This is a genomic window from Peptidiphaga gingivicola, assembly GCF_001652275.1.
In the GTDB taxonomy this organism is placed as follows: domain Bacteria; phylum Actinomycetota; class Actinomycetes; order Actinomycetales; family Actinomycetaceae; genus Peptidiphaga; species Peptidiphaga gingivicola.
Window position 1 is genome coordinate 230,685 of the sequence record NZ_LVZK01000001.1, and the last position, 115,343, is coordinate 346,027.

General features: G+C 64.4%; 95 protein-coding genes (2 of these 95 cut by a window edge). 46 read left to right on the forward strand and 49 right to left on the reverse strand.

Annotated features, from left to right (window positions below):
• Both A4H34_RS00965 and A4H34_RS00970 read right to left on the reverse strand, forming a co-directional pair.
• Positions 1-473, reverse strand: the start of a protein-coding gene (locus A4H34_RS00965; protein ID WP_064230765.1) for an MFS transporter. It extends 817 nt beyond the left edge of the window; only the first 473 of its 1,290 coding nucleotides appear in the window; it begins with the start codon at positions 471-473; the stop codon falls past the left edge of the window.
• Positions 470-1,138, reverse strand: a complete 669-nt coding sequence (locus A4H34_RS00970; protein ID WP_064230766.1) for a TetR/AcrR family transcriptional regulator — start codon at positions 1,136-1,138, stop codon at positions 470-472. The genes A4H34_RS00965 and A4H34_RS00970 overlap by 4 nt, the downstream gene beginning before the upstream one ends.
• A 212-nt stretch (positions 1,139-1,350) precedes the next feature.
• On the opposite strand from A4H34_RS00970, the gene A4H34_RS00975 reads away from it, so the two are divergent.
• Entirely contained in the window at positions 1,351-2,208 is an 858-nt protein-coding gene (locus A4H34_RS00975) for a TetR/AcrR family transcriptional regulator (RefSeq protein ID WP_009198355.1), read from the forward strand.
• A gap of 122 nt (positions 2,209-2,330) precedes the next feature.
• On the opposite strand, the gene A4H34_RS00980 is transcribed toward A4H34_RS00975, so the two are convergent.
• Together A4H34_RS00980 and A4H34_RS00985 are read right to left on the reverse strand one after the other, a co-directional pair.
• Positions 2,331-2,939 (reverse strand): TetR/AcrR family transcriptional regulator, encoded by a 609-nt coding sequence (locus tag A4H34_RS00980; RefSeq protein ID WP_231870907.1) that lies wholly within the window; start codon positions 2,937-2,939, stop codon positions 2,331-2,333.
• A complete protein-coding gene (locus A4H34_RS00985) occupies positions 2,936-3,850 on the reverse strand; it encodes a DeoR/GlpR family DNA-binding transcription regulator (protein WP_156510196.1) in 915 nt (304 codons plus the stop codon). The genes A4H34_RS00980 and A4H34_RS00985 overlap by 4 nt, the downstream gene beginning before the upstream one ends.
• Before the next feature lie 275 nt (positions 3,851-4,125).
• On the opposite strand from A4H34_RS00985, the gene A4H34_RS00990 reads away from it, so the two are divergent.
• The 4 genes from A4H34_RS00990 (at position 4,126) to A4H34_RS01005 (ending at position 9,157) form a co-directional block, all read left to right on the forward strand.
• A complete protein-coding gene (locus A4H34_RS00990; RefSeq protein WP_064231630.1) occupies positions 4,126-5,736 on the forward strand; it encodes an FGGY family carbohydrate kinase in 1,611 nt (536 codons plus the stop codon).
• Positions 5,733-6,947, forward strand: a complete 1,215-nt coding sequence (locus A4H34_RS00995) for a 2-hydroxyacid dehydrogenase (RefSeq protein ID WP_009198351.1) — start codon at positions 5,733-5,735, stop codon at positions 6,945-6,947. The genes A4H34_RS00990 and A4H34_RS00995 overlap by 4 nt, the downstream gene beginning before the upstream one ends.
• Positions 6,948-6,953: 6 nt before the next feature.
• On the forward strand, positions 6,954-7,601 hold the full coding sequence (locus A4H34_RS01000; RefSeq protein ID WP_064230767.1) for a class II aldolase/adducin family protein: 648 nt from the start codon (positions 6,954-6,956) through the stop codon (positions 7,599-7,601).
• 218 nt (positions 7,602-7,819) lie between these two features.
• Complete coding sequence (locus A4H34_RS01005; protein ID WP_064230768.1) at positions 7,820-9,157, forward strand: alpha-amylase family protein; 1,338 nt, start codon at positions 7,820-7,822, stop codon at positions 9,155-9,157.
• Positions 9,158-9,275: 118 nt separating this feature from the next.
• Here the strand turns inward: A4H34_RS01005 and A4H34_RS01010 are convergent, their stop codons facing one another.
• Both A4H34_RS01010 and A4H34_RS01015 read right to left on the reverse strand, forming a co-directional pair.
• Positions 9,276-9,815 (reverse strand): GNAT family N-acetyltransferase, encoded by a 540-nt coding sequence (locus tag A4H34_RS01010; protein WP_064230769.1) that lies wholly within the window; start codon positions 9,813-9,815, stop codon positions 9,276-9,278.
• A gap of 128 nt (positions 9,816-9,943) precedes the next feature.
• Entirely contained in the window at positions 9,944-10,201 is a 258-nt protein-coding gene (locus tag A4H34_RS01015) for a hypothetical protein (RefSeq protein ID WP_064230770.1), read from the reverse strand.
• A gap of 43 nt (positions 10,202-10,244) precedes the next feature.
• Here A4H34_RS01015 and A4H34_RS01020 point away from each other — a divergent pair, with 43 nt between their 5' ends.
• The gene (locus A4H34_RS01020; protein ID WP_156510197.1) at positions 10,245-10,571 is read left to right on the forward strand and encodes a hypothetical protein; all 327 of its coding nucleotides are present in this window, start codon (positions 10,245-10,247) and stop codon (positions 10,569-10,571) included.
• Between the two features lie 108 nt (positions 10,572-10,679).
• The gene (locus tag A4H34_RS01025) at positions 10,680-11,153 is read left to right on the forward strand and encodes a hypothetical protein (protein ID WP_064230772.1); all 474 of its coding nucleotides are present in this window, start codon (positions 10,680-10,682) and stop codon (positions 11,151-11,153) included.
• A gap of 115 nt (positions 11,154-11,268) precedes the next feature.
• On the opposite strand, the gene purL is transcribed toward A4H34_RS01025, so the two are convergent.
• The 6 genes from purL to A4H34_RS01055 form a co-directional block, all read right to left on the reverse strand.
• Positions 11,269-13,761, reverse strand: coding sequence for a phosphoribosylformylglycinamidine synthase subunit PurL (gene purL / locus A4H34_RS01030; protein ID WP_064230773.1), 2,493 nt, complete (start codon positions 13,759-13,761; stop codon positions 11,269-11,271).
• Positions 13,762-13,850: 89 nt separating this feature from the next.
• A complete protein-coding gene (purQ, locus tag A4H34_RS01035) occupies positions 13,851-14,543 on the reverse strand; it encodes a phosphoribosylformylglycinamidine synthase subunit PurQ (RefSeq protein ID WP_064230774.1) in 693 nt (230 codons plus the stop codon).
• The gene (locus tag A4H34_RS01040) at positions 14,540-14,797 is read right to left on the reverse strand and encodes a phosphoribosylformylglycinamidine synthase subunit PurS (RefSeq protein WP_064230775.1); all 258 of its coding nucleotides are present in this window, start codon (positions 14,795-14,797) and stop codon (positions 14,540-14,542) included. The genes purQ and A4H34_RS01040 overlap by 4 nt, the downstream gene beginning before the upstream one ends.
• Before the next feature lie 134 nt (positions 14,798-14,931).
• Entirely contained in the window at positions 14,932-15,840 is a 909-nt protein-coding gene (locus A4H34_RS01045) for a phosphoribosylaminoimidazolesuccinocarboxamide synthase (RefSeq protein WP_064230776.1), read from the reverse strand.
• Between the two features lie 363 nt (positions 15,841-16,203).
• Complete coding sequence (gene purD / locus A4H34_RS01050; protein ID WP_064230777.1) at positions 16,204-17,610, reverse strand: phosphoribosylamine--glycine ligase; 1,407 nt, start codon at positions 17,608-17,610, stop codon at positions 16,204-16,206.
• A gap of 52 nt (positions 17,611-17,662) precedes the next feature.
• The gene (locus tag A4H34_RS01055; RefSeq protein ID WP_064230778.1) at positions 17,663-17,869 is read right to left on the reverse strand and encodes a hypothetical protein; all 207 of its coding nucleotides are present in this window, start codon (positions 17,867-17,869) and stop codon (positions 17,663-17,665) included.
• Positions 17,870-18,095: 226 nt separating this feature from the next.
• On the opposite strand from A4H34_RS01055, the gene A4H34_RS01060 reads away from it, so the two are divergent.
• On the forward strand, positions 18,096-20,471 hold the full coding sequence (locus tag A4H34_RS01060) for an SdrD B-like domain-containing protein (protein WP_064230779.1): 2,376 nt from the start codon (positions 18,096-18,098) through the stop codon (positions 20,469-20,471).
• Between the two features lie 319 nt (positions 20,472-20,790).
• Here the strand turns inward: A4H34_RS01060 and A4H34_RS01065 are convergent, their stop codons facing one another.
• On the reverse strand, positions 20,791-22,656 hold the full coding sequence (locus A4H34_RS01065; protein ID WP_009198337.1) for a phosphoenolpyruvate carboxykinase (GTP): 1,866 nt from the start codon (positions 22,654-22,656) through the stop codon (positions 20,791-20,793).
• Between the two features lie 508 nt (positions 22,657-23,164).
• On the opposite strand from A4H34_RS01065, the gene A4H34_RS01070 reads away from it, so the two are divergent.
• Positions 23,165-24,130 carry a proline-rich domain-containing protein gene (locus A4H34_RS01070; RefSeq protein ID WP_156510198.1) on the forward strand — a complete coding sequence of 322 codons (966 nt, stop codon included), beginning with the start codon at positions 23,165-23,167 and terminating at the stop codon, positions 24,128-24,130.
• Positions 24,131-24,563: 433 nt separating this feature from the next.
• Positions 24,564-25,949, forward strand: a complete 1,386-nt coding sequence (locus tag A4H34_RS11130) for a hypothetical protein (RefSeq protein ID WP_064230781.1) — start codon at positions 24,564-24,566, stop codon at positions 25,947-25,949.
• A gap of 128 nt (positions 25,950-26,077) precedes the next feature.
• Here the strand turns inward: A4H34_RS11130 and A4H34_RS01080 are convergent, their stop codons facing one another.
• A complete protein-coding gene (locus A4H34_RS01080) occupies positions 26,078-27,358 on the reverse strand; it encodes an adenylosuccinate synthase (protein WP_064230782.1) in 1,281 nt (426 codons plus the stop codon).
• Positions 27,359-27,619: 261 nt separating this feature from the next.
• On the opposite strand from A4H34_RS01080, the gene A4H34_RS01085 reads away from it, so the two are divergent.
• The 5 genes from A4H34_RS01085 (at position 27,620) to A4H34_RS01105 (ending at position 34,325) form a co-directional block, all read left to right on the forward strand.
• Positions 27,620-29,986, forward strand: a complete 2,367-nt coding sequence (locus tag A4H34_RS01085; RefSeq protein WP_064230783.1) for a glycogen/starch/alpha-glucan phosphorylase — start codon at positions 27,620-27,622, stop codon at positions 29,984-29,986.
• A gap of 301 nt (positions 29,987-30,287) precedes the next feature.
• Positions 30,288-31,631, forward strand: coding sequence for an ABC transporter substrate-binding protein (locus A4H34_RS01090; protein WP_064230784.1), 1,344 nt, complete (start codon positions 30,288-30,290; stop codon positions 31,629-31,631).
• A gap of 264 nt (positions 31,632-31,895) precedes the next feature.
• Complete coding sequence (locus tag A4H34_RS01095) at positions 31,896-32,744, forward strand: carbohydrate ABC transporter permease (protein ID WP_009198327.1); 849 nt, start codon at positions 31,896-31,898, stop codon at positions 32,742-32,744.
• 77 nt (positions 32,745-32,821) lie between these two features.
• Positions 32,822-33,676 (forward strand): carbohydrate ABC transporter permease, encoded by an 855-nt coding sequence (locus A4H34_RS01100; protein WP_040323055.1) that lies wholly within the window; start codon positions 32,822-32,824, stop codon positions 33,674-33,676.
• 13 nt (positions 33,677-33,689) lie between these two features.
• Positions 33,690-34,325 carry a MusI family membrane protein gene (locus A4H34_RS01105; protein ID WP_064230785.1) on the forward strand — a complete coding sequence of 212 codons (636 nt, stop codon included), beginning with the start codon at positions 33,690-33,692 and terminating at the stop codon, positions 34,323-34,325.
• Between the two features lie 509 nt (positions 34,326-34,834).
• On the opposite strand, the gene fbaA is transcribed toward A4H34_RS01105, so the two are convergent.
• From fbaA to A4H34_RS01140, 6 genes are all read right to left on the reverse strand, one after another.
• A complete protein-coding gene (fbaA, locus tag A4H34_RS01110; RefSeq protein WP_040322563.1) occupies positions 34,835-35,863 on the reverse strand; it encodes a class II fructose-bisphosphate aldolase in 1,029 nt (342 codons plus the stop codon).
• 186 nt (positions 35,864-36,049) lie between these two features.
• Positions 36,050-36,742 carry a TrmH family RNA methyltransferase gene (locus A4H34_RS01115; RefSeq protein ID WP_175407097.1) on the reverse strand — a complete coding sequence of 231 codons (693 nt, stop codon included), beginning with the start codon at positions 36,740-36,742 and terminating at the stop codon, positions 36,050-36,052.
• 145 nt (positions 36,743-36,887) lie between these two features.
• Positions 36,888-37,460 (reverse strand): orotate phosphoribosyltransferase, encoded by a 573-nt coding sequence (gene pyrE / locus A4H34_RS01120; protein ID WP_064230786.1) that lies wholly within the window; start codon positions 37,458-37,460, stop codon positions 36,888-36,890.
• 116 nt (positions 37,461-37,576) lie between these two features.
• Positions 37,577-38,977: a hypothetical protein gene (locus A4H34_RS01125; protein WP_064230787.1), complete on the reverse strand. Its 1,401-nt coding sequence runs from the start codon at positions 38,975-38,977 to the stop codon at positions 37,577-37,579.
• A gap of 333 nt (positions 38,978-39,310) precedes the next feature.
• Positions 39,311-39,976: a LemA family protein gene (locus tag A4H34_RS01130; protein ID WP_064230788.1), complete on the reverse strand. Its 666-nt coding sequence runs from the start codon at positions 39,974-39,976 to the stop codon at positions 39,311-39,313.
• Positions 39,977-40,456: 480 nt separating this feature from the next.
• The gene (locus A4H34_RS01140) at positions 40,457-41,227 is read right to left on the reverse strand and encodes an SDR family NAD(P)-dependent oxidoreductase (protein WP_064230789.1); all 771 of its coding nucleotides are present in this window, start codon (positions 41,225-41,227) and stop codon (positions 40,457-40,459) included.
• A 182-nt stretch (positions 41,228-41,409) separates the two neighbouring features.
• On the opposite strand from A4H34_RS01140, the gene A4H34_RS01145 reads away from it, so the two are divergent.
• From A4H34_RS01145 to A4H34_RS01160, 4 genes are all read left to right on the forward strand, one after another.
• The gene (locus A4H34_RS01145; RefSeq protein WP_231870908.1) at positions 41,410-43,014 is read left to right on the forward strand and encodes an Eco57I restriction-modification methylase domain-containing protein; all 1,605 of its coding nucleotides are present in this window, start codon (positions 41,410-41,412) and stop codon (positions 43,012-43,014) included.
• Positions 43,011-43,931, forward strand: coding sequence for a XamI family restriction endonuclease (locus tag A4H34_RS01150; RefSeq protein WP_064230791.1), 921 nt, complete (start codon positions 43,011-43,013; stop codon positions 43,929-43,931). The genes A4H34_RS01145 and A4H34_RS01150 overlap by 4 nt, the downstream gene beginning before the upstream one ends.
• Before the next feature lie 19 nt (positions 43,932-43,950).
• Positions 43,951-44,742, forward strand: a complete 792-nt coding sequence (locus A4H34_RS01155; RefSeq protein WP_009198312.1) for an exodeoxyribonuclease III — start codon at positions 43,951-43,953, stop codon at positions 44,740-44,742.
• Positions 44,743-45,158: 416 nt separating this feature from the next.
• Positions 45,159-46,610: an amidase family protein gene (locus A4H34_RS01160; protein WP_064230792.1), complete on the forward strand. Its 1,452-nt coding sequence runs from the start codon at positions 45,159-45,161 to the stop codon at positions 46,608-46,610.
• A gap of 34 nt (positions 46,611-46,644) precedes the next feature.
• Here the strand turns inward: A4H34_RS01160 and A4H34_RS01165 are convergent, their stop codons facing one another.
• Positions 46,645-47,235: a hypothetical protein gene (locus A4H34_RS01165; RefSeq protein WP_009198310.1), complete on the reverse strand. Its 591-nt coding sequence runs from the start codon at positions 47,233-47,235 to the stop codon at positions 46,645-46,647.
• Between the two features lie 262 nt (positions 47,236-47,497).
• Here A4H34_RS01165 and A4H34_RS01170 point away from each other — a divergent pair, with 262 nt between their 5' ends.
• On the forward strand, positions 47,498-48,082 hold the full coding sequence (locus A4H34_RS01170; protein ID WP_064230793.1) for an LURP-one-related/scramblase family protein: 585 nt from the start codon (positions 47,498-47,500) through the stop codon (positions 48,080-48,082).
• Positions 48,083-48,364: 282 nt separating this feature from the next.
• Here A4H34_RS01170 and A4H34_RS01175 read toward each other — a convergent pair whose 3' ends face one another.
• Positions 48,365-48,682: a type II toxin-antitoxin system PemK/MazF family toxin gene (locus A4H34_RS01175; RefSeq protein ID WP_231870909.1), complete on the reverse strand. Its 318-nt coding sequence runs from the start codon at positions 48,680-48,682 to the stop codon at positions 48,365-48,367.
• A 31-nt stretch (positions 48,683-48,713) separates the two neighbouring features.
• Positions 48,714-48,929: a ribbon-helix-helix domain-containing protein gene (locus A4H34_RS01180; protein ID WP_009198306.1), complete on the reverse strand. Its 216-nt coding sequence runs from the start codon at positions 48,927-48,929 to the stop codon at positions 48,714-48,716.
• Between the two features lie 740 nt (positions 48,930-49,669).
• On the opposite strand from A4H34_RS01180, the gene A4H34_RS01185 reads away from it, so the two are divergent.
• From A4H34_RS01185 to A4H34_RS01205, 5 genes are all read left to right on the forward strand, one after another.
• Positions 49,670-50,902, forward strand: a complete 1,233-nt coding sequence (locus A4H34_RS01185; RefSeq protein ID WP_064230794.1) for a CaiB/BaiF CoA transferase family protein — start codon at positions 49,670-49,672, stop codon at positions 50,900-50,902.
• Between the two features lie 29 nt (positions 50,903-50,931).
• Positions 50,932-51,726, forward strand: coding sequence for an acyl-CoA dehydratase activase (locus tag A4H34_RS01190; RefSeq protein ID WP_009198303.1), 795 nt, complete (start codon positions 50,932-50,934; stop codon positions 51,724-51,726).
• Between the two features lie 11 nt (positions 51,727-51,737).
• A complete protein-coding gene (locus A4H34_RS01195; protein ID WP_156510199.1) occupies positions 51,738-53,069 on the forward strand; it encodes a 2-hydroxyacyl-CoA dehydratase subunit D in 1,332 nt (443 codons plus the stop codon).
• A 2-nt stretch (positions 53,070-53,071) separates the two neighbouring features.
• Positions 53,072-54,202, forward strand: a complete 1,131-nt coding sequence (locus tag A4H34_RS01200; RefSeq protein ID WP_064230795.1) for a 2-hydroxyacyl-CoA dehydratase subunit D — start codon at positions 53,072-53,074, stop codon at positions 54,200-54,202.
• Between the two features lie 315 nt (positions 54,203-54,517).
• Positions 54,518-55,483, forward strand: coding sequence for an aldo/keto reductase (locus A4H34_RS01205; RefSeq protein WP_064230796.1), 966 nt, complete (start codon positions 54,518-54,520; stop codon positions 55,481-55,483).
• 697 nt (positions 55,484-56,180) lie between these two features.
• Here the strand turns inward: A4H34_RS01205 and A4H34_RS01210 are convergent.
• Genes A4H34_RS01210 through A4H34_RS01220 form a run of 3 tightly spaced genes read right to left on the reverse strand, consistent with a single transcriptional unit; the run spans position 56,181 to position 59,173 of the window.
• Positions 56,181-57,431: an L-lactate MFS transporter gene (locus A4H34_RS01210; protein ID WP_009198297.1), complete on the reverse strand. Its 1,251-nt coding sequence runs from the start codon at positions 57,429-57,431 to the stop codon at positions 56,181-56,183.
• 28 nt (positions 57,432-57,459) lie between these two features.
• Positions 57,460-58,023 carry a hypothetical protein gene (locus A4H34_RS01215; protein WP_064230797.1) on the reverse strand — a complete coding sequence of 188 codons (564 nt, stop codon included), beginning with the start codon at positions 58,021-58,023 and terminating at the stop codon, positions 57,460-57,462.
• A gap of 4 nt (positions 58,024-58,027) precedes the next feature.
• Positions 58,028-59,173: an acyl-CoA dehydrogenase family protein gene (locus A4H34_RS01220; protein WP_009198295.1), complete on the reverse strand. Its 1,146-nt coding sequence runs from the start codon at positions 59,171-59,173 to the stop codon at positions 58,028-58,030.
• A 295-nt stretch (positions 59,174-59,468) separates the two neighbouring features.
• On the opposite strand from A4H34_RS01220, the gene A4H34_RS01225 reads away from it, so the two are divergent.
• From A4H34_RS01225 to A4H34_RS01245, 5 genes are all read left to right on the forward strand, one after another.
• Entirely contained in the window at positions 59,469-61,097 is a 1,629-nt protein-coding gene (locus A4H34_RS01225) for an acyl CoA:acetate/3-ketoacid CoA transferase (RefSeq protein WP_064230798.1), read from the forward strand.
• Complete coding sequence (locus A4H34_RS01230; RefSeq protein ID WP_064230799.1) at positions 61,094-62,716, forward strand: class I adenylate-forming enzyme family protein; 1,623 nt, start codon at positions 61,094-61,096, stop codon at positions 62,714-62,716. The genes A4H34_RS01225 and A4H34_RS01230 overlap by 4 nt, the downstream gene beginning before the upstream one ends.
• Before the next feature lie 231 nt (positions 62,717-62,947).
• Positions 62,948-63,328: a hypothetical protein gene (locus A4H34_RS01235; RefSeq protein WP_064230800.1), complete on the forward strand. Its 381-nt coding sequence runs from the start codon at positions 62,948-62,950 to the stop codon at positions 63,326-63,328.
• 6 nt (positions 63,329-63,334) lie between these two features.
• Positions 63,335-64,675 carry a calpain family cysteine peptidase gene (locus A4H34_RS01240; protein WP_064230801.1) on the forward strand — a complete coding sequence of 447 codons (1,341 nt, stop codon included), beginning with the start codon at positions 63,335-63,337 and terminating at the stop codon, positions 64,673-64,675.
• Positions 64,672-65,142: a hypothetical protein gene (locus tag A4H34_RS01245; RefSeq protein WP_138587112.1), complete on the forward strand. Its 471-nt coding sequence runs from the start codon at positions 64,672-64,674 to the stop codon at positions 65,140-65,142. Before A4H34_RS01240 ends, A4H34_RS01245 begins: the two co-directional genes overlap by 4 nt.
• A 57-nt stretch (positions 65,143-65,199) precedes the next feature.
• On the opposite strand, the gene A4H34_RS11320 is transcribed toward A4H34_RS01245, so the two are convergent.
• Entirely contained in the window at positions 65,200-65,337 is a 138-nt protein-coding gene (locus A4H34_RS11320; protein WP_231870910.1) for a hypothetical protein, read from the reverse strand.
• Positions 65,338-65,364: 27 nt separating this feature from the next.
• On the opposite strand from A4H34_RS11320, the gene A4H34_RS11520 reads away from it, so the two are divergent.
• The gene (locus tag A4H34_RS11520) at positions 65,365-65,667 is read left to right on the forward strand and encodes an AAA family ATPase (RefSeq protein WP_407946321.1); all 303 of its coding nucleotides are present in this window, start codon (positions 65,365-65,367) and stop codon (positions 65,665-65,667) included.
• A 38-nt stretch (positions 65,668-65,705) separates the two neighbouring features.
• Here the strand turns inward: A4H34_RS11520 and A4H34_RS01255 are convergent, their stop codons facing one another.
• From A4H34_RS01255 to A4H34_RS01265, 3 genes are all read right to left on the reverse strand, one after another.
• A complete protein-coding gene (locus A4H34_RS01255) occupies positions 65,706-66,674 on the reverse strand; it encodes a TetR/AcrR family transcriptional regulator (protein WP_009198288.1) in 969 nt (322 codons plus the stop codon).
• Positions 66,675-66,681: 7 nt separating this feature from the next.
• On the reverse strand, positions 66,682-67,479 hold the full coding sequence (locus A4H34_RS01260) for an HAD-IIA family hydrolase (protein ID WP_064230803.1): 798 nt from the start codon (positions 67,477-67,479) through the stop codon (positions 66,682-66,684).
• A 174-nt stretch (positions 67,480-67,653) separates the two neighbouring features.
• The gene (locus tag A4H34_RS01265) at positions 67,654-68,037 is read right to left on the reverse strand and encodes a hypothetical protein (protein WP_064231632.1); all 384 of its coding nucleotides are present in this window, start codon (positions 68,035-68,037) and stop codon (positions 67,654-67,656) included.
• Positions 68,038-68,511: 474 nt separating this feature from the next.
• On the opposite strand from A4H34_RS01265, the gene A4H34_RS01270 reads away from it, so the two are divergent.
• Positions 68,512-69,327, forward strand: a complete 816-nt coding sequence (locus tag A4H34_RS01270) for a serine hydrolase domain-containing protein (RefSeq protein WP_064230804.1) — start codon at positions 68,512-68,514, stop codon at positions 69,325-69,327.
• A gap of 339 nt (positions 69,328-69,666) precedes the next feature.
• On the opposite strand, the gene A4H34_RS01275 is transcribed toward A4H34_RS01270, so the two are convergent.
• The 10 genes from A4H34_RS01275 to A4H34_RS01320 form a co-directional block, all read right to left on the reverse strand.
• Positions 69,667-70,203 (reverse strand): LppA family lipoprotein, encoded by a 537-nt coding sequence (locus A4H34_RS01275; protein WP_231870911.1) that lies wholly within the window; start codon positions 70,201-70,203, stop codon positions 69,667-69,669.
• A 151-nt stretch (positions 70,204-70,354) separates the two neighbouring features.
• Complete coding sequence (locus A4H34_RS01280; RefSeq protein WP_082903122.1) at positions 70,355-70,891, reverse strand: LppA family lipoprotein; 537 nt, start codon at positions 70,889-70,891, stop codon at positions 70,355-70,357.
• Between the two features lie 118 nt (positions 70,892-71,009).
• Complete coding sequence (locus A4H34_RS01285; protein WP_082902965.1) at positions 71,010-72,704, reverse strand: alpha/beta hydrolase; 1,695 nt, start codon at positions 72,702-72,704, stop codon at positions 71,010-71,012.
• Positions 72,701-73,012: a hypothetical protein gene (locus tag A4H34_RS10800; protein WP_156510200.1), complete on the reverse strand. Its 312-nt coding sequence runs from the start codon at positions 73,010-73,012 to the stop codon at positions 72,701-72,703. The genes A4H34_RS01285 and A4H34_RS10800 overlap by 4 nt, the downstream gene beginning before the upstream one ends.
• Positions 73,013-73,467: 455 nt before the next feature.
• On the reverse strand, positions 73,468-75,801 hold the full coding sequence (locus A4H34_RS01295; protein ID WP_156510201.1) for a glycoside hydrolase 5 family protein: 2,334 nt from the start codon (positions 75,799-75,801) through the stop codon (positions 73,468-73,470).
• Positions 75,792-76,919 carry an SIS domain-containing protein gene (locus tag A4H34_RS01300; protein ID WP_064230810.1) on the reverse strand — a complete coding sequence of 376 codons (1,128 nt, stop codon included), beginning with the start codon at positions 76,917-76,919 and terminating at the stop codon, positions 75,792-75,794. Before A4H34_RS01300 ends, A4H34_RS01295 begins: the two co-directional genes overlap by 10 nt.
• A 2-nt stretch (positions 76,920-76,921) precedes the next feature.
• Complete coding sequence (locus A4H34_RS01305) at positions 76,922-77,980, reverse strand: carbohydrate ABC transporter permease (RefSeq protein WP_082902966.1); 1,059 nt, start codon at positions 77,978-77,980, stop codon at positions 76,922-76,924.
• Entirely contained in the window at positions 77,977-78,948 is a 972-nt protein-coding gene (locus A4H34_RS01310) for a carbohydrate ABC transporter permease (RefSeq protein ID WP_082902967.1), read from the reverse strand. Before A4H34_RS01310 ends, A4H34_RS01305 begins: the two co-directional genes overlap by 4 nt.
• Positions 78,949-79,080: 132 nt before the next feature.
• Positions 79,081-80,370, reverse strand: coding sequence for an ABC transporter substrate-binding protein (locus A4H34_RS01315; RefSeq protein ID WP_082902968.1), 1,290 nt, complete (start codon positions 80,368-80,370; stop codon positions 79,081-79,083).
• Between the two features lie 127 nt (positions 80,371-80,497).
• A complete protein-coding gene (locus tag A4H34_RS01320) occupies positions 80,498-81,364 on the reverse strand; it encodes a GntR family transcriptional regulator (RefSeq protein WP_082902969.1) in 867 nt (288 codons plus the stop codon).
• A 50-nt stretch (positions 81,365-81,414) separates the two neighbouring features.
• Here A4H34_RS01320 and A4H34_RS01325 point away from each other — a divergent pair, with 50 nt between their 5' ends.
• Positions 81,415-82,689 (forward strand): ROK family protein, encoded by a 1,275-nt coding sequence (locus A4H34_RS01325; RefSeq protein WP_064230812.1) that lies wholly within the window; start codon positions 81,415-81,417, stop codon positions 82,687-82,689.
• 66 nt (positions 82,690-82,755) lie between these two features.
• On the opposite strand, the gene A4H34_RS01330 is transcribed toward A4H34_RS01325, so the two are convergent.
• The gene (locus A4H34_RS01330) at positions 82,756-83,475 is read right to left on the reverse strand and encodes a hypothetical protein (RefSeq protein ID WP_064230813.1); all 720 of its coding nucleotides are present in this window, start codon (positions 83,473-83,475) and stop codon (positions 82,756-82,758) included.
• Between the two features lie 357 nt (positions 83,476-83,832).
• Between A4H34_RS01330 and A4H34_RS11135 the strand changes: the two genes are divergently transcribed.
• From A4H34_RS11135 to A4H34_RS01345, 3 genes are read left to right on the forward strand one after another with little or no spacing between them, the layout of a single operon-like run.
• A complete protein-coding gene (locus tag A4H34_RS11135; protein ID WP_197480381.1) occupies positions 83,833-84,864 on the forward strand; it encodes a hypothetical protein in 1,032 nt (343 codons plus the stop codon).
• On the forward strand, positions 84,821-86,212 hold the full coding sequence (locus A4H34_RS01340; RefSeq protein ID WP_197480382.1) for a tetratricopeptide repeat protein: 1,392 nt from the start codon (positions 84,821-84,823) through the stop codon (positions 86,210-86,212). The genes A4H34_RS11135 and A4H34_RS01340 overlap by 44 nt, the downstream gene beginning before the upstream one ends.
• On the forward strand, positions 86,113-86,514 hold the full coding sequence (locus tag A4H34_RS01345) for a tetratricopeptide repeat protein (RefSeq protein WP_407946295.1): 402 nt from the start codon (positions 86,113-86,115) through the stop codon (positions 86,512-86,514). The genes A4H34_RS01340 and A4H34_RS01345 overlap by 100 nt, the downstream gene beginning before the upstream one ends.
• A 267-nt stretch (positions 86,515-86,781) precedes the next feature.
• Here the strand turns inward: A4H34_RS01345 and clpB are convergent, their stop codons facing one another.
• Together clpB and A4H34_RS01355 are read right to left on the reverse strand one after the other, a co-directional pair.
• Entirely contained in the window at positions 86,782-89,391 is a 2,610-nt protein-coding gene (gene clpB, locus A4H34_RS01350; protein ID WP_064230817.1) for an ATP-dependent chaperone ClpB, read from the reverse strand.
• Positions 89,392-89,673: 282 nt separating this feature from the next.
• Positions 89,674-90,525, reverse strand: coding sequence for a hypothetical protein (locus A4H34_RS01355; RefSeq protein ID WP_064230818.1), 852 nt, complete (start codon positions 90,523-90,525; stop codon positions 89,674-89,676).
• A gap of 435 nt (positions 90,526-90,960) precedes the next feature.
• On the opposite strand from A4H34_RS01355, the gene A4H34_RS01360 reads away from it, so the two are divergent.
• Positions 90,961-92,028 (forward strand): Fpg/Nei family DNA glycosylase, encoded by a 1,068-nt coding sequence (locus A4H34_RS01360; RefSeq protein WP_064230819.1) that lies wholly within the window; start codon positions 90,961-90,963, stop codon positions 92,026-92,028.
• A 104-nt stretch (positions 92,029-92,132) separates the two neighbouring features.
• Here the strand turns inward: A4H34_RS01360 and eccCa are convergent, their stop codons facing one another.
• A complete protein-coding gene (gene eccCa, locus A4H34_RS01365; RefSeq protein ID WP_064231636.1) occupies positions 92,133-96,146 on the reverse strand; it encodes a type VII secretion protein EccCa in 4,014 nt (1,337 codons plus the stop codon).
• A gap of 294 nt (positions 96,147-96,440) precedes the next feature.
• On the opposite strand from eccCa, the gene A4H34_RS01370 reads away from it, so the two are divergent.
• The 5 genes from A4H34_RS01370 (at position 96,441) to A4H34_RS01390 (ending at position 104,897) form a co-directional block, all read left to right on the forward strand.
• The gene (locus tag A4H34_RS01370; RefSeq protein ID WP_009198260.1) at positions 96,441-97,799 is read left to right on the forward strand and encodes a hypothetical protein; all 1,359 of its coding nucleotides are present in this window, start codon (positions 96,441-96,443) and stop codon (positions 97,797-97,799) included.
• Between the two features lie 33 nt (positions 97,800-97,832).
• Positions 97,833-99,188, forward strand: a complete 1,356-nt coding sequence (eccD, locus tag A4H34_RS01375) for a type VII secretion integral membrane protein EccD (protein ID WP_009198259.1) — start codon at positions 97,833-97,835, stop codon at positions 99,186-99,188.
• A gap of 1 nt (position 99,189) precedes the next feature.
• Entirely contained in the window at positions 99,190-100,557 is a 1,368-nt protein-coding gene (locus A4H34_RS01380) for a type VII secretion protein EccB (protein WP_009198258.1), read from the forward strand.
• Complete coding sequence (locus A4H34_RS01385) at positions 100,554-101,984, forward strand: S8 family serine peptidase (RefSeq protein ID WP_197480383.1); 1,431 nt, start codon at positions 100,554-100,556, stop codon at positions 101,982-101,984. Before A4H34_RS01380 ends, A4H34_RS01385 begins: the two co-directional genes overlap by 4 nt.
• A gap of 1,278 nt (positions 101,985-103,262) precedes the next feature.
• Positions 103,263-104,897, forward strand: a complete 1,635-nt coding sequence (locus A4H34_RS01390; RefSeq protein ID WP_009198255.1) for a hypothetical protein — start codon at positions 103,263-103,265, stop codon at positions 104,895-104,897.
• A gap of 282 nt (positions 104,898-105,179) precedes the next feature.
• On the opposite strand, the gene A4H34_RS01395 is transcribed toward A4H34_RS01390, so the two are convergent.
• The gene (locus A4H34_RS01395; RefSeq protein ID WP_064230821.1) at positions 105,180-106,694 is read right to left on the reverse strand and encodes a hypothetical protein; all 1,515 of its coding nucleotides are present in this window, start codon (positions 106,692-106,694) and stop codon (positions 105,180-105,182) included.
• Positions 106,695-106,700: 6 nt separating this feature from the next.
• Positions 106,701-107,378 carry a hypothetical protein gene (locus A4H34_RS01400; protein WP_064230822.1) on the reverse strand — a complete coding sequence of 226 codons (678 nt, stop codon included), beginning with the start codon at positions 107,376-107,378 and terminating at the stop codon, positions 106,701-106,703.
• Between the two features lie 763 nt (positions 107,379-108,141).
• Between A4H34_RS01400 and A4H34_RS10530 the strand changes: the two genes are divergently transcribed.
• Both A4H34_RS10530 and gluQRS read left to right on the forward strand, forming a co-directional pair.
• Positions 108,142-108,315, forward strand: a complete 174-nt coding sequence (locus A4H34_RS10530) for an Rv0909 family putative TA system antitoxin (protein WP_082902976.1) — start codon at positions 108,142-108,144, stop codon at positions 108,313-108,315.
• A 10-nt stretch (positions 108,316-108,325) separates the two neighbouring features.
• On the forward strand, positions 108,326-109,375 hold the full coding sequence (gene gluQRS / locus A4H34_RS01405; protein ID WP_064230823.1) for a tRNA glutamyl-Q(34) synthetase GluQRS: 1,050 nt from the start codon (positions 108,326-108,328) through the stop codon (positions 109,373-109,375).
• A gap of 82 nt (positions 109,376-109,457) precedes the next feature.
• Here gluQRS and A4H34_RS01410 read toward each other — a convergent pair whose 3' ends face one another.
• Positions 109,458-112,151 (reverse strand): ExeM/NucH family extracellular endonuclease, encoded by a 2,694-nt coding sequence (locus tag A4H34_RS01410; RefSeq protein WP_064230824.1) that lies wholly within the window; start codon positions 112,149-112,151, stop codon positions 109,458-109,460.
• 141 nt (positions 112,152-112,292) lie between these two features.
• On the opposite strand from A4H34_RS01410, the gene A4H34_RS01415 reads away from it, so the two are divergent.
• Both A4H34_RS01415 and A4H34_RS01420 read left to right on the forward strand, forming a co-directional pair.
• The gene (locus tag A4H34_RS01415) at positions 112,293-112,499 is read left to right on the forward strand and encodes a hypothetical protein (RefSeq protein WP_197480384.1); all 207 of its coding nucleotides are present in this window, start codon (positions 112,293-112,295) and stop codon (positions 112,497-112,499) included.
• A gap of 110 nt (positions 112,500-112,609) precedes the next feature.
• The gene (locus A4H34_RS01420) at positions 112,610-113,905 is read left to right on the forward strand and encodes a methyltransferase domain-containing protein (RefSeq protein WP_064230826.1); all 1,296 of its coding nucleotides are present in this window, start codon (positions 112,610-112,612) and stop codon (positions 113,903-113,905) included.
• 303 nt (positions 113,906-114,208) lie between these two features.
• On the opposite strand, the gene A4H34_RS01425 is transcribed toward A4H34_RS01420, so the two are convergent.
• Complete coding sequence (locus A4H34_RS01425) at positions 114,209-114,724, reverse strand: heat shock protein transcriptional repressor HspR (protein ID WP_064230827.1); 516 nt, start codon at positions 114,722-114,724, stop codon at positions 114,209-114,211.
• A 2-nt stretch (positions 114,725-114,726) separates the two neighbouring features.
• A protein-coding gene (locus A4H34_RS01430; RefSeq protein WP_009198244.1) for a DnaJ C-terminal domain-containing protein crosses the window boundary here: on the reverse strand, positions 114,727-115,343 show its 3' portion. It continues 367 nt past the right edge of the window; 617 of the gene's 984 nt are visible here — the last part of the coding sequence; the start codon falls outside the window, past its right edge; the stop codon is at positions 114,727-114,729.

The following is a 115,343-nucleotide window of genomic DNA, read 5'->3' on the forward strand; positions in this document are numbered from 1 at the left end:
ACCGCGGGAAGCAGGAATCCGGCCAACAGCGGCGAGATGAGGTACTTCGACGAGGCGGCGAGCTGGAGCATCCCGGACGCCCGCACGTATCCGTCCGGCCCCACGAAGTCGCTGACGCTCGCGCGCAGCGCGGGCTCGGTGAGGGCGGCAAAGCACGAGGAGGCGACGATGCCGAGGCAGATGAGCTTGATGTCGGGGCGATCGGAGGAAACCGCGGCGATGACGATGAGCAGGCCGCCCACGGAGCCGCCGTCGCCGAGGATCATCATGATCCGCCGGTCGAAGCGGTCCGCCAGAACGCCCGCAATCGGGGCGAACAGAACGATCGGGGCGAAAGAGCACAGCTCGACGAGCATCACCGAGGAGGCCGTACCGTAGGTTTGGAACATGTAGATCGCCAAAGCGAATGCGCTCAGACCCGTGCCGACGGAGTTGACGAACGCCCCCGCAAAAAGAATCGAGAAGTACTTCACCGCTCTCGCTCCTCGCTGCTTTGCCCCTTGCCGTCTTGCCTCTTGCCGCTTTGCCCTCCGCCGAGGGCGCTCAAAGCGCCTTCGGGGCAGCCGAGCAGGATTTCCGCCGCGCGCATGACCGCCTCGGCGCGCCGGCCAACCTCCGCCGCGTCGCCGCCGAATACTCCGACGTCGAGCAGGAACCCGCCTGCAGTCAGCAGAACCTCGACGGTTCCGAGGGGGTCGTCGGTGGCAAAGACCCCCTCCTCCACGCCTTCGGAGACGACGTCGACGAGGACCGGGGTCAGCCCCTTGACCATCTCCACAATCGACAGGAGATGGAACTCAGAGTTGTCCTGGGCGTGGAATTCCTCGACGAGCTCGGCGGACTGGCCCTCCACCTGAGCCGAAGCCGCGACGGCGCCGAGCTTCTCGAGGGCGGACAGATCGCTTGCGGCCATCGCCCTCGCGCGTTCGACCGCCTGATCGACCGTGCGCCTGACCAAGCCCCTGAGGACCTCCTCCTTTCCGGAAAAATGATGGTAAAGGGTTCCCTTGGCGATGCCCACCGCCTTCAAGATGTCCTCGATCGTCGTCGCCTGATACCCCTTCGTGACGAACAGGGTCTGCGCGGCGTCGAGGATCTCGCCTTTGCGCTGAGCCGCGGGCTTGCTTACGCGAACCATGTCTCTTCCTCGCTTTCTATGCGAACTTTTCTCGCTTCGATCAACCGACCGACTGTCGGTCTAATCATAGGCTTACGAGGTTTCCTTCTGTCAAGCGCTCACGTGGGGAATCCGCACAGGGATCTGGGAATCCGCACGAGATCTGGGGAATTCGCATGGGACGTCACGCCTTTGCCCAAGGATCTGCCCGGCCGTTGCGGTACTGTGGATCCATGGCCACGGAGAAGGACAATTCGGACGAAGAGCAGCACGACCTCGCCTCGGCGACGAGGGCGCTCACCGCAGCCCTGAGCAATCTCACCCGCGCAGTGACGAAGGAGACGGGCAAGAACCTCTCGGGCACGCTGCGCAAGACGTCCGAGCAGCTCTCCTCGGCCGCGGCGAAGATCGAGTCGACCGCAGAAAGCATCCGCGACCGCGGCAAACAAGGCCAAACCAAGGCCGAGCGCACCCGCGCGGAGATCATTGGCGCGGCGCGGCGCGTCTTCGCCAAGAAGGGGTACGAGGGCGCCGCCGTGGCGGACATAGCCGCCGAAGCCGGATTCACAAAGGGCGCCCTCTATGCCAACTTCCCTTCGAAGGCGGCGCTTTTCCTCACGGTTCTGCGCGATCTTGAAAGGCAGCAGGACGAGCTCATGGATGAGTATCGGCAGGCCAACCGGATGCCCGACTTCCTTTGCGCCGGCGACTATTCCGAGTCGGAGAGGGAGATCCTCCTTATCAATATGGAGTCGTGGATCTACGCCGTCCGCCACCCCGAGTCCCGCGAGGAGCTGGGGGCGATGCTGTCCAAGACAAAGGACGGGGTGGCCGAGCTCATCGCCCGCAGCAAAGGCAGAAGCCAGGCCACGGAGGAAGACGGCGACGCCGCCTACGCGGCCCTCTCCATCAACGTGCTTTCGAGCGTTGCGGGCACGATGCTCGGCTCCGAAGAGGTGCGCGCCACCGCCAGCAGGCTGTTTTCGCAGATACTCGGAGACGCAGGCGAGGCTCCCCGCGAGGGCGGCAGCTCGGCTGCCGACGCCGGAAAACCGCACAACGGCACCGAAGGGCCGACGGAGGAAGCATAACCGAAGGGCCTGCGGACGAAGCGTAACTGAGACGCCGCCTCCACACCAGCCAAAACACGGCCCGCCTCAAGGGGCGCTGCAGCGCGCCGAACGGTTCGCGCCCCGCTGCCCCGCCGGGCGAATCACACCCGCCAGTCGCCCAGCGCGCCTTCGAGGGCACCGAGCGCGGCGTCGATCAGGGCGTAGCGGTCCGCCTCCGGGCAGCCGTCGCGCACCCAGGCCAAGCAGGCGCCGTCGAGGAAACCGAAGTACCCGGAAACCGCGTAGACGTGCCGTTTCCAGCCGGAGACGCCAAGAGTCTGCGACAGGGCCTCGACGTAGGATTCGCGCGCTCGCGCGCGAACTTCGATCGCCTCGGGCGGCTCGCGCCCGCCCAGGAGCGGCGCGGCCCACGCCTCCGGATGGGTGCGGATGTGTTCGAGGTAGACCTCCAAGCCGGCGCGGACCTTGTCCCTCACGCTGACCGACGGGCCGAGCAGCTCTACCGCCTCCGTCTGAGCGCGGCCGAGCCTGTCGATCGCCTCGCCGACGACGGCGGCGTACAACCCCGCCTTCGAGCCGAAATAGTGGAAAATCAACCCCTCGGAGGCCTCGCAGCACTCGGCGAGGCCCGCCGTCGTCACCTCCGAGTAGGGCGCGGCGGCGAAGGCCCGGCTTGCCCCGGCGAGCATCGCCTTCCGGCGTTCCTGCGTGGACATCCGGCGGCGTCGGGGAGACTGTGCTTGCGTCACACGCCCATCGTATCGCCGTCGACGGGCACGACGACGACCTCCGCACCCCCGGACCGCAGCATGTCCACATGCTCGCCCCTCGTCCGTCCGTCGACGAGGATGGTGTCGAACGCCTTCAGAGGAGCCGTTTTCTGCCAGGCCCGCCGCTCGAACTTCGTGCTGTCGACCAGGAGGACACGGCGCGAGGACTGCCTGAGCATCGCGCGTTTGAGTTCGACGACGACGTCCACCGGGTTGTACACGCCGTCGCCCCACACGGCGGCGTCGGACATGACGCACAGGTCGGCGCGAACTCCCTCGACGAACGAGGTGGCCAAGCTCCCGTAGAACGCGTCCGCCCACGGAAGGTAGCGCCCGCCGATCAGGACGAGCTCAGCCGTCTTGGACTCGGCGAGCACCCGGCCGACGACCATCGAATTCGTGACGACGGTCAGCGGGCAGACCGACTCCAGCTCCGCGACCATGGGAAGAGCCGTGGACGAATCGTCGATCATGAGGACGTCCCCGGGCGAGACGAGGCTCGCCGCCGCCCGGCTCAGGGCCGCTTTTTCGCGAGGCGACTTCGTTCTGCGAATCCCCGGGGGAAGTTCGGCCGTGGAGGAGGCCCTGGGGCGCAGAACCCCCTTCGACCGCTCGATCAGGCCCGCCCCTTCGAGGATCTGAACGTCGCGATAGACCGTCACGACGGAGACCCCCAAGTTTTCCGCGACCTCCTCGATTCGCACCTCCTCGCCGGCGAGGACCTCGTCGACGATGAGCGAGCGACGCCTGTCAGGGGCCACCCTCCTGCGCGGAGTCCCTTCGCCCGCGCGGTTCCCGGCACGGCTTTCGGCTTGCTCCTCGGCATGGCTTTCGGCTTGTTCCTCGGCACGGTTTTCGGCTTGCTTCTCGGCACGGTTTTCGGCTTCCACGTCCGCCTCGCACCTCGCTTTGTCCGTCTGATGTACGCCTCGTCGGCTCGATGAAAACTTTTCATATTCTACGCAATTTTCAAAAAGAATTCTCAGAAATATTGACAGATTCGTCGGCCGCAGATACGTTGTAGACGTCACGCACAGGCTTCGGTCATTTGCGCTCCAAGGAGGGATGCGCGAAAAGCGGGAGCCGCACGATTCACAGCTTCGGCGCCCGTCGCGGAAACGACGTAGGCGGGCGCCGCCACACAGTTCTCAACGAGGAGAAGTCAATGAACGACGTCGTCATAGGTGTCGACGGCGGAACGACGGCCGTCAAGGCCGTCGCCTTCGACCTGAACGGGCAGATCAAAGCCTCCCATCACGAATCCGTCCCGGTTCGCTACGGCGCAAACGGCGAAAGCGAGCAGGACATGGCGCTGCTGTGGGAGGCGGTCGCCTCCTGCCTGCGCAGCGTCGCCGAACAGGTGCGGGGATCGCGGATCGTCGGCGTCGGGCTGACCGGGCAAGGCGACGGCGTCTGGCTCGTCGATGCCGACGGCGAGCCCGTGCGCCCCGCAGCCAATTGGATGGACGGCAGGGCTGCCGACCGGGTCGACGATTGGAACCTCGACGGCCGCGGCCGCGCGGTGCTCGACGTCACCGGCACAACCGTTTTCGGCGGGCTTTTCCCGGTTCTCTACGAGGAACTTGCCGCCGCCGAACCGGAGGCCGTCGCCCGGGCGACGAGCCACCTCAACTGCAAAGACTGGATTCGCTTCAAGCTCACGGGCGTTCGCGCCACGGATTTCACCGAGGCGTCCCGAACCTTCCTCGACGTCGCCACGACCTCGGGATACAACGAACCTCTGGCCGAAAAACTCGGTCTGAGCGAGGCGCTCAAACTCCTTCCGGAGATCCGGCGCCCGGCGGGCAAAGCGTCGCCCGTCACGGAAGAGGCCGCCGAGGCCACCGGGATTCCGGCGGGAACGCCCGTCGGGGTGGGGATGATCGACGTCGCCGTGACCGGAATGGGCCTGGGAAGGATCGCCGACGGCGACTCCTGGCTCATCCTCGGAACCACCGGCTTCGTCGGCACGCTCCTCCCGAGCGTCGCCGAGCGCAGATCCGACCTGTCGATGGTCCTGGCGACGGGCGAGGGAACCCAGGTCCTCGAATTCATGGCGCCGATGACCGGCACCCCCAACCTCGACTGGATCCGCTCGACCCTCGGCCTCGAGGCGCAGTCGTGGAGCGAGATCGAGAAAATGGCCAGAACGGCGGGGCCCGGCTCGCACGGGGTCGTCTACCTCCCCTACGCCTCGCCCGGCGGCGAGCGGGCACCCTTCCTCGACACGAACGCATCCGCGTCATGGCAGGGAATGAGCCTGACGAGCACCCGCGCCGACATTCTGCGCGCGGTCTACGAAGGCGTGGTCTTCTCACTCGCCGAATGCCTCAACGCGCTGCGCATCACGGGCCCCATCGTCGTCTCCGGAGGCGGATTCCGCTCCGACCTCCTGTGCGAGATCCTCGCAGACGTCACCGCGCAGCGGGTCCTGCGACAAGACGCGCCCGAAGCGGGCGCCCGCGGCGCTGCGGTCCTCGCCCTCGTCTCGGCCGGAGCGTTCCCGGATGTGTTCTCGGCTTCCTCGGCTCTCGGCGCGGCCCTCGAAACCTTCGACCCGAATCCGGACAACATCCACATCTACTCGCAGGCGCGGGTGGCATTTTACGACGCCCGCGAGGGGGCCCGGCGCTGCTGGCGCACGCTCCGAAAGCTCCGCTCGTCCACGGGAAAGGCGGGGTCAGAGAACGCCGAGGCAGAAGAGACCGGGTCAGAGAACGCCGAAGCGGAAGAGACCGGGTCAGAGAACGTCAAGCCGCGAAAGGCTGAATCGTGAAAGTCCTCCTCGCCTCCGACGGCTTCGTGACCGACGCCGTCCTGCGCACCGCCCTCGCCCGCGCTCTTCCCGACGTCGAAACGGCCTCAATCTCCTCGACGTGGCCCGTCCCTCCCTTCAGGGACATCGGCGACGTCCGCGAGGCGGCCGGCGACGAGGACGAGCTGATCGAAGCCCTCGACGGCTGCGACGTCGCCTTCTCCCACACCTTCCCCTTCACGGAAAAGGTCGTCGCGGCCTCGCCCTCGCTCAAGCTCGTCACCGTCTGCCGGGGCGGCCCCGTCAACGTCAACATCGAGGCCGCGACTCGGGCCGGGGTGCTCGTCTCCTACACTCCGGGCCGCAACGCGACGGCGACGGCCGAACACACCGTGGGGATGATCCTCGCCAGCCTCAGGCAGATTCCCCAGCGCCACCGGGAGGTCATCGACGGCCAGTGGCGCTCGGACTATTACATCTTCGACAACGTCGGCGCGGAGATCGGCTCCTCGACCGTCGGCGTCGTCGGATACGGCGCGGTCGGGCGGAGGGTGGCCGCCGTCATGGCCGCCTTCGGGGCGCGCGTGCTCGTCTACGACCCGTGGGCGGACGAGCCGGCCGAGGGGATGACCCGCGTCGATTCCCTCGGCGAGCTGCTCGCCGGCAGCGACGTCGTCACGATCCACGCGCGAGTCACAGCCGAAAACCGCGGGATGATCGACGCCGACGCGCTCGCGCTCATGCCGGAGGGCTCCGTGCTCGTCAACTGCGCGCGCGGCGAACTCGTCGACTACGACGCGGTGTGCGACGCCCTCGACTCCGGCCACCTTTTCGCGGCGGGATTCGACGTGCTGCCTCAGGAGCCGCTGCCGCCGGGCCACAGGCTCCTGAGGACGCCGCGGGTCACGATCACCCCGCATCTGGCGGGCGCGTCGAAGGAGGCCGCGCGCATCGCCGCCCGAATCGGGGCCGAGGACATCGCGGCCTTCGCCGTCGGCCGCCGGCCCCTCCACCTCGCCAATCCGGAGGCGCTCGGGGCCCGAGCACGCCTGTTCCAAGCCGGCGGGGCGCCGTCTGGAACCGGCACTGCGCCGTCCGAAACCGACGGGAAGACGCCAAAGGTCGGCGCAGCTGGGCCGGAGGCAGGCGAGGCATCGTCTGGAACCGGCGCGGCTGCTCCGGAAGCCGACCCCAAAACGTCCGAAGACAATGACCAAGCATTCGGAAAGTAGGCCATCATGCTTTTAGAGAAAGAACGCCGCGACGTCGTCGAGACCTGCCTGTTCATGCAGAGCAACGGATTGATCGTCGGCACCGCCGGAAACGTCTCGATCCGCGTCGATGACAAGATCGCGATCTCGCCGTCGGGCGTGCCCTACGAAACGATGACGGCCGAGGATGTCGTCGTCTTTTCGATGGACGGGGAACGCGTGGACGGTGTCCTCGAGCCGTCCTCCGAGCTTCCCCTCCATCTGAGCGTCTATCGCGAAACGGCCGCGAAGGCGATCACGCACAATCACGCGCCGGCCTCGACGGCTCTCGGGCTGGTGGTCGACGAGATCCCGCCGTCCCACTACTATTCGGCGATGCTCGGCGGGATCATCCGGGTCGCCCCGTACGCGGAGTTCGGCACGGACGAGCTCGCGCGAAACGTGACCGACGCTCTGAAGGGCCGCAGCGGGGCGCTGATGAAGAACCACGGCGCCATCACGATCGGGCCTACCGTGAAGAAGGCGGCGGGCCTCCTTCCGATCCTGGAGTACGTCTGCGAAATCCACCTCCGGGCCATGGCGACGGGCGCCCCCGTCGCGCTGCTTTCGCCCGAGCAGATGGCCGACGCCAAGGCCGCCATCGCCGACTACGGCAGGCAGCCGAACAAGGAGTGACCGGGCCGGCCTAGGCGCCCGCAGCGGGCGCGCCGATCCGACGCTCTGCGGCCGAGCCCATGCTTCCCGGGCTCGGCCGTTTTTGCCTCCGCGGCGGGTTCGCTTCCATTCGCCGCCGTTGAGGCATATACTCAATTTCGTTATTGAGCGTCACTCAACAAGGGGCTCGGCGGAGCAGTCCGTTCGTCCGAAGCCACGATGCCGTGAAAGGAATTCGAATGTCTTTGCTCGACGACGCCATCTGGTGGCACGTCTACCCCCTCGGAGCCGCGGGCGCTCCGATCCGCGGCGATCAGGCGCGAGAGGCGGCCGATCCGGGCGAGCATCGGCTCCTGAGGCTGGTCCCCTGGCTCGACTACGCGGTGGAGCTCGGATGCTCCGGCGTTCTCCTGGGCCCGATCTTCGAATCGGCCTCCCACGGCTACGACACCCTCGACCACATGGCGATCGACCGACGCCTGGGCTCCGAGGAGGATTTCGAGGCTTTCATGGCGGCGTGCCGCGAACGCGGACTCAACGTCATGCTCGACGGCGTTTTCAACCACGTCGCGGCCACTCACCCGCGCGCCGAGGAGCTTGCGCTTCGCCTGCCCGACGGCGGCCTGGCGTGCTGGGAGGGGCACAGCGAGCTTCTCACGCTCGACCATTCCAAACCCGCCGTCGTCGATTTCGTCGCTGACATCATGCTTCACTGGCTGCGCAAGGGGATCGCCGGGTGGCGCCTCGACGTCGCCTACGCCGTGCCTCCGCGCTTCTGGGCCGAGACGATCGGCCGCGTGCGCGGCGAGTTCCCGAACGCGCTTTTCTTAGGGGAGGTGATCCACGGGGACTACGCGCAGATCGTCGCCGACGGCCGCCTGGACACGGTCACGCAGTACGAGCTGTGGAAGGCGATCTGGAGTTCGATCAAGGACGTCAATTTCTGGGAGCTGGCCTGGGCCCTCGATCGGCAGGCCGAGCTTTGCAGGGGCTTCGTTCCTCAGACCTTCGTCGGGAATCACGACGTTACGCGCATAGCCTCGCAGGTAGGCGAAGCGGGGGCGGCGCTGGCGGCCGCCATGCTTTTCACCCTGCCCGGGATGCCCTCGATTTACTACGGCGACGAACGCGGCGTGCGCGGCGACAAGGGCGAGGGGGCCACGGCCGACGACGAACTCCGGCCTGCCCTGCCTCCCGAGCCGGGCGAGGGCGACAGGCCGTGGATGTACCGCCTTTACCAGGATCTCATCGGCTTGCGGCGGCGTCACCCGTGGATCGCCCGCGGCGAGGCCGCCGTGCTGGCCAAGGACAACTCCTGGATCGAATACGAGGTGCGGCCGAGCGGCGAGGGCGGGCGCGAGGGCCAGACGGACCGGGGCCGGGACGGCGCGGGCCGAGCGAACGGCGGCCACGCGAACGGCGTCCTAACAAACAGCGGCCACGCGAACGCGGGCGACGCGCTGCGGGTGCGAATCGAGCTTGCTCCTCGCGCCGCCGTGCGGATCACGGATGCGGCGGGCAACGAGCTGTTCGCCTGGCGCGGGCCCGAGGGCGGGCTTTCGGCCGACGCGCCCTGATCAAAACGGCGAGTGGGAGCGCTAATCCGCGTGGCGACGCGTCGCGACCCGAGAGAAAATACGGCAGCCCGCCTTGCCCGATCCCGCGGGCTCGGGGCTCGAACCGTTGGTCCGCCGCTCACCGCGCAGCGAAGCCGTGCCTCTCGTAGATTCTGCGCGCAGCGGCGTTCTCGCTCTCCACGCGCAGGCCGACTTCGCGGCCGCCGACCGCGGCCAGCGCAGCGCCGACGAGCGCGTCTCCGATCCCCCGTCCGCGCTTGTCGGGGGCAACGAAGAGATCGACGACGAAGGTCAGACCTTCGACGTCGTCCCACGGCGGCTTGTCGGTCACCAGGATGGCGCCGACCGGCTCCCCGCCCTCCTCTGCGACCAGGCACGCATCGGGGACCCACGCGCCGTACTCGCCGGCGCTCGCAGCTTCGATGTCGGCGACGGCCTCTTCGCACGTCCCGACCTCGCCGTCGGGATATGAGCGAAAGTACAGGCGCCCAATCCTCTCGATCGATTCGGAATCTCGCGAAATCGGGCGGATGTCGACGCCTTCGGCGCGCTCCGGCGGTTCGGCGCGCAGACGGTCTTCTTCCGGCACGCCGGTGCGCCCACCGAGACTTGCCGGGCGGAGGCGGAGTCCCGCCGGGCGGACGAGGGTAAGCTGCATAGCACTCCTTTCCGAGGCGTTTGTTCTCCAGATTTTAGCCGGCAGGCCGAGGCCGCAAGCTCTAAACGGCTCCGCCTAAACAACATATCTTTTTACATTCAACCATTGACCCCCTAGGGAGCTCTGACTTAAACCCACAGTATCAATGAGGTCACGCACGGGGACGGCAAATGTCTCTGCCCGATCGCCTTTCCACGGCTAACAAGAATCCAGATCGCCGCGAGGAGTACGAGCAGAATCGTCGCGGCGGCGAGGAAGAAGTCGGCGGCCGCACCGCTGTTTCTGTTTACGGGAGCTTCGGCTGCCACGCTCTTCTCAATTCCCGCGGCCGCCGCGGTCCTTTCAAACGTTCCGAGCGTATCGTCCTCGTACACGGTAAAGTTCACGGCTCTCGTGCTGGATGGCGGGATCTCGGGAGACGTTTTCGTATTGCTCTCAAGCCCACCCCAATGCATCAGCGGTCAGGTCGCCGAGCTTTTCGTCATATTCATAACCGGCTGGGCGCTGCTGGCTTTGATTCCCTGCGCGTACGCCACGGCGACCGCCGCGCTTGCCCGCCAGACCGCCGTCGCATCCTCGATCGCGTCCGTGACAGTCAACGCGTTGGCACTTGCCTGTACGCTTCCCACTGCCTTCGTTGTGCTCTCGCGGTACGGAGCCGACGCATTCGCTGTCGCATTCCCTGTGCCCGTCTCTTTCGCGACAGCTCTGGTCGGCGCAGGCGCAGACTTGAGGAAGAAGATCAAGGCCATTTGAACGCAAACAGCGGCTGAAAGCCGATAGGCTGGGCGTGGACCCGGCGACGCACACCATATGAGTCGCATTTCAAGCGCACACAGGCAAAAACACCGAAGGAGCAGCCCGATGACCGGTGAACCGGATGTCTTCGATTACTACAGCGACTCAAAGCTGAAGTCTTCATCGAAAATCAAAGTCAAGCCAGCATTGCTTGTGCTCATTCTCCTGACCTTGGCCACCGCAGCCGTGTTGATTCAAGCCCACTGGCTCGACAACCACACCTCCTACCGTCCCGCCGAAGCCGATATCGAAGGCTATCTTCTGTCGCTCACCGAACGGCCGTTGTGCATACTGATTCCTTGCGCATACATCCTCGCAATCGCGACTTTGGCGGATCGAACCACCATCGCGTGCTCAATCCTGTCGGTAGTCGCCAATGCCTTGGCCCTTGCCGCCACGGTTCCTCTAGCAATCTACGTATCGAGGTGGAACGACTGGACCGTGAAGCTTCCACTTTCTCCCGCCCTTTTTGCATTGTCCGTGGCTGCAGCGAGCGCCGACCTACGGGACAAAATCAAGTCCGTCCATGAACGGCTTTGAAGCGCGAACGATCTCGGGACCGGGGCGGGCTCTGCATCGTGCAGCAAGGTGCTTGTCGTTGGCGAGCCGCGCGATCGGGCCGAATCCACGCGGAACCGATCCGAAGTAGGACGGCTCAATCGAAGAGACTGCGCAGCACGGCGTCGGACGCGGCAGCCACTTCGGCGACGTCGAACACCAGGACCTCGTCGGAGCTTCCCGCCGGACCGCCGGTCTCCGGCCCGAGCTGCGAGTCAGCGACGCGTGACGCCACAGCCCCGCCAGCGGCGTCTGCCTTGGCAGGCGCATCGACAGAAGCTTCAGCAGACCATTCGGCCCCGTCGGCTGCGGCCCACCGCTCGGCGGCAAGCTGGATCGCAAGCAGCTCCCCGCCCGTCGTCCCCAAACGCACGGCCGCGACGCCTTCGGCCTCGGCCGCGCGCAGCACGAGGTCGAGGTAGCCTTCGGGGACGGCGAGCACCGCGCGGGCCTGCGTCTCCGAGAAAAGCGCGGTGAAATTGTCGATTCCTTCGCGGGAGGCCAGATCCGTCAGATCGACAGACGCGCCGACCCCCGCCCGCACGGACATGTCCGCGAGCGCCTGGACGAGGCCCCCGTTGGAAACGTCGTGCGCCGCGGCCAAGATGGGGCCGAGGTCGCCGGTGTCGGCGTCGTGCAATGCGAGGAGCACGCGCCCTAACGCCATTTCCGCCTGAAGGTCCGCCTTCGGCGGCCGCCCGCCGAGATGCCCGTGGATCGCGCGCGCCCAGGCGGAGCCGTCGAGCTCGTCGCGGGTGCGGCCGAGCAGCACGACGACGAGGCCGTCCTCCCGCCAGCCGGACGGCACGGCGGTGCGCACGTCGTCCATGACTCCGAGGACGCCGACGACGGGCGTCGGGTTGATCGACGAATCGACGCGGCCTTTCTCCTTGCCGTGCGAATTGTAGAGCGAGACGTTTCCGCCGGTCACGGGCACGCCCATCTCCCTGCAGGCATCCGCGAGCCCGGTGATCGCCTGGACGAGCTGCCACATGGCGTCCGGGTCCTCCGGCGATCCGAAGTTCAGGCAGTCGGTGACCGCCAGAGGCTTCGCGCCCACGGTGCAGACGTTGCGGTACGCCTCGGCCAGCGCCTGGCGGGCGCCCTCGTACGGGTCGAGCTTCGTGTAGCGCCCGTTGGCGTCGGCAGAAATCGCGATGCCCCGCCCGGTCTCCTCGTCGACGCGGATCACTCCGGCGTCGTCAGGCTGGGAAAGGGCCGTGTTTCCGCGGACGAACCTGTCATACTGATCGGTCACCCAGCCCGCGCCCGCCTGATTCGGATCGGTGAGCACGCGCAGGATGTGCTCGCGCAGCTCGGCCGGCGAACCGGGGCGGGAGAGCCCGTCCGCGCCGTCGGCGTTGAGCGCGTCCTGCCACTGCGGGCGGGCGTACGGCCGCTCGTATGCAGGGCCTTCGTGGGCGACGGACCTCGGGTCGACGTCGACGATCCTGTGCCCGTGGTGGTCGATCGTCAGCCGTCCCGAGGCGTTGACGGTCCCGATGACGGCGGCCTCGACCTCCCACTTGCCGACGACGTCCATGAACGCGTCGAGCCTGTCCGGGGCGACGACGGCCATCATCCGCTCCTGCGATTCGCTCATGAGGATTTCCCCGGCGGTGAGCGTGGGGTCGCGCAGAAGAACGTTTTCGAGGTCCACGTGCATGCCGCCGTCGCCGTTGGAGGCGAGCTCGCTCGTGGCGCAGGAAATTCCGGCCGCGCCGAGGTCTTGGATTCCCAAGACGAGGCCCCCGGCGAAGAGCTCGAGGCAGCATTCGATGAGGACCTTTTCCATGAACGGGTCGCCCACCTGCACCGAGGGCCGTTTGGCGGGCATGCCGTCCTCGAAGGCCTCGGAGGCCAGGATCGACGCGCCGCCGATGCCGTCGCCGCCGGTGCGCGCCCCGAAGAGCACCACCTTGTTGCCTTCGCCCGAAGCGTTGGCGAGGTGGACGTCGCCGTGGCGCAGCACGCCTGCGCACAGGGCGTTGACGAGCGGATTCTCCTGGTAGGACGCGTCGAATTCTGTCTCCCCGCCGATGTTCGGCAGCCCGAGGCAGTTGCCGTATCCGCCGACGCCGGCGACGACGCCGTGCACCACGCGGGCCGTGTCCGCGTGGCCGACGTCGCCGAAGCGCAGCTGGTCCATGACCGCTACGGGCCGGGCTCCCATGGAGACAATGTCTCGCACGATGCCGCCCACGCCGGTGGCCGCCCCCTGATACGGCTCGACGAAGCTCGGGTGATTGTGCGACTCCACTTTGAACGTCACGGCCCAGCCGTCGCCGATGTCCACGACTCCGGCGTTCTCGCCCATGCCGACGAGCAGGTGCTCGCGCATCTCGGGCGTGAGCTTGCTGCCGAATTGCTTGAGGTGGATCTTCGAGGATTTGTACGAGCAGTGCTCTGACCACATCACCGAGTACATGGCGAGCTCGGCGGCCGTGGGACGCCTGCCGAGGATCTGCCTGATGCTCGCGTATTCGTCCTCTTTGAGGCCGAGTTCGGCCCAGGGCATGGGCTGCTCGGAGGTCGCCGCGGCTTTCTCGACGGTGTCATAGCTTTCGTTGCGGTGCTCGGCCGAAGCCATGGATTCTCCTGTTCCGAGGGGAGCGTCGCATCCCTTGGGCGGGGCGGCGTCCCGAAATGTGAGCGCTGGATTCGCGGCCCTTCGCGCCGCTATGCGAGAACCGATTCGAGGGCGGATGTGAAAAAGGTCAGCCCGTCGGTTCCCGAACGGAGCCCGTCGGCGCCGCCCGGGCCGAAACCCGATTCGACGGCGTGCTCCGGGTGAGGCATGAGCCCGACGACGTTCCCCGACTCGGAGACGACGCCCGCGATGTCGTCGACCGACCCGTTGGGGTTGACTCCAACGTATCGGAAGGCCACGCGCCCCTCGCCTTCAAGGCGAGCGACGGTTTCGGCGTCGGCCTGGAAGCACCCTTCGCCGTTCTTCAAGGGAATCGTGATGACCTGCCCCCTCGTGAAACCGGAGGTCCACGGCGTGTCCGCGTTCTCGACCGCAAGCTTTTGCTCGCGGCAGACGAAACGCTGCCCCTCGTTGCGGACCAGCGCCCCGGGCAGCAGGTGCGCCTCGCACAGAATCTGGAATCCGTTGCAGATCCCCAGCACGGGAACGCCCTTGCCCGCCGCCTCGACGACGGCCGACATGACGGGGGTCAGCGCGGCTATGGCCCCGCATCTGAGGTAGTCGCCGTAGGAAAAGCCCCCGGGCAGCACGATCGCATCGACTTCCCCGACGTCGTCCGAGGCGTACCACAGAGCGACGGGCTCGCCTCCGGCCAATCGAACGGCGCGCGCGGCGTCGCCGTCGTCCAACGTTCCGGGGAACGTGACCACGCCGATCTTCACCGCTCGTCCTCCGCAGCGTAGACGGCAACGACGTCCTCGATGATCGGGTTGGAAAGGCTCGTCGCAGCGAGTTCGCGTGCGGACTCCAGATGCCCCTCAGTCACCGCCCCCTTCACGGAAAGCTGGAAACGCTTGCCCTGCCGCACGTCCGTGAAGACGTCCACTCCGTGCCGAAGGAAGGCTCCGCGCACGGCCTTGCCCTGCGGGTCGAGAATTTCAGGCTTCGGCATGACTTCGACGATGATCCGCCCCAAGGGCTTCCTCCTGTCTCACAAATCGGACGCCATGCGGCGCCTCATGTCCATGATATGGGCACGAGGCGCTTTCGCGCATGATTTTCCGAAATCCGAGCGGCGGGTTCGCCTGGCCGTTCTCCGACCTCGCCCCGTCACGACCAGCGGCTGCCGGTCAGATGCTCGTAGATCTGCACATAACGCTCGTGGGTCTTGTCAACCACCTCGTCGGGCAACGCAGGCGGATGCGTGCCGGAACTCACGTCCCACCCCGATTCCTCCGAGCTCAGCCAGTCGCGGACGAATTGCTTGTCGAGCGAGTGCTGGGACCTTCCCGGCTCGTAGACATTCGCGATCCAGAACCGCGAAGAGTCCGGGGTGAGCACTTCGTCGCCGAGGATGATCTCCTCCGAGCCGGCGTCGGGGGAAACGCCGAACTCGAACTTCGTGTCGGCAATGATGATGCCCCGCTCCGCGGCGATCTCGCGAGCCCTCGCGTACGTCGCAATCGACTTCGCCCGAAGCTCGCGGGCCACGCCCTCTCCCACCCGCGCGGCGGTGTCGGCAAAGGTGATGCTTTGGTCGTGGTCGCCGAGCCTGGCCTTCGTCGTCGGCGTGAAGATCGGCCGGTCGAGGCGCTCCGCCTCCCTGATGCCCGGAGGGAGGGCGACGCCGCACACGGTTCCGCGGCGCTTGTATTCGGCCATGCCGGATCCCGTCAGGTAGCCGCGCACTACGCATTCGACGGGGAAAATCTTGAGGCGGCGGGTGATCATTGCACGCCCTTCGACGGCCGCAGGGACGTTCGTCGATATGACGTGGTTGGGGGTGAGATCGGAGAGCTGCTCGAACCACCACAGCGACAGCTGGGTGAGTATTCTCCCCTTGTCCGGAATCTCGGTGGGAAGAACATAGTCGTAGGCGCTGATCCGATCAGAGGCGACGATTAGGTAAGCATCCTCGCCGTTGTGTGCGTCCACGCCCGACGGAACGTAGACATCGCGAACTTTGCCCGAGTACACGTGCGTCCACCCGGGCAGGTTTCTTGCACCGATTCCAATCATCTGTGTTCTCACTCCCTCGTGTACCACAGTAGTTCTTTCCACGTATTGGATCACGGCTACCTGCCTCTTGTCCATAGGTTGAGATAACCGTTTTTGCCCGCGACGACGACGTCGAACCACGCTTACGCGTCAAACCGGCGCAAAGTCCCAATCAGTCGATTTCGCACCCTCGTGTGCCAATGACCGTAAGGGGCATTGAACACACCGCCGGAAGCGCGAAGTCCAACCCGGGTCGACGCCGAGCCCATCGCCACGTTGCGAATGCAATTTCAACAATACACCCACAGTTTAGCCGTTATCCAGTGATTTTGCCCGATGTTTTCGACGTCGAAGCGGAGGGGCTGATTCGCGGGCGCACGACGGTCACATTCCCGCGGCGACGTCGGTGCGGAAATGCGCCCCTTTCAGCCGGATCTCCGAGATAGCTGCGTAGGCCGCGGCGCGCGCGGCGGCCACGTCCTTTCCCATTCCGACGCACGCCAACACTCGGCCTCCGGCGGACACAACGGCTCCGTCCGATTCCTTCGTTCCCGCGTGGACGACGTGCGCGCCGGGCACGCTTTCAGCCGCGCCCAAGCCCTCGACGGGGTCGCCCGCATGCACCGGCCCGGGATAGCCGGGCGCCGCCAAGACCACGGTGACTGCGGCGTCGGGAAGCCATTCGAGGCGGCGAAGTCCATGCCTGCTGCCGGGCTTCTCTTCGCCCTCCGCCGCCGCTTCCCGTTCGTCTCCATTCAGCTCCGAGCCGCCTCGACTCGGCTGTCCTCCCTTTTCCTCTCGCGGCTCGCCCCGGCCTGCCGCAGACTCGCCCCCGGCCCTTTCAGGCTCTCCGAGAACCGGCCCCAGCTCGCCCCTCGCCGCATCCCGCAAAAGGCCGGCGAGGGGGGTGACCAGCCGCGCCAGCACCGACTGCGTCTCGGGGTCGCCGAAACGCACGTTGAACTCCACCACTTTCACGCCCTCGGAGGTCAACGCCAAGCCGCAGTAGAGCACGCCGACGAAGGGCGTTCCGCGCCGCGCCATTTCGTCTACGACCGGCTGGGCGACCTCGGCGACGACGGCGTCGGCCAGCCCCGGGTCGGCCCACGGGAGCGGCGAGTAGGATCCCATGCCGCCGGTATTGGGCCCCTTGCCGCCGTCGTACGCCCGCTTATAGTCCTGCGCGGGCTCCAGAGGAAGGGCGACGCGTCCGTCGCACAGACAGAAAAGGGAGACCTCGGGCCCGTCGAGGAACTCCTCGATCAGCGCCTTCCCCTCGGGCTTGGCCAGGCACCCCTGGGCGTGGGCGAGGGCGGCGTCTCTGTCATCCGTCACGACGACTCCCTTGCCCGCGGCCAACCCGTCGTCTTTGACCACGTGGGGCGCGCCGAAAGCGTCAAGGGCCGCTTCCACTTCTCCAAGGCTCGTGCACAGCCGCGATCGCGCCGTCTGCACGCCCGCGCTGGCCATGACCTCCTTGGCGAACGCCTTCGAGCCTTCCAGGCGTGCGGCTTCCCGCGAGGGGCCGAAAATGTCGATGCCCGCCTCGCGCACGGCGTCGGCCACGCCAGCGACCAACGGAGCCTCCGGACCGACGACGACGAGGTCGATCCCCTTGCTGCGAGCGAATGCGGCCACGGCCGCCCCGTCGAGGATGTCGAGGTCGACGAGCGTTCCCAATGGGGCCATCCCGGGGTTCCCCGGGGCGATGTAGAGGACGTCGTCGTCGCTGCGAAGAGAACGGGCGATGGCGTGCTCGCGGCCTCCCGACCCGAGTATGAGTATGTTCACGGAACAACCCTAAGCCAGGTTGCGCAACAACGACGATTTGACGCCGGACGTGTCACATTCTGAACGATGCCTCTCCTCCGAACGGCGAATCCCTCCTGAACGACGCCCCTCCCCCGAACGGCGAATCCCTCCTGAACATCGGGTTTTTCCCAAACGACGACGCCTTCCCGAAAGACGAACCGTTTCCAGACGACAAGCCTTTCCAGACGACAAGCCCTCCGCCGGCGTTCCCCGGAAACTCGCCGTCCTCGCCCTTCATCCCAGATCAATCCAACAAATCGCCTCCGCGAAAAGAAAAAGGAGGTTCATGGAAGAGAAAGGATGTTTATAGAAGAAAAGAGACAGTTTGAAGATGGTACGATCGCGAAACGCCAATCAGACTATCGTCTGATTACAGAGCACATTCCACGTCGTTAAACTCCCCAACGGAGGCGTGTCTACCGAACTCCATGCTCACTTTCACATCACGAGTTCAGGAAATGAATATGAAAAAGATACCTTCGCGGCGTCCCGTCTCGAAGGTCAAGGCGATGCTCCTCGCTTTCGTCGTGTCCTTCATCGCAACCGTCGCTTTCGCACCGCGCGCCGCGCAGGCCGCTGAAATCCCAAACGACGGCATCTACGGAATCAAACAGGTGACGCCCGAAGCGACCGCCTGGGGGCAGTGGGACTCAGTCCGGCTCAACTTCACCTGGGCGGTGCCGAACGGCACCAGCCGGGGCGACACGATCGCCGTCGAGCTCCCCGACGTGATCGATGCGGGTTCCGCCCCCGGCTTTGCGGTCCTGTCGCCCTCGGGCGAAGAGATCGGCCGGGCCGCGTTCGATTCGGGCACAAATAGAATGGTCATCACCTTCACCACTGACTACGTGGAAACACACCAGAACGTAAACGGAACAGCATACTTCAACGCCACGCTCAATCAAAGGGCGCTCGTATTCGATTCGACGACGAACGCCATGGACGTCGACATCTTTGGCACGCAGGTGAGGATCAACAAGCTCGTCGGATTCAACGGCCCCGAAGAGGAATCCAAGAAGGGCTGGTGGATACCGAACCAGGCTGAGGCCACGGCCACTGACGAATCCGGCGTTCTCATCAACAGGGACGAATCGGCCATCAGCTACGGAATCGTCTTGGACAATCTCCAATGGACCACCGCCTCGATCGACGACAAGGCCGACGCCGACCTCGTCTACTGCGTCAACGGCCAGGCGGCCGAGGGCGCTTACGCCTTCCTCCAAACGCGCGACGTTGCGAACGGGGTGTTCGAGGCCGGCTCGACGCCCGCCGGGGTTTACATCGAGGCGTCGTGCGACGGGATCGCGAGCGGCGCTCCCAAGATCACCGTGACGAAACCCGCCGGCCTGACGTCCAAGCAGTTGCAGGTGATCTACGGAATGAAACTCCGCACCAACGCCAAGGGACAGCCCGTTCACGGCGCCAAAGACGCCGTCGGGATCAAGAAGACCCTCTCAAACACGGCCAACATCTCCTATGACACCGGCAAGAAGACCCTCGGGCTGGCCAAGTACCTCAAGTTCGAGGGAGGCGGCGGCGAGGGATCCGGCATCACCGTTCCCGCCATCGACATTGAGAAGTACGACGGTGACTGGGAGGGCATCCAGTGGGACGGCTCCGGCGAGCCGGACGTCTCCGGCGATCCGGACTTCGAGCCGAGCAACCTTCCCGCCGGCGACCGCAATTCCGCCCCTGGCCTTTCCCTTGCAGCCGATCAGGGCGCAACGGTCAAATTCACAGTGACCAACGTCGGCATCGAAGATCTGACAAACGTGACAGTCACCGACACAACGGCCGACGGTCCGGCGCTGAAGGACGTCCAGTGCGTCGTCGACGGAACGCCCCGCAAGGCGGACGCGCAGGGCCGGATCGATTTGGGGGCATGGGTCTTCCCGCGGAAGGCGTCCTTCGAATGCCAGGGAACGCTCGACCCGATGGGAGCGAATAAGACGCACGCTGACAACGCGAAGGTCGCTGCCGTTTCAGTTGCCTCGCAAACCCCCGTCGAGGACTCCGACCCCTGGCACGCCGCGTCGGGTCCGGCTCCGAAGGTCTCGGTCGGCGACTTCGTTTGGTTCGACGAGAACAAGAACGGCTTGCAAGACGACGGCGAGCCCGGCATCGAGGGCGTGACCCTCACATTGGTCGGGCCCGACGGCAAAGAGGTCTCCGACGTCGACGGGGCGCCCGTCTCCCCCGTCAAGACTGACAAGAAGGGGGCGTACACATTCGCCAACCTTCCCGTTCTTCCAGCGGGCAAGCACTACACCGTCAAAGTCACCGACCCCGAAGGATACACGCCCACAAAGGCCGGCCAGGGAAGCGATCGGGCAAAGGATTCTTCGACCGGCCAGGCCGAATCCGGGGACCTGACTGCGGACGGTCAGCGCGACGCGACGCTCGACTTCGGCTACGTCAAGCGAGAATCACCTGCGACGCCCACTCCGACGCCGTCCGAGACTCCAACAACGCCTCCCACGGGTCCTTCGACGCCAACGACCGAACCGTCTTCGACGCCGACAACCGGGCCCTCAACACCGCCGACTCCCGTGACACCGCCCACCGGGCCGTCGACGCCGCCGGCGCCTCCCGGGACTCCTTCCATGCCGCCGTCCCTTCCCTCGGCGATACCTCCGACGCCTGCGCAACCGCCTTCGGTTTCCCGCAAGCCAACGCCGAATCCTTCGCAGCCGGCTCCGGCTAAGCCGACTCGCGACGCTCCAAAGAAAACCCTCGCTTTCACGGGCTTGGACAGCACCGCGATGGGGCTCGGCGCGCTTGTTCTGACTGCGGCAGGCGGAACGCTGATCGCGATTCGCAGGCGCAGGAATGCGCTGTGAGGTTGGGCCGTTGGGTTCGCGCAGCAGGCTGCAATAGCTAGCGCGCTGGACACTGCGGCCGAAGCCCTGCAACGCTTCATCAAACAGGGGCGGACCCGATTGATTCGGGTCCGCCCCTCGTTCGTCCGCTCTGAGCTCAGCGCCCACCTGCTGGCTGTACAAGCGTCTGCTCGCCGCTCACGAGGCAGATGAACAAACAACTACTCGCGACGCCCGCCAAGCGTCTGCGCTTCCGTTTGCGCGTCACGAAGCAGGCGGGCAGCGCCCTCTCGCCGGCCGTCAGCCGATCATCAGGCAGCGCCTTTCAGCGCGGCCCCAATCAGGCCTTCGCCGCGGCGATGCGCTCACGGAACTTCGCAAGCTGCTCGGTGATCTTGGCGGGAAGCTTGTCGCCGAACTGCTTGAAGTACTCCTCGGTCTCGTCCATCTCGGCAGCCCAAGCATCGGGGTCGATCTCAAACAGGGCATCCCACGTGGCCTTGTCGACGTCGATCCCATCAAGGTTGAAGTCCTCGAACTTCGGGTAGCGACCGGTCACGCCGTCAATGGCATCGACTTGCCCGCCGACTCGGCGGACGATCCAGTCGAGAACTCGCGAGTTCTCGCCGTATCCCGGCCACATGAACTTGCCGTCGGGGCCCTTGCGGAACCAGTTGACCTGGAAGACCTTCGGGAACTTGTCACCGAGCTTTTCCTGGAGCTCCAGCCAATGGCCCCAGTAATCCGCCATGTGGTATCCGCAGAAAGGCAGCATGGCGAAGGGATCGTGGCGCAGCGAGCCGGCCTTGACGTCCGTCGCGGCGGCGGTCACCTCGGAGGCGACCGACGCTCCGATGAACACGCCGTGGGCATTCTCGTACTGCTCGGCGACGAGCGGCACGTTGCTGGCGCGGCGGCCTCCGAAGAGAATTGCATCGACCGGCACGCCCTGCGGGGCCTCCCAATCCTTACAGATGATCGGACACTGCGAGGCGGGAACCGTGAAGCGGCTGTTCGGGTGGGCGGCCTTCTTGCCCTCGGCGGCGTCGGCGGGGGTGTAGTCCTTGCCGGTCCAGTCGATGAGGTGGTCCGGAAGCGGGGCGTCGATGCCCTCCCACCACACGTCGCCGTCGTCGGTCAGGGCTACGTTCGTGAAGATCGAGTTGCCGCGCATGGTGTCCATCGCCATGGGGTTCGTGTCGTACGAGGTTCCGGGGGCGACGCCGAAGAAGCCGGCCTCGGGGTTGATTGCGTACAGGCGCCCGTCGGGACCGGGGCGCATCCACGCGATGTCGTCGCCGATTGTCTCGACCTTGTAACCGGGAATGGTCGGCTGGAGCATGGCGAGGTTGGTCTTGCCGCAAGCCGAGGGGAAGGCGGCCGTCACGTGGTACTGCTTGCCGGTCTTCTCGTCGGTCAGGCGAAGGATGAGCATATGCTCGGCCATCCACCCCTGGCGGCGGGCCATCGTCGAGGCGATGCGCAGCGCATAGCACTTCTTGCCCAGCAACGCGTTGCCGCCGTAGCCGGAGCCATAGGACCAGATCTCGTTCGTCTCCGGGAAGTGCGTAATGTACTTTTCATCGTTGCAAGGCCAAGCGGTGTCCTCACGGACGGTCCCATCGGCGTCGCGCAGGGGGTATCCGACAGAGTGGACCGCGGGAACCCATTCGCCGCCTTCGCCGATGAGCTTGAGAGCTTTGGATCCCATTCGGGTCATGATGCGCATGTTCGTGACCACGTAGGGAGAGTCGGTCAGCTCGATGCCGAGCTTGGAGATCGGTCCGCCGAGCGGGCCCATCGAGAAGGGAACGACGTACATCGTGCGGCCGCGCATGGCGCCGTCGAACTTCTCGTGGAGGATCTTCTTCATCTCGACCGGGTCGTACCAGTGGTTGGTCGGGCCGGCGTCTTCTTCCTTCTCGGAGCAGATAAACGTCCGGGACTCCACGCGGGCGACGTCGGAGGGAAGCGAGCGCGCAAGGAAGGAGTTGGGGCGCTTCTCGGGATTGAGGCGCGTGAAAACTCCAGCCTCGACCATCTCGGTGGTGAGGCGATCCCATTCTTCGTCCGAGCCATCAGCCCAGTAAATGGAGTCGGGCTTGGCGAGATTGGCCGTCTTCGCAACGAACTCAATCAACTCTTCAGGGGCCTCGGCGGGCGCTCCGGCCCGAACCTCTTCGACGGTGTAGGTCTTATCCGTCATCGCGTTTCCTTCCTGAGTCTGCGATGTGCTGCCGCAGCCCTGCCGCCACGGCGCGAACGACATCTATTGTTGCGGAAAAAGCTGGGGATTTCCCGTGCGTTTCGTCCCAGAATGGCATGGGTGCGGCGGGTGCGATCTTTCACACATCGGCGTCGTCGAAGCCGCCCAAGAGAACCGGGCGGGAGCTTTCGCCGCGCCTCGGCAAACCGCCCGGCGGAGCGCGACGCCGACAAGTGCCTGCAGAGCTTTCCCACGCCCGCTGAAACCTCGCCAAGGGTCCGACGTCGAAGGCGAGGGAAGCGATGCGCGCGCCGAAAGCAAAAGGACAGGCGTGCCCAAAGCAAGAGAAACAGAGAACCAGAACAAGAAGATGCCTCGGCCCAAACACGAGAAACGGGCAGGCCAAGGAACGAGAGGTCCCCACCTGGCAACGTGTGCCGTTTTCTCCCACCAACTATGCTGTTCCCTGTACGGCGCGACAAGCGCGCTTCAAACTAAGGATTCAACAATGAGCGTTCTTCCACGCACAACCGTGAGGAAGCGGTCCCGGTTGCTCGCGGCAGCCTTGCTTCCCTTCATGCTCCTGATCGCCGCGTGCAAGATGGACATGACCGTAGAGTACAAGGACGACGGCACGGCCGTTTCGAGCGTCGTCTTTGAAGACGACGAGGGCAAGTTGAGCGGCCAGAACCTGACGTGCGAATCATTGATGTCTCGGATGAAACAGTCTTTCCAGGGAAGAAGCAGCGCCGGCCTCAATCTGGACAAGTTCAGGATGGAGGACCTTTCCAACGGAGGGAATCTCAAATGCAAGCTGACTCAAAAACAAGCCAGGCAAGAGTCCGGACTCACGAAGACTTCTAGCGGCTACGTCCTCAAACTGGCCGGCAATCCGAGGTTCAACTCTTCAAGCTTCAGGGGGCAGATCCAGGCCACGCTCAAGATTGTCATGCCCGGAAAGATCACCGAAGCGTCCGGAAACGGCAAGATCAGCGGCAACACGGTGAAGTACGAGGGACTCGACGTCATCGCCCAAGGAGCGCAAATCAAGGCCGAAAAGGACGGCGGCTCCAGCGAGGAACCCTCTGCGAACGACGAAGAAACCACAGCGAAGAACGACGACGGGGCGGCAAACAAGCCCGCAGCCTCGTCTAAGAAAGACTCCGACGGCGGATTCCCAATGTGGGCGTGGTTCGCCATCGGAGGCGGCGCCGTCGTCCTCTTGGGCGTCATAATCTTCCTCGCGACGCGAAAGGGGAAGGGATCTGGCCCCGGGCAGGCAGCCTACGCAGCCCCGTTCGGACAGCCGCAGGCCCCGCAGCAGTTCGGCGGGCCCCAGGCACCGCAGCAGTTCGGCGGACCCCAGGCTCCACAACAGTTCGGCGGACCACAGGCCCCGCAGGGCCACTCCCAGTACCCGCCGCAGCAAGGCGGAGGCTACCCACAGAATCCTCCACAGCAGGGCGGCTACTGACAGCTCCTCGGGCACCGTACAGGCCCTCGGTCCGCTCCGGACGCATGGTTCCGGAGCGGACGGACCGAGGAGGCGCTCGGCACAACCGAACACAACGCTCGCACTTCAGCCACCGGCCTTGAACGTAAGTCACGAAGTCTGCGAGGCCCTTCGTTCACCAGAGCACATTCACCGCGTGCTCCTGTCGCTCGCTCAGAACGACCAAGGTTTTCAATTTGCCGAGACTCTCCCGCCCGATCAAAAGAGGGAGCTTGCGAGGATTTTACAACTTGCCGAAGAGTTCGCATCGCGGCCGCGCGCAAGGCGATGAACTATAGGTAAAGCAAGGAACAAAGACGGTCGCTTTCGCCTCAACCGATTGTGCGCAGAGCGCCCAAGTCGCTACCTTTGTTCTTGAACATGACGGACACGCTTATCAGATAGGGACAAGCACATGACTACCATCGCCAAGAAGGGACGTCGCCGGTCCCTTCTTCTCTTTCTGCCATTCCTGCTGATCCTTTCAGCGTGTCGAGTCGATACAAACATCACAGTCGGCGAAGACGGAGGCACCGCCTTAAGCGTAGCGTTCGACACCGAGGACCCCTCGACAAAGGTCGGAGACTGCCAGGTTCTGTCCTCGCAAATGGAGTCCCTAAAATCGACCTATGGCACCCCCGTCATCGAATCGGTTCCCGGTGCGAAGGGCATGGGCTGCAAGCTCACGTTCAAAGACGGTCCCTTCCTGAAGACCCTGGCCGAAAAGGACGACGAGGGGCACGTAACCGTCACCGTTCCCCGAGCATTCTGGCAGGCAATGGACGGCCAGCTCAAGGGCTCGGTGCGTTCGAGAATGAGCGACCTCAAGTTCAAGATGGGCATCACCCTCCCCTCCGAGGTCACGGACGTGAGCAAAGGCGGAAAAATCAATGGAAACACGGCGGAGTGGGATAACTACGACATCGTGAAGAGAGGCGTAAGCGCCACTGCCGGAGGCGAGTTGGGATACATAGGCACCACGGACGACGAGTCGGAAAGCCCCTCCGAGTCGCCCACGACCGCCAAGTCAACCTCGCCTGAAACGACCCCGGACGATACGCCGACGCCATGGGCATCGCCCAAGAAAGACGAAGGCATGCCGATGTGGGCGTGGTTCGCCATCGGCGGCGGCGTTCTTGTAGCCATCGTCGCAATCGTCCTCCTCGTCACCCGCAGGAAGTCCGACGGCGGCTTCCCAGGTTCAGGCGGCTACCCCGGCCCCGGCGGGGGATTCCCCGGCCCCGGGGGCGGATACCCGGGTCCAGGCGGCTACCCCGGCCCCGGCGGCGGAAACTACCCCGGCACGGGCAGCTACCCCGGCTCTGGAGGAGAATACCCGGGTCCAGGCGGATACCCGGGTCCAGGCGGCTACCCCGGCCCCGGCGGCGGAAACTACCCTGGCACGGGCAGCTACCCCGGCCCCGGCGGGCCCACCGGATTAGACGGCGGGCAGCCGCACCAAGGCCAGTATTCAGGCGAAGCTTTCCCAGGCCCGCAGTCGGCGCAATCGGCAGGCCAGGTGGAGGCAGGGAACGCTTTGCAGGCTTCGGCGGGCGCGAGCCGGACGTCGTCGACCGCCGCAAGCCCGATTCCGTCGAGTGAAAGTGCGTCGGCCATGGCCTCTCCAAGCGCTCAGACCACGCCCCTGCCGAACACTCCCGGTGCCGAAACCACGCCCCTGCCGAGCACTCCCGGCGCCGAAACCACGCCCTTGTCGTACTCTCCCTCCGATTTCCCCTCGCCAGGCGCGCGGGATGGACTTACGGTCCCCCTGAGCGTCCCGCCGACCAAGGTTCTCTAGGCCTCGACGCTCTATGAGGCCCCGACTCGAAAGGGCGTTCACCTGATCAGGCGAACGCCCTTTTCGTCGCCATGGCCTCCTTGACGGCGGCCCTCCCAATGAGCCCTTTGAAGCCCTCCAAAAGACCTCTATGGAAGCAGGCTCCGGCGAACGATCGTTTGGTCGCGTCCGGGCCCCACTCCGATGAGCGAGATCGGGCAGCCCGACAGGCCCTCGAGGGTCGAAACGTAGTCCTGGGCTTCAACGGGCAGATCTCGGAAGCCGCGGCAGGAGGAGACGTCCTCGTCCCATCCGGGAAATAGCTCGTAGACCGGCTTGGCTCGCGCAAATTCGGCTTGAGTGACGGGGACCTCGTCGACGCGCACGCCATCGATCTCGTAGGCGACGCATACGGGGATCTCCGCGAAGCCGCCCAAAACGTCGAGCTTCGTCAAGACCAGGTCCGTCAGCCCGTTGACTCTCGTCGCGTAACGGGCCACCGGAACGTCGAACCATCCGCAACGGCGCGGACGCCCCGTCGTCGTTCCGAACTCGCCTCCGTTGCATCGAAGCCGCTCGCCCGCCTCGTCGAGGAGCTCCGTCGGGAAAGGGCCCTCGCCCACGCGGGTGACATACGCCTTGGCGATCCCCACAACACGGTCGATGCGCGCGGGCCCCACACCGGTCCCCGTACAGGCCCCGCCGGCCGTCGCGTTCGACGACGTCACGAACGGGTAAGTGCCGTGGTCGATGTCGAGCATCGTCGATTGCCCGCCCTCGAAAACCACCGTCTCCCCGGCGTCGAGGGCGGCATTGACCTCGCGTCCGACGTCGGCGACCATCGGGCGCAGCCGTTCGGCGTAGCCGGAAAGCTCGGCGACGACGGCTTCGACGTCGACCTCTTCCCCCGCGCTTTCCAGCAGGGCCCGCTTCTGTTCGACGGCGGCGCTCACACGTTCGCGCAAAAGCTCGCGGTCGAAAACGTCTTGGATGCGAATGCCCAAACGCGACGCCTTGTCCGAGTATGCCGGGCCGATCCCCCTCCCCGTCGTGCCTATCTTGCGCGGCCCCAGACTTCGCTCGCTGAGCGCGTCGAGGACCTTGCAAAAGGGTGTGATGACATGCGCATTGGCTGAAATCCGCAGCCTAGCGGCGTCGATCCCCCGCGATTCAAGCTCGGCGATCTCCTGGAAGAGGACTCCGAGATCCACCACCACCCCGTTGCCGATGACAGGAACGCATCCCGGCGAAAGAATCCCCGAGGGCAGCAGATGCAGCGCGAACTTCTCCCCATCGACCACCACCGTGTGGCCGGCGTTGTTGCCCCCGTTGAACTTGACCACGCACCGCGCGGCCGTTCCGAGCTGATCGGTTGCCTTCCCCTTGCCCTCGTCGCCCCATTGCGCTCCGAGAATGACGATTGCGGGCATACTTCCTCCGTTTGCCTCAAACCATGTAAAGGGATACCCGCTTTACGCCCCAAGCATAGGCAATGACCGCCCGCCGTGCACGGTCCGCCCCGGCGCAATCGTCGCATTTGCCACAAAAGTGGGCGAGCATTCTCCGCCCGACACCCTGTAGTCTTGATGTGACGTGCATGACGCGACGACGCCTGCCCGGTGTCACCGCCATTGCTCGGCGCCAGCCATCGGCCGGGGTTCACAGCGTCCTTTAAGTTCGCAAGGAGAATCATGTCGACCGACCTGACGCAGCCATTGGCCGCATTCGTCCGCGCCGCCTCCGGCAAAACCACCCGAAACTCGACCGAGATGGAGTTCTGGACGGGCCTTTCGAGCCTCGTCGTTGAACGCATCGCGGACGCCTGGCACGCAACTTACCGCGCCTACGAGCCCGGCCGGCAAGCGGCCTACTTTTCCGCGGAGTTCCTCGAGGGCCGCGCGTTGCTCAACAACCTCGTCAATCTGGGCATGCTCGACGACGCCCGCGCTGCCCTCGAAGCCCTCGGCCAGAGCCTCAGCGACATCCTCGAGGCAGAATCCGACGCCGCCCTGGGCAATGGAGGCCTGGGCCGCCTGGCCGCATGCTTCCTGGATTCCTGCGCAACGATGGACCTTCCGGTGACGGGCTACGGAATCCTCTACCGCTACGGGCTCTTCAAGCAGACGATCGACGACGGCTTCCAAAACGAGCATCCCGACCCCTGGATGGAGGAGGGTTACCCCTTCGTCATCCGCCACGAAGAGGCCTCCAAGTACGTCCATTTCGCCGACATGCATGTGCGCGCGGTGCCCTACGACATGCCTATCACCGGCTATGGGACGAAGAACGTCAATACGCTTCGCCTGTGGAAGTCCGAGCCCATCGAGGAGTTCGACTACGACGCCTTCAACTCCCAGCGTTTCACCGACGCGATCATCGAGCGGGAGCGCGTAGCCGACCTGTGCCGCGTCCTTTACCCGAACGACACGACCTACGAGGGCAAGGTCCTGCGCGTGCGCCAGCAGTACTTCTTCGTTTCGGCGTCGTTGCAGACGATGATCGACACCTACATCCGAAACCACGGAGAGGACCTGCGCGACTTCGGCAAGTACAACTCGATCCAGCTCAACGACACGCATCCGGTGCTGGCCATCCCCGAGCTCATGCGCCTGCTCCTGGACGAACACGGCATGTCCTGGGAAGACGCGTGGAAGGTCGTGCAAAGCACCTTCGCCTACACCAACCACACGGTTCTCGCCGAGGCCCTGGAAACGTGGGAGACCTCGATTTTCCAGCAGATCTTCCCGCGCATCATGGAGATCATCGCCGAAATCGACCGTCGATTCCGCATCGAGCTCGCCGAAAAGGGCTGCGATCAAGGGAAGATCGACTACATGGCGCCGCTCTCCGGAGGGCGCGTGCACATGGCGTGGATCGCCTGCTATGCGTCGTATTCGATCAACGGCGTCGCGGCAATCCACACCGACATCCTCAAGCGCGACACCCTCCACGACTGGCACGACATCTGGCCTGAGAAGTTCAACAACAAGACGAACGGCGTGACGCAACGCCGCTGGCTCAACGCCTGCAACCCGGGCTTGGCCGCGCTGCTGACCGAAAAGCTCGGCTCCGACGCCTGGGTTCGCGACCTCTCAAAGCTTCTCGACCTCGAGGCCAAGGGCGACGACGCGCTGTATGAGCGCCTCAACGAGATCAAGCGCAAGAACAAGGTGCGTTTCGCCGAGTGGCTGGAAAAGCGACAGGGCGACTCGATTCCGATCGACGCCGTCTACGACGTGCAGATCAAGCGCCTGCACGAGTACAAGCGCCAGCTTCTCAACGCCATGTACATCCTCGATCTGTACTACCGGATCAAGGCCGACCCCGGCATGGACGTCGTCCCGCGCGTCTTCGTCTTCGGCGCCAAGGCCGCCCCCGGATACAAGCGGGCGAAGGCCATTATCAAGTTCATCAACGAAGTCGGCCGCGTCGTCAACAACGACCCCGACACGAAGGACCTCATCCGCGTCGTGTTCGTCGAGAACTACAACGTGACGCCCGCCGAATACATCATCCCAGCCGCCGACGTCTCCGAGCAGATCTCGATGGCTGGAAAGGAGGCCTCGGGAACGTCGAACATGAAGTTCATGATGAACGGCGCCCTTACGCTCGGCACGCTCGACGGCGCCAACGTGGAGATCGTTGAGGCCGTCGGCGAGGACAACGCCTACATCTTCGGAGCTCGCGAGGAGGAGCTCCCCGAGCTTCGCCGCAACTACGACCCCCGCCACCACTACGAGACGGTCCCGGGGCTCAAGCGCGTCATGGACGCCTTCGTCGACGGAACCCTCAATGACGGCGGGTCGGGCGACTTCCACGATCTGCGGGCCTCGCTGATCGACGGCTCATCGTGGGACAAACCCGACACCTACTACCTGCTGGGCGACTTTGCGTCCTATCGCGAAGCGCGCGACCGCATGGCCGAGGATTACCGCGACCGCAAAGAGTGGGCGCGCAAGTGCTGGGTCAACATCTGCCGTTCGGGCATCTTCAGCTCCGACAGAACGATCGGCGACTACGCCCGCGAGGTCTGGAAGATCGAACCGAAGTCCATCTGATCGTTCCCGAGCCAGACGGCCCCAGCGGCGTCCTTCTGACGCGTACGTGATCTCATGATGAGCACTGGAGGCGACTCATGAGATCACGTACCTTTTTGCGATCTCTGCTGCGTCTTACGCGATCTCGACTGGCGTCTTCGCACCTTTTCCCTAAAAGGAGAACCTCGTTTCTGTAACGTTTGTGCAACAGTTTTCATAACCGCCTCCACTTGTGATAGAAAATGGGTAGCTCGGCTCTCACCGAGCAACGCACACCCCGACGGCGGGACTGTCTCGCCGGTTTGTCCAAAGGAGGGCATTCATGCGTCGCACCACAAGCATCGTGGCCGCCGTGGCGGCGGCCGCGGTATCTCTCGGAGGCCTCGCGGCCTGCTCGAGCAGCTCTGACAAGAAAGACGACGGCAAAGCCTCCGTCTATTACCTCAACTTCAAACCCGAAGCCGAGAAGGCCTGGAAGAAAGTCGCGGCAGAATACAAGAAGAAGACGGGCGTCGAGGTCAAGATCCGCACCGCGGCGGCCGGAAACTACGAGCAGACGCTCAAGACGGAAATCAACAAGTCTGACGCGCCGACCCTCTTCAACGTCAATGGCCCCATCGGCCTGAAGAACTGGGAGAAGTACGTTTCGGACCTGAGCGACGAGAAGTTCACCAAGCATCTGACGAAGAAAGATTTGGCGCTCAAGGGCGAAGACGGCAAGATCTACGGCGTGCCCTTCACCACTGAGGGCTATGGAATCGTCTACAACGACGCCATCATGAAGAAGTACTTCGCACTGCCCGATGCCAAGGCGAAGTCGATCGACGAGATCAAGGGCTTCGACAAGCTCAAGGAAGTCGCCGAGGACATGCAGGCCAAGAAGGATCAGCTCGGCATCAAGGGCGCGTTCGCTTCGACGTCGCTCGCTTCCGGGGAGGACTGGCGCTGGCATACCCACCTGGCCAACTATCCCCTCCATTACGAGTTGAAGGACGCCAAGGTCAAGGACACCGACACCCTCAAGGGAACCTACCTCGACAACTACAAGAAGATCTTCGACCTGTACCTGAAGAACTCGACGGTTTCTCCTTCGGAGGCAAGCAACAAGTCCGTTTCCGACTCGATGTCCGAGTTTGCCCGCGGCCAGGCTGCCATGGTCCAGAACGGCAACTGGGCCTGGGAGCAGATCAAGGGCGACAAAGGCAACGTCGTCAAGCCTGAGGACGTTCATTTCCTTCCGATCTACACGGGAGTCAAGGGCGAGGAGAAGAACGGCATCGCGATCGGAACGGAGAACTACCTCGCCCTCAACAACAAGGCGTCCGAAGCCGACAAGAAAGCCTCGATCGACTTCGTCAATTGGCTCTACACCACCAAGGAAGGCGCCAAGCTGGTCTCCGAGGATCTCGGTTTCATCGCGCCTTTTGACACCTTCGCCTCTCAGAGCCCGTCCGATCCGCTCGGCAAGGAAGTGGTCAAGTACATCAACAACAAGGACCTCGATCCCGTGACCTGGGACTTCACGGTCTTCCCCTCGGAAGACTACAAGAAGCAGCTCGGCTCGCACCTCCAGCAGTACGCCGCCGGCAAGGAAGAGTGGTCTGACGTCGCCAAGTACTTCACTTCCGAATGGAAGAAGGGCAAGGAGCAGAACAAGGACAGCTAGCGCACAGGCGGGCCGACGCCTCCCCGGCGCGGCCCGCCTCACCGCGGCGCAAGGCCAGCGCCGGGAGAGCCCGCGCAAAGAGAAACGCGGCGATGTAGGCACTTAGACGCTGCGACGGCGCCGCAGGCGGGCGCGTGGCCGTCTCACCACGCCCACCTGCGGAGCCGCAGTCCCACAATCTCTGTAAAGTAAAAGAACGCCCAATCCCTGCAAGGCAAGGGCACGCCGCCGGCTCGTCGCAGCACTTCCTTTTGGAGACCGACCATGACCAGATCCTTGAAGAAATACTTCCCGGTCTTCACCGGGCCCACACTCATCGCTTTTACCATCGCCTTCCTCATTCCCTTCGTGGTGGGCGTCTACCTTTCCTTCAACAAGTTCACGGCCATCGACGACGCCGAATGGGTGGGTCTGAAGAACTACGCCACCGCGTTCTCCGAAAGGTCGCACTTCGTTGAAGCCTTGACCTTCACGGCCATGGTCACGGCGGTGGCCATCGTCACCGTCAACATCGGCGCATTCGCGCTCGCTTACATGCTCACCCGCAAGCTCCGCGGAACCAACGTCTTTCGAACCGTCTTCTTCCTGCCGAACCTCATCGGCGGCTTGGTGCTCGGCTATACGTGGCAGACAATGCTCAACGCCATCATCAACCGCTTCGCCGAAGGGTCGATCCAAGACGATTGGAGGTATGGGTTCGCGGGCCTGGTCATGCTGACCAGCTGGCAGATGATGGGATACATGATGATCATCTACATCGCGGGCCTGCAGAACGTTCCACCCGAGCTCATTGAGGCCGCGCAGATTGACGGCGCTTCCAAATGGCAGACGATGAGGTCCGTGACCCTGCCGATCATGATGCCTTCGATCACCATCTGCACATTCCTGACGCTTGCCAACACGTTCAAGATGTACGACCAAAACCTTGCTCTGACGGACGGCAAGCCCTACAAGGAGACCCAGATGGCGGCCCTCAACATCTTCAAGAGGATGTTCGACATTCGAAACGGCGAGGGCACAGCGCAGGCCATGGCCGTTATCTTCTTCATCGTCGTCGCCGTCATCGCCTTCATTCAGTTGCGCGTCACCCGTTCGAAGGAGGTCGACCAGTGAGCGCCACCAACAACGACGCCGCGCGTTCGGCGTCGGGCACCGCAAACATTCCGTCCGATGCCGCCGCGAAAGCGCCGATGCCCGCTGTCTCCCGTCCGCGTTTCTCCCCGGGCAGGGCGGTGCTCACGCTTTTTCTGACGCTGCTTTCGCTTCTGTGGCTCGTTCCGCTCGCGTTCATCTTGATCAACTCGTTCAAGGGCAAGCTGTTCATCTCGGAAAGCCCTTTCGCGCTTCCGAACGGGGAGTCGAGCGTGGGTCTGAACAATTACACAAAGACCCTCGGGGACGAGAATTTCGGCCAGGCGATCTTGTGGTCGCTGTTCATCACGGTGGCCTCGGTGGCCGTGATCGTCTTCTTCTGCGCGATGACGGCCTACTACATCACCCGCGTGAAGACGTGGTGGACGTCGGTGATCTACTACCTCTTCGCCTTCTCGATGATCGTGCCGTTTCAGATGGTCATGTTTCCGACGTCGAGCATCGCCGACAGGCTAGGGCTGGCGACTCCCTGGGGAATGGTCTTGCTCTATCTCGGATTCGGCGGGGGCCTTTCGGTGTTCCTCTTCTCCGGCTTCGTCAAGTCGATCCCGCTGGAGATCGAGGAGGCCAGCTACATCGACGGCTGTTCGCCGCTGCAGAACTACTTCCGCGTGGTCATGCCGCTGCTCAAACCGACGGCAGTCACCGTGGCCATTCTCAACACGATGTGGGTGTGGAACGACTTCCTCCTCCCCTACCTCGTCATCGGCAGCGATGAACGTTACAAGACGATTCCGATCGTCATCCAAGGAATGATCGGAACGAACGGGAACAAGGACCTCGGGGCGCAGATGGCGGTGCTGGTCATGGCCGTCATCCCGATCGTCGTCTTCTACCTGGCTTGCCAGAAGTACATCGTCGAAGGCGTGGCCGCAGGCGCGGTCAAGGGCTGAGCCGCGCGGTCGCATGGGCGTCCTGTCTCCCGACTCGAAGTTCTATCGAGGTCTGTCGACGGCGACCGATCTGGTCATCGTCAATCTGCTGACGCTCGCCGCCTCCATTCCCGTGGTGACGGCGGGCGCGGCGCTCACGGCATGCGCCCGTGTCTGCGGCGAGACGGTCCGCGAGGAGGACGGCTACCTCGTGCGCACATGGTGGGCGGCCTTCCGCAAGAATCTGGCTCAGTCAATGGGCTGGTGGATTCCGTGCGCGTTCCTCCTCGGGGCGGGCGCGGCCGAGAGCTGGTTCCTTTCGGGCATTGACGATTCTCGCCTGGCCGGCGGCCTGAACGGCCTGCTCATCGTGGGGCTCACCGCCGTGCTGGGCGTGCTCAGCTGGATAGCGCCGCTCCAGGCATTCTTCGAGAACACGGCAATCGGCCACGTGGGAAACGCCGCGGTGCTTGCCGGGGGCTACCTGTGGCGCACACTGGCCAATGTCGCAGTGGCTCTCGCTCCGCTGGCCGTCTTCGTCGCGGTTCCCAGGGCGCGCATGGCCGCGGTCTGGTTCGTTGCGATCATCGGCGTCGCGTTCACGGCATACATGCAAGCCATCGTCGAGAAGGCCGCGCTGGACAAGCTGCTCGAGGCGGCCCGCAACTAGGAGTTTCCGGTTCTGGGGCCGAAGCAGTCTCCAGCCGCCGAGGGCGGGGAACCATCGTCAGAGAGCGAATCGGCGCCGACCGTCAGGTTAGCCGGCCGCCGAGGGCGGGGAACCATCGGCCCGCCGCAGCAAAAGCAAGCCGGCTGGAACAGAACGATACGGCGTCAGAGCAACATGGCGAAAACAGGGCGACGCAGCAGCGGCAGAACAACGCAGCGGCAGCGAAGCGAGGTCAAAGCACAACGGCGAGGTCAGCCCGGCGCAGGAGCGGCGATCGGAGCATAAAGGCGGGCGCGGCGTCAGAGATAGGTGCGGCGTCAGGGAATAGGAATGCGGCGGGGGCATGAAAGGTGCTTTCCCGCATGGGCATAGGCCATTCAGCGGAAAGCGCCGTCGTCGGCGAAAGCTCGCCGACGACGGCGCAACGTCGCGTTCGGTGGAATCTGGGCCGCCTAGCCGGATCGCCGTTGACCCAGTCGAACCGAACCGATCGTCAAGAAGCTCTGGCCTCAGTTCATCTTGGTTCCGACCGAGCCGAGGCGGTCACAGGCTTCGAGCACGCGGGCGGCCATGCCGGCCTCGGCCAGCTTGCCCCACGAGCGCGGGTCGTAATCCTTCTTGTTGCCGACTTCGCCGTCGATCTTGAGGACGCCGTCGTACTTGCGGAACATGTGCTCGGCGACCGGGCGGGTGAAGGCGTACTGGGTGTCGGTGTCGACGTTCATCTTGATGACGCCGTTTGCGACGGCGAGGGCGATCTCGTCTGCGGTGGAGCCGGAGCCGCCGTGCATGACGAGGTCGAAGGGGCGGTTGTTCTTCCAGCCGACCTTCGCCGCGACCTCTTCCTGGATGGTGCCCAGGATCTCGGGGCGCAGCTTGACGTGGCCGGGCTTGTAGACGCCGTGGACGTTGCCGAAGGTCAGAGCCGTCAGGTAACGGCCGTTCTCACCGAGGCCGAGGGCTTCGACCGTGGCAAGCGCGTCTTCGGTGGTGGTGTACAGCTTCTCGTTGATTTTGCCGACCACGCCGTCTTCTTCGCCGCCGACGACGCCGATCTCGATCTCGAGGATGGTGTTGGCGGCCTGCGACAGGGCGAGGAGCTCCTTGGCGATCTCGAGGTTCTCAGCCAACGGAACGGCCGAGCCGTCCCACATATGCGACTGGAAGAAGGGAAGGCGGCCGGCCTTGACTTCCTCGGCCTCGAGCTCGAGCAGAGGGCGTACCCACGAATCGATATTCTGCTTGGCACAGTGGTCGGTGTGGAGCGCGACGGTCACGGGGTAGTTCTTGGCGACCTCGCGCGCATACGCGGCGAGGGCGAGCGAACCGGCGACTCGGTCCTTGACAGTGGAGCCCGAGGCGTACTCGGCGCCACCGACGGATATCTGGATGATGCCGTCGGACTGAGCCTCGGTGAATCCCTGCAGGGCCGCTGTGAGGGTCTGCGATGACGTCACGTTGATTGCCGGGTAGGCGAACTTGCCTTCCTTGGCGCGGTTGAGCATCTCTGCATAGACTTCAGGGGTTGCGATAGCCACGAATAATCTCCTTCGTGTTGTTGCTGACTACCCTCTTATTCTCTCACTTGACGGCAGGTACACAACACGCGAACGTCCCAAGATTCCTGCCCGCGATTGAGGCCACCGTCACGCTGAGGCGACGGTCACTGCTTCGGCAAGGCTCCGGTGCCGACTTTCCGAGGCGACGGTCACAGCGCCCTCCCCTCACCGATGCTGCACGGACCACCAGTGCATGGCGATGGCGGCGGCGGCCGCCACGTTCATCGAGCGAGTGGAACCGTACTGCTCGATGCGCACGGCGAAGTCGCAGGCGGCGAGCAGCTCGGGCGAGATGCCGGAGGATTCCTGTCCGAACACGAGCAGGCACCGCTCGGGAAGCCGGGTCTCTTCGAGCGCGGCCGACCCCGGCGGATTGTCAACGGCAACCATCGCGTAGTCGTTTGCCCTGGCCCATTCGACGACGTCGCGCACCTCCGGCCGATGGAAGACGTCCACGTACCTGTCGGTGACGAGCGCGCCCTTGCGGTTCCATCGCTTGCGGCCTACGACGTGCACGCCGGAGACGTTGAAGGCGTTGCCGGTGCGCACGATCGAGCCGATGTTGAGGTCGTGCGCCAGGTTCTCGATGGCGATCTGGAGGGCCGCCCGGCTGGGAGCGAGGTCGGCCCGGATCGCCTCGACGCTCCAATAGCGGTACTTGTCGATCACGTTGCGCCGGTCGCCGCTTTCCAGCAGGGCCGGGTCGAGGCGCGGATCGTCCGGCCATGGGCGAGGATGCGGCCCGACGCCGACGTCGCGCCGCGCATTGCCCAGCGAGGGGTCCTCGGGCGGCCCGGAAAGCTGCGCGGGCTCGAAGGAACCTGCGGGGTTGCTCGCCTCCGCGGGTTCGTCAGTCACGCCGACCTTCCCGTCACGCCGCAAGACCGATCCGCTGCCTTGTCGCTGGACCTTTCCTTCGCAGCGGAAGCCGCCGCAGCAGCCGAAGCCGCGCTCATCGCCTCACGTCCGGGCTTCCGCCTCATGCCCCGGCTTCCAGGCCAAGTCATGCCTGGGCTTCCAAGCCGAGGTCTTCCAGTCCGAGCGCGGCCAGGTACGGAACGCCGCAGGCTTCGATCTTTTCCTTAGCGCCGGTGGCCCGGTCGACGACCACCGCCACCGCCAGTGCGTTCGCCCCGGCCTCGCGCGCGGCTTCGAGGGCTTGGATAGGCGAACCGCCGGTCGTCGACGTGTCCTCCAAGATCACGACGTTGCGCCCTTCGATGGACGGGCCCTCGATTCTCCGCTTTGTGCCGTGGTCTTTGGCCTCCTTCCGCACGACGAAGGCGTCGACGTCGAGCCCGCGGGAAGCCGCGGCGTGCATGATGGCGGTGGCCACGGGGTCGGCTCCCATCGTCAGTCCGCCGACGGCGTCGGCCACGCCCGCGCCGAAGCCCGCCTCCTCGAGCATGTCGAGCATGACATGCCCGACGAGCGGGCCCGCCTCGTGATGAAGCGTGGCGCGGCGCATGTCCACGTAGTACGAGGACTTCTTGCCGGAGGCCAGCGTAAAGTCCCCGCGTTGGACGGCCAAAGAGCCGACCAGTTCAATGAGTCGCCTGCGAAGAGAATCGTTCACAGGTCCAAGTGTAGTGGGCAAGTGCAGTAATTACTTGCCACCCAACGAACTCCGCCGTTCCACAATTCACTTGAATTTGATTGGAATAGATTCGTAGTTACAAGCCTCAGCGCCAGTCATTTCTTTCGCTGCCACGGATCACTTGCGGATGCTTGCGTTTCATATTCTGCCATTTTACTGTCCATTTCCTTAGCCGATTGGTAATCAATGTCTTCATAAGAATCAAGAACCACATTTAAAGTATGGGCACCTAGCTCAATATCTTCGGCAAGATCTCGAATCAAACCAATCAGTCTGTCGTTTATCGCATAAAAATCTGACATAGGACCACTATCGCCATAACCGACACCATCTGCGCGTCGAATAGGCACCTTAAAACCACCGACAATCTCAGCCAGTGCATTCATCATTGAGGCGACTGACGGAAAAGTCCTGTCAGCAATTTCCCGCACTGCAGAAATCTCTCCAATCCTAAGCTCAGTGTTACGCGAGTTTGTAGCCCCCCTCCTATCTGTTTGATCCACATCTTCGTGGTGAACAATCGGATAATCTAAATCAAAGTTCTGTTTATTAGTACTCATCTTTAAATCGTTTGTCGCAAGGTTATAATGTATAGTCTCTTCAATTCCCTTTAGTTGCTTATTTGCCTCTTTTAAAGCCATCTCCATGTTGGTCATCACAGCGCTGAAGCCTTCCGGGGCAGGTTCAACCTTTACTTCCATCGCATCCGCAATCGCTCCTGCCGCCAAAGCAACAAGCCCAGCCCCCACCACCCAAGCCGTTCCGCCAGAAGCGATAGTGCCAATTGCTGCAGCTCCCGCAACAACAATGCGAATGTTGGCGGGGGTAAGTTCCTCATGCGGTTGACTGGCTGCCGCTGCAAAAGACTCCCTAGCTTGCGTTGCAATCTCAAGAATGGCCTCGCGCGCGCTCTTGATCGCTCCCTGTTCAACCACAAGCGCAGTTTCAACGACGCGTGAAACACCGCAAAGGTTATTCATTATGTCTTGCATGCGAAAAAGAAAGTTGTTCTTAAAACTATACATCCCACTCCCGGACAACTGTGTTTCCGCAATATTGTTTGCCTTCTGTAGCTGGGCGGAAATTTTCCCCTCAACTACGGGGGTTTTTCCCTGCTCTTCGGTGTCGCCCAGAATAATCTGGTTTGCTAGATAACCATAAACCTCACCGCAGAGTCGTTTCGCATTATCAAGATCTGTAGGTTCGGGAAGTGAGCGCCATCTTCCCAATACATCATCAACGTGAGCCATGATTTGTTTCGACTTTTCTATGAACTCGAGGTAGTGCAAGTGATCATCGGGGCCTATGATTTCAAACCCTCCCTCACCTTGTTCATTGGGAGCAGTAAGGCCTCTTTCATCACCAAACTCATCCCAATTATATCCATATATATATTTATTGTCTTTCACGCGCCAATACTCGAAGCTGGCGAAATAAGCATCAACAGCCGATCTTTTTACCCTGCCAATGAGAGCGTCGAGAGCCGGGAAGGTCATCTTTTATCCTTTCTATAAGAGTCTTTGTTCTCGCACTTGAAGCTTTCTTCAAAATATATTCTAACAAAGAAAAAGAACCTCTAATGCGTAGAAAAGGAATAAAGGTCCCCAAAGAACTAACTATTTATCAAACCATATAGATTGCCGTTAACTTTCGTCATGATAGGAATCCATTCGTTTCCGCTAGAATAAATCTAGAACCTATTCTAGACAAAGTTAAAACACTTCGAAGTGCAAAAGTGACTACATTCTACATAAATTCCTCTAAGGTAACCGATCTGCGTCAGATAATATAAGACTTAATTATTTTAAGTGCGGAGAGCGGCGTCCAGGTTAGACACCGCCTCCGGGCTGGCCGCCGAAGCCGGGCTGCATTCCGCCATTCTGGGATCCGTACCCGGGCTGGCCGCCGAAGCCGGCAGCGGGCGGCGTGTTGAAACCGCCGAAGCTGACCTGGGGCAGCTGTCTGTCGGCGCTGTCGATCTCGAAGTATTCGGCCTTCTGCAGGTTCATCATCGACGCCACGATCGAAGAAGGGAACTTCTCCGCTTTCGTGTTGAGGTCGCGCACGTTCGAGTTGTAGAAACGGCGGCCTGCGGCGATGCGATCCTCGGTGTTGGTCAACTCCTGTTGGAGATTGAGGAAGCTCGTGTCGGCGCGCAGCGTCGGGTAGTTCTCGGCAACGGCGAAGAGCCGCGAGAGCGCGTCCGACAGGGCCGATTCGCTCTGCGACCTCTGAGCGAGCGAAGCCGCCGGGGCTTCCGCCATGCGACGCGCCTCGACCACGGCCTGCAGCGTCATCTGCTCGTGGGCCATGTACCCGCGGACCGTCTCGACAAGGTTGGGAATGAGATCCCGGCGCCTCTTGAGTTCGACGTCGATCTGTCGCCACGACTCCTGGACGAAGTTCCGCAGCTTGACGAATCCGTTGTACGTGGCGATGTACCACAGAATCAGCAGGAGCAAGATCGCTGCGACGGCGATGATGGCAGCCTTCATCGTTCCCTTCCTTCCGGTTCCGCAGCGTGCCCTGGACGGGCCCCTGCGACGCCTGTTCGCATGCGACGCGGAACCGCATCTGGGGCCGCGCGCCGCGGGTTTCAGTTTACCGAGCCCCGCCGACGCCCGAGGCCTTCGCCTCGAAAGTCGTCAGGGCCAGACAGACCGGCAGGCCGGCCTTGCGCGAACAGGCTAACCCGAAAAGCAAGGCGAATTCGCGCCAGATTGCGGGGAGAGGTACAAGCGTCCGCAATGCGATGGCACCGTGGCCTTGGACTACCCGGCAGAGAACGGCAAGACGGCACAAAACGACGAGACGGCGCAAAACGACGCGTCACGAAAGCCGGGGGCGGAAATTTCCAAAATGCAGGAGGCGGCATAGGCGGAGCGCGGAGGCTAAGCCGCTGCGGAGAGCCAGGCTGAGACAGGGTTAGGCCCGGAGCAGGAGCACGGACGACGCTGGACTCAAGCAGAGCAGGCTCAGCCGCGGCGGCCGGAACGCTCCGGACCCGCGACAGCGCGCACGAGGCTTCGGGGCGCGACCTTGAGGGCGCCCGCGAGCGCGCGGTACCTTCGCGACGGCGTGACGACCACTTTGCCGCGGCGCACGCCCTCAATGGCCTCGGCGGCCACCCTCTCGGCCGGGATGAAGGCGGATTCGGGCCACTGCCCGGGATCGACGTCGACCTTTTCGTGGAACTCTGTATGAACCAGGCCGGGGCAGACGACCGTCGCGTTGACGCCCGTGCCCTTCAAGCTTGCCGCCAAGCCCTCGGTGAAGGTGCGCACCCAGGCCTTGTGCGCGGAGTAGGTTCCCTGCGCCGTCAGCGCGGCCATCGAGGCGATGTTGAGGATGCCTCCGCCGCCGCGGGCGACCATGCCGGGGATCGCCGCGTGGCACGTCATGAGGACGGCGCGCACCATGACGTTGAGCGCGTTGAGCTCGCGTTCGATGTCGCCGCCGACGAAGTCCTGGCCGAGCCCGAATCCCGCGTTGTTGACGAGCAGGCCCACGGGGCGCTCGTCGTCGATGAGGCGCTCGCACACGCGCAGGGTGCCCTCGGCCTGCGAGAGGTCGGCCGGCAGGACCTCTACCTCTACGTCGGCGACCTGCCCGATATGTTCGGCCACCTCTTCGAGTCGATCCGCACTTCTCGCCACGAGGATGAGGTTCATGCGCTCAGCCGCCAACTGCCACGCGATTTCACGACCAATTCCGGATGTCGCCCCGGTTATTAAAGCGGTAGCCATGCATTCAGCCTATCCCGAAGCTCAAGGCATGAGGCGGAACATCACGCGGCGCGCCTAGCAGGCATCGCGAGGCGGGACGTCGCGCGGCGGGACTAGTCGGCCTCGTCTTTTCTCACGCCGAGGGGCGACGGCGGCCGTCAGCTTCTCGAAAAGTGTCGGAGGCGAATGAGATGCTTAGTGGCATGGACGTTCTTTCGACTCGCGATTCGCTCATCGTGGCGGCGGCCGCACTGGCGGCCGAGCATGCTGACGCGCTCACTCCCGAGGAATCGCGAATCGTCGACGCATGCAACGCGCCGAGGCCTTCGCGTTCCGACCTGGCCGAAATCCGGGATCTCATCCGAGCCGGCCGCGATCCCCTGGGAACGGCCTATTGCCGCGTCCACTCGGCGGAACTGCGGCGCCCGCTGGGGCAAACCTACACGTCGCAAGAGATCGTCGAAGCGATGACCGCTTGGGCTGCAGCCAACGGCTCGCCGACGCGGGTCATCGACCCCGGCGCCGGCTCCGGCCGCTATCTTCTGGCCGCGGCCAAGAGCTTTCCCGAGGCCCGCCTGTTCGGCGTCGACGTCGATCCCCTCGCGGCGCTGATGTTGCGGGCAAACCTTGCGGCGTGCGGCCTTGCGGATCGCGCTGAGGTCCGTGTGAGCGACTTTCGCACGCTCAGCCTCCCCCCGGCAGACGGTTCCACGCTTTTCCTGGGCAATCCGCCCTACGTGCGTCACCACTCGATATCGCCCGAATGGAAGGAATGGTTCGCGGCCACGGCGAAACGGCACGGTTTGAAGGCCAGCAAACTCGCCGGGTTGCACGTCCATTTCTTCTTGGCGACCGCCGAGCATGCCCGCCCCGGGGATTACGGCGCCTTCATCACATCCTCGGAATGGCTCGACGTCAACTACGGCAAGCTCGTTCGCGACCTTCTTTTGGACGGCCTGGGCGGCCAATCGCTCCATCTCATCGACGCCAGCGTCTTGCCGTTCGACGACGTCGCCACAACAGGCATGATCACATGCTTCAAGATCGGGGACTCACCGGCAGCCGTCAAACTCCGCCGCGTGAGGTCCGTCGGGCAGCTTGGCCGGCTCGAAGGCGGACGCGGCGTCTCCCGCAAACGGCTCGCCGTCTCCGACAAATGGTCCGTTCTGACGCGCCCATCCCCCAGACTGCCGGAAGGGTACGTCGAACTTGGCGAGCTGTGCCGCGTTCACCGGGGCGCGGTCACCGGGGCAAACAGAGTGTGGGTAAGGCGGGGCGCCGCTTCCGACCTCCCCGAGCGAGTCCTTTTCCCAAGCGTGACGAAGGCCCGCGAACTGTTCGCGGCGGGAAAACGGCTGACTTCCGGGGAAGGATTGCGCAATGTCATCGACCTTCCGTGGGACCTTGACGTCTTCAACGCCGAGGAACGCCGGCAAATAGACAAATTTCTGCGCGAGGCACAACTGAAAGGCGTGGACAAGGGATACATCGCAGCCAATCGCAAGGCGTGGTGGAGCGTGGGACTGCGCGACGCCGCGCCAATCCTCGCGACGTACATGGCCCGGCGCCCCCCGGCCTTCGTGCGCAACGACATTGATGCCCGGCACATCAACATCGCGCACGGCGTCTATCCGCGAACACCGATGAGCCCCGCGCTCCTCGACCGCCTAGCAGACGCTCTGCGCGCAAGCGTCAATCTGTCCCAAGGCAGAACGTACGCCGGCGGGCTTGTGAAATTCGAGCCCAGGGAGATGGAGCGCATTCCCGTTCCAAACCTCGACCGGCTGGCGGAAGGGACCGAGCCGTGAACCCGCAAGCACAGCCGCCGCTTTGGTCCGAAGAGGAGCTTTCTGCCGACTCGGCGAAGGCGATTTCGCGTTTTCGCGAGACACGCGTCCAGGAGCCCTTGGAGCTGTATCTCGACCATTTCGACGCGCATCGCCGAAATATTGAAGACATCTTCGAAAAGACCTGCTGTCTCACACGGCTTCGCGACCAAGCCCACGAGCTGCTGACCAGGCACGGCTACCTCACCGAGATCCGCTACCTGACCTCGCCCTCGGTCAGCGAAGACGATCTGAAAGTCCTGACCGACGCCAAGCTCAGCCATTCGTATTTAGAGAAGAACCCCGGGGCCGCGCAGAGCATCATCGACGTCGTCTTGTTGGGACTTGACCGAGAACGTTTTCCGTGGCTCGGCGAGAATCGCATGCCCACAGCCGAAGAGAACACGGCCGCCATAGTTTCGACCGCCGCCCTCATCGCCAATCAGAAAGTTCAGACGGCGCGCCGCAGCGCGGCCAAGAACCTGCAAGAAGACGAGGTCGCGAAGGCCCTTCTTGCGAGTGGATACGTCGAAGTCGAACGCCGCAGCGTCGACAATTTCTCGCGGATTCCCGGCCCCGGAGAGTTCTGCAAGGAATCTCTGTTCGGCGGAAGGAAGGCGGATCTCGTCATCGGCCTTTGGGACGGCCGGGCGATGCCAACCGAATGCAAAGTCAGCAACTCTTCGACCAATTCGGTCAAACGGCTCAACAACGACGCGGCGGTCAAGGCAAAGGTCTGGCTGCGAGAATTCGGCACCGCCTCCTGCATACCGGCGGCGGTGCTCTCGGGAGTGTTCAAGGTTCACAATCTGCTGAGCGCCCAAAAGAACGACCTGACGATCTTTTGGTCGCACGAACTGGAAACAATGATCTCCTTCATCGAAAGCACGAAAAACTAGGCACATGTAGGCTTGGGGCATGCGCATCGCCACGTGGAACATCAACTCAATTCGGGCGCGGCATGAAAGGGCGCTCGCCGTCCTCGAGCGCTGGGACCTCGACGTCCTCCTGCTGCAGGAGACGAAGTGCCGCCCCGACCAGTTCCCCGCCGCCGAGTTCGAAGCCGCCGGATACGAAGTCGCCGCCCACGGGCTCGACCAATGGAACGGCGTGGCGATTCTTTCGCGCGTGGGAATCGAGGAGGTGACCGTCGGCTTCGAGGGCCAGCCCGCCTTCGGCAAAGAAGGCGCCGAGCCGAAAGTCGAGGCACGGGCGATCGGCGCGCGGTGCGGCGGCGTCGGCGTGTGGAGCCTTTACGTGCCCAACGGCCGGGCGCTCGACGACCCGCATTATCCCTACAAGCTAGAGTTCCTCGCCGCATTGAGGCGGGCCGCGGGCGCACAGCTCGCCGAGGACTCCTCGGCCCAGCTCCTCTTGGCGGGAGACTGGAACGTCGTCCCGAGCGACGCCGACGTGTGGGACCCCGAGCTCTTCCGAGGCGAGCTCTACGCGAGCGACCCCGAGCGCGAAGCTTTCCACGCCTTCGCCGACGCCGGATTCGCGGAAGTCACGCGCGGCGCGACCGAAGCCCCCTACACCTTCTGGGACTACCAGCGCCTGCGCTTTCCGAAGAACGAAGGCATGCGGATCGACTTCGCGTGGGCAAGCCCGGCTTTGGCCGGGCGGGTCGCCGCGGCGCACATCGACCGCAATGAGCGCAAGGGCAAAGGGGCCTCGGACCACGTGCCCGTCGTCGTCGAACTCGCGTAAGAGAGCCGCTGCACCCGACGCGTAAAAGGGACGGACGCTCGACGCTCGTCCGCGACTTCGAGGTCCCGCGCTGCACCAGCCGCGTAAAAGGGACGGACAGAAGGCTGCGGCATAGGCGCATAGCCGCAGGCGCGGCCTTGCCCGAAGCGCGTGCCAGGCGCGAGCGCCGCACATAAGCCAACGTCGCCTGTAGGCCAATGTCGCCTATAAGGCAATATCACCTACAAGCCAATGTCGCCTAAAAGCGAATGTCTCCCGCTAGCGAAAACCGGTTGAAGACGGGCGCTTGAAAGTAGGCGACAGTTGAAGGCGAGCGCTCAAGCGCCGATTTTACGCAACATGCTTTCGTTGAAGAGCAACAAGCTTTCGTTGAAGACGGGTGCCGCCTGGAAGCGTATGGAGATTAGAATACGGTTATGAACGAGGACGTTTTCACGCAACTGTCGGCAGGCGAGATGGCCGAAGGAGTGCGGTCGGGGCGTTGGACCGCGCGCGAGCTCGTAGCAGCGTCTTTGGAACGCATCGGCCGCCTCGATCCAGAGCTCAACGCCTTCACCGTTGTACGAACCAAGGAGGCCCTTGCCGAGGCCGACCGGCTCGACGCCGAACTGGCCGGCGAAGCCAAGGGACGGAAGGCCTCCGGTGCGGACTCCCGTCCAACCGCCGACACGGGAAGGCTCCTGACGGGCGTGCCCATCGCTGTGAAGGAAGAGTTCGACGTCGCCGGTCTGCCGACCACCCTCGGCGGCAGCGGAAACCCGTCGCCGGCCGCAGCCGACAGCGAAGTGATCCGCCGCGTGCGCGCCGCAGGCGCGATCGTCGTCGGCAAAACGACGATGCCGGAGTTCGGCCGTTGCTCCGAAACGATCTCGGACCGCTACGGCGCCACCCTCAATCCGTGGCGGCGCGACTTCTCCCCCGGGGGCTCGTCGGGCGGTTCGGCTGTGGCCGTGGCTGCGGGAATGACCCCAATCGCCCTCGGCGCCGACGGCGGCGGCTCCATTCGCCTGCCCGCCGCGTGCTGCGGAATCCTGGGGCTCAAGCCGGAGCGCGGCCGTGTGACGATGGCGCCGCTCTCGCAGCATTGGCACGCGCTCGTAACCTTCGGCGGGCTGAGCCGCACGGCGGCGGACTCGGCGCTGCTCTACGACGCCATCGCCGGCAGCCTGCCTTCGGACCGGTGGCAGGCCGAGCCCCTGAGCGAGCCGTATCGCGACGTCGTCGCACGCGGAACCGGACCGCTGCGGATCGCCTGGACCGGGCGTTCCCCGATGCCGGGGCTAAAGAACGACCCCGAGGTCGATCGCGCGCTGACCGCACTGATCCAGAGGCTCGCGCGCCTGGGCCACGACGTTCGCGAGACGCACGCAGCGTGGCCCGTGCCCACCGACGCCTTCATTTTGCAGTTCCTCTCCGGCATGGCAACGGAGGCCGACTCGGTTGAGGCGCCCGAGAAGCTGGAGAGGCACACCCGCCGCATCGCCGCCGTCGGCCGTCTGATTCCGACGCGCCTGGCAAGATTCGCCGAACGCCGCGGCGAGAAGATCGCCCGGGCCTTCAACGAGCGCTTCCTCCCCACCGCCGACGTCTTGGCGATGCCCACCATTCCGGTGCTTCCGCGGCCTTTGGGCTGGCTGGAGAGCCGAAGCACGTTCGCCTCGATCTTCCGGGGCACGCCAATGGTCGCCAACACGTCGATCTTCAACGTGACGGGCCATCCCGCGCTGTCGATTCCCGGCGGAGTGAGCGCGGAAGGCTTGCCGATCGGCATGCAGCTCGTGACTCGGCCCGGCCGCGAAGGCCTGCTTCTCGCCCTCGCCGCCCAGCTCGAGAAGGACGAGCCTTGGCCGACGCCGCCGGGCTTCTGACCCCGCCTTCCCCGGGGGGGGATCTTCTCGCTTCTCAGCCTCCCGTGGCCTTACGGAAAAACTGCGTTCCGAAGCGTCGGGAGATATCGAACGCCAGCGCCGCCGCGATTGCCAACACCTGCCAGTCGCGGGAGACGCCTGGAGCGAAATTCAGCGTGTACTCTACACCGCCGGTCAGCCGATAACTTCCCTGAACGACAGACGCTTTGGAGTCCATGGATTTTATGTCGAATCGATGGCGAAAGTTTTCGGCGTGGAACTCCATCGGCAAACCGTCAGCCGGTTCAATGAAAATGACGGTTGCCGGGGAATTTGCGCACACGATCGCCGCAAGAGGGGAACCGTCCTGCCGCGTAAGGGCATAGCCTCCTCGGGCGCCGGGAACTCGCACCTTGCTGACATAAGCAAGGACGTCGGCAGATGCGTCAACAATCTCGAACTCGCGAAATCTCCCGAAAGGCCGGGGCTTTCGGCTGTCTTTACCGACGATTTGACCAACGACGGCCCCGTCTTTGCCTTCGATGGAGAAATCGCTGGACGATGAAAAACTGCGCCGCCGCATGATGAGCCTGTCGCCTTCCAGAGCAACGGATTCGTTATTCATGTTTATGTAATGCTCTAACATTCTTCGACGGTACGTGACTTTAAATCTAAAATCACCACTTATGACGATTCCTATTTAATTCACAAGAACTGCCCCGTGAATGCGACGCCTTCCGCCAGCGAAGTTACATGCTTCCCGTCATCCCAGACGGCCGCCAGAGAGCATGAACTTCTGTGAGATGAACCGCCATCGCGACCTGATACGCGCGAAGACGCGCGAATCGTTCGCTCGCATCGGACGAACGCCCTGTCCACGGGCGGAACATGACGCTAATGTGTGAACTATGGAAGCACAGCAGAACATTGCCGAACGCGATCTTCTCGTCATGCAGCAGATCAGGCCCTCCATATCCGATGAATTCACCATTGAAGACGCCGATGGAAATATTGTTGGAAATATCATATCAACCGATTCCACGCAACCTCGTTCCTCAAAGTCGCCTTGCAAGTTCGACGTCGTCGATGCGGACGGCTCCGTCGTCATCCACGTGAGCGCCATGCAGAACTTCGGCAGGGACGCCTACTCCGTGAACCACCCCGACGGCGCGCTTCTGGCCGGCGTCAAGGAAAGGTACGCGTGCTTCGTCCGCGAGATGTCGATCGAACCGGTCGACGAGGCTCCGATGACGCTGCACGGCAGTTTCCTCGACCGCCAGTTCAAGGTCAAGTCCGCCGACGGCGACGCCCTGGTCGCAAGCTCCGCGCGCGGAAGGCCGAGCCTCGCCATTGGCCCGGCTGGCAGCGGCCGCTACGCCCTCGCCTTCGAGACAAGCGCCTCTGAGATTCAGCGGCTGGCGGTGCTCGGCGGGATGGTCGCACTGGACCTCATGGATCAAAAGGCCGCTGCGTCAGCAAACTCTTGGGCATGATCGGAGCGCCGCACACGGACGGGCCCGAACCGCTCCGAACTGATCGGCTCCCGCCATCGCGCTCGTGGGCGGCGGCTCCGGCAAATGGAACGAACGCATTGCCTTATGACAGGAGTCGCTTCATGCCCGAATGCGCCCTCCCGAGTTTGACGGTTTCCCATTGCGATTCGCGTAAGCCACCTTCCCGGACCGGAGCGCGCAGCAGACCCCGGGCGGCTTGACGCAAACCGCCGGCCCGGACCAAAGCGAGCCGCGGGCAGCGCCCCGACGCGAAGCTTCGGCTCACCCCAAGGAGAGAAAATCGCGAAGCCACATATCGACCTCCGCCATCGTCCGCGCATCCACGACTCCGGCGACGTCGACGATCCTTTCGCGCGATATGGTCCGCGGCTGCTCGGTCATGGCGTACGTCGGACGACGCAGAACAAGCTCAGGCCCCCGCAACAGAACGTGATTCGGCCAACCGCGGCGGATCGTCGTTGTAGGGACGACGATTGCAAGCGTATCGGCCTGCTCGAGATAGAGGTCCCCGGCGACGACGAGGGCCGGGCGGCGCCCCGCCTGCTCGCGGCCGTGCGTCGGGTCCGACTCGGCCCACACGACCGCGCCTCTGCAAAGGCCGCCAACCATGTCACGCGTCGCTCGAGGCGACGTCCCAGGCCCGAAACTCGTCCCAGTAGGCCGCGTCCGCCTCGCGAATCGCGCTTCCGAACGCCTCCATCCTCTGACGCCGCTCGTATCCGTCAAGCAGCCGCTCGATGAAGCTCGCAGCGCTCAACCCCTGCTCTCGCGCGCCCTTGTTGATGCGGTCGCGAAGCTCCGAGGGGACCTTGATTGTTGTAACCATCAGAAAACTCTAGCAATAGGTATACCGTTTTGGATACCTCGTTTCGAGCATCCGCGCTTCCGGTGAAAGCCCTCTCCGGACAAGATCTCCCCCTTCCGGCCAAAGCTTCCGCCCCCAGTCAAAGCCTCCCCCTTCCCAGTCAAGCCCTCCGCCTCCCCGGTCAAAGCCTCCGCCCGGACGGCTTCGCACAGGCGCCGCCGCGCCAATGCGTCGGAAAACGGATGCCCCTGCAGGCGCCGCCGCGCGACGTCGATTTATGACACAAAACCCTCACGTTTATGGTTTTTGAGCGAAATGTCGCCAAATAACTCCAATAGCACACCCCTTTAGCGGACCGATTCGGTCCGAATTGGGACCAAAGGTTGCGGGGCTTCCCCGGCCTCGGTGTTAGCGTGATCAAGCAGGGATTATTCCGCGGCATTCGGCCAAAGACGGGCGATTCGCCGGGCGAACGCAGCCAATCGGGCGCCGTCGGTCGGGACGGACGCCGCGGAATAGAGGTTCACCGGCAACGCAGCCGTGCGTGCTCAGCGACGAGCCGCGCACGTCTGGCTGAGCCCTCCGGCAGAAAGCGCAAGCCGCCCGCCGGGCGATCCGACGCCCTAAAAACTTCCATACGCATACAAACTAAATCAGGAAGGAGCCGCGCGAGGCGTCACGACGCCGTTCACCGCACGGACGGAGCCGGCAGACGCTCATTGGCGACACATCCGCGCGCGGATCCGAAAGGAGACCTCGGAATGTCAAAGAAGCTGCTCGAAGGCGTCAAAGTCATCGAACTGGCGAACTTCATCGCGGCCGCCACGGCCGGCCGTTTCCTGGCCGACCAGGGTGCAACGGTCATCAAGGTCGAGTCTGCCAAGGGCGACCCCTTGCGATTCACGGCCCCCTCGGAAGGCCGGCCCCTCGATTGGCACGAGAACACCACGTGGGAGTTGGAGAACGCCAACAAGCTCAACATCTCCATCAACACGAAATCCGAGGAAGGGCGCGACGCCCTCTTCGCACTGCTCGAAGACGCCGACGTCCTCATCACAAACTGGCGCCAAGGCCCGCTCGAGCGCCAGGGCCTTGACTACGAGAGCCTGAAAAAGCGTTTCCCCAAGCTCGTCTACGCGATCTGCACGGGATACGGCGAGAACGGGCCGGACAAGAACCTGCCCGGATTCGACTTCACCGCCTTCTTCGCCCGCGGCGGCTACCTGGAGACGCTTCGCCAAAAGAGCGGCCTGCCCATGAACGTCGTCCCGGGAACCGGCGACCACAACGTCGGAATGAACCTGGCCGCCGGCATCCTCGCGGCGCTCTACCATGCGCGGGAGACCGGGCAGGGCGAGAAGGTCGAGTCCTCGCTCTTCGAAACCGCCGTCTTCAACCTCGGCATGGCCATTCAGGCGGCGCAATACAAGGACATCGGCAAGGCTTTCCCCATCGACTCCAGCGACTACGACAACCCGCTGCTGTCCTCGTGGCCCACGAAGGAAGGGCGCTACATCCAGACCTGCATGCCGAACTACAACCAGTACTTCAAGGTCTTCATCGCCACGATCGGCCACCCGGAGCTCGCCGACGACGAACGCTACTTCCCCATCCAGAACCTGCAGGCGAACGGCCTGGGGCCCGAGCTGCACAAGCTCATCTCCGAGACGTTCAAGACGAGGACGGTCGAGGAATGGCGCACCCCGCTGGTGGAGGCAGACATCCCCTTCTCCCTGGCGCAGTCGCTCACCGACATCCTCGACGACCCGCAGGCCTGGGACAACGACTGCTTCACCGCCTTCGAATACGAGAACGGCAACACGCGCACCCTGGTGCACCAGCCCGTCCGCTTCGCCGAGCAGGGCAAGCCCGTCTACACCCGCGGGCGCTTCCCCGGCGAGGACGGCCCCGAGATTCTGCGCCAGCACGGCTACTCGCAGGAGCGCATCGACAAGATGCTCGCCGACGGCTCCCTCTACGTGTGGAGCGAGTGAGGGCCGACGCGCAGGGAATGAGAGGAAGCATGAGCAAGAGCTATTTGGGCGTCGACGTCGGCTCGACCACTTCGAAATGCGTCGTCATCGACGACGATCGGGCCATTCTCGGCATGTCCCTGGTGACCGAGGGAATCGGCACCGAGGGCTCGACCAAGGCCGTCTCCGAGGTCCTCGAACAGGTCGGCGTGCGGCGCGAAGACATTTCCAAGACGGTGGCCACCGGCTACGGGCGGAAGATCTTCCCCGATTCGGACAGGAAGGTCTCCGAACTGTCGTGCCACGTCAAAGGCGTCTTCTCCCAGGTGCCTGAAGCGCGAACGCTCATCGACATCGGCGGCCAAGACGCCAAGGTCATGTCCATCACCGAATCCGGGATCATGACCAACTTCCAAATGAACGACAAATGCGCGGCCGGCACCGGCCGCTTTCTCGACGTCATGGCGAGGATTCTCCAGCTCGACGTCGCCCAGCTCGAAGGAGAGTACTTCAAGGCGGCCAAGCCCTCGAAGATCTCCTCGACCTGCACCGTTTTCTCCGAGTCCGAGGTCATCTCCCAGTTGGCCTCGGGCGAGAAGCGGGAAGACGTCGTCGCCGGAATCTGCCAATCGGTCGCAACCCGCTTCGCCTCGCTCGTCATGCGCGTGGGGATCACGCCCACCCTGTGCATGAGCGGCGGCGTCGCCAAGAACGGCGGCGTGCGGGACGCGCTGGAAAAAGAACTGGGACTTCAGATCGTCTGCCCTCCCAACGCGCAGTACATGGGGGCGCTCGGCGCCGCTCTGTACGCGTGGGAGACGGAACACGGAATCATTCGTTTGTAAGGAGAAGTGCGATGGCACAACAAACAACGGCGGCGCAGCAGCCCTCCAAGGCGGCGGGCCAAGCGCCCGATCAGACCTCCGCGCAGGCGCCGGACCAAGCGCAAGCCAAGGCGCCAGAGCAGGCGCCGGCCCGCCCGCGCAAGAAACTCGACCCGAATTCGGCGAAATACAAGCTCAACGCGATCGTCGCCGAGCATTACAAGTCGGCTTTGGAGGCGAAGGAGCGGGGTGAGAAAGTCGGCTGGTGCGCCTCGAACTTCCCGCAGGAGATTTTCGAGACGCTCGGCGTGAAGGTCTGCTACCCCGAGAACCACGCGGCCGCCACGGCGGCCCGGGGCGGCGGCGAACGCATGTGCAACATCGCCGAGGCGGCGGGCTATTCGAACGACCTGTGCGCGTACGCCCGCGTCAACCTGGGCGTCGCCATGACCGGCAAAGCCGAAGAGCAGCCCATCCCCATGCCGGATTTCATGCTGTGCTGCAACAACATCTGCAACACCATGACGAAGTGGTACGAGGAGCTCGCCAAGATGCTCCACATACCGATGATCATGATCGACGTCCCGTTCAACCCGGACTACGACGTCTCGCCCGCCCAGATCGAGTACGTCAAGGGGCAGTTCATGGACGCGATCCGCCAGCTGGAGGAGATCACCGGGAAAACTTGGTCGGAAGAGCGCTTCGCCGAGGTCATGGCAATCTCCAACCGCACGTCGCGCGCCTGGCTCAAGGCAGCCAGCCTGCTCAAGCACACCCCGGCGCCCTACAACGGCTTCGACCTCATGAACCACATGGCCGTCGCCGTATGCGCACGCGGAAAAGTCGAGGCGGCAGAGGCCTTCGAAACCCTGTGCAAGGAGATCGAGGCCGCGGTCGCCGAAGGCAAGACGACGTTCCGCGGCGAAGAAAAGCACCGGATCATGTTCGAGGGCATCGCCTGTTGGCCCCACCTGAGGGTCACGAACACGGCCCTGCGCGATCTGGGGATGAACACCGTGGCGACGATCTACGCCGTCGCCTTCGGCATGCTGTACGAGGACTTCGACGGGCTCATCCGCGCCTACTGCTCGGTGCCCAACTCGGTGAACCTCGAAAAGGCCCGCGACCAGCGCATCGAGCTGGTCAAGAGCCAAAACGTCCAGGGAATGCTGGTGCACACGAACCGCTCGTGCAAGCTGTGGTCGGGATTCATGTCCGAGGCATCGCGCCAGGTGTGCGCCGAGTGCTCCATTCCCCTGGCCTCGTTCGACGGCGACCAGGCCGACCCCCGCAATTTCTCCGAGGCCCAGTACGAGACTCGCGTGCAGGGCCTGGCCGAAGTCATGGAAGAGATGGGATTCTAATCATGTCGAGATTCGAAGAGCTGGCCGAGGAATTCGCGAGGATCGCCAACGACCCGCGCGGCCAATTCCAGGGTTTCCTCGATTCGGGGAAGAAAGTGGTGGGCTGCGTCCCCGAGTTCACGCCCGAAGAGCTGGTCCATGCGATGGGCATGGCGCCCTTTGGCATGTGGGGCGCCGACGCGAAGGTCACGCGCGCCCGCACGTATTTCCCCACCTTCTATTGCGGGATCGTGCAGACGGTCCTCGACCTCGCGCTCATGAAGAAGTACGAGGGAATGTCCGCCGTCATCATCCCCACTCTGTGCGACACCCTCAAGGCGCTCACGCAGAACTGGCAGCACGGGGTGGACGGCGTGCCGTACATCCCGATGACCTACCCGCAGAACCGCAAGCCCGCCTACGGCCAGCAATTCACCAAGGAGGGCTACGAGCGCGTCATCCGCGATCTGGAGCGTTGCACCGGGGCCGAATTCTCCGACGAGGCCCTCGGCAAGACAATCGAGGTCTACAACGAGCATTCGCACCTCATGCGGCAGTTCTCGGTCGCTGCGGCGTCGCACGACTGCGTCACCCCGACCATCCGCCGCAACGTCTTCAAGAGCGCGTGGTTCATGCTCAAGGAAGACCACTCGAAGCTCGTGCGGGAAATGGTCCGGGAACTCTCCGCGATGGAGGTCGAGACGAAGAAGACGCGAATCGTCACTTCGGGCATCCTCGTCGACAACCTCAACCTTCTCAAGATCCTGGAGGAGAATTCGATGACGATCGTCGGGGACGACGTCGTCGCCGAATCCGGCCAGTATCGGACCGACGCGCCGGCCTCCGGGCCCAGCAACCTCGACAGGCTCGTCGCGAAGTTCACGAACACCGGCGACGTCTCGATGCTGCTCGACCCCGAGCGCCACCGCGAGGTCGCGCTCGTAGACCTGGCCAAGGAGCGGCGGGCCGACGGCGTGCTCATCGTGCTGACGAAGTTCTGCGACCCGGAGGAGTTCGACCTGCCGCGCCTGCGCAAGGCCGTGATGGACGCCGGGCTCAAGGAAGTGACGATTGAGGTCGACCGCCAGATGGACCGCTTCGACCAGGCGCAGACCGCGCTCGAGACCTTCCACGACGTCCTCGCCTACGCGTAGGCGAAAGGCCGAGGTTTCGACTCCGCCCAAGGGCCGTCCGGATTGTCTGGCATGCGCGCAGGCGGAGGGCCGAGCCCGACGAGGCGCGGCTTGACCCGAGGCATCGCCGGCCCGCGCATCGACGCCGCAGAGCGTCCGCTGCGCGGGCCGCGTTAGTTGCAAAGGGCTGGACGGGGCGAAGGGCAAGCCGTCGCAAAGGGCGGGCCAGGCGGCGTCCGCCGCAATGGGATGTCTGCCCCGGGTCCAGAGCGGGCCGCACCTCCCCGGCCGGCGGGTAGGCTTAAACAAAGGGCATCGACCTCAAAGGAGAAACAGATGAAGAACATCCCCCTCGGCTCGACGGGCGTCTCGATCTCGCCGATCACGCTCGGCGGCAACACCTTCGGCTGGACCTCGACGCGCGAGGAGTCTTTCGAGGTGCTCGACGCGTACCTCGCGGGCGGCGGAACGACGATCGACACGGCAGACGCCTACTCCGCCTGGGCGCCAGGCAACCGGGGCGGCGAGTCGGAGGAGACGATCGGCCAATGGCTCGCGGCCCGCGGATACTCGAAGGGCAGCGGGCGCGAGGGCGTCGTCGTCGCCACAAAAGTTGCCAGGCACCCGCAATTCGAGGGGCTCTCGCCCAAAAACGTCGCGGCGGCCTGCAACGCTTCGCTCGAGCGGCTCGGCGTCGATTTCGTCGACGTCTACTTCGCCCACTTCGACGACGACGCCGTTGCGATTCCCGACATGGCCGAAGCGTTCTCCGCGCTGGTCGACGCCGGAAAGGCACGAGCCGTCGGCCTGTCGAACTTCACGCCCGAGCGGATGGAGGAATGGCTGCGCTGCGCCGAAGAGAACGGCCTGCACAAGCCGACGATCCTGCAGCAGCACTACAACCTGGTCAAGCGGCGGCGCTTCGAGGCCTCCTACCTGCCGCTCGCGCGTAAACACGGCATGGCCGCGCAGAGCTACTTCGCCCTGGCCTCCGGGTTCTTGACGGGCAAGTACCGCAGCGAAGACGGTGCCAAGACGAATGCGGCGCGCGGAGGGGCGGCGGCGCGATATCTGACGGAAGAGGGGCTCGCCGTGCTCGCGGCTCTGGACGACGTCGCGGCCCAGCTCGGCGCTAGTCCGGCGAGCGTCGCCTTGGCGTGGCAGCACGCCAAGGGAGTGGATTCCCCGGTGGCCTCTGCCCGGACAGTCGGCCAGCTGCCCGATCTTCTGACCGCCCTCGACCTGAAGCTGACCGCCGAGCAGGCAGCGATCCTTGACGCGGCGTCCGCACCAATGGCGTGAAGCCGCGCCCCGCGGGAATGATCTACCGAGGTCCCTCCACAGGCGAGGCACGAAGCCGCGCCCGCGGGGGACGCGGGTACCCGAACGACTACAACGCCAACCCGGAGGGCACGAAGCCGCGCCCGCGGGGGACGCGGGGACTGAGGTTAGAGGTTCCTGTCCCCGCCTCAGAATGCGCGCATCCCGCGAGCCCCGGTCTATAGTGGCTGAGCGTGCGGTCCTGGCGTGTGCGGGTCCGGGACCGCATACGCCCAGCGCGGTCCGTCGCCGGGGCGGGGCGGGCAGTCGCGCGGGAGGCCGAGCGGACCGGTTGGTTTTCGGGGGCCCGGACTTCCGGCGGGCAATCGAGGCGGCCCGCGACGACGGCGCATCCCTCACGTGGGTCGCCGCAGCGCCGATCAGCGTCGGGGCGCTCGGCCTTTGGCTGACTCTGGGAGCAGCGCGACGGCGGCCAAGGCCGCGACCCAGTGCGAGCAGATCTGGCTGCGGGGCGCTGCCAACGGCGTCGTCCGAGAAAGCGGCCGCTAGACGCCCCTGCGAAACGCGGACTGGCAAACCGAACGAGAAATCGCCTCCGTGCGCTCGGGCACGCGGTGACTTTGCGGATACGCCGTTCGGCCGCGACTTTCCCGGCGGGGCGCGGCCGAACGGCGGATCCTGCGGAGCTTCCCGCTGCGCTGCGGCACTGGCGCCGCGGTTATTGCTGCGCCGCGGCTCGGCGTTCGAGCCTTGCAGCCACAACCTGGTAGGCGATGGCCGCGCACAGGCCGACCGCCGCCGCGACGATGGCGATGACGAGCGCCTGCGAGTAGTCGCCGCCGTTGCTCTTGCCGATCTTGGCCCCCAGATTGGGTGCGAAGATTGCGGAGACCGCGAAGGCGCTGAAGGCGACTCCGTAGTTGATCCCCTGGTTCTTCGGGCCGAACTGGCTCATGACGAGGGCAGGCATGGTGCCCATGATGCCGCCGTACCCCATGCCGACGGCGAAGATGCCGAGAACGAGGGGCAGCACGTTGTGGTCGCCCTTGCCGACGATCAGCGAGATCAGGCCGAGGGCTGCGAGGATGAAGATAATCTGCACGGTGCGCACCCGGCCGATCTTGTCGGAGACGGTTCCAAAGCAGATCCGGCCCGCCAGGGAGGCGAAGGCGTAGACGGAGACGATGAAGGCCGCCTCGGACTTCGAATAGCCGAACATCCCCTGCGCGAGCGGGGAGGCGTTGGCGACGATGAGCAGGCCGGAGAAGGCGCCGCAGACGAAGATGACGAAGATGAGCCAGAACATGGGAGTCATGCACATCTGCCGCCAGTTGAAGTTCTTCGCCTCGGCCGCCGGGCCTCCGGACGCCGGGGCCGGAGGAGTCCAGCCCTCGGGCGCGTAGTTCGCGGGAGCCTGGCGCAGCGTGAGGGCGACGAGGACGGCGACCGCGAGGAAGGCGACGCCGAAGGCACTCATCGTGGTGACGATCCCCTGGTCGTCGAGAATCCAGCGGGCCAGGGGCGCCATGACGATCGCGGCGCCGCCGTTGGCGCCGGTTATGAGGCCCGCAGCCATTCCGCGGCGATCCGGGAAGAAGCGCATCGTGTTGTTGAGGGCGGCGGTGTAGGCGAATCCCTGGCCGAGGCCGCCGATCACGCCGAAGCAGAGGATGAACATGGAGCCCGAGCCGGACAGCCCGCCGAGCAGCCATCCCAGCCCCCACAGGGTGCCTCCGGCCAGCGCGACGAGCTGGGTCTTGCCGCGGTCCACGAAGTAGCCTCCGAGGATCATCGGGATCGGCGAGATGGCGTTGAGCACGGAATAGGCCATGACGGCGTCGTCCGAGCCGAATTCCTTTTCCAGAGCCGTTTTAAGCACCGAGAATATGTAGGTGCACCCGGTGGCGAAAACCAGCAGGCACGACGCCGCCAGAATCAACCACCGGTTGTATCGAACTTTTTCTGACATTGAATAACCTTTCGAGTGGAAGCCGCCGTCATGCGGCCTTCTCATCCATCACGCTCACGAGCCCGCCCCGGGTTTCGGCACATGCCCCCGGACCCGTCTCTTTGAGATCGTCGTCGATCTCCGGCGTGAATTCTATCTGGTCAAGGGCGTCCGGCCGCAGACCGACGCCCGGCGCGACCTCGCGCTGGGTCAGGCGCTCGCCGTCGAGCGTGAAGACCGCGCGTTCAGCGACACGAAGGACGCGCCGGCCAAATTTCGAGGCGGCCGACCCCCAAAAGCTCGCCTGCTCGACGTCCCTGACTAATTTCTTTGCCCTGCCCTCGTTCGCAACGACCGCCCTGCCGTTGCCCTCCTTCAGCCGTCCCGCGGCGAACGCGCCGGCGAATACGAGCGTTTTGGCCGATTGGGAGGCGCCGACGAAGCCGCCCGAGCCCGCCGCCTTGCCGGAGGGCTTCGAGACGCCGCCGCGCGCGCAGGCCCTCGCGAGTTCGAGGGCTTCCCCGTTCAAGCGCGGCAGGGCGAAGGGCGTCGCCCCTCCGGCTGCGCCGGAGGCCGGATGCGCGGCCTCCTCGGCCGAAACGACGGCTGACATGGCCCTACTTCGTGTGCTCTTTGACGATCTGGCGGCCGACGACGTGCACCATGATCTCGTCGGTGCCGCCCCCGAAGCGGTGCCCGCGGGCGTCGCGCCACAGCCGCTCGATCCGCACGCCCTCGGTCACGCCAATGCCGCCGTGGATCTGGAGGGCGTCGTCGCACACCTCGAAGGCGGCCATCGAGCAGTAGCGCTTGCACATAGCGGCCTGCTTGCGGTCGAGCGTGCCGTTGTCCACCATCGAGGCCGAGTGGTAGATGAAGTTCTTCATGTTCTCGATCTTGATGGCCATGTCCGTCAGCTTTTCCTGCACCAGCTGGAACGAGCCGATCGGCTTGCCGAATTGCACGCGGGTCGCTGCGTACTCCGCGGCGTCCTTGAAGGCCGCCTCGGCCAGGCCGAGGGACTGGGTCGCCGTCATGATCCGCTCCAGCTCGAAGTTCTTCATGAGCTGCTTGAAGCCCTCGCCTTTGACGCCTACGAGGCAGGATTCGTCGACCTCGACGTCGTTGTAGTAGATCTCCGACGAGTCCGCGGTGTGCCAGCACATCTTGGAGATCGGGGAGATCTCGATGCCGGGGGCGTCGGTGGGAACGAGGTACATCGAGATGGCGCGGCGCGGATCCTCGGCGTCGGGGTTGACGGCCATGGTCAGGAGGTACTTCGTGTCGACGGCGTTTGTGATGAGGGTCTTCGTTCCGTTGAAGCGCACCTTTCCGTCCCGATGCTCGGCGGTCGTCTTCATGGCCGAGGAATCCGATCCCGCCTGCGGCTCGGTGAAGGCGAGGGCGAAGGGGACGCCGCCGTCCTGCAAAATGCCCAGGACCGACTCGCGCTGCTCGGGCGAGCCGAACTCGAGGATGTCGAGGACCTGGAGGATCTCAGTGGCGTATCCGAGGTTGAGGCCGCGTGAGGCCACCCTTTCCCCGATGAGGCACATTGTCACCATGTCCACCGGCGTGCCGCCGTATTCCTCGGGAATTCCGAGGGAGAGGAAGCCCGCCTCCTGCATGGCCCGCTTGAACTCGACGGGCTGGCGATGCTCGCGATCCGTCTCGGCCACGTACGCCGGGGACGCGTACTGGTCGAGGATTTCGTCAAGGCTTTCCAGCAGAAGCTGCTGTTCTTCGCTGAGGCTGAAGTCCATTCTTCATTGAACCTTTCTCTGTTTGGGGCTCCGCGGCGACGCATTCGTTCGGGCTCCGCGGCGCACCGAGTTTCGGCGACGTCGGAAAACTCGCGAGCGCGTGCCGCGTTTCACATGACAAGCCTAAGAATCTCGCGGACCGAGGATATAGGACCAAAGTAGTCCGATTTGCGGGAGTATGCTCGATAGTGTTCTCTCGCACGGGCAGACAATGCCCGCCGCACCGCGGATCACGCAATCGCCACGCGGATCCGGGCCGCTGCGCGCTCAACGCCGAACGACCAAAGGAGCGACGATGACCAAGGCAATCAGCGCGGCGCAGGCCGCCGCGCTCATCAAGGACGGCGACACGGTCGCGTTCTCCGGCTTCGGTTTAGCCTGCGTCAACCAGGAAGTCATCGCCGCCCTCGAGGAGCGATGGTTGGCCGGGCAGGGCCCTCGCGGCCTGACGATCGTCAACTCCTCCGCCGTCGGCGCGCGCGGCAAGCGCGAAGGCCTGGGCAAGCTCTCCTACGAGGGGCTGGTCAAGCGGTGGATCGGCGGAATCATGTCCGCCTCCCCCGCGCTGGGCCAGCTCGCCGCCGACAACAAGCTCGAATGCTACAACCTGCCGCAGGGCGTCATGACGGCCCTCTACCGCGAGATCGCCGCGCATCGGCCCGGCGTCGTCACCAAGGTGGGGCTGGGCACCTTCGTCGATCCTCGCATCGAGGGCGCCAAGGTCAACGACGTCACCACGGAGGACCTCGTCTCGCTCATCGAGCTGGACGGCGAAGAGTACCTGTACTACCGCGGGTTTCCGATCGACGTCGGGCTCATCCGCGGCACGTACGCCGACGAGATGGGCAACCTGACGATGGAGCACGAGGGTCTGAAGATGGAGATCCTCCCCATCGCGCAGGCCGTCCACAATTCGGGCGGGATCGTCGTCGCCCAGGCGAAGGCGGTGGTCGCGACGGGCACTCTCGACCCGAACCTCGTGCGCGTCCCCGGGAACCTCGTCGACTACATCGTGGTCTCCGAGCCGGACAACCACATGCAGACCGAGTACACCCAGTACAATCCCGCTTTCTCGGGGCAAATCAAGGTCCCCGCCTCGAACGTCGAGCCTCTGCCGCTGACCATTCGCAAGGTCATGGCGCGCCGCGCCGCCATGGAGATCCGGCCGGGCCAGACCATGAACCTCGGGGTGGGGGTGCCGGCCGACGTCGGGATCGTGCTCGCCGAGGAAGGCGTCTCCGACTACGCGCTGCTGACCACCGAGGCCGGCGCCGTCGGCGGGACCCCCGCAGACGACAAGAACTTCGGCCACGCCTACAACGTGCTCGCCCAGGTCGGCATGCACGAGCAATTCGACTATTACGACGGCGGAGGCCTCGACCTGACGATCCTCGGCACGGCGCAGACGGACGCCCGCGGGGACGTCAACGTCTCGAAGTTCAACGGCCGCGTGGCGGGCTGCGGCGGCTTCATCAACATCACGGCCACCGCCAAGCACGTGGTGTTCGCGGGCTCCTTCACGGCGGGAGGCCTCGACGTCCAGTTTGCAGACGGGGGCTGCAGGATCGCGGCCGAAGGCAAGGTGCGCAAGTTCGTCCGCGACGTCGAGCAGATCACTTTCTCCGGCGAGCAGGCATCCCTCGCGGGCCAGTCGGTGCTTTACGTGACCGAGCGCGCGGTCTTCGAGCTGCGCGAGGGCCGCCTGACGCTCATCGAGAAGGCGCCGTGGGCGGACTTGCAGCGCGACATCCTCGACCAAATGGACTTCGAGCCGGCGATCGCGGACGACCCGAGGGACATGGACCCGGGCATTTTCCGCGAGAAGTGGGGCGGGCTCAAGGCGCACATCGACGCGGCGGCCGCAGAGCGCACGGCCGCGAATTCGACGGCCCCTCAGGCCTCTACCCCTTCGAGTCACAAGTGAACGGCACAGGGCGAGAATCGGGCCCAGGCGAGCTTGTCTCGCCGATCCTGCAGTTCGACGCCCTCGCCCGCTCCGAGCCGTCGAAGACGTGCATCGTGGTCGACTCCTTCAGCTACACCCGGGCGCAGATCCTCGAGGCGGCGGACGCGCTGGCGGCCGGGCTCGCCGCCTACGGCGTCGGGCAGGGCGACAGGATCGCCATCATCCGGAGAAACGCCCCGATCCACATGATCGCCTTGCTGGCGGCCAGCAGAATCGGCGCCGTGCTGCTACCGCTCAATTTCCGTCTGTCCTCGGTCGAGTGCCAGGCGATCATCGACGACGCCGGGTGCGCGGCCGTGCTGTGCGGGCCGCGTTTCGCGCGGCAGTTCGACGAAGAGCTCGACCTTTCGCCCGAGATCCTCTGGATCGTCGACGACATCGACCCCTCGATCGAGCCCCCGGAGGACGATTCTCTCCACTTCATCTGGCAGAGGCTCTCGGAGCTCTACCGCGCAGGCGAGGGCATGGTCCCCGACGCCGTCCCAATCCGGGCCGACGCCCTCGCGCTTTTGCTCTACACGTCCGGCTCGACGGGCAAGGCCAAGGGCGTCAAGCTCACCTACGGCAACGTCTTCGCCTCGTGGGCGGCTTTCTCCGAGGTGCTCGGCACGGGGCCGGACGACGTCGCCCTTGCGATCGCGTCCTTCGGGCACGTCGGGGGCCTCAACACCTTCACCTTCGCCACGCTTCTGGCCGGCGGCCTCGTGGTGGTTCAGCGCAAATGGGACGTCGGCGACGCTCTGGCCAAGATCGAACGCTATCGGGTGACCCGCACCTTCGGCGTCCCGACGATGTACGACGCCATGGCCCGGCATCCGGACTTCGGCTCGCGCGACCTTTCGAGCCTGAAAACGGCGATCGTCGGCGGCGCCTGCTGCCCCAAGGACTTGTGCGACGTTTTCACCGCGCGAGGCGTGCCTTTGGCGAACTCGTGGGGCATGACCGAAACCGCGGGCGGCGGCACGCTCACGCCGCCGAAGGACATGGCCAGGCATTGCGCCCAGGTGGGCAAGGCCGCACCCGGGATGAAGATGCGGGTGGCGCGCGAGGACGGATCCGAGGCTTCGGTCGGCGAGGTCGGCGAACTGTGGGTGTCCGGACCGTCCGTCTCCCCCGGATACTGGGGAAAACCGGAAGGCCAGGGCTGCGGTTTCTCAGACGACGGATGGTTCCACACGGGAGACCTCGTCTCCGTAGACGCCGAAGGCTTTTACACCATCGAGGGGCGTGCCAAGGATCTCATCATCTCCGGCGGGGAGAACATCTATCCCGCCGAGATCGAGACGGTGCTGCGCAACCACCCCGCCGTCGCCGAGGCAGTTGTGGTGGGCATGCCGGACAATCGCTGGGGCGAGCTGCCGGCGGCCTTCGTCGTCGCCGACGACGGCGCCGATCTGGACCTCGACGAAGTGCGCGCCTTCGCCGCGACCCGGCTGGCGAAATACAAGGTGCCGCGCACGATGGCGGAGCTTGACGCCATCCCCCTGGGTTCGACAGGCAAGCCGGATCGCGGCGCGTTGGCCCGCATCGCCGCGCACCATCACGACCCGGGGCCGCGCTGGTACGCGCAGAGGTGAGAGCGCCGACGGCGCCGACACGGGCGATCTGCGCGAGCGGGCAGCTCTAGCACGGGCAGAGGCGAAAACTCTTCGACGGTGACGCCGCGTCGCCGCCGCTTCAGTCGGCGGCCTAGCACCGTCGCCTTCCGCCTCACAAACCGACTTTTCCGACTTCCGCGTTTCACATTTCGAACACCCTTGTATAGTGAACATAATATTTATAGGATTACACTATACGAGAGGAGAACGATGACCGGAATACTGAGCGCGAAAAACGACGAGCTGCGCCAGCTCGCCTCCAGACTGCAGGCGAGCTCCGCCACCCTCGAAGACGCGGCGGTCAAACAGAGCCTGAACTCGGATTTCGCGGGATTCGTCGAGCTGTCCCAAGCGTGCGGAGAGTTCGTTTCGAACGCGGCCAAACGCGTGCAAGGCGGGCAAGAGTGGTTCGACAAGGTGATCGACGGCGTCGAGTTCACGGCTCAGCACATCGGGCAGACCGACGCCCAAATCGCCCAAAGCATAATCAAGACAAGCAGAAGTTTCTCCGACGTCGTCTTCTCTCTGGAGCCGCTTCTGTGGAGCGGCAAATTCGGCTGGGACGGCGACGCCTATCAAGAGAACGGATGACCGACGATGCACGTGCCGGTATTCACGCTGTTCGCCCGAGATATCCCGGGAAGCCCCGATGGCATCTTTGCTTTCGCCACGGTTTTGCGAGAGAAAGCGAAGGCTGGCGAGGCGGTGTTCGTCGCTGTGCGGCAGTCCGACGGGCTCGCTCCGTCTTGGCGCGGCACTTCCGCCGACGAGTACATAAAGTCGAAGGACGCGGCAGCCGACGATTTCATGAACCTGACCGACGGTCTGTACAAGGCAGCCGAAACCCTCGACGGCTATGCGTGGAGCCTCAGAGCGCACCAAAGCACAGCCGCCGAGTACAAAGCCACTCTGGAAAACTACGACCGTCAGCTCGAACAGGCCCCAATCAGTCAGAAGGGGCAAGTTTACAATTCGTTGCTCTCCGCGGCGGAGGAAGTCCGGAACAGCTTCACGACGCTTGTCGAAGAAACCGAAGCCGATATGCGCGTATGCGCCGCTGAGCTGCGGAACTATCTGCACATTGAAGCGTTGAACTACGACAAGCACGGAAACAACCACGGACACCAGCACAAACTCAGCGACGCCGACATCGCGAGGATCAACGGCCAGCTCGACCGCCTCGACCCGAGCACTGTCGGACAAGGCAAGATCGGCGACTGCTACTACCTGGCCGCGCTGGGGGCCCTGATGTCCACCGAGAAGGGGCGGAGACACGTACGCTCATGCATTCGGGCGCATTACGACGAATCAGGGAAGCAGGACGGCTATCTGGTGACGGTCTACGACAACCCGCTCCACCCCAAAACCTCGCGCTCGCAGACGGTGTTCGTCGCCGACGTCTACGAGCACGGCGCCGTCGGCGACGGCTCCAGGCCCAGCGTGGCTTCGCTTTTCGAGGCGGCTTACGGCCAGGTCCATCCCGGCGGCACCCGCAGCTCCGTCGGCAAACGGCCGGGCATCGACGGCGGCGTGGCCCCGAAGGGTTTTCGCCATATCACCGGCGGAAGCGCCCACGACGTCCACCCGCAGAAGGGGCCTTGCGGCGAGTTCCATTATGACGACCACAAGCGCCAGCAAATCATCGAGGCCGCCAAAACCAAGGCCGTCGTCGCCAACACGGACAAGGGGATGCCCGGTTACAACAGCAAGGGCGAGGGTCACACCGTCGTCGAGATCGACGGCAAGAAGCAGGACATGAAGATGTCGCCCGGGCACGTCTACACTCTCACGCGCGCCGACGCGAGCGGCGTGACGCTGCGCAACCCGTGGGGGCACAACGATCTAGCAAGCGGCGGACACGCCGGGGCGGAGTTCAAGATGTCCTGGAAGCAATTCGAAACGTACTGCAACAGCGCGACGATCGGGGAGATTCCGTGACGTGCGCGCGATCCATTGGAAGACCGGCTGCCTGGGCGGCCGGGGCGGCGCTGGCCATGTCAGCGGGGGCGTGCGCCCTTGACGCCTCCCTGTGGGACCCCTATCTGGAGCCCTGCTACGGATATTCGATCACGATCCAAGAGAACACCGTTCTTCGTCTTGGCGTCGACGAAGATATCCGCACGTACACCGTCGGCGGGGCCAGGGTGACGGGCGGAAAGAAGAGAGCCATCCTAACCGGAAGCGTGCGGGAAGGCCAGAGGGGAGGCATTCGCTCAACAACGCTGTATATCGGCGACTCCGTCACCGACGATGTGACAGGCAAGTTCACCCTGGAAGACGTCACCGAACCCTCCACCGTCAACGAGGAGCGATTCAGCTCGCACCCCGTCGCCTACTTCTGCTACGAGCCCAACCCCTCCTTCAGGCTCAACCCCGAGGAGTTCCCAAACCAGCCGTCGAAATAGGCGCATATTGGAAAAGGCACGCAGCGGGTTTTGCCGCTTAACGGCAGACTTATAACATCAATCGGCGCGACTGAAGGAGACAGGACCGTGGCGCGGGCTGACCTGCTTCTGGATCTCGTGGAAGCCGAAGGGCGAGGCGATCGCGAGCGCTTCAAAGTCGAGGAACAGCAACGCCCCGATCTGCTGCGCAGCCACCGCATCGAGCCTCGCGACCGGTCGCTTCTGTCAGGGCCTCCCGGCAACGGGAAGACCAGCGTTGCCGAGGCGATAGCCTCGGAGCTCACGCTCCCCTTCCACGTCATCCGGTACGAGGGAGTGATGTCGAGTTTCCTTGGGGAAACGGCCGCCTGGCTCGACAGCGCCTTCGAATTTGCCCGCACCCACACAGTTTCCTTCAGAGTTGTCGCGACTTCTAACCCGTATCTTCCTTCGGCGAACGTCGCCTCCTTTGGGCGGCGCCTCCGCGAGGAGGCCCGCCGGGGTCGGTCACTTCCGCGTCGACCATTAGATCTGTATCGGCCTTAGGAAGCTTTGCCGGGTTTCCGGCCATGCCGCCCGCAGCTTTAAGACTCCCCATCGGCATTCGCGGCGCTCCTGTCAGTGCCCGGAGTCTCCTCGCCGGCGCTTTGGGAGGCTTCTTCGGCGTCGTCGTGCAGCGTGTCATCGCACACGCCGCCGCTGCACGCGTGATCGCCGCCCGCGCTGTCGCGGCGATGAACGTTGCCGCTCTGCACATCGTTTTGCAAGCCGTCGCCCTGTGCGTCGTCGATGCCCTGCGCGTCGTCCTCCCACGCGTCGTCGCCCTTCACCTGGGCGATGAGCGGCAAAAGGACGTGGGATCGCTCCGACCCGTTTTCGCGCAGATCCACGAGGGCCTGCTCGGTGACCCACGGCCCCATGACGCCCGCCACCAGCTCGTTGGCGAACCTCCGGACCTTTTTTCGCCCGACGGACAGCAGGTGGTGCGGCGTCGCCATGACGTGCATGGCCATCCCCCCTTCGAGGGCGTCGCCGAGCTGCACACGCTGGGTTTCCGGCCGCAAATCGCCGGTTCGCATGGCGTCGCGGATGATGTTCCTGGTGTGGATCACGGACTTGCCCACCGAGTTCTGCCATATCGTGCCGAGCTCCTCGTTGTCCGTGTGATTTTCGAGGATCAGGCGGATCACTGCGAGCCCCGTGGGCGTGTAGTAGCGCGTGAGCCTGTCCTCGACGAGCATCTGGACGTACTCGAGAAACGGGACGTCGGGCCTTTCGTAGTCACGGTATTCGAAGAAGACGTCCGACGCCGTGAAAGCGTCGGCCAACATCGCCTCTTTGGTGGGCCAGCGCAGGTAGAGCGCCGATTTGCCCATGTGGGCCTGCTTGGCAACCTTCCCGAGCGTGAAACCGGACCAACCCACTTCCATGTAAACCTCGAGCGCGGCGACCAAGGCGCGCTCCTCGATGCCGGGGTCGCGCGGGCGGCCGACCCCGGCATCGACCGCCCCCGAGTCCACGACGCTTGACAGCGCTGGAAGAAGTTCTCCCATCGAAGGCTCACCCGCGCCGTGCCGGCGCGCTCTTCTCCACGCATTCGACGACGTCGGCGATGCTCGTGTGGACGAACTGCGGACGGAAGGCGAATTCGGGGATGTTCTCGCGGGTTGTAGACCCGGTCAGGACGAGGTGGGTCTGCAGGCCCGCTTCCATGCCGGCAAGGATGTCGGTGTCCATGCGATCGCCGACCAGCGCGGTCTGCTCCGAGTGGGCGTCGATGCGGTTGAGGCCCATGCGCAGCATGACGGGGTTGGGCTTGCCCACATAATACGGGGTCTTGCCGGTGGCGGCGGTTATCATCGCGGCGACGGCGCCTGTGGCCGGGATGGGCCCGTCCAGGGAAGGCCCCGTGACGTCCGGGTTGGTGGCGATGAAGCGGGCGCCTTTGCAGATGAGGCGAATGGCCTGCGTGAGGGCCTCGATGCTGTATGTGCGAGTTTCGCCGAGAACCACGAAATCCGGATTGTCGTTGGTCATGACGAAGCCGTTCTCATACAGGGCGGTGGTGAGCCCCGCCTCTCCCACCACGTAGGCGCGGCGCGAGTCGGATTGCGTGGCGAGGAAGGTGGCCGTGGCGGTGGCGGAAGTCCAGATGTTCTCCTCGGGAACGTCGAGGCCGGACGAGGCCAGCCGCGCGGAGAGGTCGCGGCGGGTGAAGATCGAGTTGTTCGTCAAAACGAGGAAGGGGACCTCGCGCTCGCGCAAAGCGCTGAGAAACTCGGACGCCCCTGGCAGAGCGTGCTCTTCGTGAATGAGCACGCCGTCCATGTCGGTCAACCAGTTCGCAATGTCAGCCATGCTTCAAGTCTAGGCCGCCGAGCGGCCAGCCGTGGCCCTTACCAGGCGCAGTTCACACCGAACGTTCAGGATTCGAACGGTCCTGAAGACGCGTGTCCCTAAAAGCGTCGGGCGCCGGAAAACTGCGCTGCCGCTGCCGGGCGCGGGGCGCCCTTCGTCCAACCCGCGGAGCCCTTAGGGCCGGGCCAGCAGTTGCGACGCTCTCTGGTGGGATATGCCCATGACGGTCCCCACGTCCCGCAACGCCAGCCCCGCCTCGCGCAACGCCCGGGCAGCCATCCGCGATTCTGCTGCCGCTCGCTCCCTGGCTCGAGCTTCTTTTTCGCGTTCCTCCTTCGCTCGCGCAGCGTGTTCCCGATACGCCTGGGGAAGAACGGGGACGACGTCAATGGCGACGTCGTCCTCCGGCAATCCCGCAAGGTAGGCGACGGCCTCGCGGATGTCGTCGCTTGCTTGGTCGAGTCGGCGAACCTGAGAGACCGCGCCGACCTCGGCGCATTCGGTGACCCACCACCCTGTGCGCCCGCGTTCGGCTGTGACAGTGAATTGGCGGCTCATCGCCACCACCCCTTTCCCAACTCGTCGGAGAATTGGTCGAAGAATTTGCGGGCGGTCAGGTCGTCAATTTCAGCGTGACGTCCAAGCGTGCGCGAAGTTGTTCGGCCTGGCGTGCCCGAGCGGCCGGGGGTTATGGCCAAGCGTGCGCGAAGTTGTTCCGACGGTGACCGCAGTATGATTCGTCAGCTCCGTGGTCGAGAAGTCAAGGTCGCGAGCTTTTGCTTCTTGCTTGAGCTTCTTAAGCAGAGCGTTGCGTTTCCCTCGCAAGTCTACCCTGGACTAGACTTATCGTGCAGCCCCGGTCTAGGGAATCGTCCGCATACCGTCGCACAGACAGCAAGCTATAAGTCGCGCAGACAGCAAGCTGTAAATTTTAGGGTCGTCTCGGTCACCTTTGCAGCCGCGGCAACTAGATCTATAGCTGGCACCCATCCTCCCGTGGCAACCGAGGGCTGCCCGTGGCAAACTGGCCGAGTGACTTCCTTCGACGCCGCCGCGCGGGCCGCAGCCGCGCATTTCGACTTTCCGTGTGCTTTCGGTGTGACGGACCTTGCGGGGCCGATCGCGTGTTCGGGCGACGTCGACGCGGCATTCCCTTTCGCCTCGGTGACGAAGCCGCTGGCTGGATACGCCGCCCTCGTGGCGGTCGATCGGAAACTGCTGCGTTTGGATGACCCCGCAGGGCCCGAGGGGTCGACTGTGCGCCATCTTCTGGCGCATGCCTCCGGTTTGCCGTTCGAGGAGGGGGCGGTTCTGGGCGCGCCGGGAAAGCGGCGTGTTTACTCGAATCGGGGCTTCGACGTGCTGGGCGGCGTCGTCGAGGAGGCGACCGGCACGCCCTTTCCCGAGTGGCTGGAGGAAACCGTGCTCATTCCGCTGGGCATGAGCGCAACCGAATGCGAGGGGTCGCCGGCCTACTCGGGCCGCGGCTCGGTGGCCGACCTTCTGGCATTCGGCCGGGAAATGCTCTCCCCCACGCTCGTCTCGTCCGAGCTGTGGCGCGAGGCGATTACGCCGCAGTTCCCCGGGATCTCGGGAGTGCTGCCCGGGTATGGGCGGCAGGCCGACAACGCGTGGGGCTTGGGCGTGGAGATCCGCGACTCGAAGGCACCGCATTGGACGGACGCCTCGTTTCCGCCGTCGGCCTACGGGCACTTCGGCCAATCGGGGTCGTTCCTGTGGGTCGATCCGACGGTCGGGCGCGCCGGGGCTTTCCTCGGCTCCCGCCCCTTTGGCGCGCCTCACAGGGAGGCGTGGCCGGCGCTGACGAAGGCCATGCGCGAGGCATGATTCGGCGGTCTCGACAAGGCTCCGCCTGAAGCCCCAGATCGTCAAGCTCGGCGCGGCACGCTGCCAGTTCCGGCGCGGCACACCGCCAAGCCCAGCGATGCGCACCGTCGAGCCCAACGCAGCACACCGCCGCACCCAACGATGTGCACTGAGCACTTGAGCCCCGCCCTAGGGACTTGAGCTCCGTCCTAAGCACTTGAACCCCATCCTGAGAACTGGAACACCGTCCTGAGAACTGGAGCGCCGCACCGTGAGCCAAAACACCGCACCGTGAGCATTCATTGCGTGCCAGTCAAAGACTGTGTTCGAGGGGCGGCACTAACCGTGGGCATGAAGCATTCACCCGATTCCAGTCGATGGCGAGGCCGCCGGCGTCGGCGACCCGGGTTCCGGAGGATCCGCGGCGGTCCTGGGCTTGCGCCCGGGCGGCGCGGGGCGGCAGCCGGTCGAATAGCGCATGCCAAAGTAGTTTTCCCGTGTCAAAGACGCGTCTACATACCCGCCATCCTGGGTGTTGTGGATGTAGGCCCCATGGTCACGACCATCTGAGACGTCGATGACCTCCGTGAAACCGAAAGGAGCGACCTCCTCCTTGACGATGGCAAGCAAGCGCGGCCACGCATCCTTGGAGAAACCGGGGGCGATCCCTTGTCGAGAATGGTCGAGGTAACCGCCCTCGTGGAGGTCGTCGCACGGGTCGTAAAGCTTGTTCGGGTCCTCGTCTAGCCAGGTCCACTGCCTGGCGCCGAACTCGGCGTCGACCCTGGAGCGCACCCTGGCCAACGCCCCCATAAGCTGACTGCGGGCGGTTATCACGTCCACCCGCTCGCCGAAAGGCTTACGCCCTTCGTAATCCGAAGACGGTGTCTGCTCCACCGAGCTCTCCCCCTTTCCCGACGACGTCGGCGAATTCGAGCCGGGCCCAACAGGCCCGCAGGCGCATAGGGCGCAGCATGCAGCTGCCGCGGCAACCGCCCGTGCGACCGCACCCATGTCAATGAGCCTTTCCAACAGCAACATGAAGCATTCACCCGATTCCAGTCGATGGCGAGGCCGACGGCGTCGGCGACCCGGGCTCCGGAGAATCCGCGGCGGTCCTGGGCTTGCGCCCGGGCGGCGCGGGGCGGCAGCCGGTCATGTAATCCATCCCGAAGGAGTCGTTGTCTTCGACCGAAGCACCGACATAACCGCCGTCCTGGGTGTTGTAGATGTAGACTGCACGACTATTATCGTTGGATACGTCGATGAACTCCGTGAAACCGAAAGGAGCGACCTCCTCCTTGACAATGGCAAGCAAGCGCGGCCACGCATCATTCGAAAAACCAAAGGCGATCCCCTGCCGAACACGATCAAGATAACCGCCCTCGTGTATATCGTCGCACGGGTCGTAAAGCTTGTTCGGGTCCTCGTCTAGCCAGGTCCACTGCCTGGCGCCGAACTCGGCGTCGACCCTGGAGCGCACCCTGGCCAACGCCCCCATAAGCTGACTGCGGGCGGTTATCACGTCCACCCGCTCGCCGAAAGGCTTACGCCCTTCGTAATCCGAAGACGGTGTCTGCTCCACCGAGCTCTCCCCCTTTCCCGACGACGTCGGCGAATTCGAGCCGGGCCCAACAGGCCCGCAGGCGCATAAGGCCCAGCATGCAGCTGCCGCGGCAACCGCCCGTGCAACCGCGCCCATGTCAATGAGCCTTTCCAACAACAATCGATGCCAACTGCCACTGTGCATGGCTTTTGCTGACGAGATACCCGGAATGGCCGGTTGTCTTGGTGTCGGGCCCCTCCGGATTCAGCTTCTTGAAACTCGAATCATCGTAAGGGTCCATGCCCAGACTTCCGTTGTGATTGTGGGCAAAACCAGCGCCGACATTGGCGGTTCTGATCGGATCGTCCTTGAAAAGGGAGACGAATCTGTGCCCCTGAGGAACGTTCATATCCCACGATCCGTTCTTCACCCCAGGCGAACCAAACACGCCGAAGTCGTCGATCACCCCGGGCCGAGCCTGCGCGGCGGCGTAGCTGGCCGTCGTCGATCCGTACGAGTGGCCAAGGAGCGACTGGTGGACGTCCGACGTTCCCGAAATCGCCGCGTTGCGCGAATCCCTGATCCCCTCCAGGAACCTCGCCCCGCCGTCGCCGCCCATCCGGGCATCGCGGGTGCCGAGAACGGAAAAGTCCCACTGCTTTATACTCTTGCCCGGATTGCTTTCCCACGGCGCCGGCGGAGCGTCGTACCCAACCCAGCCGATCGCCGCCACAGATTCACCCTGCGACTGTCTTTCCGCTTCCGTCTTAAGATTCGCCACGTCCCGCGTGACTCGGTCCATGTTCTTGGAAACGTCGGTGCCCATGCCGGGCATGAAGGTGGTGACGTGTTTTGCGGTGTCCACATCGCCCACGGCTATTGCCGCATGGGCGTGTTTCGCCCCGGTTTCGTCGCCGCCGTGCTGGAAGATGAGCAGCTGGGTGTTTCCGTCATTCTGCGTCAGAGCCTTTTCCACGTTCTTCGCCTCCCGATAGTACTTGAGCTGCAAGAGCTCATCACGGCTCAGAAGCTGGGACTCGCTCTTGCCCGGATTCGCCCTCTTGAGCTGCTCCAGACGGTCGGCTACGGGTTTGTACTGTTGGAGATCCTTGTTCAACAGTTTGCGATTGGCGATGTTTCTGTACTTCGCCTCCACGCCGTCCAGGTTGCCGACCATTTCAGGGGACTCTTCAGCCAAAGCCTGTTTTTCGGCGTCGGTATGGGCGGCCCACCATGCGGCGACCTCCTCCGTATTGTTCGAGGGCGGCTGCTTTGGCAAGCCAGGATTCGGATCCTCCAACCTGCCCGAAGACTTCACCTTTCCGCCAGCGATCCGCAAAAGGGCAGCCTCGTAGGCCCTGTCTACCTCGTCGGCTTTCTTGCGCGCATTGCGGACATGGACCTTGCACTCCTCGAGGTGTTCCTCGCGTTCCTTTTTGTCTTCCTCATGGTCGGTGTCCCATGGGCTGATCAAGTCGCCGAAGCTCTTTTTGATTGGATTCGGATCGGTCACAGTGGTTCCGTCGGCGGAGATCTTGAAGCCGAAATGGCTGGCGCGAGACTCGGCTTCCACAACCATGGTCGAAACCTCGCCAAGGCCTTCCTGAGCCTCAGCAGTGGCCTTTATTAGCTCACCGATGTTTTTCAGCAGCAGGACGGTCTTTCGGTCTAAACGATCGCGCCTCTGCTGAGCCGCCGCGGCCCCCTCGCCTTCCCATCCTGTGGAGAGATCCATGGTCTCTATATGGTCGCCCCCGCCCACAGCCTTCTTTCTAGAATTGACAAGCAGGTCAATAAAGGAGTCCAGGCCCTCGGGCTTCCAACGTTTGAGCTCATCCCACGTGACCATCATTTGCCTCGCAGACGGCTGTCAAGGTTGGAAAAATCGACGCTCGAAGAATGGTCGGCGGCGTTGTAGTCTTCGCGCGCCTTGTCGAGCGCCCCAGCGAGGGCTTCCAGGGAGTCTTTCATGCCTTTGGCTATCTTGTCGCCGAAGTCTGCGGCACGGACGACGGCTCCTCCCGATCGGCTTCCCGGCATTGCCTCTGCAACACTAGGCGTTCCTTCTAGCATTTTTACGGAACCAATCGCTTGACCGGCTTGGTCTGCCTCCGAGGCAGCCTTTTTCAGCAGCTGCGGAGAAACTTTCACTTTTGACATTGTTCACCCTTTCACGCACCCACAATGACGCCACGCATGCGCATTTATTTAGCGTGAGTCACTGTTGGAAGTTGCGACCATTACAGCACAACACCCTATCACTTGGTAAACCCAATTGGCGGTCCGCATCGCGGAACCGCCTTCCAAAGCTACGCAATGGTGTCGAATGATGCCGCTATGTAATTGTGATACACAACACATTCTTGTGGAACTTCATTGTCTTCGTTTTCAATCGCGATCCGCTGCGAACAAAGCCAGCCCGCACCCCGAAACAGACCGCGATCGCGAGGAAATCAAAGGCCTTCGGCAAGGTCGAACATGCGGCCCATGGGCGGCGCGACGAGCTTGGCCGAAGTCCGGCTTCAGCTCAGACTTCTGATTTCGGCCAGGCCGTCCGCCGCCCAGATCTCAGTGCTCGCCTCTTCAGTTTTCCAATCTATTTCAAGCCAAGCACGCTAGCACGTCCACGCGATTATCGCCGCTCCTCCGCTCGGAACATGGACGGTTTCACCCGCTTCGACCGGCCTGCCGTCGGGAATTTCGACGGGCACGGCCGCGGCGGTGTGCACGACCTCGATCGTTCTCACCGCCTCGGCCGCCCGCGAAGATTCGCTCGTCTTCACTGGCACGCTCACGTCCTCGCGGCCGTGATTGGTGGCCACGAGGATCCCGCCGCGCGGGCCGCGCAGGACGCCTCGCGCGAGCTGCGGGGAATCGAGGTCGACCGGCGGCTCAATCCCGGCGAGGTCGCGCACCAGCCTGTAGACGCGCCACAGGCCGTCGGCGTCGCCGTGGGCGTCGGCGATCTCGGCGGCGAGAAGCTCGATCGGATAGGCGCATACGACGACGGCCCCCCGGCCGCGCCGCGCCACGGTCAGCGCGGGCAGGCCGGCGGCGTCGGTTGCCACCGTTCTCGCGTCGACCACGTCCAGCTCCACGCCCCGCAGATGCAGATTGTTGGCCGCCCCGCCCACCCTCGCGGCGGCCGGCAGCTCGACCGAGACGACGTCGCCCGCTTCCAGGCCCGCGAAAGGCTCGACGGCGGTCAGCTCGAGACGGTCCGTTGCGACGGCCCGGTCGGCTATTCGCACGCCCGCGAACTCCGCGAGCTCGGGGATCGCCGTTTCCGCGGAGCACGAAAGATAGAGGACGCCGCCGGCTTCGACGTAGTCGAGCGCGCCCTGCCAGAACGATGTGCGCATGTGCAGGAGGGACGACGTCGTCGAGGTAAGCGGCGCGGGAAGCAGCGCGATGGGCGTCGCGGGCCACGAATCGTCAAGCTTTTCGCGGGGAAACTGGCAGGGCAGCCCGGCGCGGGAGGCGAAGACGTAGGAGTTGAGCCACCCGCGCACCAGCGGCTTGACGTCGCGGGCGGGCTCCCACGCCTTTTCGGCCGGGACGTATGGCCCCGAGGGCGCGTCGTCCAAACCGTAGGAGGCGCGGTCGTAGGGCTTGACGTACTCGTGCGGCACGGGAATCGACGCGGGCGTCCAGGGACCGTCGCCCGCCAGGCCCTCGAGGTCGAGGGCCCCGGTCACCCGCGCGAGCTCGCTCTGGACGCTGGCGCGGGGGCGTGCTTTGCCTTCGGCGTCGAGCAGCCCGAATTGCGTCTCGTGGGGCATGCGCACGTACGGTGCGCGGCGGTAGGCGGCGGGTTCGGCGTCGATCCAACACCACGCGTAGAAGCCGATCGCCCCGGCCCCCAGGGAGGACCAGCACACGAGCCTGTCGTAGTCGGCGATCGCCTCTGGCGCGAACTGGGTGCTGGAAGCCCCGAATTCGTGGACCATAACCGATTTTCCGGCGCCGCGGGCCAGGGCGGTCTCGAACGCCCCCGCCATGCTCATCCGCCGCGAGCCCAGGCGGTCGGCGTACAGCTCCGGCGAGTAGATCGGGTAGGGATGCACGCACGCGAAGTCGAGGGCGTCGGCGACGACGTCGGCCCGGAACGGCCCGCCGTCAACCTCCTGGGAGGCCGTGCCGATGGTCACGAGGCAGCCGGGGTGGTTCGCGCGGATCGCCTGAGTCAGGGCCGCTGTCCATTCGACGGCGTGTTCGTCGTCGGTGGTTTCGCCGTAGATCCAGAACGGCGGCTCGTCGGTGAGGTCCCACGCGATCAGCTCGGGGCGGCTCGCCCACCTGCGGGCCAACTGCGCGGCGTGGGCGGCCTGGAGTTTGACGAGTTCGGGGTCGGTATGCGGGTTGACGCCGCTCGCCCACGGAAGGTCCCAGTAGGCGTCGCCGACCTCGCCGCCCACGAAAAGGGCCGGGTGAAGCGTGATTCCATGGGCCCTCGCCGCATCGAAGACTCGGTCGAGGACGGCCAGGTGCGCCTCGTCGAGGCGGCCGCGTTCGGGTTCGACGGCCGCCCACAGCAGATCGATGCGGGCGCTCGTCAAACCGTGCTCGGCCATCTGGGCGAAGGCCCGGTCGAATGCTTCGGGGCCTTCGCGCCACGGCCAGTCCGGCCCTGACGGCGGCACGACGTGCGCGCCCACCGGGATATGCGGCTTTCCGCAGGCGTACATGAAGTGCCTGCCCATGGAGAAAGCCGAGGCCCCTGAAGACGCCTCCGCGACTGAATCCGGTTTGATTCTCGGCGCGGGCACGTCCCCTTTGATTCCCGGCGCGGGCGGTTCCTTTCCCTCCGGTTCCTTTCCCGCCCCCGGCGCGGCCGTATCGGGCTCGACTACCCGCTCGGCCGTATCCGGCTCGAGTCGGGGTCCGCGTCCTCCCGGCGAAGCGCTCTGTGGCGCCTCGCCTCGATGTCCGCCTCGGGTCATTCGCATGTCGTCACCTTCGCTCCGACGTTGAACACTCCCGGCGTGGCCGAGTTCTGCGAGGCCTTCGCCCAAGCCGCCAGCAACAGCGGGATTGCCGCGCAGCCGGCGTCGAGCAGCGGCGCCGTGCTGGAAAACAGGTAGTCGACGGGCAGGCCGGAAGCGGCGACGACGTCGGTTCCCACAACCGTCACCGACGCGCCTTTCGCTTCAAGTTCGCCGCGCAGGCGCGCGTCCAAAGCCGCCTGCGTCGGTTCGAGGCTGACGAGCACGACGCCGAGGCCGGGCGCGGCCAGCTCGAGGGGGCCGTGTCGGAATTCTGCGGCGTCCATCGAATGGGCGGGGACGTGCGCGGATTCCTTGAGAACGAGCGCGTTGAGCTCGGCGGTTGCGATGGCGACGCCGCGGCCGAGCACCATGAGTGCCTGCTGGGATTCGTCGATCGCTGCCGCGAGCCTCCGCCCGATCGCCTCGGCGCCGTCGGCCCACTCGCGAAGGCCCGCCGCGGCCTTTTCGGCGAGCGCCTGCGCGGAGGAGAGAATCGAGGCGACGGGCTCGCCGCCGGTCAAAACTTCGGCGAGGACGTGCATGGCGAGCATCGTTGAGACGTACGTCTTGCTGGAGGGCCCGCGCTCGTCGCCCGCGCCGAGGTCGATGGACACCGCGGCCTCTTCGGCGAGAGGGCTTTGCGGCCCGTTCGTGACGGCGACCAGCGGAACGCCCTCTTTCTTGCGGAGCTCCGCCGCCATGCGCACCGCCTCGATGCTTTCGCCCGACTGGCTCACCGCCACAACCGCCGAATCCGGGGCCAAGGCGTTCATCCGGTAGTGCAAAAGTTCGGCCGTGTGGATAGTGTTGGCCTCCACGCCGCGGCGCCCGAGGACGCTGGCCAGCGCGGTCACGGCGTCGGCCGAGCTGCCCATTCCCGTGAGGACCAAGCGGCGCCCGCCGAGCAGGGTGCGCACCCGCTCGAACTTGTCCGTCTGCTCGCCCAAGGTGCGCGCCGTGCCCAGCAGCGCGCTCGGGCTCTCGCAGATTTCCGTGAGAAAGAGATCCCTTCCGGCGGGTGCTCCGAAGGTCGCGGAATCGCGCTCGGCCGTGCCGGAAGAATCGTGTGTGGTAGCCATGTTTATCCTTTTGTTGAGCCGGCCGTCAGGCCGTCGATGAATTTCCGTTGCGCCACGATGAAAATGACGATCATTGGAACGGCAGTGACGACGGCGCCCGCCATTGTTCCCGGCCAGTCCACTGTGTTCTTGCGGGCAAGAAGGGCCAGGCCGACGGGCAGCGTGCGCGTCGATTCGGAGTTCGAGACGAGGAGCGGCCACAGGAAGTCGTTCCATGCCCCGAGGAATGTGAAGACTGTCAAGGTCGCGATTCCCGGCGCCGCAAGCGGCAGCACGATGCGCCGCAGGATCTGGAACTCCGACGCCCCGTCCAAGCGCGCCGCCTCCAGAATCGAGTCGGGTATGGAAGCGAAGAACTGCCGCATGAGGAAGATGCCGAAGACCTGGACGGCGCCCGGCGCGATTATTCCCGAAAGCGTGTCGAGGCCTAGGAAGGGAGCCCAATCGTGGAGCCAGACCATCATCCTGTAGAGAGGGATGAGGTTGACCTGCATGGGGATCATCATCGTCACCATGAGCAGGCCGAACAGGAACGACCGCCCCGGGAAGGGAAGTTTCGCGAAGGCGTAGGCAGCCAGCGAATCGAAGACGACGTTGAGAATCACCACCACGACGGCGACGATCACCGAGTTGAGGAAGTACCGGAAGAACGGCTGGTCCGTGAAAATCCGCTCGTAGGCCTTGGTCGACGCCGGGTCGGGCACGAGTCCCGTGCCCGGGGCGAACACGTCCCGGCTCCGCTTGAAGGACGTTGAAAGCGTCCACAGCCAGGGGATCGTCATGAGCACGCTGAAAACCGTGAGGCAGGCGTACGTCAGGACGCGCCGCTTCGTCGTCGGCCGAAGACGTTTGGCCCACGACGTCGCGCGTTTCTTTTCCGCGGGCCTCTTGTCGGAGCGTTTCTTTTCCTCGGGCTTCCTTGCGGAGACGCCCGCCGTGTTCTTTGCTGAAGCCCCTTTTGCGGAGCTTTCCGCCGCGGCCCCTTTTGCCGCAGCGCCTTTCTCAGCGGAGTCTCGCGCGTCGGGCGTGTCAGCGCCCTTCGCCACGGCTTTGCCCGTCATGAGGGCCTCCTTTCAAGCCTCATCTGAAGCGCAGACGCGGCGGCCAGGAAAATCACCAGGAGATACGCGGCCGCGGACGCATGGCCCAAGTCCAGCCGATGGAATTTCTCGACGAGGTAGTAGACCACGGTCATCGTCGAGTCGGCGGGCCCGCCTCTGGTCATGACATAAACCTGGTCGTACACCTGGAACGCGCCGATGATTCCGACAACGTAGACGAACAGGAGCGCAGGCCGCAACGCGGGCAAAGTAACGGCCCGGAAGGTTCGCCACGGCCCGGCGCCGTCGACGGCGGCCGCCTCGTACCTCTCGCGGGGGATTCCCTGCAGCGCAGCGAGGAGGATGACCGTCTCGAAGCCGAACCCCTGCCAGATGCTCGCGGCGCACACGGCCAGCAAGGCCGTGTCCGGGTCGGAGAGCCACTGGCGCCCCTCTCCCCCGAAGAACTCAATGGCGCGGTTGATCAGTCCGTCGTCGTTCAGGAGCATCTTCCACATCGTCGAAACGACCACCAGGGACATCGTCACGGGGAGGAAGAATGCGGCGCGGAAGAGTGCTTGGCCGACGCGCGCTCGATTGAGCAGGAGCGCCGAAACCAGCCCGAGGAGCGGACCGATGGTCATCGTCACGAGGGCGAAGATCGCCGTGTTTCCCGCGGCGGTCCGGAACTGGTCGTCGGCGAAGAGGTCGGAGTAGTTGTCGAGGCCGACGAACTTCGGATCGGTCACGCCGTTGTACTTTGTGAAGCTCCACCACAGCGAGAAAGCCATGGGGAGGAAGAAGAAAACGGCGGTGAAGATCATGGCCGGGGCCACGAAGACGTACCCCGCCCGGCGCTGCCGCCTTTCCATGGGCGATTTCTTTGTGGACGATCGGCGTTTGGAGGTCGCCTTGCGGCTTCGGGCGTTCGCGCCGCTTTCGGCGTTCACGGCCTCGTTCTTGACGGCCGCGTCGGCTGCGTCAACCATTTTGTCACCCCTTTCGCTTCGGGTTCCGCCTTGAGGGAGTCCCAGTGCGCGGATGCACGACGTCGCCCGCGTTTCGCCGGCGGCGGCGCGATCGTAGCCGTGCGTGATTGCTGCGCCGCGCCGCCTGCCGCGTCATTGGCGAAGAGCTTCATCGGTTTTCTTCGCTGCATCTTCTAGCGCCCCCTTGGGGGTTTTCCGGCCTCTGATCGCAGAGGCGACTGCTTTGGTGATCTCCTGGTCGATGTCCGGCCACCCGGCCACGTATGGGAATGGCGTCGCCGTGGCCATGGCCTTTTCGAACACCTCGAAGGGCTTTTGCCCGCCGAAGAAGGGATCGGGCTGGGAGAGCTTGGGCGATTTGAGCGCGGCCTTCGTGGCGGGAGCCGCCCCCGCCTTCGTGTAAACGAGCTCCTGCTGCTCGGGTGTGAGCATGAATTGCATGAGGCTCCATGCCTTCTTCGGATTTTTCGCGCTGGCCGGAATCACCAGGCCTGTGCCGCCGAGGTACGAGCCGGGCTTCTTGGCAAACGGCGCCTGCGCCACGGCCCACTTTCCGGCTTGACCGGGGACGCCGTCCTTGAGCACGCCCATCATGTAGGGGCCGTTGAGGAACATGCCGATGCGTTCGTCCGAGATTCCCGGCAGGCCCGTGGAGTCGCCTTGCGAGTCGTCCCACAGCAGGCCGCCGCTATCGAGCAGCTTCTTCATGTACTCCATCGCCTGGACGCCTTCGGGAGACGTGAACGCCGCCTTCTTTCCGGACTTGTCGACGATCGACCCGCCGTTTTGGAAGAGGAACTGGGAGTACTGGAACGTGTCCGGGCGCACCTGCATCTGGTACTTGTCGGGTTTGCCGTCGCCGTTCGAGTCTTCGGCCATGGCCTTGGAGACCTCGACGAGCTCGTCCCACGTGGTGGGAACCTTGAGCCCCTTGGCTTCCAGGATGTCCTTCCTGTAGTAGAGGGCGTAGGCGTCGAAGTCGTATGCCAGGGCGATCTTGTGGCCCTTGTAGGTCATGGCGTCGACGGAGCCCTTGGTGTATTGGGAGTCGATGGACGCGCCGTTGAGTTTCTCGCCCGAGATTTCGGACAGGTCGGACAGAAGGTCTTGGGAGGCGTAGGTCGGCACCCATGTCATGTCGATCGTGGCCAGATCGGGCGCCGAGTTCGACGAGAACGCGGTCGACAGCTTCTCCTGGAAGGTGTCGTAGTCATAGACCTGGTAATCGACTTTGATTCCCGGGTGCTTCTTCTTGTACGCCTCGATGGCGGGTTTCACCGGCGTCGCCGAGCCGTAGTAGTCCCAGACGACGATCGTGTTCGCGTCGGCGTCGTCGCTCGAACAGGCGGCGAGGCTTGTGCCCGCCATTGCACATGCGGCGATCATCGCCGTTGCGATCGCCCGTTTGCTGTGTCTCCTCATGTTCGCTCCAGCTGGTTGAGGTGATTGGGAGGAAGGGCATGGTCAGGCGCTGGGCGCGGGAGGCTCGCTCGAACGCCGCATCGACGGTTCGTGGACGACGATGCAGGCGCAGTGCGGAGTTCCCTTTTCATACGCTTCGCGGCCTGGCGACGTCGATGTGGTATTTCGCCCGACTGCCCTTCACAACTGTGCGACAGTATTCGATCGGACGCCCATCGGCGTTGCGTGAGATGAGTCTGATCAGGAGCACAGGTTCGCTGCGCTCCTGCTTGAGCAACGCAGCCTCCCTGGCGCTCGGCAGGGCGGGCTGGATCGTTTGATGCCCGCTGACGAGGTCGACGCCAAAGCGCTGGGAAAGGTGCGTGTAGAGGGATGAGGACCCGAGATCCAAGGAAAGGAGCCCGGGGAAGAGATATTCGGGAAGGAAGACGTGTTCGAGGAGCAACGGCTCGTCGCCGGCGATGCGCAAGCGCTCGATCGAGTAGACCGGAAGCCCCGAGGCAATGCCGAGCCGGTCCGCCGTCGACGGCGTCGATTCGGTGACTTCCTGGGTCAAGACGACCGTGCGCGGCTCCAGGCCGCGGACGGCCATCTCCGCCGTGAAGCTCGTCAGCTCGGCGAGCTGGCGCTCCACCGGGCTTTCGCTGACGAATGTCCCGCGCCCGCGGACGCGGTAGATCTGGCCTTCGCGGACGAGCTCGTCCAGAGCGCGCCGCACCGTGACGAGGCTGCACCCGTAGAACTTTCCGAGTTCGCGCTCCGTCGGGAGGCGATCCCCTGATTTCCACCGCCCGGCGTCGATTTCCCGGCGCAGAGCGCTGTATACCTGGTGGTAAAGGGGAACCGGACCCCTGACGAGGGCGGCGCCGGGCGCGTTCGAGGGCTCGTCCGTGCCGACGCGCGCATCGGATTCACCCACGCGGGCATCGGCTTCAGCCGCATGCACATCGGCTTCGCCGTCAGGCACGCGGGAGTCGATCGTCTCCTGCGCCATAGCGTCACCTCTCAGGTTTTCCGCGATTCATTATAATGTTATACTTAAGTATGGTCGCGCAAGGAGAACCTGTCAACACGTTCGGACAATCCGCCGGGCAACCCGCTGAGGCTCAAAGGTCTGACGCCTCGAAATCCGCGGGGCAATCAGCTGAGCTGCCCGCCGCTGCCCCCTCGTCGCCGCTGACAAGCGCAACGGACGCCGACGCCTCCGGCTGCGTCGGAACCCTCGACATCGGCGGGACGTGGATCCGCGCCGCCGTCGTCACGCCCGCCGGGGAGATCCTCGTCAGAAGCCGGCGGCCCTTGCCGACGTCGGAAGGCGGGCGGGCCGTCGTCGACACGTGCCTCGACGCCCTCGGCGAGGCACGAATGCGAATCGGATGTCACACCCTCGAAAGGATCGGGGTGAGCGTGACCGGGCCGGTCGACCCGCGCACGGGCAAGCTTTTCACGCCGCCGAACACCGGGCCTGTCCTCGCCGGGCTAGAGCTGGGCGAGGCGCTCTCGCGGGCCGCCTGCCTCGAGGTGCGCGTGGACCGCGACACGAACGCGGCGGCACTCGGCGAGCACCGCTGCGGCAGCGCGCGCGGCACAGCGAACTTCGTCTTCATCACGGTTTCCACCGGCGTGGGCGGTGCCGTCATGCTTGACGGCCGCCTGATTCGCGGGGCCGACGGCGTCGCCGGGGAGATCGGGCACATCTGCGTGGAGCGCGGCGGCCCTCGGTGCGGCTGCGGCCGCCGCGGCTGCGTCGAGGCCATTGCGTCCGGCCCCTCGATCGCCCGCCGAGCCGAGGCGGAGCTCCGTGCCGCTGAGGGTGCCGAATTGCGTGCTGCTGAGGGTTTCGCGCAAACCCGCGCCGTCACGAAATCCGTCGAGGGCTCCACTGCTGCTGCCAGCGTCGCCGCCCGAGCCGGTGAAGCTGTCGCCGCACCGATCTCTTCGCAAACATCGTCGTTTTCGTCGCAAGCATCATCGTTCTCTTCGCAAACGTCCTCGCCCCTCGCCGAGCGCCTTCGAAGCGGCCGCCCGCTCACTGGCAAGGACGTGGACGAGTGCGCCGCCGCGGGCGACCCTCACGCGATCCGGGCGCTCGACGCAGCGGCCGCCGCGGTTGCGGGCATGTGCGTCGACATGGCCAACGTCTTCAACCCCGAACGCATCGTGGTGGGCGGAAGCGTGGCCATCACCCACCCCGACTGGATCGCACGGGCATCCGAGCTCGTCGCCCGCGAGGCCCTCGTTCCCGCCAACCGCGAAGGAATCGTCGTCCCCGCGGAACTGGGCGACGACGTGAGCCTGGTCGGCGCGGCGTTCCTGTAAATCGGCGCAGCGTTTTTAAGAATGCAACTGTTTCGAGTTTAAGAATGCGACTGTTTCGAGCCTTCGTCACCATTCCATCGGAGGGACGGCCTGGTTCGCCAAAACGACCCTTAAGTCCAATCCCAACTCCTGCCCTACAGGGACGATGGACTCCGGACCGGAGACGATGACGGAATCGCCGTAGGGCGGCGCTGCAAGGCGAACTTCCTCGCCGAACTGGACGACGCCGGGAAGCGCCCGGCCTCGCCACAGGTCCGCGAAACGCGCAAGATCGATCAACGTGCTTGCCCTCGGAATAGACAGGCAATCGGCCGCTTCCAAAAGCTCCTCGTCCGCTTGGTCTGCCGACAGAACTTCGGCTTTGTCCGTCAACCAGACTCCCGCTTCATCTGCCGACCAGGTTCCTGCTTCGTCCGCAAACCGGACACCAGCGTCATAGGTCAACCGCGCTAAGGAACTTTCAATCATTTCGGGGAAGGGAGTGAATGTCCATCCCTGATCGCTTCCCGCCACGGTGGCAAGGAGGTCGGCGACGCGTGCGATTGTCTCATCATCGGCATGCCCATTCGACGGACGCCAACGAACAGAGAAATCACCTGCCCCGCTTCCCCAATCAAGGTATTCCATAGACGAGACGGACCCGCTCAGCGCCGCCTGAGACCACCCTTCAAGGGCAGACCACGCAAGGCAATCGTCGGATCCCTCATCCACCAAGGGCAGGAACACTCGCGCAATTCGAGGCGCACCCTCGAGCGCGTAATCGCCAAAACACCGCTTCTCGTCCATAATTGAAACCTTACTTACAGCCCAACTGGGGTTCCTGCTTTGACGGGAGAGAGCAAATATTTGTTTTGCAAGGCCGCAATGGAAAACTCACAACGGACCTTTGAGCGGCCTACTGAAGGGATCCTTGGATGTTCCATCGAGCCTGGCAAGCAGACGTGGCAGGCGAACCCTCTTTCCAGCAATCGCATGGGAATGAATTATTCCGGCAAGTTCAGACGACAAAGTAAATCTTGCCTGGGTGGTATCCCACGCAAAGACGATACCAATTGGCAACGCAAGAAGTCTGGCTCCTGTGGCATGGCGTTCGGATGATGGGATGTGTGGCGGGTGGCGTTGGGTGGCCGTTAAGATCGGCCCATGGATTTTGGCGTGATTGTCGGTGGCTTGTCTGAGTTTTTCGACGGTTTAGGAATCGTCAACACAGCCTTCACCACGGCCGAGCGGCTCGGGAAATTGTCGAAGAGTCAGACGGTGCGAGCCAAGAAAATCGGGGCAAGACTGAAGAAAGCCTCGAAGAAAGAACTCACGCGGTCAAGCCCCCCGGAGGAAAGAAAAGCTGCCCAACAGGCCGTGAAAGCGGCCCTCGAGACTCTCGACGAGGCCCGTAAAGACACGGAAGCCCTCGTCCAGGCCAGACGCGGCCGCGACGCCTTCCTCGCCTACGTCAACGAGCACGGCGGCACGCAGCGGCGCGAGGCACTTGACGAAGACGTGCGGGGCCTGTTCGATGAATTGCTGGTCATTGTCGCCGACGGGGTCTACGACTTAGCCGAGACCGACTCAGGCCTTGTCCCCCAAGCCCTGACGGACCTTCTCAACGACACCCAAATACTCCTCGGAACACTGAAGACAATCGAGACAACCGCCGAAAAGACACTGGAGGCAGTCAACGTAGGCAACGCCGCTGCCGACGAGCGCTACATCGAGACAACAGGCAAGCTTGACAACATAAGCGGCCTCATCAATAAGCATCTTGCTGGGAGGAATGCCGATCGCGGGCGGAAGGTTCGGTTTGGCTCTCCCCCTGGCCGGGCGGCCGGCTTCGTTGACAGGCGGGAGCAGGCCGACCTCTACGAGGCGCTGGCCAGGCCTGAACCGGTGGACTCAATGGGGAAGAGGGAAACGTCCCAACTGGCCCTCGACGATCCGCAAGCCCGCGGCTCGAATGCCGACAACAACGCGGATCATTCAACGGACGGCGTCGGTGGAGGCTCGCCGGCCTGGCGATGTCGTGGGTTCTTCGTCCGACGGCGCGGGTCGTCTGGCCGACGGTTCGGGATCTTCAACCAATGGTGTGGGTTCTTCGGCTGTGGGTGGGCCGGTTGTTGTGTGTGGGATGCGGGGTGTGGGCAAGTCTCAGTTGGCCGCCGCTTATGCCCGCGAATGTGAAAAGGCCGGGTGGTCTTTGGTGGCGTGGATGGACGCTTCGAGCCGTGAGGCGCTCGTGGCTGGTTTGGCGGGACTGGCCGTCGAGATGGGAATCGACGACGGCAAGGGCGACCCTGACGCTGCCGCCTGCCGGTGCGTGAACCGGCTCAACTCCGGTGAGGGTGACCGGCTGATCGTCTTTGACAACGTCGAGGACTTTGACGACCTGACCGGGCTGGTCCCCCACGGCCAGGGCTTGCGCGTCCTTGTCACGACAACGGTTGCCAGCCCGGGCGACAGTGCCGGGCGCCTCATTGCGGTGGGGGCGTTCACGCGGCCCCAATCGGTAGATTTCATCAGGGAACGAACCGGGTTAGACGACGACGCCGGAGCGGCCCGTTTGGCCGAGGCTCTTGGGGATCTGCCTGTGGCCTTGGCCCAGGCCGCGGCGACCATCAAGCTCAATGGGTACGCGACGATAGACGAGTACTTGGCCGACCTGCGCGAGTACCGGCTTGACGAGGTCGTCGACCGCCTGCCCGGCGATGATTACCCCGATCTGGTGCACGCGGCCCTACGCAAAGCCTACGAATCGGCGCTGGACATGCTGGCCGACAAGGACCGCTCCAGCGGCGAGGAGGACCTGCCCAGAGTCGGAGCGGCGTCGGTGCAGTTGGCAGCCCTGGCCCTTCTTGCCCCTTCGGGCGTGCCCCGCCCTTGGTTGCATCGAATCGGCACGAGAATGCCGTTTGCCCGGCAATCCTTGGGGGCGCTTGTAGCCCACTCCATCTGCACCCCGTCCCAGGACGGGCGCTATGTCCGCATCCACGGCCTCCAAGGGCGCGTCCTACGCGAAGACTACAACAAACAACCCGAGGTTTTCGCCAGTCTGGAGAAAGCGGTCGTCACCCTGTTGGAGAGCATCGACATGGACGAGGCCTCAAAGAACGACACCCAGCGCGCCGACGCCCTCGACATGGCCGACCACCTCCGAGCCATCTCAGAACAACAACAAGGACAAGCACACTATTCCCCCCACGAGGTCCGCATCAACCCGTCGAGCGTCAGCAAAATCATAAACTACACAGTTCATCGCCTCACCGATATGGGACGTCCGCAAACCGCCCTGACCCTCCAAGAAGCCGTCGACATGCTCACGAACGCCCTCGGCCCCGACCACCCTGACACACTCACTGCGCGAAACAACCTCGCCAGAGCCCACCGGCAGGCGGGAACACCTCCACAGCCATCGACATATACGAAGCCGTCTTGGCCGACCGCACCCGCATCCTCGACCCCGACCACATCGACACACTCGCCACGCGCAACGACCTCGCCGGCGCGCATCAGGATGCGGGAGACCTCCTGATGGCTATCGACATGTACGAAACCCTCCTGGACGACTGCATAAGTGTCCTCGACCCCGACCACCCCCACACACTCACCACACGAAGCAACCTCGCCGCCGCCTACCTTGAGGCGGGGCACGTCTCCACGGCCATCGCCATGCACGAGGACCTCCTGGACGACCTCACCGGTGTCCTCGGCCCCGACCACCCCCACACACTCACCACACGCAACAACCTCGCTGCCGCGAGAAAAAAGGCACAGCAAGCATCGTCGCCTCATACGGACGGCGAGGCAGAGTCCCCGCCTCCTCCCGAGAGTTAGCAAGGATCGCGGAGCAAGAGTTAGCGAGAATCGCAGAGCGAAAGTAAAAGCGAAAGTAGTACAGAGCTGGGGGGTGCGCTTTTAGGTGCGCCCCCTGCAGCCATCAGCCACAGCGGCACTCATGTACCGCTAAGTTGCCACTAGGCTTCAGACCAGGCACCAGCTGGGGGCAATCCCGCCACAAGAGCGGGTTTGGGTTCAACCGCCAGAATATAGACGGGGGGCGCGCCTTTAGGCACGCCCCCACACCAGCCACCAGCCGCAGCGCTACTCCCGCACGGTCAGCTTGAGGCCCGGCGTCGAGTCGGACGGGTCGGTGTCCACCGTGACCGTCGCGCCGTCGGTCGCCTCGCCCGAGAGCAGCATCCGCGCCAGCTTGTCGCCAATCTCGCGCTGAATGAGCCGCCGCAGCGGGCGCGCGCCATAGGCAGGGTCGTACCCGTCCATCGCGAGGAACTCCCTGGCCGCATCGGTCACGTCCAGCGTTATCCGCCGCGACTTCAGGCGCCGCGCCACCTGCTCCACCTGCAGATCCACGATCTTGCCCAGCTCCTCCAGGCTCAGCGGGTCGAACACGATGACGTCGTCGAGCCTGTTGATGAACTCCGGCTTGAACGCCTTCCGCACGGACGCCATAACCGCCTCGCGCTTCTGGCTTTCGTCGAGCGTCGGATCCATGAGCGCCTGCGAGCCCAGGTTCGAGGTCAGAATCAAGATCGTGTTCTTGAAATCCACCGTGCGCCCCTGGCCGTCGGTCAGGCGGCCGTCGTCGAGCACCTGCAGCAGAATGTCGAAAACGTCCGGATTCGCCTTCTCGACCTCGTCCAGCAGAATCACCGAATACGGGCGGCGCCGCACGGCCTCCGTCAGCTGGCCGCCCTCCTCGTAGCCCACGTATCCGGGAGGGGCGCCCACCAGGCGCGAGACGGAATGCTTCTCCGAATACTCCGACATGTCGATGCGCACGATCGCGCGATCATCGTCGAACATGAACTCCGCCAGCGACTTCGCCAGTTCCGTCTTGCCCACGCCCGTGGGCCCCAGGAACAGGAACGAGCCGAGCGGCCGGTTCGGGTCGGCGACGCCGGCGCGCGAGCGGCGCACAGCGTCCGAAACGCTCGCCACCGCATTCTTCTGGCCGATGAGCCGCTTGCCCAGGACGTCTTCCATAGACAGCAGCTTCTCCGTCTCCCCCTGCAGCAGCTTGCCGACGGGCACGCCCGTCCACGCGGAGATCACCTCGGCGATCTCGTCGGCGTCCACACGCTCGGCGATCATCGGTTCGATGTCGGCGTCGGCCTCGGCGAGCTCCTGCGCCTCGGCCTCCGCAATCTCGGCCTCGATCGCCGGAATGTCGCCGTTTTGGAGGCGTCCGGCGTCCTCGTAGCGGCCCTCGCGGACGGCGCGTTCAAGCTCCGTGCGCAGCTCGTCGAGCTTCACCCTCAGCTCGCCGACGCGGTTGCGCCCGGCCTTCTCGGACTCCCACCGCGCGTTGAGGGCGGCGAGCTCCTCGGACTTGTCCGCAAGCTCGGCCCGCAGCTTCTCCAGCCGGTCGGCGGCCGCGGCGTCGTCCTTCGTCTCCGTCTCAACCAGGTAGGCCTCCTCCATCTTGAGGCGGTCCACCTGCCGCTGAAGGGCGTCGATCTCCTCGGGCGAGGAATCGAGCTCCATGCGCAGGCGCGAGGCGGCCTCGTCTACGAGGTCGATGGCCTTGTCCGGAAGCTGGCGCCCCGGAATGTAGCGGTTCGAAAGCGTCGCGGCGGCGACGAGCGCGCCGTCGGAGATCGTCACCTTGTGGTGCGCCTCGTACTTCGGCGCGATTCCGCGCAGGATCGCCACCGTGTCCTCCACCGAGGGCTCGCCCACGTACACCTGCTGGAAGCGCCGCTCGAGGGCCGGGTCCTTCTCGATGCCCTCGCGGTACTCGTCCAGCGTGGTGGCGCCGATGAGCCGCAGCTCGCCGCGCGCGAGCATCGGCTTGAGCATGTTGCCCGCGTCCATCGCGCCCTCGGAGCCGCCGCCCGCGCCGACGATCGTGTGGATCTCGTCAATGAACGTCACGATCTCACCGGCAGAATCCTTGATCTCCTGAAGAACCGCCTTGAAACGCTCCTCGAACTCGCCGCGGTACTTCGCGCCCGCCACCATCGAGGCGACGTCGAGCTGGATGAGCCGCTTGCCGCGCAGGGACTCCGGCACGTCGCCGTCGACAATGCGCTGGGCAAGGCCCTCCACCACGGCCGTCTTGCCGACGCCGGGTTCGCCGATGAGCACCGGATTGTTCTTCGTGCGCCGCGAGAGCACCTGGACGACGCGGCGAATCTCCGAGTCGCGGCCGATCACCGGGTCCATCTTGCCCTCGCGGGCCGCCGCCGTCAGATCCGCCCCGTACTTTTCGAGAGCCTGGAACGTGCCCTCGGGGTCGGGACTGGTCACCTTGGCGCTGCCGCGCACATTCGGCAGCACCGCCGCGAGCTGCTCTCGGCCCGCGCCCGCCGACTGCAAGATCTCCCCCGCCTGGCTCTGCGAGGCCGCGACGGCAATGAGCAGGTGCTCGGTCGAAATGTAGGCGTCGCCCAGGGCGGTCGCCTCCTTGCCGGCGTCGCTGATGACGCGGGAGAGCGTGCGGGAGGCCCCCGGCTGCTGCACGGAGGAGCCCTCGGACGCCGGCAGCGCCGCGAGCGCGGCGTTCACGCGGGATTCGACCTCCCCGCGGTTGACGCCGACGGCGTCGAGAAGCGCCACGGCCACCCCGCCCTGCTGGGCGAGGAGCGCGGCGAGCAGGTGGAGGGGCTCGACCTGCGGGTTGCCCGCGTCGGTCGCAAGCCGAATGGCCTCGGCGAGCGCCTCCTGCGATTTGGTCGTCAGTTTGTCCATAAGCCTTTCACTTTCCTTTGCGTCCTTGAGGGACGGCATTGATGTCTATAGAAGACTGTGTCTATGAAGGACAACGCCACTGAGATTGAGTCTATTCCACTCAAGTTTATTTGCACAAGGACGGCTCACGGACACGGCCGATTCGTCGGCGTCTCCGGCCGGGAGTCCAATGCGCGCCGGCTGCCGATCCGGCGTCGGACGTCCGCGAAGCGGCCCTCCGGCCGGTCGTCGGACACTCCGCCGGGGAACTCGCGGCGGAGCAGCCTCACTCGCGGCGCCCCCTCAGTTCACAATCCCGCCCGGGACGTCGCCGTCGACCGAAAGGCCGCTCTTCTCGATGATCTTCGTCAGCTCGGACTCCGAGTACGCAGAGGCGGGGCACGTGTAGCTCACCAGCACATACACCGCGGGCGTCGACGTCGAAAACGCGCGGAGCCAGTGCCATCCGCGGTAGTTCTTGCCTCCGGCGTCGGCATACGTCACGACGTTGGCGACGCCGTCGACCTCCGCGCCGTTCGCGCCGCGCAATTTCGTCCTGCCGGAAGGCTCGGCGTGGAAATTCGATTTGCCCTGCTGCAACTCGGCCAGATGGCGATTGACAGCGTCCTCCGTCATCTTGCGCTCGCCGCCCTGGGCCCCTTCGGCCTGTTGCCGCCCGGCGGAGAGGAAGCAGCCTTTCTTGCTTTTTGAAAGGATCTTGCCGCTGTTCGCCTGGCCGGCCTTCCACCCCTTCATCTTCGTGGGAGAGTTCAACGACGGCGCGCCTGTGCCGGCCGCCTTGCCGCCTCCGGGCGTCGAACCGCCTCCCGTCGAAGAGCCCGACGGCGTCGCCGACGCTCCTCCGGACGATCCGTCCGAGGCCGTTGTTCCGTCGCCTGTGCCGGCGCTCTGCTCGCCGTTCGAGGCGGCCCCGCCCGGCGGCGATTCGTTTTCAGCCGAGGAATCGCCGCCCTCCGACTGCCCCTTTCCCGGCTGTCGTCCCTTCCCGGCGTGCGAGGCCTTGCTTTCCGAGGCCTTGGAAGAGTCGCCGTCCGAGCACGCCTCCAGAGCCGCAAGTGGAAGGCCGAAGGCGAGAATCAGAGCGGCGCCGCGGCTCGCGAGACGGCGTCGGCCCGCGAAACGATGTGTCTTCACGATCTTCTCTCCTATTGCGTGATTGCCCGCCGCAACCCGTTCGCAGCGGCTTATACGGACTCTACCTACCCACAGCGGACCATGCTCGTTCGGACACAATGTGGAAGTATTAGTCTGGCGCGCATTGTGGGAAAGCGCCGGATGACGCGAATCGGCGTCTCCTCGGCGATCGCGGGTAGGATGATCGCCGACGTCGAAATCCACAGTTTCCTGTGCCTGAGGCGGCTGAGCCGCGTCTGTGGGAGGCGCGACCTTGCGGAGCGCGACCGGCGGAGCAGCTGAGCACGGAGCCGCTGCCGCCGAAATCGGCGGGGTCCCGCGCGCGCACGCCGGGATAGACGCTGCGAACAACGAGACGCGCGCACGCCGGGGACGCGCCCGCGAACGGCACGAAGCACACGCCGAGACGTGCACGAACAGCAAGAAAGGGAGGCCATGCCGGAAGGTCAAGCAATTCACCGCATCGCGCGCCTGATAAACGAGAGGTTCGAGGGCGCCGACGTCGTCGCCTCCTCCCCGCAAGGGCGCTTTTCCGACGGCGCACGCCGCCTGGACGGGCTCACGGCCGGACGGGCCGAAGCCTGGGGCAAGCACTTTTTCATGCCGTTCGCCGACGGCGGCTCCTTCGCGCGCGCCGACAACGGGCCTTCGAGCGGCATGCCCGCGGGCAGCGCCCTCCAGAGCGAGGAAGAGTCAAGCAGCGGGCGTTTGAACGCGAAGAACGCGATCGCCCCGGGCGCGGAGCACCTCGCCGAGACTCCTCTGGGCGGCACGTCCCTGGGCGACGACGGGCCCCTGTGGCTTCACATTCATCTGGGTCTGTACGGCAGGTGGCACTTCACGGGCGAGGGCTCGGACGCGATCGTCGGCGCCGGCGTCCGCAGCGGCAATCACAACGCGGTCAACGTCGGCGCGGGCAGCACGGTGCGGCTGCGGCTCGCCGCCAACGGGTTTACGGCCGATCTCACGGGACCCTCCCGATGCGAGATCCTGGACGGGCCAGGAGTGCGGGCCGCCGTCTCCAAGCTCGGCCCCGATCCCGTTCGCAACGAGCCCGGAGACCGCGAGCGCTTCGTCGAGGCGGTTCGGCGGAGGCGGTCGCCGGTGGGCCAGCTGGTTCTCGACCAGTCGATCGCCGCGGGGCCGGGAAACATCTACCGCGCAGACTGCCTTTTCCGCGTCGGAATCTCGCCTCTGCGGCCCGGCAACAAGGTTTCGGCCGAACGCCTGAAGGCCCTGTGGGACGACCTCGTTGAGACGATGCAGGCCGACGTTCCCGACGGCGTCATACGCACGGTCCCGGAAAGCCTGAGGCCAGAACCGGCCAAGGCTTCTGGCGCGAAGAATCCAGACGCCGAAAGCGCCGACGGCGACGACCCGGAGGCCCAGCGTTTCGCGGTCTACCACCGCACGGGAAGGCCGTGCCTGAGATGCGGCACGCCTGTGGCGGAGAAAGAAATGGCCGGACGCCGCCTCTTCTGGTGCCCGAGCTGCCAGCGATGAAGCGGTGACGGGCCTTGCGCTCGCTGCGTCCGATCGTCGGGCTCTTCAATGGAAAGAGGCCGTCTTTTCAGCCCGAAGAGGCTTTTAACCGAAAGAGGCGTCCTCTAGTCGAAGGAGACGGCCGAGTCGAGCCACGCCACCTGGATCAGCTCGCGATTGACTTCGCGCGAACGGAACTGGCCGCGGCCGGGCATGCCCTCCTGGGGCCGGATCCGGCCGAGGACGGTGCCCTCCTCCGGGTTGCCGGGCAGGAGCATGGCAGGCGAGGCGAGATCGTTCATCGCCTGAATGACGGGAGAGCCGTACATGGCCCTGCTCGCGCCTCCCATGCGGCGGGCGACGATGATGTGCAAGCCGACGTCGCGCGCCTGCGCCATCATCGGGACGAGGGCCCTGACCGGATTGCCCTGGGAATTGTCGACGAGGTCGTAATCGTCGACGACGACCCACGCCTCAGGCCCCTTCCACCAGCTGCGCTCGCGCAGCTGTTTGGCGGTGACGTCCGAGCCGGGAACGCGCGTTGCGAGGAACTGCGCCAGGCCGTTGAGCTGCTCTGTCGCCTCGGCCGCGTTGCGCAGGTGGCGGCCGACGTAGCCTTCGGGCAGCTCGCCGAGGAGCGAGCCTCGGTAGTCCACCGCGAAGATCTGCGCCTGCTGCGGCGTGTACAAACGGGCGATTTCCGAGCAAATGAGCCGCAAAGTCGCGGTTTTCCCGGACTTCTGGTCTCCGAAGAAGAAGAAGTGGGAATTCGCGTCGAAGTCGATTCCGAAGGGCTCCAGGCGGGATTCGCCGAGCCCCAGAAGGACCCTGCGATCGTCCTTGCTGACCCTGCGGCGGACCTGCTCGATGGAAACCTTGTCCGGCAGCACGCGCAGCTTCGGACCCCGCGGGCCGGTCCACAGTTTGTTGACGTTTTCGACGAGGTCGGTGACGCCTTCGGAGAGACTCTCGGGGTTGTGATCGGCGTCCACTCGGGGAAGCGCGCCCAGAATATGGTGTTTGGACGGCTCAAGGCCGCGCCCGGGGGCGCCGGTGGGCACGTTCCGCGAGAGTTTCCTGTCGATCTCCGAATCGAGGGCGTCACCCAAACGCAGCTCGATTCGCGAGCCGAACATGTCTTTGACGGCCGTGCGGAAGTTCATCCACCGCAGCGCCGTGGCGATGACGTGCATTCCGAAGTTCAGGCCGCGGGGGATGAGGTCCTGCAGACGCATCTCGAGCTCGTCGAAATCGGACCGCAGCGCCTGCCAGCCGTCGACCACCAGGAAGATGTCGCCGTATCCGTCGTCGGCCTTCCCTTCGGCGCGCATGCGCCTGTAAGCCGCCATCGATTCGATTCCCTGGGCGGCAAAGTACCGCTCGCGGTCATCGACGATCGACTTGATCTCCGCGAACATGCGGCGCACGCGGGTCTCGTCGCTTCGCAGGGCGACGCCGGACATATGGGCGAGGTCCCTCATTCCGGCGAACGTTCCGCCGCCGAAGTCCATTGCGTAGACCTGGATCTCTATCGGCGTATGGGTCAGCGCCAGCGCGCCGACGACGGTCCGCGCGAAGGTCGACTTTCCGGACTGTGGGCCTCCGATGATCGCAAGGTGGCCTCCCGCGCCGGAGAGGTCGAGGGTGAGGATGTCCCTGCGTTGTTCGAGCGGGCGGTCGACGTCGCCCACGGGGATCGTGAACTGGCCGGCGCCGCGCCACTTCGGCGAATGCAGGCCGAGGACGGGCGAGACGCGGAGATCCGGCATGAGGCTGTCGAGCGTGGCCGGGACGTTGAGCGGCGGCAGCCACACCTGATGGGCGTCCGGCCCCTTGCCTGCCATCCGGGCGACGGCGATGTCGAAGGTGGTGTTCGGCACCCCGGGGATGCCGGAGTCGCCGAGCTCGTCCTCTTCCGAGCCCGAATCCTCTTCGACTTCCTCGACCTGCTCCGTTTCAAGACGCAGAGGCTTGGCGGTGAAGTCGAGGATCTCCACCTCTTGGGCCTCGCCGGATCCGAGGGCGGCGCTCAGCTCCGTTCGCCTGGGCGGGGGCCCGGAAACATAGGAAGATCGGAATCTGATGAGCCCGCTGCTGGCGTCGGGCTTGAGGTATCCGACGCCGGGGATGGCGGGGAGCTCGTAGGCCTCGGAGCCGCCGATGACGCCGCGCGACTCCTGCGCGGAGAATGTGCGCAGGCCGATGCGGTAGGACAGGTGCTCTTGCAGTCCGCGCAAACGGCCCTCTTCGAGTCTCTGCGAAGAAAGCAGGAGGTGGACGCCCAGGGATCGGCCGAGGCGGCCGATCTGATTGAACATGTCGACGAAGTCCGGCTTTTCTGCCAGGAGCTCGGAGAACTCGTCGGCCACCACGAGGAGCGCGGGAAGCGGGACGAGCTCGGTGCGGCCGTTCTTGCGGGCGCGCTCGTAATCGTGGATGTTCTTGAAATTTCCGGCTGCGCGCAGGAGCTCCTGGCGCCGATTCATCTCGCCGCGCAGGGCGTCCTCCATGCGGTCGACCAGCGTGAGGTCCTCACCGAGGTTGGTGATGATAGCCGAGACGTGGGGCATCTTCGCCATGCCCGCGAAGGTCGCGCCGCCTTTGAAGTCGATGAGCACGAAGTTGAGCTCTTCGGAGGAATGGGCCATGGCCAGCGCCAGAACGAGGGTTCGCAGCACCTCGGACTTTCCGGAGCCCGTCGCGCCGATGATGAGGCCGTGTGGGCCCATTCCGTTGAGCGCCGACTCCTTGATGTCCAGGTAGACCGTTTTGTGCTCGGGGGTCAGGCCGATGGGCACGCGCAGGCGGTCGCGCTCCAGGCGGGGCCTCCAGGCGATGTCGGTGTCGAGGTCGCGGACGTCGCCCAGTCCCAGGAGGTCCACAAGCTCCGCGGAAGCCTCCCCGGGGGCGTCGACGGCGGAGCCCGACGCTGCGGCGTCGGTCTGTATGAGCGCCTGCGTGGCCAGGCGCCTGGCGGCGGCCTCGGCCTGGACCACGGAAAGTCCGTGCGACCGGCCGCTGACCGGCTCGAAGCCGATCTGCAAAAGCTCGAGGTTATCGCCCTCCCCCAGCTGGACGCGCACTGTGTTCGCGTCCGTCAGCGACTCCCAGTTGGCGGGAATCTCCACAACGGTCACGCCCAAAACTCCGTCTTCGGTGATGATGGGATGGTCGGGCGGGATGCTGACGCCGTCGTTGACGATCACGAGGTGGGGAAGCTCGGTTCCGTTCTGATCGGAGACGAAGCGGGGGCGGTCGGCGATGCCGTCGGGCAGAAGGTCCATGATGTTGGTCGGATCGACGTCGATCATGCGGGCCGGGCCGATGGAGTCGAAGATCCTGTCGGAGCCGGCGTGGGGAAGCCATTTGATCCAGTCCCACTCGTCCCAGTGGTCCGTGCTGGTGAGCACGGCGATGCGGACGTCGGAGGCCTTGGTGAAGGTTGCGATCTGAACGAGCACCGAACGCGCCACGGCCCGGGCCTTGGCCGGCGAGTTGCCGATGATCTGCAGACGGGCGATCGTCGAGAGGTTGACGCCCAGCGGCAGTTCGTCGAGCCCCTTGTAAAGCCCCTCGAACTGGACCAGGGCGGACTCGGCGACGGGGTCGGCCTCGGCCACGGCCGACGCCTCGGCCTTCGTGTAATCCAAAGTGAAGGGCTGGTTCGCCGCTCCGACTCGCGACAGGAGGAACTCCTCGTCGGCCGGCTCGCGCTCGCCCACTCGCGTGCCCTCCTCGAGGATCACGGGAAGGTCGCCCGGGTGAGGCAAAAACCACTGGGCGAACTCTCTCTGCATGTCCTCGGCCTTGCGGGCGTTCTGCCTCGTCTTGGCCAGGTAGGCGAGGTACTCGCGCCGGCTTCCCGTGACGGAGTTCCTGAACTGGACGCGGTTGCGGTAGATGTTCAGAAAGGCCACACAGAGCATCGCCACGACGAAGAGGCCGGACATCAGGATCATCCTCGGCGAGCGGTTGCCGGACATCGCCATGACCACCATCATGCCCATCGACCCGAACATGGGAAGGATCATGGCCAAAGCGCCGGTCAAGCCTTCCGACCGCTGAATCTCAGGCGGAGCCTTGAGCTCGACGACCTCCTGCGGCGGCGCTTTCGGCGCTTGACGTTTCGTCGTTGCCACGTGCTGTCCTCCAGATTCGTTCTCTTCCCGCGTGGATATGCGAAGCGGGCCGACCTGCGGATCGTGTCTGCGGATCGCGGCGCCGGCCCCTCTATGGATCATACTGAGCAAAACGAATTCGCTCGAGCGTGTTCATCCTCGCTTTCCTCGGAATCTACACCTCTATTTACCGAAACCGCGCCGGTTAGTGAGATTTGCTGTAAGTTTACGGGGAGTACTCCACCAAGCGCGGGCCTACGCGGCGCGCTATTGTGGACGAGAACGTACACACGCAGCTTTCGACCAAGGGGAAGCATGGCCGCCACTTCAGCGTCTGTTTCATACCTCACCCTCGTGGTGCAGGGGGAGAGCCACGACGTCGTCGCGCCGGCGGGCTTGACGCTCGCGCAGGTCCTCAAGATCCGCAGGGTGCCGCCGGACCTCGTGCCATGCACCGTCGCCGGCGACAAGCTTCCCGGCGCCTTGGTGGTGGGCCGAGAGATCCGCAACGGGGCCCTCGTCGTGCTCCAACCGCCCGGGCCCGACTTCCAAGTGACCCTCGAGGATTACAAGCCGAACGCCGCATCGCCCGAGGCAGCCTTTTCCCCCGCCGTCTCGATTGTGGGAATGCTCATCTCCGTGGTCCTGTCGCTCCTCGTCTTCCTCAGGAGCCCGCTCGTCCCGGAATGGCAGGCGCTGACGGCGGCCGGAACGATGCTTCTCCTCGGCCTGCTCTACTCGCTGCGCCCCAACATGGGGCATCCCGTCTCCGAGACCCTCGCGGCCGTCACCTGCGGCATGACGGCGGGTTTCCTGGCGACGGCGTCCAATCCCGACGACGCCAAGTACCAGGCGCTCGTCAGCGCCTTCGCGGCCGCCGGAATCCTCGCCGCGATGCGGTGGGCGTGGCGCGGACGCAACGACGTCGCAACCGCCCGGGTGGCGGGAGACTGCGCGGCGCTCGGCCTCATAGTCTCCGTGGGCGGCCTCGCGTTCCTCATCCTCGGCGTCAAGATCGAACTGCTGCTCGCCGGTTTGTTCGGCCTGTCCGCGCCGCTCATACAGGCGCTTCCCGGGTTCTCGATAAGCATTCCCGCCGAAAGGCTCATCGACGAGGCGACCATCGTGCGCGAGGCCCGTTCCGTCAGGCACGCCGAGCCAAAGAAACTCGACATGATCACGCCGCAGGAGACCGCCGACCTCATCGCGGCCGGCACGGCTCGCAATCGCCTGTGGACCGCCATTCTCTGCTCGACCGCCCTCGTCATGCTGCCGACGATGACCCGCGCCGCCCTCCGCGGAGGATGGCAGGGCGCTGTGGCGGGGGCCTCGATCGGTTTCGTCGCTCTGGCCTTCCTCCTCGTGCCGCGGGCAGCAGCCGCGATATACGTTCGCGTCATCCCGAGGGCAACAGTCGCGGCGATGGCCCTCTGCGGCGCAGCGTTCACCGGCGCTCGGGGGCTCATCAAAGAGCCGGTGCCCCCCGTCGTCGTCCTCACGTGCGTCGCCTTCACGATTCTCCTTGTGAGCATTCCCATTTCCCGCGGCTGGAGGCCCCTTTCCTTCACCCGCATAGCCGATATCGTCCAAAGCCTCGCCTGCGCCTGGGCCCTTCCCCTGGCCCTCGCGGGAACGGGACTCATCACCCTTGTTCGAACAGGGGGAACTTCATGATCCACCCATCCGCCGTCACGAATCGAGTGAGCGATGCCTGAGAGAAAAGAAAACTTCATCCGAGCGACCCTCATACACGAGGAGAAGCGGGCGGACATCCTTTTGCCCTCCAACATGCCGGTGGTCGAGCTCATCCCGAGCGTCGTGCGTCGCTTCGTCTCGGTGACTCCCCGAATGGTCTCGCGAGGGTTCATCCTCACCACCCCCAACGGGCAGGTCGTGGATCAGTCCCTCACGTTGAAGGCCCAGGGCATCAACGACGGCACGCTCCTCATGCTCTCGCCCAGGGTGAAGGAGATCGAGAAGAAGTACGACGATCCGATTGAGGCGGTCGCCGACGTCGTCAACGAAACCAACAGGCCGTGGACGGACGCCGACGCCGCCGGGGTCGCGACCGGAGCGGCCATAACGCTTCTTGTCGCCTCGGCGATCCTCCTGTGCATGGCGCGGCCCCTGGCGGGAATCTCCATACCGATCATCCTGGGCGGCATGGCGGTCCTGCTGATCGGCGTCATCTGGGCGCTTCAGCGCGGCGAGCGGCATACCCACGCCGCGGCGCTCGCCCTCGTCTCCTCGGTGATCGTCGGGGCGTGCGGCTTCAGCGTGCCCAATCCACCCGTCACTTTCGGCCTCGACATGGCGCTGGGCGGATTCTGCTGCTCGATCGCCGCCATGCTGACGATGCCGCTGCTGAGCGAATGGAAGGAGATCATGTTCGCCCCCGCGGTCGCGGGCATCTCGCTGGGCACCGTCGGCGCGGTCAACATGGCGCTCACCGATTCGCATGAGCGCGTCGCCGTCGTCGCCACGAGCCTCCTGGGCATCTTCCTGCTCGTTCTTCCCGGGTTGTCGATGCGCCTGAGCAGGCTCGACCAGGCTGACCCGCTTCTGGCTTCGGGCGGCGGAGGCCCGGCTGCCAATCCGGGCGCCAGGCGCGAAGCCAGGCCGATCAACCCGCGCGTGATCAAAGACCGCTACCTCCGCGGCCGCCGGGCGATGTTCGCGGCGCGATGCGGAGCGGGCTTCGCTCTGGCCGTCCTCACCCCGTTCACGGTCGCCAGCGGCAAATGGGGCGTCGTCGTCATCGCCGGAATCCTGATCATCCTGACGGTCGGATCGCGAGTGCAGTACGCGAAGATGGACGTCATGTCCGAGTACGTCATCGCCGTCCTCGTCTTCGCCATCGGATGCTCCTCGGTGATGATGCTCCACTCGCAGTGGTGGCTCGGCCTCGTGATCGTCCTGGCCGTCGTGGCTTCCATTCTCATCGCCTACGGCCTGGTCATAGGAAAAACCCCGCAGTGGCTGCGCCAGACGGCCGACATGTCCGAGACGATTGCGGGAATCGTCCTCATTCCCGCCGCAGTTCTAGCTCTAAGGTTGTGGTGACGTGGCATCGACGAAAGACATCCTCGACGGACAGCGTTTCAACCGTCAGCGCTTGGTGACGGCCTTCACCTCCGGGATGCCCGGAGGCCGCGAGCTTACGCCCATCCACCCGTGGAAGGGCATCATCGCGAGCCTCGTGATCACAGCCCTGGTAGTCGGCGGGGCGTGGATATCGAAGCTGTTCGCCCCGTCCCTCCCCGACGGCTGGAAGAACGGCAACCTCGTCATCAACTCGTCGAACGGCTCTCGGTACGTCTCCATCGAAGGAAAGCTCTACCCCGTTCTCAACGCTTTCTCGGCCCACCTTCTCTTCCCCAACCTCAAAACGATCACCGCGAACGACGACGCGCTGGCGACAGCCCCGCTCGGCCCCGTCGTCGGCATTCCCGGCGCCCCGGACAAGGTTCCCGCCGCCGACAAGGTCAGAAACGCGGACATCACCGCCTGCATCTCCAGCAACGACTTCCTGTGGAAGGGCGTGAACATGAAGGAAAAGGTCACCTCAGCGAACGGGGCCGCGCTTTTCGTCGAGAGCAACCACGTGAAGTACCTCATCGCGGGCGAGTATCGCTATCCCTTCAGGGAGGGCGAGGGCGAGAACCCGAAGGCCGAGCGCATCCTCGAAAGCTTCGACATCGACGACGCCAAGCCGATCCAGGTCAAGGCCGCGTGGCTCAACCTCTTCAAGGAGGGCGAGCCCCTCACTCCCCTCCAGATCGACGAAGGCAGGGGCAATGTGAGAGTCGAAGGGATCGATCGGGAGTACCCCGTCGGAACGATTCTCAGAGAGGCCGACGAAGAGAAGGGCACAAAGTACTATCTGGTTCGCAAGGACGGAAAGCTGCAGCGCATGTCGACGACGGCCTTCCACATGTACACGCTCTCATCCTCGGGCCGCGACGCCACGCCATCGAAGATCTCCTCCTACGACAGGGGTCGGGCAACCTTCAACGATGAGAAGCTCATGCCCACGTGGCCCGAAGACATCCCGTCCCTCGTGAACAACTCGACGTCGAGGCCGTGCGCACACGTCGCCACGGGGCAGAGCACGAGGCTCATGGTGAGCAACAGCATTCCCCGCCTCACCTCCGATCGCGTGGAGGTCGCCTCCCAGACGGGGGCCATCGTCACCCAGCCGGGCAACAAGGTAAAGCGCTACCACCTGATCGACGAGGACGGCCTCGCCTACGAGATGGACAACTTTGAGAAAACCGGCGAATCGCTGGGGTATAAGAATGTGACTCCGCTGGAGGCCCCGCCCGAGTGGATGGATCTGTTCAGCTCTGGGAAAGAGAAGACTCCGACGCTTTCCGTCGAGGCGGCATGGTCCACCGTCCCAGCCGACGCCCGCAAGGCGGCGAACAAGTGAGATCGAAGGAGGCGAGCGCAGGGAGCATGGACCGGAGAAAGCGAAAAGCCTGGCGCTGGGCGGCGGCCTCGTCGGCCATCGTCCTCGGCTTCAGCGGGATCGGGGCAACGGCCTCCGCGCAGGTCGGGGCTTCCGCACAGGCCAAGGGACCCGCTCCGATGTGGTTTGACCGGCAGAACTGCGAGAAGGATTCGGCCAAGAGCTACAACCCCAAGGACGAAGAAAGAAACACGATCGGCACCTACGCGCTCGATCTGACCGAGACTCACAAGTTGACGAAGGGCAAGAAGGCGACGATCGCCCTCATCGACACGGGAATCGCGACGAACAACAACAACCTCAACCCCGCGTTGACCGGTGCAAGCTTCGGCGCGGGGGTAGACCTCACGGGGGGCAACAACTTCAGGGTCGACAATGACGGCCACGGAACTGCCGATGCCTCCATCATCGCCGCCCAGCCGGGCAAAACGAGGTCCTTCAGCGGCGTCGCCCCCGAGGCGACGATCGTCCCCGTCAAGGTGGCCAACGAAGAGCCGCAGGAAAACGCCGACGCAGCAGCCATAAGGGCCTACAAGCAGAGTTTGGCCGCCAACCTCGTCAAGGGGATCAGCTGGGCGGCCAACAACCCGTCCGTCGACGTCATCGCCATACCCATAGCCGGGGATTCAAGCGCGAGCAACGACGCCCTCAAGAAGGCCACAGAAGACGCGATATCCAAGGGCAAAGTGGTCGTCGCCGCCGCGGGGAACTCGGAGAACCGGCGCGGCGGGTCTTCTTCGCCGTCGGCCACTTCGACGTCCTCGGCAAGCTCCTCCGAGAATATGCGCTACCCCGCCGGATACGAGGGCGTCATCGGAGTGACCGCGGCAGATTCGCAGGGAAACGTCAACGAGTCCGTCGTCCATTCGGACGCCGTCAAGCTGGTGGCGCCAGGCCAGAACATGATCGTGGCCAACGGGGCGACGGGCATCTGCCTGACCTCCACGCAAGCCCCGAGCACCAGTTACGCCACCGCCTACGTCGCCGGCGTCGCGGCTCTCGTCAAAGCCCGCCACCCGAGGGAAAGCGGCAGGATGATCACGTACCGTCTGCTGTCTTCGGCCAACCGTGCGAGCGCCGCCAGTTCGAACAAGGAACGCGGCTGGGGGTTCGTCAATCCCTACGGCGCGGTCACGATGGTCGACGACGGGCAGATTCCAGGGCCGACGTCGCCCGTCATTCAACGGCTCAAGCCGGTTCCCACCGTGGGCTCCAAGGTTCCGCCCGAGCCGCACGATCCGCAAGGCAACGGCCGCAAAGTGGGAATCATCTGGGCCGGCGCCGGCGTGGGACTGACCGTGGTGCTGCTCATCTTGGCGGCGGGGCGCAGCAGAATGGCGCTCAGGCCGCGTGAGGCCGACGACGACGCGGACAACGCCAAGGGCTAGCCGACGCCAACGCGAGGGTTAGTCGTCGCCGATGTGAAAGACTGGCTGCGCGAAGGCAAAGAGGGCTCCAAAGGGCTTGTCGCGCAAAATTTTCCGTCCAAAGGGCGGCCGCCCGGGGACACTTTGATTGCCAAGACGCGGGGAGGAACTGGCCACAGGTCTGCTGTTGTTTTGGTTGTGGGTTTGTGTTTAGGTTCTGGTAGGTTTGGTCGACGGTTGGCTTGTATGGCGTTGTGCCGTGCTGGAAGGATGGCCGTCGTGGTCAGGGAGCATTCCGAACAGTTTGGGCGGGATGCGGTGGCGCTGGTCGAGTCTGCGAGTTTCCCCAACGGGCAGGTTGTCGCCGATCTGGAAATCTTCCGCTCGAGTCTGCAAGTGTGGCTGCGGGAAGGGCCGGCTTGCCTCGCGCGGCCTGTCGCACTGGCCTGCTCACACGCGATCGCGCCGCCATGGGCACCGCCAAGGCCCGACGGCCGACGCCCCGCCCGGTCGGGAAAAGTCTACATGCGCGCGTCAAAGACCTATGAAGCGGCAGAACAGCCGGCCACAGCATCGGCCGGCCGGCGGCTTCAGGCTTGTCAGCCAACGCGCTGTCGACAGCCCGCCCGGCTGGGGCATCGACTGGCGCAATCATTCACTTGCGATCGCGGATCCCAGTCCCGCACGGCGGCTTTCACGGCTATGATCACAACCCACGAACCCGGCCTCTTCCACGGAAGCCGTCGGAGACGGCGCCCCGGGCGCAGCCACGGAAACCCTTCGTTCTGCCCGCGCCTTGAACTCATCCGAGCATTTCTGCTGACCGGACTCGATCCTATCGACTTACACAACATACCTCCTAAGTCCCACAAACACCGCACCCTCCAGGGAGCCCGGGTGAGCTTATCGAGTTTTCGTGTGAAAGCTGCTTGCGTCAGCCACCGACAGAGGCGAGAGCCCCCTGGCACAGCAGACGAACTTGTCTGGAGACAGCTCCCCTCTTGTGACTGATCATGTGCTGAAGTGCTTAGTTGAACACTTGATTCAAACACTTTGCCCGCAAACACAAGAAAAACTCAAGATCGCACAAGCATGAAGAACCAGATGAGCGCATATGCGACCCTTCTGAGCGCACTCTTCGACCAGTAGCGTTCAATTGAGTTCCGCACCTCGCGTTGTTAGCATTGCGGACACAAGCCGATTGATCACGGTAAAATTACATAAAGTTATTGAGCAAGATCGTGATGATTGGACCACGAAACAGCCCTATAGGGGCACCTAGGTTAAGGAGCACGCATAATGGAAAACGGCGACAACTTCGAAGCCGAACTTACACGAAAAGTCGGCGCGCTAAAACGAGCGGCAATCGACGCAGCCATAGCAGGAGGAGCATTCAATCGGTTCACAGTTGGCAAGGACTCTTATGAGATGACCGCTATGATGAGCGGAACGACCAAACTCCTCTACAAAGTAACTCGACCTGATGAGAATGGTTCCGGCGGAGGCGAGATGACTATAACGGAGGATCCCGGCGGCAATCGCCCGGCGTATGACGCTATGGCGAGAAGCCAGAGTGAAAAGATCAAAGCGCGTTTCGATTCCATACGTAAGGAGATCGACGACATCATCAAACCATGGAAAACTTTACCCGATCCTTCGGCCATCGCCAACGACTGTGACGCTTACGCCGCAAGCGTGACGGCGCAACTTGCCTTATCCGCTGAGCAGATCAAGATTCCGGACACGAAGACACTGCCAGAACCGGATCCAGCTACATCTTCTGTCGACACTTCTTCGGCTACGTACAGGCGACCCGGCCCAATGGGGACACGCCTTTCGATAAGCAGGCCAATGAATGAATTAAAAGGTTCAGCAATGGACACTTTTAGTAAGACTTTTCAAGATAAGCTGCCTTTAATTGTCAAAGACTTGTGCTACGTTTCGAGCATCCACTGTTGCACGCTCGCCGCAGAGTACGGTTTTTTCAAGAAAGCTAGAGAGAAAGTGATCGAGATGGTTACAAGCGCTACCGACACTTTTAATAAGATAGCAAAAACAAAAGGTTCAGTCGATAGCACGATGTTGTTGAATGTCATCGGCTGGGGCCTTAGCATTTTAGCTCTCCCATGGGGAGGAGGAACGTCATTGGCTGCAGCGACGGGTCTATTGACGTTGACGATAGTCAAGGATACTACTAGTGCGCCGCCGAACCGAAAGGCTTCCGTTTCTTCATACGAGGATATGAAGAAAGAACTTGAGGAAAGTTTTAAAGCGTTGAAAGAAGAGCTGAAGAAGGGAGAAAAAGCGGTGAGTTCAACTTTAAAGGAGAATCACACAAGGGCTCGTGATGACAAGAAAGCAGATTTTGAGAGCGCTTCACTTCATCTGGTTCCGTCCCCGATTGTCAGCGGGGCAAATGAGCTGCAGATGGACGATGATAATGTTAATAAAGTATCGACCCAACTTCTCAGCGTTGCCGACCTGCTGGAGGAGGCGGCTGCAGGCATAGGAAAGATTCCGATGCGAGTTCATCGCGACGGCTTTATAGGCTTAGGCGAAAACGGACCAAGCTCGGAGTACGACTCGTTTGGACAAATGCTTCACGAGTTGCTTCTCGATTTGAAATGGCAGATAGAAGAAGGCGTTATAAACCTCAAACTCGCCCTGAACGATTTCAAAGAACAAGATGAAAGCTCTCGTGCCGCCCTCGAAGATAATGCATCGGCTATAAAAGCAGGTAGCGGCGTTGATCCTTGGGACGATAAGAGGCAAACGGAAAAAGACATGCACAGGGATCCCTATTTTGCGGACCGTGACGACCATGATCCTCATACCCCGACTCAAGACCCCTCTAGACAGGAACTTGGTGAAGAGATGAAACGACGCAAGGATGAGGGCCGCCCCAGTAAGCCCAAGGTGATTAACAACTGCTAAACTCACGGCTTAGAATCCCCCAGCCTCTACAACGCAAGTACAAAACACGGTTGGGCGGTCTGAAAGGCAAAACAAAGCTAGCACAAGGCACAAAAGCGAAGTGCAAACAGGGTCGGGCATAAAAAGCGGCGGTGGAACGGAGAAGTCCGTTCCACCGCCGCTTTGACTTATAACGTCTCACTTTCTTGGCTTTATCCGCCAGCATCCTTCATTCACATCTATTCCCAAGGAATCTACTACACCCCCGTTGCATCTCAATGTCTCCCATTTGGGCAAGCCCCTTCAGCAAGCGTCTTCATCAGTGCGTGAAGCGCCTCGAGCGACCCGGTGTCCAAACAAGCTGAGCTGACTGCTTCCTTGCTCTTTCGAGTCCTCCTTGCGTGACTCCAAGAAGGCAGTCGCTCGGCCGACGCCATAGGCAGTGGATTCTTTCTCGAAGGGAAGAAGGCCTTCAATCCCACTGCTTTGCGTTGCTTGCGCACTGTCGTTCTCGCGGTATCCCATAACTCGACGCAGAATGCCCGAAGATTCTGGAGGGGGAGCGGCGCCAATCATCGAAGCCACGTCAATGATCATTATCTTCCCTCCGACGGTGGCTCCCCCCCGTTTGATTCCTTCTCTGCGCTTCCGTTTCGAGGTCTTAGCCCGCGGAGCGGTGGTGGCCCCCCTCATGATCCCAGACGTCTGCGAGGAAGAGGAGCCGCTGGTCGGTCGGGCCGCGCCGCTGGCGCCGCCAAGGCCGCGGGACGCCGTCGCAGAGGCCTCCGCGCGCGCCGCCGTCGTCGTCCCCCTCAAGATTCCCGATCCGCTCCCGGGCGATTGAACCCGCATCGTCGCCCCGGAGCGCAAAGCCGACGAAGCCGACTGCGGAGCGGAGGCGACCTGAGCCGCCTTCGCCGCCTGGTAAAGCTTGTAACTCGCGGCGGCGGCTCCGCCCGTAGCGGCGGCAGCAGCGGTGGACATCGGGTTGAACACGGCGGGCGAATGCAGCATCGAAGGCTGAGAAACGGCGTGCCCGGCCTGCACGCTGGGCATCGAGTAGTGCGAGGACTGCAGGGAGAGCCCGCCGCCGTCCATGCGCGGCCCGGAATGCCACTCGGTGGCAGACCTCGTGGGCGCGGTGGCGGCCGTGGGCTCCGAACTCGCCGGAGGCATGAAGAAGGACCTCACCTGATCGAACAGCTTGACCGCCTGGTCGAACTTTTGAAAGGCGTCCTGCACCTCCTGCACCGAGGGCAGCTTGACCTTCAACTTCGACTCGACCTCCTGCTTGAGGCCTTCGAGCTGGGCGAACGGGGGAAGCTTTCCCATGGCGTCGAACGTGTTCACGTCCAACCCCTTGAGCACGGCGAGGGCCTGAACGTCAAGGACGCCCATGGCGGCCTGGTGCACCGCGTTCGCGTGCGCCACAATCATGGGCGCCGCGACGGGCCCGGCTGCCGGGGCCAACGCCACCGCGCTGTCGCGGGCGGCGTTCGCGGCATCTACGTTCCTCCTGATCTCGCCGTACTGAAACTGCGCTTGACGCCCGACCTCGACCACCTGGCGGCGCGCCGTGGAGACCCGCTTGATTCCGTCCGAATGGTCAACGACCCTCGCTTGAAGCTTGTCGAGGTTCTCCCGCGTGGTGTCGGCCATCTGCCCCTCGAAACCGAGCTCGCCGGCGATCGATCGCGTTCGCATGGCGACGGTTTCAAGGTGCTGCGCAACTCGGTCCAAACCGTCGGAAATGGCGTCGTGCGCGGCAGGGGCCCACGGCCCGATCAATCCGAGCTTTTCAACGTGCGGCGTAGTCATCCGACATCACCCTTTCTTTTGGCCGGCGTCGCCGGATTCCTGCGATGCGCCGTCGGAGCCGAGCGTTGCGCCTCCGTCCGCGCTCAACGAGCCTTCGCCAGACAAGGAGACCTCGCCAGACATGGAAAACCCGCCGCCGGACGTCGTGAACTCCCCCGACATAGAAAACCCGGCGGGCATCGAGTTCCCTCCCGACGTCGAACTTCCGGCCGACGCCGACCCCTGCCCGCTCGCAGAGTTCTGCGAGCTTCCCGAGCCTTGGGCGTCGCTCGAGCCCTCCTCGCCCAAGAGCGACTGCCCGAGGTGCACGGCCTCCTTGATTCGCGACAGGAACTCGGGGGTCCTGTAGGCGAAGTTGGCCGAAGCCTGCCCCAGCGTGTCGAGAAGATGCACATACTTTCCCTGGTGGGTCTCGTCCGCCCCTAGGGACTTTTCCAGCGCTATCCGGAGGTTGGCGATCACTTCCGTATATTGCTGGGATATGTTCGTCAGTTCGCCGTCGATCACTTTCATGGTCGCCCCGAGCGGGACGGAAAACTTGTTGACCTCGCTCAGAGCCGTCCACATCTCCGAAATGTCCAGATTCCCGAAGGCGACCTTGGCCTTCGCGAAGTCGTCAGACGTGCTTTTCAGATCGTTGATCCTCTGCGAGAAGATGCTCTCGTCAAGTTTGAACATGGTCATTGTTTCTCCCTTCTTTCAATTTCCATTTCAATCGGCATCCCGGTCACGTCCGCATTCCAAGCCGCGCATCGCCACGCATTTCCCCACCGCGGCTGGACGAGCGCCGTCGACACAGCGCCACACCGACAAAGCGCTGTAACTCGATGTGCATCGGACGCGCTCCCACACATGTGCATGCCCCGCATATGCGCACACGGGGCGCCAACCGCATATTCCTTCCCGCATTACAAACAGAGACATGAACGACAACAGAACCCGAACGAGACTCTTATCATCTTACTTCGGATAAACCTGTATTTCCAGATTTTTCGGAGGTCATTTCTCCCCAATTTCACTCCCGCAACATTTTCGCCTTTTAACGGATGAAAGACTCTCGAAAATCCGCCCTTAATCCCCCTTGTGACACTGGCGAGACCCCGTCTACCGCATAGAAATGCCGCATTCGGCGCATACGTTTTCCCCCAGGCTCTTGCATCGAGGCTTTTCGGCGAGTATAAGCGGAAAACTCGGCATTCATGCACCTGTAAGACACAGTCGGCCCTGCCGTCCGAGGTTCGAGGCTGCCGTCCGAGATTCGAGACTGCCGGGCGAGAAACGCATATGCGGGCGTTGGCCGCGCCTTTCAGCAAGGACCGTCGCACAGTGCCTCGACGTCGGCTAAGCTCCGCCTGAGCGTCGATACGTTAAGATTGGACTGCCTCTCAGCGGGTCAAACGCTCGCATAAGACGGCCAAACGCCCGCATAAAACGAACGGAGTACACAATGGGCATTTTCGACAAGGCCAAGGATGCTCTCCACAGCGAGGGCATCGAAGAGAAGTCGGACGCCGTTCTCGACAAGGTTGAGGACTTCGCGTCGAAGAAGCTTGGAGAGGACAAGGCCGAGAAGGTCTCGAAGGTGCGCGACGCCATCGACTGCCAGATCGGCGACGAGTGACGCGGCAGCTATGACGGGCGTCGAGGCGCGGGGCGAATCGGTCGGCTGCGGCCGTTTCGCCCCCTCGCCCACGGGAGATCTTCACCTCGGCAACCTCCGCACGGCGCTGCTAGCGTGGAGCATGGCCAGGCAAAGCGGGAGAGCCTTCCTCATGAGGATGGAGGATCTTGACGCCCGCTCACGGCCCGAGTTCGTTTCACGCCAGCTGGCGGACCTCGAGGCCGTCGGCGTGGAATGGGACGGTCCCGTCCTCTTCCAATCTGCGAGATTGCAGCACTATCGCGACGTCGTCGCCGATCTCTCATCGCGAGGCATGCTGTACGAGTGCTACTGCACCCGACGCGACTTGGCCGAGGCGCCGTCGGCGCCGCACGGCCCTCCAGGCGCATATCCGGGCACGTGTCGCGGCCTGAGCGAGCGCGAGAGAAGCGAACGGCGCGCGGCGCTGACCAATCGGGGCCCCGCCCTTCGGCTGGCCGCCCGGGCAGGCAGCGTCGCCGTCGTCGACGCGGTGTTTGGCCCGTACAGGGGAACGACGGACGATCTGGTCATTCTGCGCGGCGACGGCGTCTTCAGCTATAACTTCGCCTCGGTGCTCGACGACGCCGCAACGGGCGTGACGCAGGTTGTTCGCGGCGACGACCTGCTGCCGTCGACTCCGCGCCAGGCGCATCTGTACGAGCTCCTCGGCTTCCCCCTGCCCGAATACGCCCACGTGCCGCTGGTCGAGAACGCCGGGGGCGCGAGGCTGGCCAAGCGCGACGGCGCGGTGACGATGGAGACGTTGAAAGGGTTCGGGTGGACGCCGGCCGACGTCGTCGAACTGTTGGGGGCGAGCCTCGGCATGGGCCATCCGCGCACCGCGGCCGAGTTTGCCGACCTGCTGCGCGTCTCAGACCTTCGGCGCCCCGCCTGGCGCATCGATCCCGCGATCCTGGAGAGCGGCCCGACGCCGGAGACGTTCGAGAGACTCGCCGCCGCGGGGCCAGCGCAGACCGACAAGCCAGTACAGACCGACAAGCCAGCGCAAGCGGCCAGGCCCCTCCAGTCGCCCGCGTAAGGCGGCCACCTCAGCGCCGTCCATACGCGGACGCCTCCGCGCAGCTCGCCCTCCGCCTTCCGCAATCCTTCTCTCGCACGCGTCACCTGCGGATGGCGGCGACGGCGTCGCGGCGATCCCCGTTCCAGTCGCCCGCGACGATCGAATCGCTTGCGCGGCCGAATGAGAACGCCGTCTCGGCGGGCCCTCCCTTCGTCGCATTCGTCGCGAAGAGGATGTGCCCGCGCCTGACCGACACCGTGTCGCGGCCGTCGCCGTCCCAATCGCCGACGAGGGGAACGTCGCCCGTGCGGCCGTAGCGGTAGGCAACGTCGGCCTCGCCGCCTCCGAGCGCATTCCTCAGGTAGACGCCGTTGCCGCGCCGCACGCCGGGAGTGGCTTTGCCGTCGCCGTCCCAATCGCCCACGAGCCCGACGTCGCCCTCCCTCCCGTAGGCAAAGGAGACGCCCGCCGGCCCCGAACGGGTCAGGTCCGTTTTGGCGGCGAACAGATGCCCCTTGTGGAGAACGAGGTCGTCCTTTCCGTCGCCGTCGACGTCGCCGACGAGAATCTCGCCGGAGTCCGCCCCCTCGAAGGTCACCGTAGAGGTTGCGCCTCCGCTGCGATTGACGCCGTAGAGGGTGAAGGCCGCGCCGTTGCGCACGCCGAGGGTCGCGATCCCGTCGCCGTCCCAGTCTCCGGCGATCGCCTCGCCCGGCTGGGCGAGGACCATGCCCAGCTTCGCCCGGTGCGTGGCCAGATCGTCGACGAAATAGGCCGTGCACGTCCCCGACTCAATGCAGGGGTCGGCGATCGGCTTGGCGGCGTCCGGATCGGAGGGGCGCGGGCGAGGTGGCTGAGGCGCCTTCCCCACGTTGACTCCGACCTTGACCGGGTCGTGGTCGGAGGAGCGGAAGGGGCCGCCGTCCCACAGCTGCTTGACGTTGTAGTTGTTCCGCGAATACTCGAAGGCCGGCGATTCCATCGCGTTGACGCTCCACACGTCAGCGCCGGCCACCATGCGGCGGGCGGCGTCGTTCGCCAAAACGTGGTCGAGAGAGCCGACGGCGCCGCCGAACTGATACGAATGGTCTGCGCGCCCAATCGAATCGCGGACCTTGGAGTAGCCCGCGTCGCGCAGCGCGAGAATCGGGTCCTCCGCCGAATACGAGTTGAAATCGCCCACCAGGAACGTCGGGCGGTTTCCGTACTGCTCCTTCGCCCACTGCGCCAGCGCCTTCGCCTGGGCCGTGCGCAGACGGTTGTTGTTGCCCTGATAGGGATCGCTGTCGTTCGGGTAGGCGCTCGCGAGGGACCCTTTCGACTTGAAGTGGTTCGCCACAACCGCGAAGACCTCGCCGCGAGGCGCGCCGGCGGCGTCGAGCGCGCGCCACTCTTGGCCCAGCGGTTCGCGGGCATATCCGGTGAATTCCTTGTTTCCCGTCAGAATGCGGGATTCGCCCACCGGCTCGACTTTGCCTTTCTGGTAAACGAAGGCGAGGCGTATGACGTCTTCGGAGGCGGGAACCTTCGACGGCGAAGGAACATACGCCCACTGCTCGCGGCCCGCACGCTCGTTCAGCGCCTTGACCAGGGCTGCGAGCGAGGCGTCGCGATCGTGGCCGAATTTAGAGGAGGTCTCGATCTCCTCAAGCGAGACGACGGAGGCGTCGAGGCCTGCTATGGCCGAGACGATCTTCTGCTGCTGCTTTTCGAACGCCGCCTTGCTGTATGCTCCCCGCACGTCGCATCGATTGGCGGTGACGGGGTTGCCCTCGCGGTCGTCGTAGGACTTGCACCCGGCCTCCGATTCGCCGAGGTCGGTGAAATAGTTGAGGACGTTGAATGAGGAGACGGTGACGTCGCCCCCCACGTTCTCGGGCGCGGCCCTGCGCGTGTTTTCCACCTCGACGTACTCGGAGGACCTGTCCCCCGCCTCCTCGCTCGTCACAGGGGAGACGGGCTGAAGGTTCCATTGCTTGCGAAAGTCGAGGACGGCGGGCTTCTTCAGCGAGATCGCCGATCCGACGCGCGCGGGGCTCTGCTGCGACAGATACGGCAGCGGGACTTCGGGATGCGCGTTCTTCGCCCCCGTGTAGGCCCACGAAAGGCCGTCGTCGAGGGTGAGCGAGCGTGCGGCGTTAGCAGCCGAGAGCTTCTCGATCTGCTCGCGGTCGGCCGTGGGGTTGAAGACGTCGGAGGGCTGGCGCAGCGGCTCCTCGCCGAAGGCCACGCCCAGCTGGCCGTAACGGTTGGTTTCGTAGTTGTTCGAGATCGTCATGCGGGCGCGAACGTCCACGAGCATGCCTTCGAGGGCTTCCTTGCCGACGTCGTCGGGGACCGCCGTCAAAGGGACGGGGACCGGCGGGGCGGCCTTCTCGTCCAGCTTGGAGAAACTGGACGCGTTGATTTCGGTAAGGCTGTGGAACTCGGTCACTTTGCCCTTGACCTCGACGTACTCGCCGATCTTCGCCGAGGAAGCAAGCTGGCGCGAATGGACGAACAGGCCGTCGGAGGCGCCGCGGCGGCCCGCTCCCCCGCTCCCGGGCGTTTGAATGTAAGCGCCGTCGAAGCCCCCGGTCGGATACACGGCGGTCACCACGCCCCGGGTCGTCACCGTCTGCCCCGCGAGCGGGCTCGCCTGGCCGGTCCCTTGAATTTCAGATATGGCGATTGCGCCGTTTGCCGGGGCCGTCGCCCCTTCGGCGGCCGACGTTCCCGCCAGCCCCAGCGCCCAAGCGAGCGCGAGCGCACCAGCCGTGCGCGCCGCCGCACGTCCCGTCATCGCGACGTCCATCTATTGTTCCCTTCTTTCCGCGCCTCCCGCGAGGCGGCGTGACCCGATTGCGACCAGGTTGCCACCAGATCGTTACAAGACTACTCCCGACATCACGGGAAAGCCGCGTCATCGCGGGCATTGTCGCAAACCGACCCGGCCGTGGGGATCCGCGTCGGCGCGCAAACCGAGCTCGCCGCTCGAAACCGTACTTGCGCAAACGCCTCCTCGCCCTCCCGCCCCGATCGGACGGCGTGGACGACCGTGTCCGCGGCTTTGCCGATGACGAAGGCGCCCGCTATGCCCGCCAAAGCCACCGCGACCGACGACAAAGCCACCGCGACCGAAAACACCGCGACGATCGCGTAGTACGGCGCGAGATTTCTCGTGAAGCGCAGAAGGCGCGCGAGACTGCCTATAGTTCCCTCCCAGGCTCCGCCTAGGCCGACATTGCGGCTTCGGCGAGATACCCTTTGCCCATGCGCTGCCGTTACCTGGAGTCCGACCTGTGCCATTCGTGCACCCGGGCGAACGTCGCCTACGCCGAACAGCTTGCCGCGAAAGACGCCTCCGTCCGCGCACTCCTAGAGCGGTCCGCCCGCGCGAACGGCGCCGCGGCCCCCGACGTCGAATGGAATCCTCCCTTCGCCTCTGCCGAGAAGGGCTTTCGCAACAAGGCCAAGCTTGCCGTCGGCGGCACGCTTTCAAACCCCACCCTTGGAATTCTCGGATCGGACAAGCGCGGCATCGACATCGCCGGCTGCCCCCTGTACGAGCCGGCCGTCGCCTCCGGCATCGAGCCTTTGCGGGAATTCATCGGCTTGGCCGGGCTGACGCCCTTCGACGTTCCAAGCGGCCGCGGCGAACTCAAAAGCGTCATCCTCACGGGCTCGCCCGACGGCGAGCTCATGGTCCGCTTCGTTCTGCGCTCCACCGAATCCCTCGTCCGCATCCGAAAGCACATGAGCCTGCTGCGTCAGTGGCTTCCCCGCATCGCCGTCGTCTCCGTCAACCTCCTGCCTGAACGGAAGGCGGTGCTCGAAGGGGAGAAGGAAATCCTCCTCGGCCCCGAGCAATCTCTGCGCATGGACTTGGGCGACGTCGCCCTTCGCCTTCGCCCTCAGTCCTTCTTTCAGACGAATACGCGCGTGGCCGTCGGGCTCTATCGCCAGGCGCGGGAGTGGGTCGGCCTCCTGTGCGACGCCGCAGGCGGGGGATCGGACGATTTGGAGGCGAAAGGCGCGGAGCCGGCGGATTCGGAGGCGAAGGGTGCGAAACCGGCGAGTTCGGCCTCAGCCGGCGGGCGGCCGATCGAACTGTGGGACCTCTACTGCGGGGTCGGCGGATTCGCCTTGCATTGCGCGGGGCCGGGCCGCCGCGTGACCGGAGTGGAGCTTTCCGCCCAGGCCGTCGAGAGCGCGAGGGCGTCGGCCGCAGCCGCAGGAATCGACGCCGACTTCATCGTCGGGGATTCTCTGTCTGCCGCGCGCGAGCTGGGCACTGCCGACGTCGTCGTGGTCAACCCACCGCGTCGAGGAATCGGCGGTCTCGCCTCGTGGATCGACGCCTCGCAGATTCGATTCGTTCTCTATTCAAGCTGCAATCCCGCGAGTCTGGCGGCCGACGTCGCCAGCATGCCGAGTTTCAGGCCCGTCCGCGCCCGGGTCTTCGACATGTTTCCTCACACCGGCCACACGGAGACCCTCGTGCTGCTCGCTCGCACGCCGAGGCCGGAGCCTCGGCGTCTCCCGCACCACTCGAGGCGCAGTTCTTGAAACTTTCCTACCTCGGCAGATTGCCTTGAAATGACGGGACTTCTTCGCGCGCGACACTGTGTCGCCCGAAGATCCACCCGTAGGTGGAGGGATGGCCGGGCGAGCGGCTCGTAGGCTTATTACCAGAACCGGAGATACAGCGGTTAATCCGCTGGCCCACACGCTCACCTCGGTCTCAACTCGATATATGTTTAAGTGTTCCGGTTGAGAGATACGCACTCACCGCGTAACGGGGTGGGGCCGTGTGAACGCAAGTTCACACGGCCCCACCCCGTCATTACACCTCAGTGGGTTTTGCCTGGTTCAGACAGCGTCGTCAAGCCCGGTTTCGCGCGCATCCGAAACAAACTCGGCTCCGCGCGCATTCCGCTCGGGCCTCCACACCACGATTTCCCCGCTCCGCCGGGGTTTCGCATCCGGCAGCTGAGAGCGGATGCTCTCGCGTGCGACGACGAACACGCTCCCGTCGCCGCCGACGGCGAAGACCCTGCTTTCGCGGCCCCGCTGGCCTTCCAACTCTTTCTTCTGCTCGGCCACCACTTTTTCCAGCTGGCGGATGTGTTGGCGCAGTTTCTGCTCGCGGTCACGGGCCAGCATGAGCTTCGCGATTCCGGCGAGGTTGACGCCTTCGTCTTGGGAGAGACGCTGGATTTCGAGGAGGCGGTCGACGTCGTTCAACGAATACCGCCGCCCGCCCCCTCGAGTCCGCTTGGCCTGGACGAGGCCGAGCCTGTCGTACTGGCGCACCGTTTGAGCGTGCATGCCGGCCAATTGTGCCGCCACGGACACGGTGAGAACCGCCGCATCGCGCCCAGCCATCGTCAACTCCTAGCCAAAGTGGCGAACTCTGCGCGAGGGTCGGCGTCGCTCGTGGCGTCCGCGAACTCCTCGACGGCCCTGCGGGCGTCCTCGGAGAGCTTTTTGGGGACGACGACCTTCAAACGGGCATACATGTCCCCGCCCTTGAGACCCTTGCCGCGGACCCTCAAAAGCTTGTCGGTCGAGGAGCCTTCGGGGATTTTGACGGACACGGTCTTCCCGTCGAGCGTGGGGATCTTCACGGTTGCGCCGAGGGCTGCCTCCGAAAAGGAGATCGGCACATTGACGTACACGTCTTTGCCTTTGAGCTCGTAGACCGGATGCTTCTCGACGTTGACGGTCACGAGGATGTCTCCGTCGGGCCCGCCGTTGACGCCGGCTCCGCCTTTGCCCGGCACACGGATCTTCTGTCCGTCCGTCACGCCCGCCGGGATCTTGGCCGTGACGGAACGCCCGCTCGCCGTAGTGATTTTCACTGCGGTCCCCGATGCGGCCTGCCGCAAGGGAATCGACACGCTGGTGACCAGATCCTCGCCCCGCGAGGCCCGGCGAGACGAACCGAAGCTGAAGCGTGATCCGCCGCCGCCCGAGCCGCCGAACATGTTGAAGATGTCTTCGA

What these genes read in the sequence shown, in the direction of transcription:
- A4H34_RS00970 (WP_064230766.1), bottom strand. Translation starts at nt 1,138, where the DNA reads ATGGTTCGCGTAAGCAAGCCCGCGGCTCAGCGCAAAGGCGAGATCCTC.
- A4H34_RS00975 (WP_009198355.1), top strand. Translation starts at nt 1,351, where the DNA reads ATGGCCACGGAGAAGGACAATTCGGACGAAGAGCAGCACGACCTCGCC.
- A4H34_RS00990 (WP_064231630.1), top strand. Translation starts at nt 4,126, where the DNA reads ATGAACGACGTCGTCATAGGTGTCGACGGCGGAACGACGGCCGTCAAG.
- A4H34_RS01000 (WP_064230767.1), top strand. Translation starts at nt 6,954, where the DNA reads ATGCTTTTAGAGAAAGAACGCCGCGACGTCGTCGAGACCTGCCTGTTC.
- A4H34_RS01005 (WP_064230768.1), top strand. Translation starts at nt 7,820, where the DNA reads ATGTCTTTGCTCGACGACGCCATCTGGTGGCACGTCTACCCCCTCGGA.
- A4H34_RS01010 (WP_064230769.1), bottom strand. Translation starts at nt 9,815, where the DNA reads ATGCAGCTTACCCTCGTCCGCCCGGCGGGACTCCGCCTCCGCCCGGCA.
- A4H34_RS01025 (WP_064230772.1), top strand. Translation starts at nt 10,680, where the DNA reads ATGACCGGTGAACCGGATGTCTTCGATTACTACAGCGACTCAAAGCTG.
- purL (WP_064230773.1), bottom strand. Translation starts at nt 13,761, where the DNA reads ATGGCTTCGGCCGAGCACCGCAACGAAAGCTATGACACCGTCGAGAAA.
- A4H34_RS01045 (WP_064230776.1), bottom strand. Translation starts at nt 15,840, where the DNA reads ATGATTGGAATCGGTGCAAGAAACCTGCCCGGGTGGACGCACGTGTAC.
- A4H34_RS01055 (WP_064230778.1), bottom strand. Translation starts at nt 17,869, where the DNA reads ATGAAGGGCGAGGACGGCGAGTTTCCGGGGAACGCCGGCGGAGGGCTT.
- A4H34_RS01060 (WP_064230779.1), top strand. Translation starts at nt 18,096, where the DNA reads ATGAAAAAGATACCTTCGCGGCGTCCCGTCTCGAAGGTCAAGGCGATG.
- A4H34_RS01065 (WP_009198337.1), bottom strand. Translation starts at nt 22,656, where the DNA reads ATGACGGATAAGACCTACACCGTCGAAGAGGTTCGGGCCGGAGCGCCC.
- A4H34_RS01070 (WP_156510198.1), top strand. Translation starts at nt 23,165, where the DNA reads ATGAGCGTTCTTCCACGCACAACCGTGAGGAAGCGGTCCCGGTTGCTC.
- A4H34_RS11130 (WP_064230781.1), top strand. Translation starts at nt 24,564, where the DNA reads ATGACTACCATCGCCAAGAAGGGACGTCGCCGGTCCCTTCTTCTCTTT.
- A4H34_RS01080 (WP_064230782.1), bottom strand. Translation starts at nt 27,358, where the DNA reads ATGCCCGCAATCGTCATTCTCGGAGCGCAATGGGGCGACGAGGGCAAG.
- A4H34_RS01085 (WP_064230783.1), top strand. Translation starts at nt 27,620, where the DNA reads ATGTCGACCGACCTGACGCAGCCATTGGCCGCATTCGTCCGCGCCGCC.
- A4H34_RS01090 (WP_064230784.1), top strand. Translation starts at nt 30,288, where the DNA reads ATGCGTCGCACCACAAGCATCGTGGCCGCCGTGGCGGCGGCCGCGGTA.
- A4H34_RS01095 (WP_009198327.1), top strand. Translation starts at nt 31,896, where the DNA reads ATGACCAGATCCTTGAAGAAATACTTCCCGGTCTTCACCGGGCCCACA.
- A4H34_RS01100 (WP_040323055.1), top strand. Translation starts at nt 32,822, where the DNA reads ATGCCCGCTGTCTCCCGTCCGCGTTTCTCCCCGGGCAGGGCGGTGCTC.
- A4H34_RS01105 (WP_064230785.1), top strand. Translation starts at nt 33,690, where the DNA reads ATGGGCGTCCTGTCTCCCGACTCGAAGTTCTATCGAGGTCTGTCGACG.
- A4H34_RS01125 (WP_064230787.1), bottom strand. Translation starts at nt 38,977, where the DNA reads ATGACCTTCCCGGCTCTCGACGCTCTCATTGGCAGGGTAAAAAGATCG.
- A4H34_RS01130 (WP_064230788.1), bottom strand. Translation starts at nt 39,976, where the DNA reads ATGAAGGCTGCCATCATCGCCGTCGCAGCGATCTTGCTCCTGCTGATT.
- A4H34_RS01140 (WP_064230789.1), bottom strand. Translation starts at nt 41,227, where the DNA reads ATGGCTACCGCTTTAATAACCGGGGCGACATCCGGAATTGGTCGTGAA.
- A4H34_RS01145 (WP_231870908.1), top strand. Translation starts at nt 41,410, where the DNA reads ATGGACGTTCTTTCGACTCGCGATTCGCTCATCGTGGCGGCGGCCGCA.
- A4H34_RS01155 (WP_009198312.1), top strand. Translation starts at nt 43,951, where the DNA reads ATGCGCATCGCCACGTGGAACATCAACTCAATTCGGGCGCGGCATGAA.
- A4H34_RS01160 (WP_064230792.1), top strand. Translation starts at nt 45,159, where the DNA reads ATGAACGAGGACGTTTTCACGCAACTGTCGGCAGGCGAGATGGCCGAA.
- A4H34_RS01165 (WP_009198310.1), bottom strand. Translation starts at nt 47,235, where the DNA reads ATGTTAGAGCATTACATAAACATGAATAACGAATCCGTTGCTCTGGAA.
- A4H34_RS01170 (WP_064230793.1), top strand. Translation starts at nt 47,498, where the DNA reads ATGGAAGCACAGCAGAACATTGCCGAACGCGATCTTCTCGTCATGCAG.
- A4H34_RS01180 (WP_009198306.1), bottom strand. Translation starts at nt 48,929, where the DNA reads ATGGTTACAACAATCAAGGTCCCCTCGGAGCTTCGCGACCGCATCAAC.
- A4H34_RS01185 (WP_064230794.1), top strand. Translation starts at nt 49,670, where the DNA reads ATGTCAAAGAAGCTGCTCGAAGGCGTCAAAGTCATCGAACTGGCGAAC.
- A4H34_RS01190 (WP_009198303.1), top strand. Translation starts at nt 50,932, where the DNA reads ATGAGCAAGAGCTATTTGGGCGTCGACGTCGGCTCGACCACTTCGAAA.
- A4H34_RS01195 (WP_156510199.1), top strand. Translation starts at nt 51,738, where the DNA reads ATGGCACAACAAACAACGGCGGCGCAGCAGCCCTCCAAGGCGGCGGGC.
- A4H34_RS01200 (WP_064230795.1), top strand. Translation starts at nt 53,072, where the DNA reads ATGTCGAGATTCGAAGAGCTGGCCGAGGAATTCGCGAGGATCGCCAAC.
- A4H34_RS01205 (WP_064230796.1), top strand. Translation starts at nt 54,518, where the DNA reads ATGAAGAACATCCCCCTCGGCTCGACGGGCGTCTCGATCTCGCCGATC.
- A4H34_RS01210 (WP_009198297.1), bottom strand. Translation starts at nt 57,431, where the DNA reads ATGTCAGAAAAAGTTCGATACAACCGGTGGTTGATTCTGGCGGCGTCG.
- A4H34_RS01215 (WP_064230797.1), bottom strand. Translation starts at nt 58,023, where the DNA reads ATGTCAGCCGTCGTTTCGGCCGAGGAGGCCGCGCATCCGGCCTCCGGC.
- A4H34_RS01220 (WP_009198295.1), bottom strand. Translation starts at nt 59,173, where the DNA reads ATGGACTTCAGCCTCAGCGAAGAACAGCAGCTTCTGCTGGAAAGCCTT.
- A4H34_RS01225 (WP_064230798.1), top strand. Translation starts at nt 59,469, where the DNA reads ATGACCAAGGCAATCAGCGCGGCGCAGGCCGCCGCGCTCATCAAGGAC.
- A4H34_RS01235 (WP_064230800.1), top strand. Translation starts at nt 62,948, where the DNA reads ATGACCGGAATACTGAGCGCGAAAAACGACGAGCTGCGCCAGCTCGCC.
- A4H34_RS01240 (WP_064230801.1), top strand. Translation starts at nt 63,335, where the DNA reads ATGCACGTGCCGGTATTCACGCTGTTCGCCCGAGATATCCCGGGAAGC.
- A4H34_RS01255 (WP_009198288.1), bottom strand. Translation starts at nt 66,674, where the DNA reads ATGGGAGAACTTCTTCCAGCGCTGTCAAGCGTCGTGGACTCGGGGGCG.
- A4H34_RS01260 (WP_064230803.1), bottom strand. Translation starts at nt 67,479, where the DNA reads ATGGCTGACATTGCGAACTGGTTGACCGACATGGACGGCGTGCTCATT.
- A4H34_RS01265 (WP_064231632.1), bottom strand. Translation starts at nt 68,037, where the DNA reads ATGAGCCGCCAATTCACTGTCACAGCCGAACGCGGGCGCACAGGGTGG.
- A4H34_RS01285 (WP_082902965.1), bottom strand. Translation starts at nt 72,704, where the DNA reads ATGATGGTCACGTGGGATGAGCTCAAACGTTGGAAGCCCGAGGGCCTG.
- A4H34_RS10800 (WP_156510200.1), bottom strand. Translation starts at nt 73,012, where the DNA reads ATGTCAAAAGTGAAAGTTTCTCCGCAGCTGCTGAAAAAGGCTGCCTCG.
- A4H34_RS01295 (WP_156510201.1), bottom strand. Translation starts at nt 75,801, where the DNA reads ATGCGAATGACCCGAGGCGGACATCGAGGCGAGGCGCCACAGAGCGCT.
- A4H34_RS01300 (WP_064230810.1), bottom strand. Translation starts at nt 76,919, where the DNA reads ATGGCTACCACACACGATTCTTCCGGCACGGCCGAGCGCGATTCCGCG.
- A4H34_RS01305 (WP_082902966.1), bottom strand. Translation starts at nt 77,980, where the DNA reads ATGACGGGCAAAGCCGTGGCGAAGGGCGCTGACACGCCCGACGCGCGA.
- A4H34_RS01310 (WP_082902967.1), bottom strand. Translation starts at nt 78,948, where the DNA reads ATGGTTGACGCAGCCGACGCGGCCGTCAAGAACGAGGCCGTGAACGCC.
- A4H34_RS01315 (WP_082902968.1), bottom strand. Translation starts at nt 80,370, where the DNA reads ATGAGGAGACACAGCAAACGGGCGATCGCAACGGCGATGATCGCCGCA.
- A4H34_RS01320 (WP_082902969.1), bottom strand. Translation starts at nt 81,364, where the DNA reads ATGGCGCAGGAGACGATCGACTCCCGCGTGCCTGACGGCGAAGCCGAT.
- A4H34_RS01325 (WP_064230812.1), top strand. Translation starts at nt 81,415, where the DNA reads ATGGTCGCGCAAGGAGAACCTGTCAACACGTTCGGACAATCCGCCGGG.
- A4H34_RS01330 (WP_064230813.1), bottom strand. Translation starts at nt 83,475, where the DNA reads ATGGACGAGAAGCGGTGTTTTGGCGATTACGCGCTCGAGGGTGCGCCT.
- A4H34_RS11135 (WP_197480381.1), top strand. Translation starts at nt 83,833, where the DNA reads ATGGATTTTGGCGTGATTGTCGGTGGCTTGTCTGAGTTTTTCGACGGT.
- clpB (WP_064230817.1), bottom strand. Translation starts at nt 89,391, where the DNA reads ATGGACAAACTGACGACCAAATCGCAGGAGGCGCTCGCCGAGGCCATT.
- A4H34_RS01360 (WP_064230819.1), top strand. Translation starts at nt 90,961, where the DNA reads ATGCCGGAAGGTCAAGCAATTCACCGCATCGCGCGCCTGATAAACGAG.
- A4H34_RS01370 (WP_009198260.1), top strand. Translation starts at nt 96,441, where the DNA reads ATGGCCGCCACTTCAGCGTCTGTTTCATACCTCACCCTCGTGGTGCAG.
- eccD (WP_009198259.1), top strand. Translation starts at nt 97,833, where the DNA reads ATGCCTGAGAGAAAAGAAAACTTCATCCGAGCGACCCTCATACACGAG.
- A4H34_RS01390 (WP_009198255.1), top strand. Translation starts at nt 103,263, where the DNA reads ATGGAAAACGGCGACAACTTCGAAGCCGAACTTACACGAAAAGTCGGC.
- A4H34_RS01395 (WP_064230821.1), bottom strand. Translation starts at nt 106,694, where the DNA reads ATGACTACGCCGCACGTTGAAAAGCTCGGATTGATCGGGCCGTGGGCC.
- A4H34_RS01400 (WP_064230822.1), bottom strand. Translation starts at nt 107,378, where the DNA reads ATGACCATGTTCAAACTTGACGAGAGCATCTTCTCGCAGAGGATCAAC.
- A4H34_RS10530 (WP_082902976.1), top strand. Translation starts at nt 108,142, where the DNA reads ATGGGCATTTTCGACAAGGCCAAGGATGCTCTCCACAGCGAGGGCATC.
- gluQRS (WP_064230823.1), top strand. Translation starts at nt 108,326, where the DNA reads ATGACGGGCGTCGAGGCGCGGGGCGAATCGGTCGGCTGCGGCCGTTTC.
- A4H34_RS01410 (WP_064230824.1), bottom strand. Translation starts at nt 112,151, where the DNA reads ATGGACGTCGCGATGACGGGACGTGCGGCGGCGCGCACGGCTGGTGCG.
- A4H34_RS01420 (WP_064230826.1), top strand. Translation starts at nt 112,610, where the DNA reads ATGCGCTGCCGTTACCTGGAGTCCGACCTGTGCCATTCGTGCACCCGG.
- A4H34_RS01425 (WP_064230827.1), bottom strand. Translation starts at nt 114,724, where the DNA reads ATGGCTGGGCGCGATGCGGCGGTTCTCACCGTGTCCGTGGCGGCACAA.